A 111,839-nucleotide genomic window follows, 5' to 3' on the forward strand; every position below is an offset into this window, starting at 1 on the left:
GCGTCTCGGGGCTGTTCCTGCGTTCGGCGGTCGACCTGATCGGCGTGGTGATACTCGCCGGGCTACTGCTCGGCTATGGACTCGACCATTTGCAGGGCGCCGGCGAGATCGGCGTCCTCTATGCCTTTGTCACCTATCTTGGCCGCGTTTCGGAGCCGCTGATCGAGATCACCCAGCGTTTCAATATCTTCCAACAGGCCAGTGTGGCCGGGACACGCCTGCTGGCGCTGTTCCAACGCCCGGTGGCGGCATTCGGCACCGACCGGGCACCGATCCGTACCGCGCATTATCGTCTGGATGGACTGCGTTTTCGTCATCATGGCGCCGAGCACGACACGCTGCGCGGCCTCACCCTGGAGATCGCGCCGGGAAGCTTCATCGGCGTGGTGGGACCGAGCGGCAGCGGCAAGTCGACGCTGCTCGACCTGCTCTCGGGGCTCAAACCGGCGTCGGGGGGGACGTTACTGCTCGATGATCGCCCCCTGGCTGACATCGCACCCGAGGCGCTCAATGCCGTGGTGGCAACAGTGCCGCAGGAGCCGTTCATCCGCTCGACGACGCTGCGTGACAATCTGGTACTCGATCGCAAGATCAGCGATGCCGCGCTCCATCAGGCGCTGCAGGATGCTCAACTCAACGAGTTGATCTCTCGCCTGCCGGATGGACTCGATACCCCTCTTGGCGAGCGCGGCCTGACGTTATCCACTGGCGAGCGCCAGCTGCTGGCCCTGGCCCGCGCGCTGCTGCGTCAACCGCGTATCCTGCTGCTCGACGAGGCGACGGCCAGCGTCGATAGCGCCACCGAAGCGCGATTGCAGCGGGCGCTGGAGACACTGCGCGGGCGTGTGACGCTGATCGTCGTCGCACACCGCCTCTCGACCGTGCGCGACGCCGATCGCCTGCTGGTCATGATGGAGGGCCGTATCCGCGAAGAGGGCCGCCATGAAGCGCTGTTGGCACTGCCAAATGGCCATTACCGCAGGCTTTGGCAGCGCGAAGTCTCACACCGCTCGCCGAGCACGTCCGAGTAGCGTCACTCGCCCACCCACCACTCGCCGCGATGCGTGGCGGGCTTGCCCAATAATTCGGCCACCCGACCCAGGCTGGACGACAGCTGCACATCGAGCCCCCAGGGCGGATTGAAGACCAGCATGCCGCTGCCGTACATGCCATGGGTATGCTCGCTGCCCTGCGGATCGTGCAGGCGCAGCTCGCTGCGCCACAGCTTGCGTAAACCGCAGGCCTTGAGCTCATCGAGCAAGTGCTGGTGGCGGCCGGCCGGCAGCAGCGGGTACCAGATCATGACGATGGCATGACGCGCCTTGCTGGCCACGGCGGCCAGTGTGGCGGCCACCTCGGTATACTCCGCCTTGTTCTCGTAACTGGGATCGATGAGTACGCAAAGGCGCGGCGTCGTAACCGGTAATATCTTGAGCAAACCGGCCAGACCATCGCTGTGCAGGCGCCGGGCGTTGGCCGGCAACGCCTGCTCCTCGAGATGCCGATGTTCGCCGGGGTGCAGTTCGTAAAGTGTCAGACGGTCCTGCCGGCGTAAAGCCTGGGAAAACCACCAGGGGGAACCGGGATAGTGGCTCAACGTCTCGCCACGCTGAAGACGTGCCAGTGCGTGAGTCCAGTCACGCAACAGCTCATCCTCCGCCAGGCGCTGGCGCGCGCTCCATAACCTGGCCACGCCATCCTGATACTCCTTGAGACGTTGGGTTTCCTCGGCGACCAGCGGATACAGTCCGCGTCCGGCATGCGTATCGCAATACGTAACAGGAGAGTTTTTACGTAATAAATACTGTTGTACAGAATACAGCGTCAAATGTTTATGAACGTCGGCAAAATTGCCTGCGTGATAGGCGTGCTGGTAAGCAAGCATGACAATGGCCCGCAGAGAGAAGGAAGTGGCTACGGTCTCGCTAAGAATAGCGGCGTTTATACATCCGGTACCCGCCATCGGCGGGTGCCAGCATCGGGTCAGGGTCTCACCTGCACCGCATGCTTTTGATCATTGCCTTGCCTGGAACGGGCTCGTCGATGTTCGGATAGGCCCAAGAGAAGCCTAGCGTCTAGGCAGGAACAAACCGCCGCAGGACAGCCAGCGCCTAAGGCGCTGGCTGTCCTGTCAATGGCATTACTGGATGGGGGTCAAGGTGATTTCGACACGCCGGTTCTGCGCGCGGCCCGTTTCGCTTTCATTGCTGGCCACGGGCTGGCTCTCGCCATAGCCTACGGCGTTGATCCGCGAGCTGGCGACACCGCCTTGCGTCAGATACTGAGCGACCGTCTGAGCGCGCTGCTCGGACAGGCGCTGGTTGTAGCTGTCCGAACCGGTGCTGTCGGTATGGCCGGCCACGGTGATACGTGTATCCGGATACTCGCGAAGCACGGCATTGACGTCGTTGAGCGCCTGTCGGGCGGAGGTTTGCAGCTCGCTGGAATCGAAACCGAAGGTCACGCTGTTGGGCATGTTGAGGACGATATCGTTGCCTTCACGGGCCACGTCGATACCGGTTCCTTGCAGACCTTCGCGCAGCTTGCTTTCCTGAGCATCCATGTAAGCGCCGACGCCACCGCCAATGGCGGCCCCCGCTGCGGCACCGATCAGGGCACGGTCACGCCGGCTGGAACTGCCATCCCCGGACAGCGCCCCGGCAACCGCACCCAGCGCGGCGCCAACGCTCGCACCGGTAAGGGTCTTGCCACGTTGGCTCTGATTTTGGCTCTGCGATTGCCCTGAGTAGGGATCATTGCTGGCGCAGCCGGTCAGGCCAATGGCGGCGGACAGGGGCAGCGCTAGCCAGATCGCTTTCTTCATCGGGTATTTCTCCTTACCTAACATAAATAACAGGCGTCATCCCTGCGCATGAGATTGGTCAGCTGTCATCACGTTTAATTGTCGTCATCACATAGTGCGAGAAGCTCGTTCAAGAATAACAGACCTTGGGGGCTGGCCTGCAGACGATCTTGCACATGCTGCATTAATCCTTTTTCACGAGCACGGACCAGACGTTCTTCGAGCACATTGCGCGCCAGCCCGGTACGCGCTTCCCAATAGGCGTATGGCACGCCTTCGGTCAACCGTAAGCCATTCATCAGGAACTCGAGCGGCAGTTCCTCTGCATCGATCATCTGACGCCCGGCGATGAAGCCACGAGGATCGTTACGCCGTCGCAGGTAGGCCTCGGGCTGACGGGTTTTCCAGCGTCGCTCAATGCTCAGGCCACCATCGGCTTCGCGCCGGCTCAGCTTGCCATGCGCCCCCGCACCGATGCCCAGGTAATCCCCGAACGTCCAGTAATTGAGATTATGTCGTGAGGCTTGGCCCGGCCTGGCATAGGCCGAGATCTCGTAGCGCGCGAAACCCGCCGACTCGAGTCGAGCATGGCCGGCATCCTGGATATCCCACAAGATTTCGTCTTCCGGCAGCCGCGGTGGCCTGGAGTGAAATTCAGTGTTGGGCTCCAGCGTCAGCTGGTACCACGACAGGTGGCTCGGGCCAAGCGCCAGGGCCTGATCGATATCGGCCAGCGCCAGGGCCACGTCCTGTTCCGGCAAGCCATGCATGAGATCGAGATTGAAATTCTCGAAGCCTGCCCGGCGAGCACTCTCCACGGCCCGCACGGCTTCATCGCCACCATGGATACGGCCCAGCGCTTCAAGCTGGGCGGGCTGAAAGCTCTGCACGCCCAGCGAGAGACGGTTGATGCCCGCCTCACGATAGGCGGCAAACCGGCCCTGCTCCACGGTACCCGGATTGGCCTCCAGGGTGATTTCGATAGCGTTGGCGAACTCCAGCCGTGAACGCAGTCCACCCAGCAGGTGCCGATAGGCCTCACCCGAGAGCAGGCTGGGCGTGCCGCCACCGATGAAGATGCTCTCCAGCTCGCGCCCGGCGACCCAAGGCAGATCGGCGTCGAGATCCGCCAACAGTGCCTCGACATAAGCCGCCTCGGGTAATGTCTGGTCACGCTCCATGCCATGCGAATTGAAATCGCAATACGGACACTTGCGAACACACCAAGGGACGTGCACGTACAATGCGAGCGGGGGCAGAGTCATGAGCCGAGCTGGGCGATCAGCGCCTCGAGCGCCCGGCCCCGATGGCTCAGGCGATTCTTGTCTTCCGCCGTCAGTTCGCCGGCACTCATGCCTCGCTCCGGAACCCAGAACAGCGGATCGTAACCGAAACCGCCGTCTCCCCGCGGATGGGCGAGAATTTCACCTTCCCAGCTGGACTGCACGATCCGGGGCACCGGGTCCTCGGCATGACGCAGATACACCAGTACACACCAGTAGCGCGCCGTACGCTGTCCCTCTGGCACATCCTTCAGCGCCTCGAGCAGTTTGCGGTTGTTGGCGCCATCGTCCTTAGGCTCGCCGGCATAACGTGCCGAATAAATTCCCGGTGCGCCATTCAATGCATCGACTGCCAGGCCCGAGTCATCCGCCAATGCCGGCAAGCCACTGACCCGAGAGGCTTCGCGCGCCTTTAGCAAGGCATTTTCAACGAAGGTCAGGCCGGTCTCCTCGACATCGTCGACATCGAAATCCGCTTGCGGACGAACCGTAAAACCCAACGGGGCCAGTAGCGTTTGAAACTCTGCCAGCTTGCCGCGATTGCCGCTTGCCAAGATCAGCGTAGGTGTAGCTGTCATCCTCGTTTCTCCATAAAGCCCATGCCCTATTCTACGGATAAGCCCGGGACAAGGGAAAAGGCCCCCTCAGAGGCGGTGAAATTAAATAAAAAGTCTTATTTTTCAATAACATGAGTAAAATAATACTTTCTAAGCAAATTACATTGAGTTAAAAGGTTTTAAAGAGCTGAATTTCCTCTCTGTCATTATTTTCCAACTCATCGGATAGACTACTAACCAAATACAACCCATTGTATTTAATGGTAAAAAACTATAAATTCAAAAAAGATATACTTATATTCCATTAACTTATAAAAAAGCTGCCTTAACGCTTATTTACATAAAGGCCGATAGCGGCAACGCTAATGCGGCGATATGGATGACCCGCGACAGCAGAAAGTCGGGAAAAAACTATAACCTCATAACATCAGCATTAAGGGACAACTAAGATGAGCTTGAACAATGCAAGGGTTTTACTGATCACCGATTTCAACCCTCAGTCACAACTCTTCATCGATTACATTCGGCAACAACTGGACTGCGAAGTGATACCGCTAGGCCCCGAGGAGGAGGTCGATACCGCAGAGCCGGCCCCCATGCTGGTGCTGCTTGATGCCGATCACGTCGATGAAAACTGCATGCACTTGTGGAATACCCGGGCCAGCGAAAGCCCGGACATGATACTGGCCGCCTTCAACCTACGTGACGACGAACATGCCGCGGAACTCCTAGTGAGCCTTCATCTTCAAGGGGTCTTTTACCGTCAGGATAGCTTGTTGTTGATCTGCAAGGGCATCTCCAAATTGCTGGAAGGCGATCTATGGATGTCACGTGCACTCATGACCCGTCTCATCGATTTCTACCGCCGTCAGCAGCTCAATGCCTACCGCCCGGTTTGCGGACTGACTCATCGCGAACTCGAAATCATCGGACTGCTGGGGTCGGGCGCCTCGAATACCGAAATCGCCGATCAACTGTTCGTCAGCGAACATACGGTGAAATCTCATTTGTACAACATCTTCCGCAAGATCAAGGTGCACAATCGCATTCAAGCCATGAACTGGGCACGTCAGAATCTCGGCGCTCCGCCTGCGGCTCATTTGCGTAACGGTCGTCGTTCCAAAGCATCATGAACGGCCCGGTCACGGTCGTGCTGGCGCTGCTTCTGGTCATGGGAGGGGAGGCCTGGGGGGACGCCACGAAAGGCGTACCGCCTACCTCTCACCACGCCCCCCAGGATAACGGATCAGAAGCGGCGCTACGCCAGCACCACGAGGATAAGCTTCGCGGGATTCTGGTCGACCGAACCATCACGCTGGCGGCGAAAACGTTCTTTTCGCGCTTCGCCCAGATGCGCCTTTATGCCCCGGGGCTGTTAGATGCCAGTCTAACCATTCATGAGCGCCCTTCGGCTCGCTGGGGAAGTCTGATCTGGATCACCGAGGGCGACGACATCCTGTATCGCACGTCGCTATCGCCGCGACTTTCCACGATCGATGACGACGTCAAACAGGCCATCACTGCGGTACAGGAGCAAGTCGTGAGGAAACGTCTCATGGACGCCCTGCAACCTAATCAGGATTTGGCCGGCGATGGTCTATAGATTCTTACCAAAAGGTAGTGAATACCATGAAACTACGTTACGCCTGCCTGCTGTGCTTATGTGTTTCCGGCGGGGTCCAGGCCGGTGAGTTGGTGTATCAACCGATAAATCCCTCATTCGGTGGCGATCCTTTCAATGGCAGTTACCTGTTGGGCAAAGCCCAGGCACAGGATACTCATAAGGACCCCAGCCTGGAGGATTATACCAGCCTCACCTCCACGGAACGGTTGATCCAGAGCCTGCAGAGCCGCCTTCTCGCCGACTTGGTCAATGGCGTTGAAGACGGTCAGACGGGCAGCTTTGTCAGCGACGATTACAGCGTCATCGTTGATAACAGCGGTGGCGCTCTGTCTTTGGAAGTCACGGACCTGGTCTCGGGAGACGTCACCAGCATTCAAGTGGGAGGCTTGAACTTCAATCCATAACAAGCAGCGAGATAAAAAAAATTCCATAACTTATACGCAAGGGAAAAACATGAAATGCATCGGTGCGATATTGCTCGCAGCGGCCTTGAGCGGTTGCGCGGGTGTCGTAAGTCATTCGCAAGGCCTGGAAGGCGTACCTCCCACCCTGACGCCTCGCAGTGGAACCTACCAGGACTTGGTAGCTCTGCCTCCTCCCGCCGGCAAGATAGCGGCCGCCGTTTATGACTTTCGTGATTTGACCGGTCAGTACCGCCCGGCTCCCGCCAGTACCTTTTCCACCGCCGTCACGCAGGGGGCTTCTGCCATGCTGACCGGAGCATTGGCGGAATCAGGCTGGTTTACACCAATGGAACGAGTGGGGCTGCAGAACCTGCTCACCGAACGCAAGATCATCCGCGCCGAAGATGAACGTTACGGCAGACCCGATAATTTGCCTTCGTTGCGTGCAGCTTCGGTACTGCTGGAAGGCGGCATCATCGCCTATGAATCCAATGTGCGCACCGGTGGAGCCGGCGCCGAGTATTTCGGTATCGGCGCCTCCGGCCAATACCAGGTCGATCAGGTGACGATAAATTTGCGCGCGGTGGAAATATCCAGCGGTGAAGTACTGGCCAATGTCACGACGACGAAAACTGTCTATTCCCAGGAAGTCAGGGCGGGAGTCTATAGATTCATCGACTTCAAACGACTGCTGGAAGGTGAGATTGGCTTTACCAACAACGAGCCGGTCCAACTTGCCGTCATGTCCGCTATCGAATCCTCCGTGATTCATCTGATTGCCCAAGGCATCGAAGATAACCTCTGGAACCTCAAGGACCCTGCACAGCTGAGTAGCCCCACGCTTCAAGCCTATCTTCAAGCGCCGGTTCCCATGTTGTAATCATCTTTCCGACAGCCCTACAAGGTGCCTTTTGGCACCTTTTTTATTGCAAAAATTACTTTCGTAATACTTTTTAATTGTCATTTAAATTTTTCTTTAGCGTTTAAATATTAGAATGCATAAGGATATAAAATACACTTAAATTACTATAGATAACATTTAAATACAGACCATAATCGAGCTAACTCTAAAGAAACGGACTTGAGGTCATGAATAACTTAAATAACAGACGCTATACATTATCGACCTCATTATTAGCTTCGCTCTTAACGGCTTTCATGGCTTGCCAAAGTGTTGCCAATGACAAGGAACCGGAGATCTTGTCGAGTCTTCAAAATCGCGCGGCATCGGCAATCGCGTCAAGAAGTAGCAATACCGCTATTGTCAATCAAGATGGCACGCACAACCAGGCAAGAATTAAGCAGGCTGTCGTCGGAAGCGGATACGGTAATACCGCTTATATCAACCAATCCGGTAGCGACAACTATGCGGATATAGCCCAGAAAGGCAGCCAAAACCACGGGGAGATTACCCAGCAGGGCAATTCCCATGAGGCATCTATTTCACAGTCGGGTAACGGATTGAATGCTTCACTGCGGCAATCCGGAAGCGGCGGTAGTCAAGTCCGACTGTATCAGAACCCGGCCCATGGTGTGAGCTGGTCGAGCACTGGCAATACCACCTCGGTCGAGGTAAGAGCCGCCCAATGAACCGCATTCGGCCGGCATAACAAGCATCTATTGATAATGTGCAAAGGGAATTTATGAAAAAGGCAACGGTCTTCGCAGTATCCGCATTGGTCATGGCTCTTTCTGCTGCGGCAAGCGCTAACGGCGGCCATGGTAGCTTCTTTTCCGGTGGCGACAATGCCTCACGCATCACACAAGAGGGTGATCGTAACGACGCCACCGTCGAACAGAAAGGTCTGGGAGATAACTACTCCATTATCCAGCAGGGTGGTGATCGCAACCTGACGACCGTCACGCAGGAAGGTTTCGGCAAAAACGCTTCCGATATCATCCAGAGCGGTAACAGCAACCAAGCCACTGTCTCGCAGAAAGGCGCTGATGATTCCGATATCGATCAGCTTGGCCACCATAACCTGGCTACCGTCACCCAGGCAGAGATGGGAGGACACTACTCCGACATCTATCAGAGCGGCAACAACAACGAGTCGAACATTCTTCAGTACGGACTGAGTCAGAACAGCAAAGTCTATCAGAGCGGCGACTATAACCTGGCCGAAGTCACCCAAAATGGTGTCGGTAACGACTCTGATATTACCCAGGCCGGTGATCACAACTCTGCCGAAGTGACTCAGAGTGGCGGAAACAACTATTCCGAGATTACCCAGCCAGGCATGGGTAACACTGCACAAGTCACGCAAGCGTCCTACAATAGTGCGTCTTACATTACCCAGAGCGGTAGCTACAACACCGCAACCGTTAGTCAGTACTAATAATCGCTCACGTCACTTTTTCATCGTGTTTACCCTGGCCCCTCCTTATGGTGGGGCCTTTTTTATGGGTCAAAAATGAGCCGCAGATAGCGGCTCAGGTACGTGGATGATTTGTGGCCTGAACAGACGACGCAAAACTTATCAGTTCAATCGCATCCGCTCCTGGATCATCGCCACCAGCGTCAGGTTGGCGTTGGGAGCGGTGGTATCGAGATGCACCAATTGCGCCAGCTCATCGTCAGCGAACGGCTCGCGATTGGCCAACTGGTGCTCGAGCACCTCGAGCCCCGCCTCGGAGGGATCACCGCCACGCCGGGCACGCTTTTCGATGCGTGCTTTGAGTGTCGCCTCGTCGGCCTCGAAACTGATCGTGACGACCGGCAGACCACGCCGTTCGGCCTCGAAACGTAAACGACGGCGCTGCTCGCGTTTCAAGCAAGTGGCATCGATACATACCGGTATTCCCGACTCCAACAGGACACCGGTCAGTTCCGCAAGCCTGGCGTAGGTGCGCTGGGTTGCCTCGGGGGTGTAAATATTCTCGCCATCTGCCGCCACGTCGGTCCGCGCCTGCGGGGCGAAGCCATGCAGACGCTTGCGCTCGACGTCGGAGCGCAACCTCACCCCGCCCAGACGGCGCACCATCTCACCGGTGAAACGGCTCTTGCCACTGCCGGATACACCGACTCCGATCACCAGATACGGGAAAGTGAACTCGCTGTAGCATTCGGCGAGGCTAATGTAGCGACGATATTCGGCCAGTACCTTGGGACGGTCGGCTTCATGCAGCTCGGGCTGGTGATAGCGCAGAATCGCCACTTTGGCCCTGACCAGGGCCCGATAGATCTTGTAGTAGGAAAGCAGACGTACCAGGCCGTAATCACCGGAGAGCTCCAGATAACGATTGAGCACATGATGGGCATAGGCCCGTTCATCGCGTGCCTCGAGGTCCATCAGCAGGAAGGCCAGCTCGCAGCCGACATCGTTCCAGCGCAGCTCTTCGTTGAACTCGAGACCGTCGAAGAGTAGCGCTCGTCCCTCATGGTGCACCGCATTGCCCAGATGGATATCGCCATGCGTTTCGCGCACGAACCCCTCGCGCCAGCGATGCTCGAACTCCTTCTGCAGACGCGCGAAAGCCTCCAGAGTCCAGGTCTCCAGCGATGCCAGACGCCGCTGATCCTCGGGCGCGGATAGACGCGCTTCGATCAGCCGGAACTCCCGATCCACAACCCGGCGAACCGATTCGGGCGAGCCCAGGTCGCGGTCTCCGGCAATGCGCGGGGCCGTTTCGTGAAACGCCACCAGTTGATCGACCAGATCATCAAGCAGTTCCAGCGACAGTTCGCCGCTGGCCTGCAGTACGCTGAACAGATGGCGATTGCTGAACTGGCGCATCTTCACCGCATACTCGAAGGGCGCGCTGGCATCGTTGATCCGCGGTGACTCGGCCGAGCCGGAGATGGGCACCGCCTCGAGATACAGCGCGGGAGCCAAGCGTCGATTGAGGCGAACTTCCTGTTCGCATAACAGGCGGCGTTTCTCCAGCGTGGAAAAATCCAGAAACTTGCCGAAATCCAGCGGTTTCTTGATTTTATAGGCATATTCGCCGGTCAGCACGACCCAGGAAATATGCGTCTCGTGAACTTCGAGCGTGCCGATAGGATGATCATAACATTCCCCTTTCTGCAACGCGCGAATCAGGGCTTGGCTCACATTGCTCTCCTACGGTTGCTCAACGTGTCGTGCGGGACATTTCGGCGAAGGCATGCTCGGCGGCATCCAGCGTGGCCTGCAGATCTTCCGGCGTATGCGCGCTCGACATGAAGCCGGCCTCGTAGGCGGAGGGCGCTAGATAGACGCCATGATCCAGCATGACGCTGAAGAAACGTCTAAACGCCTCGACATCGCAGGCCGTCGCCTGGACGAAATTATCGACCCGTGTCTGGGCGGTGAAGAATACACCGAACATGCCGCCGGCACGCTGGGTGAGCATGTCCACACCGGCGGCTCTGGCGCGCGCTTCCAGCCCCTCGCAGAGCGTGTTGACCTGCTGCGCCAGAGCCTCGTGGAATCCCGGCTGGCGAAGCTTGTTCAGCAGAGTAATGCCTGCCGCCATGGCCAGCGGGTTGCCGGAAAGCGTGCCTGCCTGATAGACCGGCCCCAGCGGAGAAATCTGTGACATGACCTCACGCTTACCCCCGAATGCACCCACCGGCATGCCGCCGCCCACGATCTTGCCCAGGCAGGTCAGGTCGGGGGTAATCGAGTAGTGCGCCTGAGCGCCCCCCAGCGCCACACGAAAGCCCGTCATGACCTCATCGAAGATCAACACGCTACCGTGGGTGTCGCAAAGCTCGCGCAGGGTTTCCAAAAAGCCCGGCAGCGGCGGGATGCAGTTCATGTTGCCGGCCACGGGTTCGACGATGATACCCGCCACCTGCTCGCCGATCTCCGCGAAGCACTCACGGACGGCATCGATGTCGTTGTAGGGCAGGGTCACGGTATGTTCGGCCAGCGATGCGGGAACCCCCGGCGAACTCGGCTCGCCATGCGTCAGGGCGCCGGAACCGGCCTTGACCAGCAGGGAGTCGGAGTGACCATGATAGTTACCCTCGAACTTGACGATCTTATCGCGCCCCGTGTAGCCGCGCGCCAGGCGAATCGCCGACATGGTCGCCTCGGTGCCGGAATTGACCATACGCACCATCTCGACGGAAGGCATCATTTCACAGATCAGATCCGCCATGGTGGTCTCGATGGCCGTCGGCGTGCCGAAGGAGAGCCCGGCATCGAGACGCTCGCGGACCGCACCGAGCACGTCGGGATCGGCATGACCGGTGATCATCGGGCCCCAGGAACCCACATAATCGATGTAGCGCTTGCCCTCGACGTCGAACAGATAAGCCCCCTGCGCCCGCTCGATGAACACCGGAGCGCGCTCCAGACCCTTGAAGGCGCGTACCGGCGAATTCACACCGCCGGGAATATGGCGGCAGGCCTGTTCGTAAAGCTGTGCGGACGTCGTCATGATCTTCTCACTCGCGCATGTGGATAAGTCTATGGACAGGTCGAACAACTCGGCGCCCGCCCCTGTGGATATGTTTTTACGTCGGTCCGGCGCAGAATTCTCGCCTCAGGGTCCGTACCGCCGCCTGCGGATCGCGTTGGCCGAACACGGCATGCACCGTCGCCAACAGATCGGCGCCGGCAGCGCGGGCGCTACGCGCATTGTCGGCATCAATGCCGCCGATGGCTACCCGAGGCCGCCCAAAATGCGCCACCTGCGCCAACAGATCGAGACTCGCCGGCGGCGCCTGCGGCTTGGTGCGGGAAGCGAAGAATCGACCGAACGCCAGATAGCTGGCCCCCTCGGCCGTCGCGCGGGCCGCCAAGTCCAGTTGGGCATGACAGGTCGCGCCAATGATCGCCGTAGGCCCCAGGCGTTCGCGAGCCTGTACCAGCGAGCCGTCCTGCTGCCCCAGATGCACGCCTACGCCGTCGCCGTAATCGTTATGCAGCCGTGCGGCGAGTGCCAAGTCGTCGTTAACGATCAGCGGTACGCCGAAATCACGACACAACGCGGCAAGGGCTCGTGCCTGATGCCAACGCTTGGCGTCATCGCGGGACTTATCACGATACTGTAAAAGCGCCAGCCCGCCGCGCAGCGCCGCTTCGCAGGCGGCTAGCAGCCGCTCATCGTCAGGCAATAGCTTGGCGTCGGTGATAGCGTAGACGCCTTGTGTCCAGTCATGCATGACTTTCATTTTGATCGTTATCCAGCGAATTCCCATCCGGTGCGATTCGGCAACGCCTGTCCCCGTCCCAGCCGCAGGGCACGGTTCAGACTCTCCCAGGTGAAGCGCTGCGCCTGTTCGCAGGCATTTACCCAAGGTTCCCCCACCGCCAGACGCGCGCTCAGGGCAGCCGCCAAGGTACAGCCCGAACCGTGATAGTGCCCGGGCAGACGCGGCCAATGCCACTGGTGAGTCGCCTGCGGTGTGTACAGCGAATGCACCACATTGGCGTGATCGGCGCCGGAAGGCGGCATATCGGTTCCGGTGACCAGCAGGCCACCGCAGCCCCTCCCCAGGAGATCCGTGACACGGCCCCTGTCGTCATCGGCCATATCGGCGAGTCGCGTCAGTTCCAGGCGGTTGGGTGTCAGAATATCCACAAGCGGTAGCAGACGCTGCGTGAAGCAGGCCTGCAAAGCGCTTGTGGATAATTCTTTTCCACCACCGGCACGCAACACCGGGTCGACCACCAGCGGCAGGTCGGGGTGCGCCTGAACGATAGCGATGACGGCCTCCAGCGCTTCTACATCGGCCAGCAGACCGACCTTGATGGCCGCAATATCGATATCCGCAAACAGCGCCTCGGCGGCGGCAAGAATGCCTTGCGCCGAGCAGGGCGACACACTGATCACATCGCGGGTCGTCTGCACCGTGAGCGCGGTCGGCACCGTTACCGCCCAGCCGCCGCAGGCCCGAATGGCCTCGCTGTCGGCGATCAGGCCCGCTCCGCCGGTAGGATCATGTCCGGCCAGCACCAGCACCACCGGGGGACGGGACATGCCAGCTTCCATCAGTAGGGCTTGACCATCACCAGGATCACGATCAGCACCAGCGCCACTACCGGAGCCTCATTGAACCAGCGAAAGAAGACATGCGACTTGTGACAGGTGCCCGCCGCCAGCTTCTTCATGTAGGACAGGCAGACGTGGTGATAGCCCACCACCAGCACCACCAGCAGCAACTTGGTATGTAACCATCCGGAACTCAGAAAACCCGGTGCCATGAACAGCAGGGTGCCGCCCAGAATCAATACGGCAATCATCGAGGGCAACATGATGCCACGGTAGAGCTTACGCTCCATGGTGATGAAATAGTCGATTGCCTGGGTATCGCCCTTGTCGCGAGCCATGGCGTGGTACACGAACAGACGCGGCAGGTAGAACAATGCGGCAAACCAAGTCACCACCGTAATCAGGTGAAAGGCCTCAATCCATAGATACATGCCAGCTCCTCAGGGTTATAGCGTGTCAGGGTTATAGCGTGGCTTCGCTTGGGTCGCGGATTCATTTCCTGTAGCGATAGTAGTTCTCGATCGCTTCGCGGGTAATGATACCTGAAATCTTGCGGATCATCGGCGCCGTAGTGTGCTCGACATACAGCCCGTCCACCCCGAATTCGGTCAGTTTGTCATAGGCTTCCGACAGGGTCGCCTGCACGTGGATCGGGGCAAGATCGAGACGTTGGCCGGGAATCTCGAGCAGATCGAACTCGACTTCGTCAGCATCTTGCTCATCCAGCAGCACACGCGCCAGATCTGCCGCCTTGAGCCCCACAGTCGGCTTGTCATCGCTGGAACGGGTAATCACCAACCAGGCGGGCTTATCCTCAAGCAATGTCTGCGCCTGCTCGCGAGTGATACGCCGTGTGGTACGTGCCAGGCTGCGCTCCATTACCGCCGGTACGGCGACGCGCGACAGCGCCTGCATCAACGGCTGCTGCAGCGGATGCAGGCCCTGCTGGGTAAGATTGAGCAGAAAGAAGCCCTGGCAGTGGCACAATTGACGAGAGGTGAGCACGGCCACCACCACCGCCAGCATGCCGGGCAGGATGATGTTCGGATTGTGCGTCAATTCGAGCAGGGCCATGAGCGCGGCCAGCGGGGCCTGCAGTACGGCACCCATCATCGCCGCCATGCCCAGCATGGCATAGACATCGGGACTCGAGGCCAGTGAAGGCATCAGGGCATTGCCGGCCATGCCGCACAGCGCCCCGACCGCGCCGCCGATCACCAATACCGGACCGATGATGCTCACCGGTACGCCGCAGGCCACCGCGCCCGCAGTCAGTAATAGCTTGCCGAGGGCCACGGCGAACAGCACGTCCGTCGTCGGCATGTCGATCAGGATCGCGCTCAGGGTGTCATAACCCATGCCCTGTACCTGGGGGTACCACCAAGCCACCGCTCCGGTGGCAACGCCGATGCTGGCCAGGCGCAGCCATATCGGCCAACGTGCCAGGTGCGGCCCGGCATGGGCGAGGCGCACGAAGACACCCGCCAGCAGACCGATGATCAGCGCACTGACCACGATCCAAGGCAGATCCATCAGCGACTTCAGATGCAGGCTGGGCACCGCAAAGGCGGGCTCCGCACCATAGACCAGTTGCGACACCACTGCGCCCATGATCGAGGCCAGGATCACCGGCATGAACCCTGCGGTGGTGTACTCCATCATCACCACCTCCATCGCAAAGATGACGCCGGCCACCGGCGTGTTGAACGAAGCCGAGATTGCCGCCGCCGTACCGCAACCGACCAGGACGCGCAGGCTGTTGTGTGGCAGACGCAGGTACTGGCCAATCCCGCTCGACGCCGCTGCGCCCAGGTGCACCGCCGGGCCCTCGCGTCCGGCGGAGAGGCCACCGATCACCGACACCACCCCGACCCACCATTGGGTCAGCCAGTTGCGCAGCGGCATCTTGCCCTGATAGTAGGTCAGCCGCTCGATCACATGGCCGATACCGATCTTGCGATTCTTGAGCGGCTGGCGCCACATCCATAGCCCGATCAACGTCACCGCGCCGATCGGCAGCAGGGCGCGTACCGGCGCCGACAGCATCTCGAAAGCCTCGGGACTCGCACCGGGCATGAAGGTCCAGGCACCCAAGTTGAGCAGCAGACGGAACCCGACCATCAGGCTGCCGGTCAAAAGGCCCGACAACACCCCCAGAACGCATAACTGCGGCAGGGCATCGACACTGGCCAGTTGACGCCGAAATCGCTCCAGATTCAGCGCTGGCCGCAGTCCGCGAGGCAGGCGTAGCACATGAGTCTCCTGTCATGACCATTCACGCACGCAAAGGCATCGAGCCTATGCCTGCTCCTTATGTATCATACTCGCAGAATCTCGTCCCAGGGCGTTCGGCGATCCGTTGCCTGCGCTCTGCCCTCCGGCGAGTTGCATCTTGGGGACTGGATCGTTGGCGTCGGCGACGGCACCGACGCGTTTTTCTCGGGCAACCTACGCCCGGTTGCCCAATGTATCGCCGCAATAAAGTTGACCCTTTTGCTAGGCTTTCACGATAATGAAGGGTTGCACACCCGACCAACCTATTGGAGGTGGCCTATGAGCGGGGCTGAAAGCTTCATCCCCACGCCGATGTTCTTTACCGATGCTGCCGCGAAGCGAGTCCGCACGCTGGTCGTCGAAGAGAACAACCCGGCACTGAAATTACGTGTCTACGTCACCGGAGGCGGTTGTTCCGGCTTCCAGTACGGTTTCGATTTTGCCGAAGACGTGGCCGAGGATGACACGGTGATCGAAAACGGTGAGGTGGCCATGGTGGTGGATGCCTTGTCCTACCAGTATCTTGTCGGTTCCACCGTGGATTTTGAAGAAGGCCTCGCCGGGGCACGCTTCGTTATCAAGAATCCCAATGCGTCGTCGACATGCGGATGCGGTTCCTCCTTCATGGTCTGATCGTGGCAGTGTCTGACGTCCGTCGTCATTGCGCCATGCGTTGACTTGTCGGCCTAACGTCCGCTTGACGCTTCCCCGCGTTCTGGTCATGGTAATTAGCGGTTCCATGAACAAAACTCCAAGTGGGGAACGTTATGAAGAACAATGCACTATGCGGTGCTGTCAGGCTCTCCATTCTCGCCATGTCCCTGGGTGTCAGTGGGCTGGCCCTTGCGCAGGACACGCCTACGCTCAAGGCGGCCACCGACCCTAGCTTCGTTCCGTTCGAGATGCTCGACCAGGATACTGGTGAAATGGTCGGCTTCGACATGGATATCCTCCACGCCATCGCCGACCGCGCCGGCTTCAAGGTCGACGTCAATACCATGGATTTCAACGGCATCATTCCCGCCGTGCAGACCGGTAACGTCGATCTAGCCATCGCCGGTATCACGATTACCGACGAGCGCGAGAAGATCGTCGACTTTTCCGATCCCTACTACGATTCCGGTCTGCGTATCCTGATCGCCGCCAACAATGACGACGTCGACGAACTCGACGATCTGGAAGGCATGCGTATCGGGACCAAGATCGGCTCGACCAGTTACGATTACCTGCAGCAGGAACTCGGTGACGAGGCCGAGATCACTCCCTACCCGGGCAGCGCCGACATGTACATGGCGCTGATGGGTGGCAGTGTCGATGCGGTGTTCTACGATGCGCCCAACGTCGGCTATTTTGCCAAGACGCGCGGTCAGGGCCAGGTCAAGACCGTGGGCCCGCTCTACGAGGGACAGCAGTACGGTATCGCCTTCACCAATGGCAGCGAGTGGGTCGAAGCTGCCAATCAAGCGCTGGCGGCCATGCGCGAGGATGGCACCTACGCCGAGATCCATGAGAAGTGGTTCGGCGAGGCGCCAGATGCCCAGTAATGCCACGTAGCACTCACGCCAATTGAAGTCTCGCCGGGGCCGGGTGGCCGAAAGTCGCCCGGCCCTTTTCATTGAATTGCATGACGGGGCTTGCGCGGGTGTGATCCCGTTGCAATACGCGCCCCGCTGCCTGGAGAACCCTTGTGGACGTCACTTTCCAGTTCGACTGGCAGGCGGCCTTCGCCTCCATTCCCTACCTGCTCGAAGGTATTCCCTGGACCCTGCTGATCTCGTTCGGTGGCCTGGCCATCGGCTTCGTGATCGGTATCGTCTTCGGTCTCCTGCGCATCAGCCCGGTGCGCCTGCTGCGCTGGCCGGCGATCGCCTATATCGAAATATTCCGCGGTACGCCGGTACTCGTGCAGGTGCTGTTCATTTTCTACGGCCTGCCCCAACTGCTGGGGGGGCCGATCAACGCCCTCACCGCCGGGATTGCGGCCATCGCCCTGAATGCCGGCGCCTACATTTCGGAAATCGTTCGCGGCGGAGTGCAGTCGATCGAGAAGGGTCAGCGCGAAGCCGGTCTGTCGCTGGGGTTGTCACGCACCCAGGCGTTTCGCTACATCATCTGGCCGCAGGCGCTGCGACGCATGATCCCGGCACTCGGCAACCAGGGCATCGTCAGTATCAAGGACACCTCGCTGTTCTCGGTGATCGGGGTCGGTGAGCTGGTACGTCAGGGTCAGGTCTACATTGCCACGACCTTCACCGCGCTCGAGGTCTATTTCATGGTCGCGATGATGTATCTGGTGATCACCCTGAGCCTGTCCTTCGCCCTGCGCATGCTTGAGCGCAAGGGTCTGGTCGGCCAATAAAAGGAGTCTCCCATGAGTGAATCGCGGTCTCCCTCCGCCCAGCCGCCCATCGTCAGGCTCGATAAGGTCAACAAGCACTTCGGCAGTCTGCACGTGATGCGCGATATCGATCTCGAGGTGGCCTCCGGCGAGGTCGTCGTGGTCATCGGCGCCAGTGGCTCGGGTAAGTCGACGCTGATCCGCTGCGTCAACGGCCTGGAAGAGTTCCAGAGCGGCAGTATCGTCGTCGATGGCAAGCAGTTGCTGCCTCACGGCAAGGGCGGCAAGTCCCTACAGACCATCCGCACCGAAGTCGGCATGGTATTCCAGCAGTTCAACCTGTTTCCCCATCTCTCGGTGCGCGACAACGTCACCCTGGCGCCCATGAAAGTGCGTGGCTGGAGCCGAACCAAGGCCACCGAAACGGCCCAGCGTCTCCTCGAGCGGGTGGGCATCACCGATCAGGCCGACAAGTTTCCCGGTCAGCTATCGGGTGGTCAGCAGCAACGCGTCGCCCTGGCTCGCGCCCTGGCCATGGAACCGCGGCTGATGCTGTTCGACGAGCCCACCTCGGCGCTCGATCCGGAAATGATCGGTGAAGTGCTCGACGCCATGCGCGAGCTCGCTGCCGAGGGCATGACCATGATGATCGTGACCCATGAAATGGGCTTCGCCCGTGAAGTGGCCGATCGCGTGATCTTCGTGCATGGCGGCGAAATCGTCGAACAGGGCCCGCCGCACAGGGTATTCGACAATCCACGCCATGAGCGGACCCAAGCGTTCCTCTCCCGAGTCCTCAAACACTAGACTGGCGTCTCGTGCCACGTAGGTTGTCGTCCAATCACGCCTTGATCGGAGTCTTTGCCCTTCCGATCAAGGCGTTTTTGCTTCGGCTCCATGACCTATAGCCTTCCTTTTCGACACAAATCCTCTTGTGGATAATTTTTTATTTCCCTTCCCCTAGGATGCCGGCAATCGCCCGCCACACGGGGAGGACGGGCTCTTTGTGCTGTCTGTTAACGATCACGGTAACAAGGCCGGTATCCCACGGTGGATAAGCGGTGTTTCAATGCCCTTGTGCATAAGTGTTCATTCCATCCACAGCCTCACGTTCACCTTTCCGCAGGCTTAGGCGAATTTTTCCCGGCGATGATCAACAATTCAACCTACTGAAATAATTTGCGTTAATCGGCTTACCCACAGAAAACGTCCACACTAGTAGTTACAACCACAGCAGAACTTCTTTCTCTTCTTTTTATATAATTCTTATTGCTTGTCAGCAGTCCCTCTCTGAACAACACGCATGTGGAAAACCCCTGACGGTTACCCACAGGAGGTTTATACTGTGCGGCTTCTTTTGACCTCTGTTTCCAAACCCGCGCCGTCAGGCGTGATTCGAGGTGTAACGTGGATTATCCCAACCGCTTTGACGTCATCGTCATCGGCGGTGGCCATGCGGGAACCGAAGCCGCCTTGGCCGCTGCCCGCATGGGCTGTCAGACCCTACTGCTGACACACAACATCGAGACCCTCGGCCAGATGTCTTGCAACCCGGCCATCGGCGGGATCGGCAAGAGCCATCTGGTCAAGGAAATCGACGCGCTGGGCGGGGCCATGGCCATGGCCACCGATCTCGGCGGCATCCAGTTCCGTGTGCTCAACTCCCGCAAAGGCCCCGCGGTCCGTGCCACTCGGGCACAAGCCGATCGGGTACGCTACAAGGCGGCAATCCGCGGCCTGCTGGAAAACCAGCCCAACCTGACGCTGTTCCAGCAGGCGGTAGATGATTTGATCGTGGCCAACGACACCGTCTGCGGCGTCGTCACCCAAACCGGTATTCGCTTCCACGCCGAGACGGTGGTGCTATGCACCGGCACGTTCCTCGGCGGGGTGATTCACATCGGGCTCGATCAACATTCCGGCGGTCGTGCCGGCGATCCGCCCTCCAACGCTCTGGCTCAACGCCTGCGCGCGTTGCCGTTCCGGGTCTCGCGGCTGAAGACCGGGACGCCGCCACGTCTGGATGCCAAGAGTGTCGATTTCTCAGTGCTTGAGGAACAGCCCGGCGACACACCGGTGCCGGTCATGTCGTATCTGGGCCGCCGCGAACAGCATCCGCGCCAGGTCAGTTGCCACATTGCCCACACCAACGAACGCACCCACGAGATCATCTTCGCCAACCTCGACCGCTCGCCGATGTATTCGGGAGTCATCGAAGGCGTCGGGCCGCGCTACTGCCCGTCCATCGAGGACAAGGTGCACCGCTTCGCCGACAAGGCGAGCCATCAGGTGTTCATCGAGCCGGAGGGACTGGAAACCCACGAGCTGTATCCCAACGGCATCTCCACCTCGCTGCCGTTCGACGTGCAACTGCAAGTGGTGCGCTCGATCAAGGGGCTGGAAAACGCGCATATTACTCGGCCGGGCTATGCCATCGAATACGATTTCTTCGATCCTCGCGATCTCAAGCACTCGCTGGAAACCAAATTTATCCACAACCTGTTCTTCGCCGGTCAGATCAATGGCACCACCGGATACGAGGAAGCCGGTGCGCAGGGCCTGCTGGCCGGGCTCAATGCCGCCCGTCGGGCGATGAACCAGGACGCGTGGACGCCGCGTCGCGACGAAGCCTACCTCGGGGTGCTGGTCGACGACCTGATCACCATGGGCACCCAGGAGCCGTATCGCATGTTCACCTCGCGCGCCGAATATCGTCTGCTGCTGCGCGAGGACAACGCCGATTTGCGTCTGACCGAGAGCGGCCGTCGGTTGGGCTTGGTGGATGACACGCGCTGGGCGGCGTTTGCCACCAAGCGCGAGGCGATCGAGCGCGAGAGCGCCCGCCTCAAGGCGACCTGGGTTCAGCCCGGCTCGACGGAAGCGGCAAGGATCGAGGCCAAGACCGGCAAACCGCTGGGGCGTGAATACACCCTGCTGGATCTGCTCAAGCGTCCCGAGCTGGAGTACGCCGATCTGGGCGACTTCAAGGGCGAAGCGGTAAGCGACGAGGCAGTCGCCGAGCAGGTCCAGATCCAGGCCAAGTATCAGGGCTATATCGGTCGGCAGCAGGACGAGATCGACCGCCTGCGTCGCCATGAAGCCACGCCGCTGCCGACCGATCTCGACTACGCCAAGGTCGAGGGTCTATCGCACGAGATCCGTCAGAAGCTCGCTGCTACGCGCCCCGAGACGCTGGCGCAGGCTGGCCGTATCTCCGGCGTCACCCCGGCTGCGGTCTCGATTCTGTTGATCCACCTCAAGAAACGCCGTCTTCTCGATGACAACCGCGCGGTGAGTGCATGACGCCGGCGTGCGAACGGCTGCTCGAGGCAGGACTCGAGCACCTTGACCTGCGCGTGTCGGATAGCGCCCGCCAGCAGTTGCTGGCATTGCTGGCGCTGTTGCACAAGTGGAACCGCGCCTATAACCTCACCGCGGTACGTGCGCCGGAAGCGATGGTGACCAAGCACCTGCTTGACAGCGCCAGCGTGCTCGGCGCCGTCAGCGGGCCGCGCCTGCTGGACGTGGGTGCCGGCCCAGGATTGCCGGGGCTGGTACTGGCGATTCTCAAGCCCGAACTGCAGGTCACTTTGCTCGACAGCAACGGCAAGAAGGTGCGTTTCCAGCGTCAGGCGGTCCTTGAGTTGGGCCTCGCCAACGTCACACCGGTGCAGGCCCGGGTCGAGAGTTTCGAGGCGCCGGCGTTCGAGCAGATCGTCTCACGCGCGTTTGCCAGTCTCGGCGATTTCGTGCAACTGACCGGCCATCTGCTCGCCGATCAGGGCGAATGGCTGGCCATGAAGGGGCGCGTCGATGACGAAGAGCGCATGGCATTGCCCGACAATGTCGAGCAGGTCGAGTGTCGTACGCTGGCGGTACCCGGCGAAGCGGGACAACGTCATCTGCTGCGTCTGAAGCGCAAGCACTGAAGATTGGCGCATAAAGCGGAAGGCAAGGAGAAAGCCTGGTGGGATCATCGAAGCAAGGGAGTCGTTCGTGACCAAGATCATCGCGTTGACCAATCAGAAGGGCGGGGTCGGTAAATCGACTACCGCGGTCAACCTGTCGGCATGCCTGGCGGCGCTGGATCGGCGCGTGCTGCTGATCGATCTCGACCCCCAGGGGCATGCCACCATGGGCAGTGGGGTCGACAAGCATGCGCTTGCGGCCAGCGTGCTCGACGTGTTGCTCGGCGACAAGCCGGCCGCCGAGGTGATTCGCAACTGCCCCCGCGCCGGCTATGCCCTGTTGCCCGGGAATGGCGACCTGACAGCGGCGGAAGTCGAACTGCTCGGACGTGACGGACGCGAACGCTGCCTGCACGATGCCATCTCCAGCGTGGCGCAGGAGTATGACGTGGTCCTGATCGACTGTCCGCCGTCGCTCAACATGCTCACCGTCAACGCCCTGACCGCGGCGCATGGCGTACTGATTCCCTTGCAGTGCGAGTTCTATGCCCTCGAAGGCCTCTCGGCGCTGCTCGATACCGTCGATCAGATCCAGAGCAGCGTCAATCCCGAACTCGCTGTCTACGGCATCGTGCGCACCATGTACGATTCGCGCAATAGCTTGACCCGCGACGTCAGCAAGCAGCTTAGCGATTATTTCGGCGATACCCTGCTCAAGACCACCATTCCCCGTAACGTACGCGTGGCTGAGGCCCCCAGTCACGGCCTGCCGGTGACCAAGTACGCGCGGCTATCGCGAGGGAGTCAGGCCCACCGGGTATTGGCCAAGGAACTGATTCGACGCCTGTCGCTGTAGATGACTTCATGCTGACGCTTGGAAACGATTCGAGGGAATATCCATGACGCGTAAACGTGCGCTGGGGCGCGGCCTGGACGCCCTGATCGGAGCCGGTGCCCGCCGCCGTGAGGGGCAAGACGCCGAAATTCAGACGGCACCCGATGCAACACCTCCCGCCCAGGATCCTGGCGCGTCGGAAGCGCAAGAACGTCTGATGCGCTTGCCGCTCGGTCAGTTGAGCCGCGGCAAGTATCAGCCGCGTCGCGAGATTCAGCCCGAAACGCTGGAAGAACTGGCCGACTCGATTCGCGCCCAGGGCGTCATGCAGCCTATCGTGGTGCGCCCGGTGGGCAAGGATCGCTACGAGATCATCGCCGGCGAGCGTCGCTGGCGCGCCGCCCAGCTCGCCGAACTCGACGTGATCCCCGCCGTGGTGCGCGAAGTGACCGACGAGGTGGCCCTGGCCCTGGCCCTGATCGAGAACATCCAGCGCGAAAACCTCAACCCGGTCGAGGAAGCCTTCGCTCTCAAGCGTCTGCTCGACGAATTCGCGCTGACCCAACAACAGGTCGCGGATGCCGTCGGCAAGTCGCGGGCCCAGGTTGCCAATCTGCTGCGTCTGCTGAGCCTCGACCCTGAAGTCCAGACGCTACTCGAGCGGGGCGATCTCGACATGGGACATGCGCGTGCGCTACTGGCGCTGTCCGCGACCAAGCAGCGCAAGGCGGCACATGCCGTGATCGACCGTGACCTGACCGTTCGTCAGACCGAAGCGTTGGTCAAGCAATTGCTGGCCGGACGGCCGGCATCGCCTGAAGCAGGCCGCCCGCCCGCCGATGTGGCGCGGCTCGAGAATCAACTCGCCGAGCTGCTCGGTGCGCCGGTCAAGATCGCCCATGGACAGTCGGGGAAGGGGAGGGTGACGATACGCTACACCAGCCTCGATGAACTGGATGGCATCTTGTCGCATATTCGCTAGCGTCAAGTTAAAGGAGTGTAAAAAACGCTTAGCACGTTAATGGAAGTTGCCTGCTTTTCGCGCTTCTTGGGTTGAAATGCACTCAAGCTTCGTGCAAATTCGGTGCAAGTCCGGTTGAAGGGCGGAGGTAGCTCCCCTATAATCCGCCGAGATTTGCCTGACGGATCGCAGGCAGCTTTCACCGACAGGCGAACTCGACGCGATGCGCAAACCGGCACCGGCCACGCTGAAACGCCCACGGATTCTACCTTTGGCTCTGGCTCAGCTGGGTCTCGCCTTAAGTGTGTCTCTTGTGGCGCTGGTCACCTCGGGTGGACCAGCTGCACTGTCCGCCCTGATGGGAGGGGCGGTTGCCTGGATTCCCAATGTCTATTTCGCCTGGCGAGCGTTTCGCTACCAGGGAGCTCGCTTTACGCGCGACATCGTCAAGAGTTTCTACCGGGCCGAAGCCGGCAAGTTCGGTTTGACGGTGGCATTGTTCACGCTTGTGTTTTTGACCGTGCCCCCCTCAAACCCCGCTTTCTTCTTTGGCGCTTACGTGGTGACACAATTGGTGCATTGGCTGGGACCCTGGCTTCTGCACCGACCGTCGCACACCTGAATCGAGGCTGAGCTATGGCAGGCAACAACCCGACTCCCACGGAGTATATTCAGCATCACCTACAGAACCTGACGTACGGCTTGCATCCCGAGCATGGATGGTCTTTTGCGCATTCGCCCGAAGACGCTCAGGAAATGGGATTCTGGGCGATCCATGTCGATACCATGGGCTGGTCGATCGCGCTGGGCGTGCTGTTTCTGTTCGTGTTTCGCAAGGCGGCAAAACGCGTAACCACCGGCGTGCCTACCGGCATGCAGAACTTCGTCGAGATGATGGTCGAGTTCACCGACAAGTCGGTGAAGGAAACCTTCCACGGCAAGAGCCGACTGATCGCGCCGCTGTCGTTGACGATCTTCTGCTGGATATTTCTGATGAACCTGATGGATCTGGTGCCGGTAGACTTTCTGCCGACGCTGGCCCAGAAGATCGGCGGGATGTTCGGTGCCGATCCGCAGCACGTCTATTTCAAGGTGGTGCCGACCACCGACGTCAACGCCACGCTGGGCATGTCGCTGTCGGTGTTTGCGCTGATTCTCTTCTACGGTATTCGCAACAAGGGCGTGTCAGGATTCTTGGCCGAACTGACCCTGCATCCTTTCAACACTTCGAACAAGGCCGTTCAGGTGCTGTTGATCCCGGTCAACTTCCTGCTCGAAGCCGTAACGCTATTGGCCCGCCCCATCTCGCTGGCGCTGCGACTGTTCGGTAACCTCTACGCAGGCGAGCTGATCTTCATCCTGATCGCCATGCTGGGTCTGTGGCAGCTGCCGCTGCACTTCCCGTGGGCAGTGTTCCATATCCTGATCGTGACGCTACAAGCCTTCATCTTCATGATGCTGACCATCGTCTATCTGAGCATGGCTTCGGAAGAGCATTAACCCTTAACCCTAAACCCTTAACCGCTAACTACTACTTAAGCAAAAAACTGGAGACCACCATGGAAGCACAAGTTCTGGGTATGACCGCAATCGCCGTTTCCCTGCTGATTGGCCTGGGCGCACTGGGTACCGCTATCGGCTTCGGTATTCTCGGCGGCAAGTTCCTCGAAGGTGCCGCACGTCAACCGGAAATGATTCCGCAGCTGCAGGTAAAAATGTTCATCGTCGCCGGTCTGCTGGACGCCGTGACCATGATCGGTGTGGGTATCGCCCTGTTCTTCACCTTCGCCAACCCGTTTGTCGGTTAACGTACCGCTTCGGCCGTTCGGCCGCGGTAACCTTAACCCCAAACTTGTGACGCGAGAGGTGCTGGCGTGAATCTGAACCTAACCCTAATCGGTCAGGCCATTGCCTTCGCGGTCTTCGTCTGGTTCTGCATGCGTTACGTATGGCCCCCGGTCATGCAGGCACTGCAGGAACGCCAGAAAAAGATCGCCGATGGCCTGGACGCGGCCAGCCGCGCTTCCCGCGATCTCGAACTGGCTCAGGAGCAGGCCAACGAGACGCTGCGGGAAAGCAAGGACCAGGCTGCGCAAATCATCGAACAGGCCCATAAGCGGTCGAATCAGATGATCGAGGAGGCGCGCGACAATGCACGGACCGAAGGCGAACGCATGATCGCCAACGCCCGTGCTGAAATCGAGCAGGAGATCAACCGCGCGAAGGATGAGCTGCGTGCCCAGGTGGCGAAGCTGGCTGTCGAAGGCGCGGAACGGATCCTCGAATCCTCCATTGACGAGACCAAGCACCGCGAGCTCGTCGACAAGCTCGCGGCCGAGCTCTGAGGAGGTGATCCATGGCTGTAACGTCAACGTCGACCGTCGCCCGGCCTTACGCTAAAGCAGCGTTCGAGTTCGCGCGCGATCACAAGACGCTTGATGCCTGGTCCGCAAGCCTTGCGTTGGTGGCGACTGCCGTCACCCACGAGGAGTTGAGTCGGCGCGTCCTGCATAACCCCAAGCTGTCCAGTGGGAAAAAGACGGACGTGCTGCTCGATATCGGTGGTAACGCCCTTGACGAGTCGGTACGCAACTTCGTTGTGACCCTCGGACAGAAGGGGCGCCTGGATGCCCTTCCTGAGATTGCCGAGCAGTTCGAACTGCTGCGGGCACAGGAAGAGCGTCGGGTGGACGTGACCATCGTCTCCGCTTTCGACCTGGATACCGAGCAGCAGGATAAGCTCGCGAGCGCGCTCAAAAAGCGTCTGAACCGCGAAATCTCCATTACTACTCAAGTGGACCGTGATCTGTTGGGCGGCGTGATCCTGCGTACCGGCGATACCGTCATAGACGGTTCGGTACGTGGTCGATTGGCACGTCTGCGCGACGCACTCTCCGCTTGAGTCCGAGGGACATGGCATGCAGCAACTGAATCCTTCCGAGATCAGCGATATCATCAAGCAGCGTATCGAGAAGCTTGATATCGCATCCGAAGCCCGCAATCAGGGCACCATCGTCAGCGTTTCCGATGGCATCGTGCGGATCCACGGCGTTGCCGACGCGATGTTCGGCGAGATGATCGAATTCCCCGGCGGCATCTACGGCATGGCGCTCAACCTTGAGCGCGACAGCGTGGGCGCCGTGGTACTCGGCGACTACCAGCAGCTCGAGGAAGGCATGACCGCCCAGTGTACCGGGCGCATCCTCGAAGTGCCGGTGGGCCCCGAGCTGGTTGGCCGGGTCGTCGACGCACTGGGCACGCCCATCGACGGCAAGGGCGAAATCAACGCCAAGCTGACCGATGCGGTCGAGAAGGTCGCACCTGGCGTCATCAGCCGTCAGTCCGTCGACCAGCCGATCCAGACCGGTCTGAAATCGATCGACGCCATGGTGCCGATCGGTCGCGGTCAGCGCGAGCTGATCATCGGCGACCGTCAGATCGGTAAGTCCGCTATCGCCATCGATGCCATCATCAACCAGAAAGGCAAGGGCATCACCTGTATCTACGTGGCGATTGGGCAGAAGCAGTCGACCATTGCCGGTCTGGTGCGCAAGCTCGAGGAGCACGGCGCGATGGAGCATACCATCGTCGTCTCCGCGGGGGCTGCCGATCCGGCCGCCATGCAGTTCCTGGCACCGTATGCCGGCTGCTCCATGGGCGAGTATTTCCGTGACCGCGGCGAAGATGCGCTGATCGTCTACGACGACCTGACCAAGCAGGCCTGGGCCTATCGCCAGATTTCCCTGCTGCTGCGTCGCCCGCCGGGCCGCGAAGCCTATCCGGGGGATGTGTTCTATCTCCACTCGCGTCTGCTTGAGCGCGCCTCGCGCGTCAATGCCGATTACGTGGAGAAGTTCACCGGTGGCGAAGTCAAGGGCAAGACCGGCTCGTTGACCGCACTGCCGCTGATCGAAACCCAGGGCGGCGACGTCTCGGCATTCGTTCCCACCAACGTGATCTCGATCACCGACGGTCAGATCTTCCTCGAGACCAGCCTGTTCAACTCGGGTATCCGTCCGGCCATCAACGCCGGCCTGTCGGTATCGCGTGTCGGCGGTTCTGCTCAGACCAAGATCATCAAGAAGCTCGGCGGCGGTGTGCGTCTGGCGCTGGCTCAGTACCGCGAGTTGGCGGCATTCTCGCAGTTCGCCTCCGATCTCGACGAGGCGACCCGCAAGCAGCTCGAGCATGGCGAGCGCGTCACCGAGCTGATGAAGCAGAAGCAGTTCTCGCCGATGTCCGTGGCCGAGATGGCTCTGTCGCTGTATGCCGCTAACGAAGGCTTCCTCAATGATGTCGAAGTCAACAAGGTGCTCGACTTCGAACGCGCTCTGCGTGATTACATGAAGTCCGAGCATGGCGAGCTACTCGATAAGATCAACCAGACCGGCGACTACAGCGAAGAGATCCAGCAGGGGCTCAAGGCGGGCGTCGAGAAGTTCAAGACCACTCAGACCTGGTAAACCATGCGGCCCGGCATCTGCCGGGCCTATGATCCATCTGAGCGGTATGAATGAGGTAGATCGCGATGGCAGCTGCAAAAGAGATACGCACCCAGATCGGGAGCATCAAGAATACGCAGAAAATCACCAGCGCCATGGAAATGGTCGCTGCGTCGAAGATGCGTAAAGCACAGGATCGCATGGCGGCCAGCCAGCCTTACGCCAGGCTGATCCGCCGGGTCGTGGGCCATATCGCCAAGGCCAACCCCGAATATCGTCACGACTACATGATCGACCGTGACGTGAAGCGTGTAGGATACATTGTGGTGTCGAGCGACCGCGGCCTGGCCGGGGGGCTCAACATCAACGTGTTCAAGGCCGTGGTCAAGGACGCCAAGCAATGGCGCGATAAGGGCATCGAAGCGGATTTCGCCTCGATCGGCAAGAAAGCCGGAACCTTTTTCCGCAATCATGGCGGCAACCTGGTCGCCGCCAAGAGCGGTCTTGGCGAAGCCCCGGAAGCTCAGGATCTGGTCGGAAGCGTCAAGGTAATGCTGGATGCGTTCGATGAGGAACGCCTGGATCGGCTCTACGTGGTGTACAACGAATTCGTCAACACCATGACCCAAAAGCCGGTGGTACGCCAGTTGTTGCCTCTCGCGGCCGGTCAGGACGAAGATGAACAAGCCCGTCCCGGAAGTTGGGACTACCTGTATGAGCCGGACGCCAAGTCCCTGCTCGACCAGTTGCTGGTGCGTTACGTCGAATCGCAGGTCTACCAGGCGGTGGTCGAGAACGCGGCTTGCGAACAGGCGGCGCGCATGATCGCGATGAAGAACGCGACCGATAATGCCGGTGATCTGATCGGTGATCTGGAGAGGGTGTACAACAAGGCCCGTCAGGCCTCCATCACCCAGGAAATTTCGGAAATCGTCGGTGGCGCCGCAGCGGTGTAAGCACGGCTTGGCTAAACAGGTTTCATTTGCAGGTTAAGAGGAACCAAGATGAGCGGACGTATCGTACAAATCATCGGCGCGGTGATTGACGTAGAGTTTCCGCGGGACGAAGTGCCCAAGGTCTACGAAGCGCTGAGAGTCTCGGAAGCCGGGACAGTTTTTGAAGTCCAGCAGCAGCTGGGAGACGGCGTGGTGCGTGCCATCGCCATGGGGACCACCGAAGGTCTCAAGCGCGGCATGATTGTCGAGGAGACCGGTGCGCCGATTTCCGTACCGGTGGGTACGGCGACGCTGGGGCGCATCATGAACGTGCTCGGCGAGCCGATCGACGAAGCCGGCGAGATCGGTGAGACGGAGCGCATGCCCATCCACCGCAAGGCGCCCAGCTACGCGGAGCAGGCCGGGTCCAACGAGCTGCTCGAGACAGGTATCAAGGTCATCGACCTGGTCTGTCCGTTCGCCAAGGGCGGCAAGGTCGGGCTATTCGGCGGTGCCGGCGTGGGCAAGACCGTCAACATGATGGAGCTGATCCGCAACATCGCCACCGAGCACAGCGGTTATTCGGTGTTTGCCGGTGTCGGCGAGCGGACCCGTGAAGGTAACGACTTCTATCATGAGATGACCGAATCCAACGTTATCGACAAGGTGGCGCTGGTCTACGGGCAGATGAACGAGCCGCCGGGTAACCGTCTGCGTGTGGCGCTGACCGGCCTGACCATCGCCGAGAAGTTCCGCGACGAAGGCCGTGACGTGTTGCTGTTCGTCGACAACATCTACCGTTATACCCTGGCGGGGACCGAGGTCTCGGCGCTGCTGGGCCGCATGCCGTCCGCGGTAGGCTATCAGCCGACCCTGGCCGAGGAGATGGGCGTTCTGCAGGAGCGTATCACCTCGACCAAGACCGGCTCGATCACCTCCGTACAGGCGGTTTACGTGCCTGCGGACGACTTGACCGACCCGTCGCCGGCCACGACCTTCGCCCACCTGGATGCCACCGTGGTATTGGCGCGTTCCATCGCCGAGTTGGGGATCTACCCGGCCATCGATCCGCTGGATTCCACCTCGCGTCAGCTCGACCCGCTGGTAGTCGGCGATGAGCACTACGACACGGCGCGCCGCGTGCAGAACGTGCTGCAGCGCTACAAGGAGCTCAAGGATATCATCGCGATTCTGGGCATGGACGAGCTGTCCGACGAGGACAAGCAGGCCGTGGCTCGGGCGCGCAAGATCCAGCGCTTCCTGTCCCAGCCGTTCTTCGTCGCCGAGGTCTTCACCGGTGCTCCGGGCAAGTACGTCTCCCTTCAGGAGACTATCCGTGGCTTCCAGGGCATCCTCAACGGCGACTACGATGAGCTGCCGGAACAGGCCTTCTACATGGTTGGCACCATCGACGAAGCTGTCGAGAAAGCCAACAACATGAAGTAAGGCCGCACACCCGGAAGAGGAAATAGGTATGGCTAGCTTCCAATGTGAAATCGTCAGCGCCGAGAAGGCCATCTTTTCGGGCAGCGTCGCGCAGATTGTCGCTGCCGGCAAGATGGGCGATCTGGGTATCCTGCGTGGGCACGCCCCGCTGCTGACCGAGTTGCAGCCAGGTCCGGTGCGGGTCATCAGCGAAAGCGGCGAAGAGGAACTCTTCTACGTGACCGGAGGGTTCCTTGAGGTGCAGCCGGATATCGTCTCGCTGCTGGCGGATACGGCGGTGCGGGCTCACGATCTTGACGAGGCTTCCGCCGAGGAGTCGCGTCAGGAAGCGCTGCGCCATCTGAACGATCAGCAGTCCGATATCGATTACACGCGTGCAGCCGCGGAGCTGGCTGAGGCCGTCGCTCAGTTGCGGACCATTCAGCAGCTGCGCAATCGAGGCGGCAGAGGCTGAGCGAGTTCGTCTCGCGGTCATGACAAGGGCGGCCTTCGGGCCGCCCTTGGCGTTTCTGTCGCCCCCACCGGCGTGGCGCATTGGTGCGCTGGACAAGCGGCGCTAGAATGAGCGCACTTGCAACAGTCAGTATAAGGAGAGTACATGGGCCTGGATGTGGTAATACTGGCGGCCGGTCAGGGAAGCCGGATGCGTTCGGCCAAACCCAAGGTGCTGCATGCTCTGGCCGGCAAGCCGATGGTGAGTCACGTCATCGATACCGCCGGCACGTTGGACGCCGAGCGACTGCATGTGGTCATCGGCCATGGCGCCGATCGGGTGCGACAGGCATTGGCCGATGAGACGCTGAATTTCACGCTCCAGGCCGAGCAGCGGGGCACCGGACATGCCGTGGCCCAGGTGCTTGAGGCGTTGGGCAATGGCAAGGTATTGATCCTCTATGGCGATGTCCCGCTGATCCGCCGTGAAACGCTGGCTGCGCTGCTCGCAGAAACCGATACCGGCCACCTCGGTCTGCTCACCGTGACGTTGGATGACCCGACTGGCTATGGACGCATCGTGCGCGATGCTCAGGGCCAGGTGACGGCCATTGTCGAACACAAGGACGCCAGCGCAGCGCAGCGCGACATCCATGAATGCAATACCGGTATCCTGGCGACGACCACCGAGCAGCTCAAGCGCTGGCTGCCACGGCTGTCCGCCGACAATGCCCAGGGCGAATATTACCTGACCGACATCATCGCCATGGCGGTCGATGAGGGTGTCGCCATCGCCACGGTTCAGCCGGCCACGCCTGCCGAGGTCGAGGGCGTCAACGACCGCCTGCAGCTGGCGCGCCTCGAACGTGTCTATCAACATGACCAGGCCGAACGGTTGATGCGCGGGGGCGTGGCGCTGGCCGACCCGGCCCGGCTGGACATACGCGGCACGCTGCGCTGCGGGCAAGACGTCGAAATCGATATCGGCTGCGTGTTCGAAGGCGAAGTCGACCTCGTTGACGGCGTGCGCGTCGGCCCTTACTGCGTGATCCGCGACAGTCACCTCGGTGCCGACAGCGTGATCGAGGCGCACAGCGTCATCGACGGGGCCCGGCTGGCCGGCGGCAATCAGGTCGGGCCCTTCGCCCGGCTGCGCCCGGGAACTCGTCTGGCGCAGGGCGCCAAGGTCGGCAACTTCGTCGAGACCAAGAATGCCGAGGTCGGCGAAGGCAGCAAGATCAACCATCTAAGCTATGTGGGCGATGCCCGGCTGGGGCGTGAGGTCAACATCGGCGCGGGAACCATCACCTGCAATTACGATGGCGCCAATAAGCACCGTACCGATATCGGCGATGGGGTATTCATCGGCTCCAATTCCGCCCTGGTCGCGCCGGTGACGGTCGGCGACGGCGCTACGGTGGGAGCTGGCTCGACCATCAATCGTAACGTCGAGGCCGGCGCCCTAGCGGTGGCGCGAAGCCGCCAGATCAGCAAGGCGGATTGGCGTCGTCCGCGCAAGAAATAACCTGAGGAGAAGCGGCATGTGTGGAATCGTGGCGGCAGTGGCGGGACGTAACGTACAGAATATTCTCCTCGAGGGGCTCCGGCGGCTGGAATATCGCGGCTATGACTCGGCGGGCATGGCCGTGCTCTCCGAGGATGCGCGTCTCAATCGCCAGCGTGCGGCGGGCAAGGTCGCGGCGCTGGAGGAAAAGCTTGCCCAGACGCCGCTCAAGGGCTGTGTGGGGATTGCACATACCCGCTGGGCGACCCATGGCCGACCCAACGAACAGAATGCTCACCCGCACTACTCGGGCGAGAGCTTGGCGGTGGTGCACAACGGCATCATCGAGAACTACGAGGCCCTCAAGAGCGAGCTGGAAGCCCAGGGGTACGTGTTCACCTCCGAAACGGATACCGAGGTGGTGGCGCATCTGCTGGCCCGCGAGTTCACCCGCACCCAGGATCTGCTGGTCGCCGTACAGCATAGCGTGGCTGCGCTCGAGGGCGCCTATGCGCTGGCGGTGATGCACAAGGCCGAGCCCGCCAATGTCATCGGGGCGCGCCAGGGGAGTCCGCTAGTGGTGGGGGTGGGAATCGACGAGGCGTTTTTGGCCTCCGATGCACTGGCGTTGCTGCAGGTCACCGATCGCTTCGTCTACCTGCAGGAAGGCGACGTGGTACGTCTTTCGGCCGGCGGGCAAGTGGAGATATTCGATGCCGCGCAGCAGGCCGTCGAACGTCCCGTCAATGTCTATGAACACGGCGACGGCGCCTCGACCAAGAACGGCTATCGCCACTTCATGCTCAAGGAGATTCATGAGCAGCCGCAGATGATCGCCTCCACGCTGCAGGGGCGGATCAGTGAGCGCCATGTACTGACCCAATGTTTTGGCGCCGCCGCCGAATCGCTGTTCGCGCAGGTTCGCCAGATCCACATCGTGGCCTGCGGCACCAGCTACCATGCAGGCCTGGTGGCGCGTTACTGGCTGGAGACGCTGGCCGGCGTGCCGACTCAGGTCGAGGTGGCGTCGGAATATCGCTATCGCGACGTGGTGGTGCCCGAGGGTACGCTGTTTTTGACGCTTTCCCAGTCCGGCGAGACGGCGGATACGCTGGCGGCGCTACGCTTTGCCAAGCAGCGCGGCTACTTGGCCAGCTTGGCGATCTGCAACGTGCCGGGCAGTTCGCTGGCGCGTGAGTCCGACCTGACGCTGATGACTCAGGCGGGGCCGGAGATCGGTGTGGCCTCGACCAAGGCGTTTACCACTCAACTGGTGGCGCTGTTGTTATTCACTCTAGCGCTGGGGCGTGTGCGCGGCGCGGACACCGCTCGTGAAGCCCTCCTGGTACAGGCCCTGCGCGAACTGCCGGGAGTACTCAGCCAGGCATTGGCGCTGGATGGCGAGATCGAACAGCTCTCCACTCACTTTGCCGAGAAGCACCACGCTCTGTTCCTGGGTCGCGGCACGCAATTCCCCATTGCACTGGAGGGGGCGCTCAAGCTCAAGGAGATTTCTTACATCCACGCCGAGGCCTATCCGGCGGGAGAGCTCAAGCATGGCCCGCTGGCGCTGGTCGACAGCGAAATGCCGGTGATCGCCGTGGCGCCCAACGACGAACTGCTCGAGAAGCTCAAGTCCAACCTGCAGGAAGTGCGGGCCCGGGGCGGCGTGCTGTTCGTGTTCGCCGACGAGCAGATCGCCCTCATGCCGTCCGAGGATGTGCATACCATACGTATGCCGCACGTCGACGACATCCTGGCGCCCATCGTCTATACGGTGCCGCTGCAGTTGCTCGCCTATCATGTGGCGGTACTCAGGGGCACCGATGTCGATCAGCCGCGCAACTTGGCCAAATCGGTGACGGTAGAGTGATAGGGTGTGGGATGAAAGTAAAGCATCATTCTTAACAGTGTAATTTTATCCTCGCCCAGCCTCGGCTATGTTAGCTTCATCATCAGCCGAGGCTGGGCGTTTCGATGGCGAGTGCATTTAAGGGGCTGCCACACAAACGACTTACCCTCAAGTAAACCGCCTTAATCGAGAATAAAAAATTCACCGTCGACAGTTCCTAAGTCGCCGTTTTTACTTTTCTGACGCTACCCGTAACTGTATCGCCACTAAAAGTACATAGTACCAGACAGTTTTCTTTATTGTATGACGATACTACGAATTTCCCGGATGAATCCCAAACGGCATTCTTACCACAAGTGGTCCATCCGCCTGTGTTAGAAACATGATTCGATAGAAGGACTGGAATTTTATACTCAGACGCGATATTGGATAAAATGTGTGCATCAGTACTATAGCCTGATTCCGAAATCAACGCGCTTGCAATATATATTTCTGCCCCGCTTTTAACTGCATCCGCAGAGTGCTTAGGATTGGAAAAATCTGCACAAATAGCCAAAGCAATACTATAGCCACCAAAGGAAATAAAATAGTCTTCTACACCAGATGAGAAATAAGTATCCTCACCTTCGTGTAAATATTGCTTTAGATAAAATTCGGTTTTTCCATTTGGAAAGCAAATGACTGCGCCTATTGCTGGTTTTCTCTTTTCTACTACCAATGGGCAGCCAGCGATAATAATTATACAGTTATCAACTGAAGCTTTAGATAGTTTTTTAAAATTGTTGGGTTCTTGCTGAAATGCTAGCTTTTCAGCGAGTTCTAATTCATATCCAGTAAGAGAAAGTTCTGGAAATACTACTACGTCTGCGCCTGAATTCGACGATTCAGAGATATATGATAGATGGATTTTTAAATTTTCCTCAACAGCACCTTTTATTACTGGAGCTTGAGCCAGGCAAATTGTGATATGACGAGTATCCATTTAACCTCCATTTAATAACTCCAGCGGCATTCTGCTGAAAGTCTGTTTCTGGTCAGCTTCTGCTGTTGAACACTATCCGCTAGATACGTTCCAATAGGCAAGATGCAGCCCAGCGTCATCAGGATCGAAATTGGGCAGTGCGGAGAGCCGGACATTGCGGATAGCAGTTATGAATCCCCGGCCGGGTGCTCGAACGGAACTGTCAGTAGGATCGGTTATAGTACGGGCTTGGGTCTTATTGGCCATGTCGTATTTCGCTGAAAACACCGCACGATTTTAGCCGTGCCGGGCACGGGCGAGTACCATTAGCGGTTATCAGATATTTCCCTAAGACCGAGGGAGGTCAGTGAGAGGGCCCGGCTATCCAGATCCTGCGTAACCCGTTTCCGGGCCAATGCAATCCTCAGTAGCGTGGCGCCCAGCGCGCCTGCCAAGTGGGGTCGGCGCATGCTCCAGCCCATGCAGCAGAACGCAAGACGTCTGCATGCCAGCTCTAAGAGGCTCTATAAGATAATCAGTGGTCACTTGCCGCTAAGCGCATACCCAGCGCAACGAGAATTATCCCTAGGCTTTTCTCCATCCATAGACCGACACGCGGATGCTTTTTGAGAGCAGTGGCGAGCTTGGCACCCAGGTAGACTAACGGTGGCTCAACGAGTGCGGCAACGGCAATGATTAAACAGCCGTGTAGAAATAGCTGCGCACTGATGGGGCCGGCGTCCTCAACCGTAAACTGTGGGAGAAACGCCAGGAAGAAAATGGCGACCTTTGGATTAAGCGCTGCAACCAGAAGCCCTTGCCGGAAGGTGGCCCATAGGCCGGTTTCCCGGGAGCTTTCTCCCACAGAGAAGGTGCTTTCTTTGGTAAGCAATGCTTGAAGACCGAGCCAGATGAGATAGGCGGCCCCTAGCCACTTGACCATTGAGAAAGCCAAGGCCGAGGTCGCCAGAATGGCCGAAAGTCCAAGCGCGGCCAACAGGACATGTACGAAGGCACCGCCCCAAATGCCGAACATGGCCGCTGCGCCATTCCTTATTCCACCTCGCGCCGTCTGGCCTAGGATAAAGGCCATGTCCGGTCCGGGAGAAAGATTGAGCAGCACCGCTGCAGAGAAAAACGTGATCCAATGCGCAAGCGTGTAATCAAACATGAGGTATTCCTACTTATGACTATTACAGTCGATGAGCGCTTACTTTGGTCAATCCACAAGCAGCAGCTTTAATCCTTCATGAGAGGCTGTGAAACCTAGCGACTCATAAAAGCGGATTGCATCAGGCCGGGACTTGTCAGAGGTTAGTTGTACTATATAGCACCCACGCTCTCGGGCCCGGTCGATCGCCCACTGGAAGAACCGCCGACCGACACCGCCAGAACGGTAGTCCCGATGCACCCTGACACCCTCGATCAGAGCCCGCCAGCTCCCTTGATAGGTCAAGTAGGGAATGAAAGTGAGCTGCAATACTCCTATGACTCGATCACCATGCTCTGCAACGTACAATACATTGTTTGGGTCTGAATCAATGGCCTCAAACGCACCCAGATAGGCCTCTTTCAAAGGGCGTGACCCGTCCTCACGCGTCGCGCCTAATGGATCATCGGCAAGTAATTGCACGATGGCGTCCAGGTCCTGGCGGATGGCTTCCCTGAAGCTAATATCAATTGTCTGTTCGCTATCTCTTAGATTATCCATATTTCTTCCTCGTAACCTAGCGGGCCGAGCCGACTGGGAAGCCTTTCAACTACTTCTTTGCTTCAACTGCTTACATTAGGCTATATTCGAGTTTTCTTGTATGGATAAATTGCCGTGACCGAGACCAACCAGTTGATTCCCACGGGAATAGATGACAGCACAAGGTTCCAATGGGCCAAAGCTCAGTAACCGATCGAGAGAGAAAGCCAAGCCGAGCTTGTCTTCGGGAGCTGTCCATGCACATTCGCAACGCAGTCATGTCTGATGCCCGGGGGATTGCCGAGGTACATGTTCGCTCGTGGCGATATGCTTATCGGGGCCTGCTTGGCGATGACTTCCTGGACGGATTGTCAATAGAGAAGCGCCAGACGATGTGGATACGCTCCTTGGCCCACCAGACTCCCTTTTTGCTCGTAGCGGAGGAGCGTGGCCGGGTGGTGGGGTTCTCAGCTTTCGGGCCATGCCGGGATGAAACGGCTGATGCGAATATCCATGAACTATGGGCGCTGTATGTGCTGCCAGACCACTTATCGCAAGGCTTCGGTAAGCAGCTCTGGCTAGTCTCGTGCGCTGAAATGACTGCTCGAGGTGCCACCGAGATTCAGCTTTGGGTTTTGGAGGGCAACTGTAGAGCCATAAATTTCTATACGAAAGCGGGCTTTAAACCGGAGACGGACTCTTCAAGGCCACTGGACTTGCCAGGGCACCATGTGAATAAGATTTGCTTTACCCTACGAATACCCGGGGCATCCTGCTAGGGTCGTGCCATGTTGCTGAAAGACATTCCGGGCCTTGGGGGCTACGTTTAGCACGCCTAGTCCCAGGAACTGGTGAAAGGCGACGTGTTGTGGCTTTGAATGTGGTAGCGCCTGAAAATAATGGGTATGCGGATTTAATGGTTGAGGCTGCCCTGCAGCCCCACCAACTTGAAACGATCACTAGATGGTTGATAGATCGACACCGTAGTTCTTCTCGACCTCGAATCCGCCGACGCCTAAATAGCTCATTATGGAGCGACTTCGGTGACTGATTATCTCATACGAGATGATGCAGATGCTCGCTGGAATAGTGAGCACCAATCAGGCTGCGCTGTAATGCCAAGCCCTAAACTAAGGTCCGTTAGCCTCTGTCCGGCTATATCAAGCTTCAGAAAATGTCCTCAGTGCTTTCCCTTCCATGCGGTAACGCACCCATTCAGTCTGAGGTTGCGCCCCAATTGACTGATAGAAATCAATTGCGGGCTTGTTCCAATCAAGCACACTCCACTCCAGACGTCCGCAGCCTCTGACATATGCTTCATGGGCAAGGTGCTTGAGCAACAGCTTGCCCGCTCCGATGCCACGATGTTCAGTGCTGATATAGAGGTCCTCCAGATAAAGGCCGTTGCGTCCTTGCCAAGTAGAATAGCTGAAGAAGTACACCGCGTAACCGATAGGTTGACCTTCACACAGGCAGATCAGCGCATAGGCCATTGCCTGCTCGCCGAAGAGGCTGTGCTCGATATCCTCAAGGCTAGCTGTCACTTTATGCCGAGCCTGCTCGTAATCGGCCAATTCCTGAATGAAAGCCAGTATCTGTTCCGCATCGTCGATGGTGGCTGGGCGAATTTGCAGGTTCACGATAGATTTCTCCCTTTGAAACATGATGACTCATCATGAATGCAAGAGCATACTGAATGTAGTGCATTTCTATCATCCTTAAGTGAATATCATGCACCCTTCTTTGCGTCGTCTCGACCTGAACCTCCTGCTAACATTTGACGCCCTGCATCGTCATCGTACAGTGGCCAACGCCGCTAGCGAACTTGCCATCAGCTCGTCTGCCTTTAGCCATGCTCTTGGACGGCTGCGCTTAGCGCTCAATGATGAGCTATTCATACGCCAGGGCAACCGTATGCATCCGACCCAGCGAGCCGACCTGTTGGCACCTGCGGTAGCGGAAAGCTTAAAGATATTGTCTGACCAGTTGGGGCAATGGGAGCCCTTTGATCCAGCTACCAGCCAGCGAACTTTTGTTTTCGCGGCCACCGATTACACGGCCTTCGAGTTGCTACCAAGACTCATCGGCCAGCTACAGAGCGTTGCCCCTTACCTGCGTCTAAGGCTGATGCCCTCTGATCGTAAAGTATCCATCCAGGATCTCGCTTCAGGACGCATCGACTTTGCCCTGGGTTACAGTGAGGATCGAGATACGCTCCCTGCAGGTGTCGACAGTGAAGACTGGCTGACGGATGATTACATCGTCATCGCCAGCAAGAACCACCCAAGGATAAAAGAATCTCTGGATCTTTCCCGCTACCTAGCTGAACGACATGCAGTCATCACTCCCTGGGGGGAATCCCACGGTGTCGTGGATTTGGTACTACGTGGCATGGGCTTGCAGCGAGATGTTGCCCTACAACTTCCCGCAGTGATGGTTGCCCCCTTCATCATCGCTGAGAGCGAGTTGCTGATGACGATTCCGCGGCGTGCCGCAGAGACACTACGCGCAGCAACCCCAATTGCCCTATATCCAGCACCGTTCACGATTCCGCCCTACACTCTCAAGCTCTATAGCCATAGCAAGTATGCCCGCAGCGACGCGCACGTCTGGATGTCTCAATTGTTGAAAAAGCTCTTCGGAGACCAGGGGCAGGCCCCACTTGAGATTCCATAAATTCAAGAGACACATTGTTGAGCATGAGTGGCCCATCAACCAGACAATCCAGAGAGGTCATAGGCTAGTTCCAACCGCTGGCAGGATGATATCAACCAGATATTCTGGATACCCAGAATAACTTGCTCCATCATCAAGTGAGTTAGAGATGGTTACTCCATTTGGTCTTGATTCATTGTTCAATCTGACCGTGACAATAAATCCCAAGAGGAAGAAGCCGAAAGCATTCGCTGATCAGATTCAATAAAAAGATGGAAAAATAAATGGCCCGGTCTTGTCATCGAAAATGTGCCAAAGGATGAGGCTCACTGACGGCCAGCATAGGGTAGTTTTCTATAGTTGGTTTGATTATCCCGAACCCCACAGTTAGCGTTTCGCTGCTCATGGCGCCGTTCGGGGTGACCTGCGTATTGCTCTTCGCCACACCCTTGGCGCAGCCACGCAACGTGGTCGGTGGCCATCTGGTCTCGGCATTGGCGGGCTTGCTGGCCCTGCACTGGCTGGGAACGGGACCGCTCGCCATGGGGGGAGGTGTCGGCGTGGCTATCGCATTGATGCAGTTCTTGCGTGTGGTCCATCCACCCGCCGGCGCGAATCCCTTGGTTATCATCATGACGGGCATCGCTGACGTCCATTTTTTGCTTACGCCGGTGCTGAGCGGTTCCCTGATTCTTGTACTGATTGCACTGCTCATAAACAACCTGGGCAAGGCCAGGCAGTAGCCGGTGTATTGGCTGTAGCCTGGCTTCACGGCAAGGCTGACTGACGTCAGCCTTGTATTTGGTGTAAGTATGCCTCCTTGGACCAACGTACTTTCTTGAGTGAGGCCATGCGGTCATTCTCGGTATCCCGATATCCTAGGACCATGACAACGGCGCTGCGCAGGTTACGTTGCTCGAGGCCAAGCACTTCATCCAGTGCTTGTGGATCGAACCCTTCCATCGGCGTCGCGTCGACTCGTTCAGTCGCTGCCGCGACCAACGCCGTGCCGAGGGCAATGTATGCCTGCTTGGCCGCCCATTGCAGGCGAGCCTCTTGAGTCGGGTGCTTGTTGATGGCGGCCTTGATCGCGTCTCGATACCCCTCGAGGGAGTCCAAGGGCAATCCGCGCTCGTCAGCCACATGAGCGATGAAGTCATCGACTTGCCCATCATGGATCGAGGCCCAAGTGCCAAAGACCAACAGATGGGAGCCTTCGGTCACCTGGGGCTGGGGCACGGCCACTTCCCGGATTTTCTCGCGCAAAGCCGGGTCCGCGACGACCATGATCGAGTAGGGTTGCAGGCCGAACGAGGAGGGCGCCAGGCGGGCCGCTTCCAGAATCACCTCGAGTTTCTCCTGCGGGACAAGTTGTCCGTTCATCCGTTTTGTGGCGTATCGCCAGTGCAGTGCATCAATAATCGACATGCAGTAAACCTCCGCGGGTGGAGTCGTAGTGCTATGCTCTGTCTGAAAAATGCCTGCGCTCGCCCATACAGCGTTAAAATTGGCTCAAAATACTCATTTACACCAGTAAACTCCGTCTTTTCGCCAATTTTTGCCTTGTCTGGCCATCGCTCGTCGGTTTTCAGACAAAGCTTAGGGAATTCAGTTAGCCGTGCCGCGCGGCGCCGCCTTGCTCTGAGCCTCGCGATGAAAGAGGAAAGAGCCGAGCACGATCAGTGCCGCGGCCGAGCCAATGTGATTCGGCAAGCCTTCATCCAGAACCAGAATAGCGATGAATGTCCCGATCAACGCAGCGACGGTCCCGATCTGGCTGAAATAAACAGGTCCGGCCAGCTTCTGGAGCAGGAAATAAAAGAGATACAGCACCGTAAAAACGCCAATCTCCAGACCGAGCAGTCGGATTACCGATAGCGAGGCAAGCAATCCGGCGGCTTGTCCCGACTCAAAGAAAAGCGCGAACGGCAGCAGTGATACGGCGCCGCCGAACATCATCAAGGCGGCGAGGAAAACCGGGGCAGCGTCAGTGGGCCAGCGCAGGGTCCGATAAATATTGCCTGTCGCTATGATTACTGGCATCGCCAGCACGATAGCTGCCCACCCCCAATCGCCGGCTGTCCCAGTGGCCTTGCCCATCGCAAGTAGCCCTCCGCCGGCTAGGCCCAGCAGGACCCCCAGCAAGCGGGCCAGACGTAATGGTTCCAGCTTGAGCATGACGGCCAGGAACCAAGTTACCAGGATCGGAAAGGCAAAGCTCAGCGAGACGAATCCGGCCCCCACATGCCGGACTGCCAGGAATCCCATCGCGTTGGGCAAGGCAAAGAGCAGGCCCGAGACGGCCGCATACTCAAGCGTGCGCCGGGTCAGCGGCGTGGGCTGTCGTTGCCACCAGGCGGCTCCCAGCAATAGGCTGCCGGCTCCCAACATGGACACGACCAGGAAGGTGAGGCGTGGCGCCCCGGCCGTATCCGCCAGCTTCGCCACTACGAAGGACAGCGCTAGCAACGTGCCGACGAGCAGCAGACAGCCTAGGGCTCGCCACTTGCCTCGATGGGTCGCCTTGCGTCGTAACACGATACTCGCCATGATCGATCCCTTGTATAGTTATGTGGCATGAATCTTTCTATAAAGTATCTTAACGCGAAGCTATTTGGAGAAGCAATGGATACCGTCGAGAGGGCCATTGAGCAGTGGGAGCGGGAAGTGCCCGAACTGAACCTGCTGGCGATGGCTGTGGTAGGCCGCCTCAAGGTGGCAACCCGCTTGGTTCAGCGGGACTTCCTGGAGCCCTTCTTCAAGGAACATGGGCTGCAGGCCGGAGAATTCGATGTACTCGCCACCCTGCGTCGTGCGGGGGCGCCTTATGCCTTGGGGCCAACACAGCTGTATGAAGCGCTGATGATTACCTCCGGAGGGATGACCAATCGTCTCGACCGGCTCGAGAAGGCCGGATTGATTGCACGAACGCCCAACCCCGAAGACCGGCGTGGTACTCTCGTTTCGCTTACTGAGGAAGGGCTCGAGATCATCGGCCGGATCGTCTTCTTGCATGTAGAGAATGAAACACAGGCACTTGCGGGGCTTTCCCGGGAGGAACAAAAAGCCCTGAACGGCTTGCTGGGTAAGCTAATCGTTGGGCTTGAAGCGCCCTAGTCGCATCGTGTCGCTTAATGACCCGTGCGACATGACACCGACACCCGCAGGCTGCCTACTCACCGAGAGGAAGAACAATAAACCATGACTGTCTTGTTTCCTCTGCTGTATATGCTGGGCGGAGTGATAGCGGTACTGGTCGGATTGAGCTTACATGGCTTGCCACTCGATCTAGCGAACGCTGCAATCTTAGAGGTGGCCTATGAATTGGCCAAGCACCTCATGGCCATTGCCAGTGGCACCCTGGTATCCCTCGTGCTGCTAGCGTTATTTGCTGCCGTCATGTTGCCACGGGGATAAGGAAGTTCTTGCCGTGGTGCTTCGCGTCGGGCCCGAATGAAGACGCTTGCGGAACGAACATGGCCCAGCGCAACGCGCCTCTAAAAAAGGATACGCACGGCAATGACATTAGAGAAAACGTTAATCGCTTGGCTAGAAGCTGATACAGAAAGGAGAGAGGCGCTAAGGGTGGCCAGCCAACTTCAGCTCAACGATTGGTGCTTGGCGGCGGGTTTTGTGCGCAATCTCGTGTGGGATAAGCTTCATGGTTATTCTGAGCCAACGCCCTTGGACGACATCGATCTGATCTACTTCGACCCGACAGAGACTAATGAGAGCAGAGACAGGTCTCTTGAGTCACAACTTTATGAAATGCTAGCACGACCTTGGTCGGTTAAAAATCAAGCCAAGATGCATACACGCAATGGTGATGATCCTTATCACTCTACGGCTGACGCAATGACTTACTGGGTTGAAATGGAAACCGCAACAGGAGTCCGTTTAAAAGGTAAGCGCAATAGCGAATTGGAGATAGTTGCTCCATTTGGGCTTTATTCATTATTCAATATGACCGTGACAATGAACCCCAAGAGAAAGAAGCCAAAGGTCTTCGCTGCTCGTGTCCAAGGCAAGGAATGGTTAAAAAAATGGCCCGGTCTTGTCATCGAGAATGTGTCGTAAAAACCAAGTTAAGCTCCTGTTGCAGCACAAGTTGGCAATGACCCATGTGACCCTGTTCTTGTCAGCGCTTTACTGGGTCCCGTAGCATAAAATAGTGAACTTCATTTCCTGCAACCACGTGAAAACCATGCCTCCTGTACAGTGATCCAACCGGATTCCACTTAAGCTACTCTAGCCGAGTTCGCTGGTTCAACTCATCGCAGCGCTCAAGCACCTGACAGAGCAACAGCGTTCCGATCCCCTGGCCTCTGTAGCCTTCCCCTATGTAGAATTCTCCGAAGCGCAGCGTGTCGTGCTCACTGCATTCCGGTGCTGGCGGGCCGGTAACCTGTATTGCTGGCCTGGCATCACGTTTCCGATGCCTGGGTACGGCTATGGAAATGTACATTGCTTATTGAAGATAAGGAGAAGGGGGCCTACTTTTCTTGTAGCTGTCTGGCAATAACTTTCGCCCGGAGAATCCAGTGGATCCAGTCCGATTAAGGTACGAAGTAACGCGCGAGCTTTATCAATCTCAGCGAGATCGTCGAGAACAGATCCGCAGTAGCGTAGCGACACCGGTATCAGCGCTGGCCTTTACAGTTTTTAACTTATCGACCCTCGCGACGCATTTCAATGTGGAAAATTGGAATTATCCCATCAACTTGGCAATAGGTGTGTTGTTCTTTGCTAGCGTAGTGCTCCTGCTGACAGGGGCTGCCTTTATTATTAGCCTCGAAAAAGGGTTTATTTACGTAGATCCCCCCGATCTAAGAGAGCTTATCGACGCAGAGACTCGCCTGAAAAATACGAACGGTGAGCAGAAGGAGCTCATAGCCGAACAGATGCAGGAAATGATGTCGGGCAGCTACGACATCGTCTATCGATGGTATTTTGCTGCGAATGAGCAGGCTGCAAGAGACCGTACCAGGGGGTTACATTTAATTTTATTTTCCCTTGCGCTTATCGTGGTGGCGTTTGCCCTCTTACCTTTCCAGATGTGAGGTCTCCTATGAAATTGTTCAGAGGATTATTTCGTCATGTACGCTTACACCATAAGCCGCAGGATATGCCCCCGTGGGTAAGAAAACGCCTGTATGACAGCCTTCTGAGGCTGATGGAAGAGGAGAATGAAGCACAAAAGTTGTTAAGTATTCCCATAAAACCGCGTCTTTGTGTCGTTGATGAAGAGCGTGTCGCAATGCTCCGCCCTTCCGACCGAAAGCTGCTAAACCTGGATGATCAAATGCAGCGAGCCCGCGAAGATAAGCAAAACGAGGATAAAAAGGACGATACAGGATAAGCCGCAGCAGGAGCGTACGCCGATCCGGCTCATTCCACACGTCCACGTCATCGAAACGCGTCACGGTGAAAGTCGGCCAGATTAGCGACCTCGCTTACGCCAGGCTCTTCAATCTCGGGGGGATCGCCACCCGCCAGGACTTCCAGTACGGTCCGGACCCCGCGCGCCAGGGACTCGAGATGGTAGCCGCCCTCAAGCACCATGACCAAACGCCCATCGCAGTGCTTGTCGGCCAGCCCCTGCACGATTCCGGTCAGCGCACCAAAGCCGCTGTAACTCAAGTTCATGCATAGATCCAGGCGATGCATGTCGAAGCCCGCCGAAACCAAGATCAGATCCGGCTTGAACCACTCCACCGCCGGGGTCAGTATTTCGCGGTAGACTTTGACCAGTGCAGGATCGCCGCAACCGGCCGGTAGCGGTACATTGACGGTCAGCCCCTCGCCCAGCCCTACTCCGGTCTCCTCCTTGTTGCCGGTACCGGGATAAAAGGGCGCCGCACGATGGGTGTCGAAGAACATCACGTCCGGCGAGGCCCAGAAGATATCCTGGGTCCCGTTGCCGTGGTGCACATCCCAATCGATGATCAACACCCGCTCGCAGCCCAGCTCGGCTTGGGCATGGGCCGCTGCCACCGCGACATTATTGAACAGACAGAATCCGCGTGCGCGCACCGAATCGGCATGATGGCCGGGGGGCCGGCAAAGGGCGAAAGCGCTGCCGGCGCGTCCACTGACAACCGCCTCGACTGCGGCAATGGCCGAGCCCGCAGCCACTTCGGCCGCCTCGACACTGCCGGGAGAAACCGCGGTGGTATCGACGTCCAGCCACGCCTGCTTGCCGCGCATCGCATAGATGGTCTCGATATAGGAGGTGGTGTGCACCCTGCCCAGTTGCTCTTCCGTGGCGGGCTGGGCGGTCTCGTAGCGCACGCCGGAGATGGGCTCGCGAGTCAATAAATCGGTGATGGCTATCAACCGCCCCGGGTGTTCCGGATAGCTCCACTTGATCACGGCGCCATCGAAAAGTCCGCCGAGAATCGCCTGTACGCGGCTATCCAGTTTCCCGGGCTGGAAAGGCTCCTCGGCGTTCGGTCGGTGAGCCAGCATGCGGTCATCATGAATCACGAGTACATCGCGTTCACCCATCAAGAGCAATCCCTCTTTGTCGCGGCTGGAACGGTAAGTTCCATTCTTTTCAGGGTAGTCGACGCGGACCCGAAGCAAATAGAATCGCTAACGCGATTTGGGCATCACCACCCACATCTGGCCCTGCTGCTTCATGCGTCCGGCGATCTCGCCCGCCGAGTCGCCATGCCCCCAGTAGAAATCGGCGCGTACCGCGCCCTTGATGGCGCTGCCGGTGTCCTGAGCCACCATCAGGCGTTGCAGTGGCTCGTTGGAGAGCGGCCGGGTGGTGGCCAGAAACACCGGCGCGCCGAGGGGAATGCGCGCAGGGTCCACTGCGATGCTGCGCTCCGAGGTCAACGGCACGCCGAGTGCGCCGATCGGCCCTTGATGTGGGTCGCTTTCGCCAGCCTCGAGTTCGCGGAAGAAGACCATGCGGGGGTTGACGTTAAGCAGTTCTTCTACGCGTGCGGGATTGAGCTTCGCCCAGCGGCGAATGCCGGGCAGGGTCGCCTGTGCCGGGGTGATGTCGCCGCGCTCGATCAGCCAGCGGCTGAACGAGCGAAACGGTTGTTGGTTGGTGCCGGCGAAACCCACGCGCATGACATCGCCCTCGGCAAGCTCGATGCGCCCCGAGCCCTGAATCTGCAGAAAGGCGGCCTCGATCGGATCGTCGACCCAGACCAGCTCCTGATCGCGCAGGGCGCCGATACGCAACAGTTCGGCGCGCGAGGCCCTGACCCGGTTGGGATGTGCCTGCCAGGCCGCGGGAAAACGGTAGAGCGGCACTTGATAAGCGCCGTGGCGTTCCCGGGAGCCACGCAGGATGGGTTCGTAATAGCCGGTGATGAGACCGGTGACGCTGCCATCCTCATTGGTCACTAGATAAGGGGCGCAGCGATTCTCGAAAAACTGCCGAATGGCCCGATTGTCGAGCGGATCGACGCGGCGGGCATCGGCACATACCTCGGCCCATTGCGTCTTGCGCTCGAGTCGCGTGCAACTGGCGAGGAAGGCGCTCCAGGCGGGAATGACATTATCCTGGGACCAGCCGGGCAGATCCTGCCAGGTCATGCGTTGCATCTGTTGGGATACGCCCTGTTCGACCGGCGAGGCGGGCGTCAACGGTCTGCTGCTGCAAGCGCTGATCAGACAGGCCAGGCCGAGTAAGACCAGCGTACGCCAGTGATCGTTGAGCAGCCGTTGCGTGCCGCCGATACTGCGCCTGGTAAAGGAAAAAATCACGCAAAACACCTCGAGGTTCGTGTCGCTGAAATCGACGATAGCGGAATACTCGGAAGTCCTTCCGAGACGCCTTGGCGTCGGCTTCGCCGATTATAGGCGAAGCATGTCGGTCTGACTGCCCGGAGATGTCCGTCGAGCGGGGTGATTCTTCGGATTTTTTATGGCGGATGCGCGTGCTGAAGCACGATACGCTGACAGTGGGCTTTTTTGGCTCATCATTCATGGTAGGGGAGAGCGCATGCTGCAAGATACGATGCAGCCCCGGCTCCATCTAGGGCTGCCCATGTGGGCCAATCCCGACTGGCGCGGCAGTCTGTACCCGCCGCATGCCGCAAGCGAGGACGCCCTGGCGGAATACGCTGCGATATTCAGTGCGGTAGAGGGCAATACCACTTTCTACAGCGGTGCGCCGCGCCGCGAAGTCGTCGAGGCCTGGGCCCGGCAGGCGCCCGCGGGTTTTCGCTTCTGTTTCAAGCTACCGGCCCGGCTGACCCATGAGCAGCGTCTGCAGGGCATCGATGAGGAACTCGACGCTTTCCTGGCGCGTCTTGAGCCGCTGCATGATCGACTCGGGCCGGTGATGATCCAACTGCCCCGCAATTTCGGCTACTCCGAGCTGCCGCGACTGGCAGAACTGCTGGAGCGTTGGCCGCGTCAGCTGCCCTGTGCCGTGGAGGTGCGAGACAGTGAATTTTTCCACAAGGGGGAGGCAGAACAGCAACTCAACCGCCTGTTGATAACTTCAGGTGTGGACCGCGTTATGCTGGATGTCAGGCCTCTTTTCTCCACACTGGGCGACGCCGATCCGCGGCTGGCCAAGGCCCAGGCAGAAAAGCCGAAACGCCCATTGCACGTGATTTCCACGGCAGAAAATCCTGTCGTACGGTTTATCGGTCACTTCGATAATGAGATTAACGAGGCACGCTTCACGCCGTGGGTGGAACGGCTGAAGCTGTGGATAAAACAGGGGAAAACCCCTTTCTTGTTTGTGCATACTCCCGATAATCGCGCGGCGCCGCTGCTCGCCCGGCGGCTCTACAATCGCGTCGCTAACGTGTGCGAAGACCTGCCGGCGGTAGGCGAATTTGTGGGTGAGCGGCAGAGCTCTTTATTCTGAGGACAGTGCAAAGCCTACGCCAACTTACTTCTCCAAGGGGAATATGCGGCAACTGACTTCCGGCTGGCCTTGGGAAGCGGATTCAGATAGTTTTGGTGGCTTTCTGCCGCCTCTCGCAGCAGATAATGCGGAAAGCTAAATGCTTTCGCTTCGTGGTGTTTACCGGCACCCGTCTCCTGTCATTGTCGTTACTGCTATCGTAACTGCACGGGTGGCAATGACGACACGCGCCCTGGCGGAGATCCTGCCTGGCTTAGGGATCCTGTCATGTCCGTCTCGAGCTGTGCGATCCATGGCTTTGGGGACTTGGCAACAACAAGGACAACGCCATCATCGCGTCCGACCGATCGATGATGTTCCGAAACTCATGGTGATCCGATGTCTTACAAGTCTCATTCGCATGCCCAATGGTCGTCGCGTCTAGCGTTCGTGCTTGCCGCAGTCGGCTCCTCCGTAGGGCTGGGCAATATCTGGAAATTCCCCTACATGACCGGCGAGAGCGGGGGCGGAGCCTTCGTACTCATCTATCTGATCTGCATCTTCCTGGTAGGATTGCCGATTCTGATGTCCGAATGGCTGCTCGGCCGGCTGGGGCAGAAAAACCCCATTTCGACGATGGGCGACATTACCCGCAAGCTCAAGCGTAGCCAGGCCTGGGTGCTGATCGGTGTGCTCGGGATTCTCGGCGCCTACCTGATCCTGTCGTTCTACAGTGTGATCGGCGGTTGGGCGCTGTCCTATACCTGGATGGCGGCTGCCGACACCTTTTCCGGGCTCGATGGCGATGCCATCGGCGGCCTGTTTAGCGGGCTGTTGGCGAGTCCCGGCGAGCTGCTGGTGGGCCATAGCCTGTTCATGATCATGACCATCGGTGTCGTCGTGGGCGGCGTGGCCGGTGGCCTGGAGCGGGCCGCCAAGGTGTTGATGCCGGCACTGGCGGCGATTCTCTTGGTGCTGGTCGGTTATGCCGCGACGACCGAGGGATTCGCTCAGGGCGTCGCCTATCTCTTTACGCCCGACTTCTCCAAGCTCTCCAGCGATGGAGTGCTGGCTGCGCTGGGCCATGCCTTTTTTACGCTGAGTCTGGGGATGGGCATCATGATGGCCTATGGTTCCTACCTCTCCGAAGACGTGAATATCGGACGCACGGCGCTGATCGTGGTGATCATGGATACGGTCATCGCTCTGCTTGCCGGTCTGGCGATCTTCCCGGTGGTCTTTTCCAATGGCCTCAATCCGGGAGGCGGGCCAGGGCTGATCTTCACCACCTTGCCGTTGGCCTTCGGTCAGATGGCCGGTGGCTGGCTATTCGGATTGCTGTTCTTCCTGCTGTTGGTCTTCGCGGCTTGGACGTCGGCTATCTCGTTGCTCGAGCCGGTGGTGGAGTGGCTTGAGGAGCGCTCGCCGCTGTCCCGCGTCGGCGCCACGCTGGTCGCCGGGGCCGCGACCTGGCTGATGGGCATCGCCACGGTACTGTCGTTCAACCTGTGGGGCGATGTCGCGCCGCTGGGAATGTTCGACAAGTTCGCCGGGATGACGGTGTTCGACCTGCTGGATTACGTGACCAGCAAGCTGATGCTGCCGCTGACCGGCCTGGCCACGGTGATCTTCGTCGGGTGGGTGCTGGGTCGCGACGAGGTGCGCTCACAGCTCAACATGAGCGACGCCGCCTTCAAGCTTTGGCGCTTCGCGGCGCGCTTCGTGGCACCACTGGGCGTCATCGTGGTGTTTGTCAGCAGCCTGTAGAGAAAAGACTGGTGCGATAACCCATCGGCCCCCGGCATGCGTCGGGGGCCGTGTTGTTATGCGCAAGCGCTCGCCGAAGGCTAGGGAATATCGTCGTCAAGGGCGGCGATGTTGCGTTCCAGATGCTTGAATTCTCGGTGCAACTCGATGCCTCGACGGGCACGGAGATAACGTTGAGCGGCGGTTTTCTTGCGCCGCTCGTGCGCATCCACTTCGATGCTCATGAAGATATCGAGAATCTGGTTTTTCAGAGTGCTGACTTGTTCGACGTTTCGCATGATTGCAATCCCGGAAGATTCTTTTCTGCGAGCCGTACCATGCTCGGCTGGTCTCTTTTTACTCTATCCAGTTGACAGAATCATGACCGCATGACCATACCTGCTGCAAAGGGATGTTTTCCTCTGCCGAGGGAAGTGGGGCATACTGATTTCATGTTTCGCCTCGTTTAAGTTAGCAAGTTCGATGCCAGTTATTCAACAAATGCCAACAAGGCAGTTGCCAGAGAGGAGTGCGTTGTGAGTCGTGCCCTGTTCGACGAACTGAGACGCCGCATGGAGCATCTGCGTCGCTCTGAACAAAAGGTGGCGCGTTTCGTATTGCGCCATCCCGAAGAAGTTATCCACATGCGGATCGTCGATCTGGCCACCGAAGCCAACGTCAGCGAACCCACCGTGGTGCGCTTCTGTCGTGCGCTGGGCTGCAACGGCTTTCAGGATTTCAAGCTCAAGCTGGCGCAGATGCTGGCCACCGGCAGTCAGTTCGCGCAGTTCTCGATGAACGACAGTGACAGCGTCGCTGAATTTTCCCACAGCATTTTCGATTCCACGGTAGGGACCCTGCTGTCGGTGCGCGACCGGCTCGATAACGATGCCTTGGGCAAGGCGGTCAATGCCTTGACCCTGGCCAATCGTGTCGAGTTTTACGGCTTCGGTGCCTCCGGTGCCGTGGCATTCGACGCTCAGCACAAATTTTTCCGCCTGCAAATCTCTACGTCGGCCTATGCGGATCCGCATATGCAGAACATGTCGGCCGCGACGCTCAAGGAGGGCGATGTGGTGGTGGCGATTTCGCAGACCGGGCGCACCCGGGCGCTAGTGGACAGCGTGCGCCTGGCGCGCGACGCCGGTGCCACGGTTATCGGGTTGTGTCCCAGCAACTCGCCGCTGGCCGCCGAGGTGACCTTGCCGCTGTATATCGACGTGCACGAGGATACCGAGATCTACACCCCGATGAGCTCGCGTATCGCCCATCTGGTGATCATCGACGTACTGGCGGTGGGTGTGGCCAAGACGCGCGGGCCGCGCCTCGCCGAGCAGTTGAAGGCGGTCAAGAAGAGTCTCAACCCGTTGCGCTTTCCTGAGTCGCAGTGACACCGGCCACATTCGATTCTTGTGTGGTGCGGAGCTGGCTTGTCACCAACGTCTCCGGTAGTGAATATGCTAAGCTGGACGTCCACTTCGCAACGTCCGTTACCGTTTCCCATGGATGACGTCTCGCCGATTCTCGAACATCTCAATCCGGCCCAGCGCGAGGCGGTCAGCTCGCCTCACGGCAACATGCTGGTGCTGGCCGGCGCCGGTTCCGGCAAGACCCGGGTGCTGGTGCATCGTATCGCCTGGCTGCTGCAGGTCGAGCAGCTTTCTCCTTATGCGATTCTGGCCGTGACCTTTACCAACAAGGCGGCACGCGAGATGCGTACTCGCCTCGAGGCGTTGCAGGGTTTTTCGCTGCGCTCGATGTGGGTGGGTACTTTCCACTCCATCGCCCACCGGCTGCTGCGCACCCACTGGCAGGACGCCCGGTTGCCGCAACACTTCCAGATCATCGACAGCGATGACCAGTTGCGCCTGATCAAGCGGCTGATCAAGGATCACAACGTCGATGACGAGCGCTTTCCACCGCGTCAGGTGCAGTATTTCATCGGCGGTTGCAAGGAGGAGGGCCTGCGTCCGCAGCAGGTGCAGACACATGGCGACGCCTACATGGGCAAGATGGTGGAGCTCTACGAGCTCTATCAGTTGACCTGCGACCGGGGCGGGCTGGTCGACTTCGGCGAGCTGCTGCTGCGCAGCCTGGAGCTGCTGCGCGACAATCCGCGGCTGCTCGCGCATTACCGCGAACGCTTCACACATCTTCTGGTCGACGAGTTTCAGGATACCAATACCCTGCAGTACGCCTGGCTGAAACTGCTGGCGGGGGAACGCGCCTGCATGACCGTGGTGGGCGACGATGATCAGTCCATCTATGGCTGGCGCGGCGCGCGAGTCGAGAACATTCGCCGCTTCGAGCAGGAGTTTGCCGGCACCCACACGGTGCGCCTGGAGCAGAACTACCGTTCCACCAGTGCGATTCTCGAGGCCGCCAATGCGTTGATCAGTCACAACACCGGACGCATGGGCAAGGAGTTGTGGACCGAGGGCGAGCGTGGCGACAAGATCTCCGTTTATGCTGGCTTCAACGATCTCGACGAGGCGCGCTTCATCGTCGATAGCGTGGAGGAGCAGGCGCGCGCCGGGCATGCCCGACGCGATATCGCCATCCTCTACCGCTCCAACGCCCAGTCGCGGGTTCTCGAGGAAACACTGATCCGCTCGGGCGTGCCCTACCGCATCTATGGCGGGCAGCGTTTCTATGAACGCCTGGAAATCAAGAACGCCCTGGCCTATCTGCGCCTGCTGCTCAACCGCGAAGACGACGCCTCACTGGAGCGGGTGATCAACGTGCCGGCCCGGGGAATCGGCACGCGCACCGTGGAGATCCTGCGCGACCGCGCGCGCCATCACAACGTCTCGCTGTGGCAGGCGCTACACGACAGCGTCAGCGATGGCACCTGCAAGGGCCGCGCCGGCAGTGCGGTGACTGCCTTCGCCGATCTCATCGAGCGTCTCGACAACGACACGGCGGGAATGGCGCTGCACGAGATCGTCATGCATGTACTGGAGGTCTCGGGTTTACTCGAGCATCACCGCAACGAGAAGGGTGAAAAGGGCCAGGCGCGGGTCGAGAACCTTGAGGAACTGGTCAATGCTGCGCGAGCCTTCACCCAGCATGAGCCGTTCGCCATGCAGGAAGTCGGTGAGGGCGCCGCGGCCCTGGAACCGTTCCTGTCGGAGGCGGCGCTCAACGCCGGCGACCATGAGGCCGCCGAATTCGAGGACAGTGTTCAACTGATGACGCTGCACTCCGCCAAGGGGCTGGAGTTTCCGGTGGTGTTCATCGCCGGCGTCGAGGAGGGGCTGTTTCCGCACAAGATGTCGATGGAGGAGCCCGGCCGCCTCGAGGAGGAGCGTCGGCTGTGTTATGTCGGCGTGACCCGGGCGATGCAAAAGCTCTATCTCACCTATGCTGAGCTGCGTCGTCTGCATGGCAAGGAGACGTTGCAGCGGCCTTCGCGCTTTTTACGCGAGTTACCCGAGGAACTCCTCGAGGAAGTGCGCCTGCGCGGGCAGATATCGCGTCCGGTGACTTCGCGGCCGAGCACCGGCCTGTCGCGCCAGAGCCACGTCGAGGGCGGCGAGGATCTTCCCAGCCTGTCATTGGGCCAGCGGGTTAGCCATCCGGTCTTCGGCGAGGGGGTGATTCTCAATGCTGAGGGCCAAGGCGCCCGTGCCCGCGTGCATATCAGTTTCGAAGGGCAGGGCGACAAGTGGCTGGTGCTGGGATTCGCCAAGCTGACCCCGCTGTAACGCAGCGACCATGCGCCCGGCCGGGGCGGCTGGGCCCGGTCATGACGGCAACGGGCCCTATCAGACAGCGATCTCACGGAGAGAGTGGCGATGAAGAAGCATATTTCACGGATATTTCCTGAACTCACCAATCAATGGGCAAGCCTGTCCGGCTATCAGCGTTTCGAGCGTCTGGTTTCGCTAACCCTGACGATTGCCATCGGAGTGGTGGTGATCGTGGCGCTGTACTATTTGGTGATGCATGTCATCGAGCTACTGTTCGTGCAGACCCGCGACCCCTTCGATTATCGGGTCTTCCAGGCGGTGTTCGACATGATCCTGACGGTGCTGATCGCCATGGAGTTCAACAACTCCATCGTGCGCACCATGTTCGAGCGGGGCGGTTTCATCCAGGTCGAGATCGTGGTGCTGATCGCCATCATGGCGCTGGTACGCAAGTTCATGGTGATGGATCTGGACAGTATCGATGCCTGGAAGATCATGGCACTGGCCGCGGCGGTCATGGCGCTGGGGATCAGCTACTGGCTGGTGCGTCACGGGCGTGACGGCTGAGTCGAAGGTCGACTCGTATCGCATGGTCTGTCTGGGCATACTGAACGTTTGAGTGATGTCAGACCAGAACCAGGAGCCAGCTTCAATGCAACGTCGTCAATTCCTTACCACGCTGGGCGCCGGCGCGGCAGGGGCCGTTTGTGCGCCTTTCGTGTCCACGGCCCGGGCCCAGGAAACCGTTACCTGGAAAATGGTGACCTCCTGGCCGCAGAACTTTCCGGCGCTGGGCACCGGGGCCAACGATTTCGCCAAGCGCATCGAGGCGCTCTCCGGCGGGCGCATGCGCGTGCATGTCTATGGCGCCGGCGAGATGGTGCCGGCACTCGAAGTGTTCGACGCCGTGGCCAGCGGTACGGCGCAGATGGGGCATTCCGCCTCCTATTACTGGCGCGGCAAGGCGCCTGCGGCACAATACTTCACTGCCGTGCCCTTCGGCATGAACACCACCGAGACCAATGCCTGGCTTTATCAAGGCGGCGGTATGGCGCTGTGGGATGAGTTGTATGCCAAGCATAATCTCAAGCCCTTCGCGGTAGGCAATACCGGCACCCAGATGGCGGGCTGGTTCAAGAAAGAGATCCATTCGCTGGATGACATGCAGGGACTCAAGATCCGCCTGCCGGGGCTGGCCGGTGAAGTCATGAACCGTATCGGCGCGACCGCCGTGAACATGCCGGGCTCGGAGATATTCACCTCGATGCAGACCGGCGTCATCGACGCGGCCGACTGGGTCGGTCCCTACAACGATCTGGCCTTCGGCCTGCATCAGGTCGCCGAGTATTACTACACCTCGGCGTGGAACGAACCCAGCGCGATCCTCGAGGGTACCGTCAATCTGGAGGCTTGGCAGGCGCTGCCTGACGATCTCAAAGTGGTGGTTACCGAGGCTGCACGCTCCGCCAACCTGGCGATGATCGACGAATTCACCTATCGCAATGCCGAGGCGCTGAAAACCTTGGTCGAGGAGCACGGCGTCGAGCTACGCGCGCTGCCCGATGATGTGCTCCAGGCACTCAGCGAGGCGTCGCAAGCGGTGTTGCAGGAACAGGCCGACAGGGATCCCACCTCGGCGAAGATCTATGACTCCTACCGTCGGTTCCAGCAGCAGGTGCGCAGCTATACGGATATCGGCGAGTTCGCCTACCTGAAGAACCGCCAGTTGGTGTCTCAGGCTCAGGACTCGGCGGGAACCTGACGGATTCGGCCGTTGTCGTCCAGCGCCACCATCACGAAGCGGGCCTCGGTGACCTTGTAGAGTTCGTCGGGGTCGCGCTCGTGGGGCGGACGAATCCACACCTGAACATCGATCTTGATCGAACTGCGACCGATTTCGCGTACCGCCGTAAAGATGTTGACTACCGAGCCGATTCGCACCGGACATAGAAAATCCATGCCTTCGATGGCTACCGTAGCGGTACGTCCGTTGGCCTGACGGCCCGCTTCCAGCTCCGCCGCCTGGTCCATGCGGTCGACCAGCCAACCGCCAGAAATATCGCCGTAGAAATTAGTGTCTTGACGCGAGGCGATAAGCTTCAGGGTCAGTTGGCCTTGCGGGGCAGGAATATCGTCGAGATCAGTCATTGTCGTTCCACTCAGGATCGTGCACGACACGCGCTTCGCGCGCGGCATTGCGTACACGTTCAAGCCTTGTTGTTATGGCGTTGCGCTTGCAGCGTCTCATGCGTGGGCCCGGTGCGACGATCGCCCGGGCCCGCCTGTCGGCCATGGTAAACGGCGATGGCCACCCCGGCCAGCCGAGAGCGTTGTTTTGCGATAATTTTCCTCTGGGTAATAATCTGTCAACCAATGGGGCGGAATCGGAATGAGAGCATGAGGATAACCGTATTGCATCGTTGCCCATGTCGCCTGCTGCGCCTTGTTGCCACGGTGCTGGCATGTGTGGCAATGGCGACAGCTCCGGTATGGGCCGCGTCCGAGCCTACCAGGGTGTCGGGCACCCTGTCATCGTTGGGGTCGGATACCTTGGCGGGAATGATGATGCACTGGGGCGAACGGTTTACCGAGCGTTATCCTGGCGTGCGTCTGCAACTGCAGGCTTCCGGGTCGGCCACGGCGCCGCCTGCGCTAGCCGAGGGCACCACCCGCCTGGGCGCCATGTCGCGACGCATGACTTTGCAGGAACAAGCCGACTTCGTGGCCCAGCAGGGCTATGCGCCGACCGCGGTCCCGGTGGCGCTGGATGCCCTGGCTGTGTTCGTGCACCGCGACAATCCCCTTGTCACATTGAGTTTCGCCCAACTCGACGCGCTGTTTTCGGCCACCCGACGCTGTGGTGCGCCGTCGGCGATTTCTCACTGGGGAGAGCTGGGCCTGAAGCGGCCCTGGACGCTGCGCTCCGTGGATCGCTATGGCCGTAACGCAGCTTCCGGTACCTATGGCGTGTTTCAACGCCAAGCGCTGTGCGGCGGCGACTTTCGCAACGACGTCAATGCGCTGCCGGGATCGGCCGCTGTCGTCGCCGCCGTCGGCACCGCTCGGGGAGGCATCGGTTATGCCGGCCTCGGCTATGTGACGCCCATGGTGCATGTCGTGGCCCTGGAAGATGCTATGGGGCAGGCGTGGTTGCCCAGCGCCATCAACGTGGCGAATGGAGATTATCCGCTGTCGCGCACGCTCTATCTTTATGTCAACGTGGCTCCAAACAAGGCTTTGCCGGCGCTGGAGCGTGCCTTCCTCGATCTGGTGTTGTCCCCGGTGGGCCAGGCCGCAGTCGAACAGGAAGGCTTCATCGCCCTGCCGGAGGAGACGCTACGCGAGGCGCGGCGTAAGCTGGGGCTGCCTGTCACCGCATCGTCATGAAAATGACTTAATGTGCTGATCCATCACCGATTAAAAAACTTCGAGCCATGCATTCAGTCAATCTCCGCCGTTCCTGTCGATGATCGATCTCTCCTCGCCCAGAACGCGCTTGCGGCGGCGCCTGCGTCATTCGCGTGACCGTATGGCGACCTTGGCCATCAGCGCCGGGGGTATTGGCGTTATCGCCGCGGTGCTGGCGATCGGCGTGTACCTGGCCATTGAGGTGCTGCCATTGTTCGCACGGGCCGAAGTATCATCCACTACGGTGCGGATCGATGCCACCCGTTCCGACGATAGCCAGCAGGGGGGAGCTCCATCAACCGTGTGGCTCGAAGCCACACCGCATGACACGCTACTGCTACTGTCGCGTGATGGAACGCTACGCACCCTGTCGGCGGAGGGGCGGATAACCGCGGGGCAAAAGATATTGCCCCGCGGTACGAGCATCAATGCCGTGGCCGACGCGGGCGCGAAGGGCCCACTAGCGCTGGGCCTGGAGGATGGCCGGGTCGTGTTGATACCCCGCGATGCGCACGCACGGCCAGACTGGACGCAGGCCCATAGCTGGACGTTGTTCGATCGGCACGAGGTGAACCAGCTGGCCCTGCACATCGAGGAGACACGCTGGGGGCTGGCGGGACTCGACGAAACGGGGCAAACCGCTTGGCTCGAGGGCCGCTGGCCACTGACACCCCATGCACCGGTGCGCCGGCAGACGCTGCCGGACACTGGGACTCATCTGGCGCTGGGCCAAGGATTCCATCTGGCCATCGCCGAGGGGCGTCAGCTGACCCTGTGGTCGCTGGCATCGTCCGCACCGCAGCGGTTAGATAATCTCAGCGTGCTGGCCGAGACGCAGCATGTCACCGCACTGGCCTATCTGACCGGGGGCGAGACGCTGATCGTCGGCGACAGCGCCGGTGGGGTCCGGCGTTGGTTGCACGCTAACCGGACCTTGCTGCCGACTTCGCCTTATGCGCGACAGGGCGAAACCGCGATAACCGCGCTGCTGCCTTTCCCGGCGAGCCAGCGGTTTATGGCACTGGATGCCGCAGGAGGACTGGGGCTTTATCAGGCCACCGCCGGGCAACGCTGGCGAGGACAGGCGCCCGCGCCGACCCTGGCAGCCGCAGCGTATGGCGACACCGGCCATAGCCTGTACTGGTTGAGCGAGCAGGGAGCGTTGCAGCGCCTTATTCTCGATGCCGAACACGTCGGAGTCAGCTGGCGCACGTTATGGACACCGGTGCACTACGCAGGGTTCGCACAGCCCGAATATCGCTGGCAGGCCAGCACCACACAAGCGTCGGATGAGCTTAAGCCCAGCCTGGTGCCGCTGGCCTGGGGAACGCTCAAGGCAGCATTCTGGGCGTTGATTTTTGCCATTCCGCTGGCGCTGGGCGCGGCAATTCATACCGCCTGTTTCATGACGCCGCGCTGGCGACGGCGTATCAAACCGACGCTCGAACTCATGGAAGCGTTGCCTGGCGTGGTGATCGGCTTCGTCGCCGGGCTGGTGCTGGCACCTTTCGTCGAGCGCCACTTGGCGGGCGTGCTGAGTCTAGTGCTGGTCATCCCGGCGGGGCTCTGGCTGGTGAGCCGGCTATGGCCGCGTTTGCCGCCAGGCGTCCAGGCCCGGCTGCCTGAAGGCGCGGCTGGCGTATGGCTGATCCCATGGCTGGCGCTACTGATCTGGGGGGCACTTGAACTTTCGCCGTTGCTGGAAGCGGCATTCTTCGCCGGCGACCTGCAACACTGGCTGGAACGCGTGGCCGGGCTGGAATATGCCAGCCGCAACGCCATGATCGTCGGATTGGCGATGGGGTTCGCGGTGATTCCCACCATCTATTCGTTGGCCGAGGATGCCCTCTCAGGAGTGCCTGGAAGCCTGGCCGAGGGCTCCCAGGCGCTCGGCGCGACCCGCTGGCAGACGCTGCGCCGCGTACAACTGCCCGCCGCCAGTGCGGGAATCTTTTCCGCCGTCATGATCGGGGCCGGGCGTGCCGTGGGCGAGACGATGATCGTGCTGATGGCGACCGGCAATACTCCACTGATGTCCGCCAGCCTGTTCGAAGGCCTGCGCTCCTTGGCGGCGACCATCGCCATCGAGCTTCCCGAGGCGGCGGTGGGTGGCACGCATTATCGGCTGCTGTTCCTATGCGCGCTGGTACTGTTCCTGTTCACCTTCTTGGTCAATACCCTGGCGGAAGTGGTGCGCCTGCGCCTGGGACGCCGTTATCAGCTCTACGGCGGGGGCCGCTAGTGCGCCCCGGTCACGCCTGGCGTCGCCGTCCGGCCCGCCGTCGGGGCGAAGGTCTCTGGCCTTGGCTGAGCGCCGCCGGCGTGGCGCTATCGCTGCTGATGGTGCTCGTCCTGCTGGGGTTGCTGGCCGGTCGCGGATTGGCGCATTTCTGGCCCTCCCCGGTCACGCAGGTGACGCTGCAAGACGGCAGCCGTCTGGCCGGGGTCGCCGTACGCGAAACCCCGGCCGACGCTCCCGAGATTGCCGCGCAAACGCTTTATCGCACCGGTAATCGCGATCTGGACGGTCAGGTGTGGCGCTGGATCAGCCATGATCGAGTGGCGTTGCGACAGAGGCCGTCGGAGCTGGCAGTCGTCGAGCGTACGCGCTGGAGCGAGTTTATCGGGCGCGTCGTGGGCGTGCTTGAAAATGGTGAGCCCGTCGCAGACAGTGGCCCGACATCGGAGACATGGGCCACACTGCAAACCCGCTTGGCCCGGGTCGCGACGTTACGCGACGAACGTGACGCACTGCGTGAGACACTCGTCATGCCCCTGGTCCGCGAGCTGGAACATCGGGATAAGACGCATCCTCGCAATGGCGGTGACGACGATCCGCGGGGGCAGACGCTGCGGACGGAGCTGGACGCGGCCAGTGAACGGATCATGGCGCTGCAGGCTGCCATGGCCCGGGACGCGGTGGTGCTGGAGAGTGTCGAGGGCCGCCGGATCGAGCAACCCTTGAGCGAAGTGCTGGCGGCGTATCGCCCCAACGCCATGAGCATGCCCGATAAGGTAATCCACTGGGCACGGAAGGTATGGGCCTTTCTGTCGCAGGGCCCGCGAGACGGCAATACGGCAGGCGGGGTGTGGCCGGCAATCTTCGGCACCGTGTTGATGGTGATATTAATGTCGCTGCTGGTGACGCCGTTCGGCGTGCTGGCTGCAATCTATTTAAATGAGGTGGCGCGCCAGGGTCTGCTGACCCGGCTGGTACGCATTGCGGTGCGCAATCTCGCCGGGGTGCCCTCCATCGTGTATGGCGTGTTCGGGTTGGGGGTGTTCGTCTATGGCATCGGCGGTCAGTTGGATAGTTGGTTCTTTGCGGATCGCCTGCCATCCCCGACGTTCGGTACCGGCGGCCTGCTGTGGGCCTCGCTGACGTTGGCGCTGCTGACGCTGCCGGTGGTCATCGTCGCCACCGAGGAGGGGCTGGCACGCATTCCCGTACAGCTGCGCGAGGGCTCGCTGGCATTGGGAGCGACGCGTGCCGAAACGCTGCGGCGGGTGGTATTGCCCATGGCGCTGCCATCGATGCTGACCGGGGTGATCCTGGCCGTGGCGCGTGCCGCGGGCGAAGTGGCACCACTGATGCTGGTGGGGGTGGCCAAGCTGGCGCCCGAGGTGCCCCTGGATGACGAATTTCCCTTCCTGCACCTGGAAAGGAAGTTCATGCATCTGGGCTATCATCTGTTCGATCTGAGTTTTGCGAGTCGCGACGTCGAAGCCGCGCTGCCGTTGGTCTATGCCACGGCGCTATTGCTGGTAGGGGTGATTGCGGTGCTTAACCTGACTGCAATATTCCTACGTCATCATCTACGCATGCGTCATCGCGCGCTCGAACATTAGGAGAATCATCGCCGTTGTCCGTTACGTCGTCGTTATCCGCTCCGGGGCGTCAGGCCTCGCCGGTAATCGCTGAGTTCGCTCCCGAGTCGAGCTGCCTCGAGGTCGAGGGGCTGAGTTTGGCCTATGCCGGCAAGCCGGCGCTGCATGAGCTGAGCCTGCGCATTCCGCGACATCGCGTTACCGCCTTCATCGGACCTTCCGGATGCGGAAAATCCACGTTGTTGCGAGTGTTCAATCGTCTGCACGATCTCAACGATCAGGTCAGCCTGCAGGGGCATGTGACACTCGAGGGCGAGGACATCCATGCGCGTGGCGTGGACGTGGCGGAGCTGCGCCGGCGGGTGGGCATGGTATTCCAGTCGCCCAATCCGTTTCCCATGTCGATCTACGAAAACGTTGCCTACGGCCTGCGCCTGCAGGGGGTAAAGCGCAAGCGCGATCTGGAGGAAGTCATCGAATGGGCCCTGGTCTCGGCGGCGTTATGGGAGGAGGTCAAGGATCGTCTGCATGCCTCGGCATGGACACTCTCCGGTGGACAGCAACAGCGCCTGACCATCGCCCGAACCTTGGCGGTGCAGCCTGAAGTGCTGCTGCTCGATGAGCCGGCCTCGGCGCTGGACCCGATCTCGACCTTCAAGATCGAGGAATTGATTCGCAGCCTGAAGTCCCGGCTGACGCTGATTCTGGTAACTCACAACATGCAGCAGGCGGCGCGAGTGTCGGATGTCACCGCCTTCCTGCAGGCGGGAGAGCTGGTGGAGTACGCCGCGACCGACGCACTGTTCACCAATCCGCGCCTCAAGCGCACCGAAGACTATATTACCGGCCGCCTCGGCTGAGCCGAGCGACACGACCCCAGTGGAGGTTGTTCATGGACATCACCAGCGATACTCATAGCCAGCATATTTCCAAGCAGTTCAACCAGGAACTCGACGAGCTCAAGACCCACCTGCTGGCCATGGGTGGGTTGGTCGAACGTCAGGTGCAGGATGCCGTTCAGGCGCTGCTGGATGCCGACAGCGGCTTGGCTGAGCGCGTGCGCGACAACGACAAGGCCGTCAACGACATGCAGCTCAAGATCGACGAGGAGTGCACCCGTATTCTGGCCCGGCGTCAGCCGGCGGCCTCCGATCTGAGGCTGGTATTGGCGGTGATCCGCGCGACCTCGGACCTTGAGCGCATCGGTGACGAGGCCAACAAGATCGCCCGCAACGCGATCTCGCTGATCGGCTCGGAGCGCAACCCGCGCGGTCTGGTCGAGGTGCGCCACATCAGCGAGCTGGTGCGCACTATGGTCCGTGACGCGCTGACCGCATTTGCGCGTTTCGATACCCAACTGGCGCTCAAGGTGGTCCACGACGATAACCAGGTGGACAGTGAATACACTACCGCGATGCGCTCGCTGGTGACCTTCATGATGGAGGATCCGCGCTCGATCACGGGGGTGCTCAGCGTAATGTGGATCCTGCGCGCGCTGGAACGCGTCGGCGACCATGCGGATAACCTGGCGGAACATGTAGTGTATCTGGTCAAGGGACTCGATATCCGACATACCGACATCAGCGATCTCGACGACGACTCGATCATGCCTTGAGGGTGTGTGCCGCGTACTGCATCGCCAGGAATGACCGTTCGGGCGGTCGGCTGGGCGCTGCGTGCGGCACGCGACGATGACTCATGATAGCCTCTCACGCTCACGAGACGAGTCAGAGGGTGTCTGCATGAACAATGCGCTGAGCGCCATCGTCAGCGGTACGCGATTGGTGCTGTCTCCCGGCCTGCGCCGCTTCGTCATTGCGCCGGTTCTGGTCAACTTGTTGCTGTATACCGGTACCATTGTCTATTTGCTGCGTAATTTCGCGGGCTGGGTCGATTACTGGATGCTCAAGGTGCCGGGCTGGCTGGCCTGGCTGGAGTGGTTGATCTGGCCGCTGCTGGTGCTGAGCCTGATGCTGATCGTGTTCTTCACCTTCACCCTGGTGTCGAATCTGATCGCAGCTCCGTTCTATGGCTTTCTGGCCGAAAAGGTCGAGCTGCGCCTCACCGGCAAGCCTCCGCTGGACGATCGCGGCCTGACCCGAACCGCCATCGATGCCGTGGGGCGCGAACTGGTCAAGCTGGGCTACATCCTGCCGCGCATGGCCCTGCTGTTCCTGCTCGGCTTCGTGCCGGGCGTCAACATGCTCATGCCCTTCGCCTGGGCGGCGTTTTCCGCGTGGATGCTGGCCATTCAGTATCTCGATTATCCAATGGACAACAATCAGGTCAGCTTTCGTGACATGCGCCAGCGGCTGCGCGTACGCTGGTGGCCGACGCTGACCTTTGGCGCCTGCATGTCGGTGGCCACCTGGGTGCCGCTGGCCAATCTTGTGCTACTGCCGGGGGGCGTGGCCGGGGCAGTAATGTTGTGGGATCGTCACTATCGACAGTTGCCCGCGCGGCGTTAGAGATCGCGTGGTGAGAGCGGCAACGCTCGACTTGCCAAATACAGCATGAGCACTATTTTTAACAAGGGTCTTGATTTATCTCTTTCCGTGCATATATCAACATATAGAACATGATGACCGGGCCGTCTTCGTGGGCCTCGGTGAGGTAGGGGTTTCCTGCACTTCCGACGAGGCATTTCGAAGCGGGACCGGTTGCGGTGCCAAGCCGTTGTCGACAGCACGGACGAACGTCGGCGTTGTCGACTGCCCATGGCGGCATTCGCCGGAATTCGCGGAGGAGGTCAGGCCTTCTTCGCTGGTAGCGAGGCCGACTCGGGTCTCGTGCGTCATTCACCGATTTGACGTTTCATCTGAAGGGAGTCTTTGACTATGGCCCATACTCTACCGACGCTTCCGTATGCCTACGATGCGCTGGAACCGCACATCGATGCCAGAACGATGGAAATCCACTACACCAAGCACCATCAGACTTACGTGGATAAGCTCAACGCGGCGCTGGAAGGTACCTCGCTGGGTGACATGCCGGTCGAGGCCATCGTGGCGGATCTCAACCAGGTGCCGGAGGAGAGCCGGACTGCCGTACGCAACAATGGCGGCGGTCATGCCAACCACTCGCTGTTCTGGACTATCATGTCCCCGGATGGCGGCGGCAAGCCGACCGGCAAGCTGGCCGAGGCCATCGACAGCGAGCTGGGCGGTTTCGATGCCTTCAAGGAGTCGTTCACTCAAGCGGCCGTGGCCCGCTTCGGCAGCGGCTGGGCTTGGCTCAGCGTGACGCCGGAGAAGAAATTGGTGGTGGAGAACACGCTCAACCAAGACAGCCCGCTGATGCACGGCAACACGCCGGTGTTGGGGCTCGACGTTTGGGAGCATGCCTACTACCTGAAGTATCAGAACCGCCGTCCCGAGTACATCGGTGCCTTCTTCAACGTCATCGACTGGGAAGAAGTCCTGCGTCGCTATGAAGACGCTACGGCGTAACACCACGCGATGCCGCCCCTGAGCGAGGGGCGGCATTGAATCGGAGTGGTTTGCTTCACGCTTGATCGAGCCGGCATTTTGCCGGCTTCGTTGTTTTTCCTCACCGGTCGTGGCCACCGTGAGCATGATGGGGTTGCCTCGGGTTCCGGCAATGGCATTCTGACGCGGCGCAGGAGCCTTGGACGTGATCTCCTCTCTTTCCCCTCTGTTTATCGGCCCGCTAGCGGCCTTCAAGCGCAAGGTGGTACTGCCCTGCGAGGCATTGCAGCCGGTATTGCCCGCGCGTGAACTCTTCACTCCTTCGGGTCTGTCTGAGGTGCTGGTTCGCTATGGTCGCGAGTATCCCCAAGGGGATTGCCGGGCCGTCATGTCGCAGTGGTCGAAGTTTTTCTTTGTCGCCACGGTCTATGTCCCGGTGGCCGCCAATCTGCTCCTGAATCGCCAACTGCCGTTATCGCTCGATCGCCTGGGTCTGGTGCTGGGGATGGATGGGCTGGTCGAGGCGCTGGTGATCCCCCACGAGGGGGAACCGGTGGCGGATGCCAGGGCCGAGTCGCGCTTGCTGCCGCTGATCAACGATACGCTGGCGCCGGCCATCATGGCGATGGCGCACCATACCGGTATCGCGCCACGTGCCTTGTGGAGCAACGTTGGCCACTACTACGAATATCTGATGACCCAACTCAAGGCGCGGCCCGATCCACCGGCGGCGGTCGTCGAGGGCGAGCGGTTGATGGCGCTACGCCAGCTGGCGGATGGCTCACGCAACCCGCTGTATCAGCCTATTCGCTACGTGCAGCAGGAAAACGGCGAGATCGGACGGGTGCGGCGGGTATGCTGTATCCGTTACCTGTTGCCCGGCGTGGGCTACTGCGGTAATTGCCCACTGGACAAGGCGCGCGGTGATTGAACGGCTGCTTCGCCCAGATGATCGGCGGGAAAGATACAGCGAAACAGTGCGCCTTCGCCGGGGTGGCTGACGATTTCCAGATGGGCACCATGGCGCAGCAATACATGCTTGACGATGGCCAGCCCCAGCCCGGTGCCGCCGGTCGCTGTGCTGCGTCCTTTGTCGACGCGGTAGAAACGCTCGGTCAGACGCGCGAGGTGCTGCGTCTCGATGCCCTCACCGTCATCTTCCACCTCTAGGGCGGCGCCTTGTTCCCACGGCACCCAACGCATGATGATGGTGCTGTCCTGCGGGGTGTAGCGCACCGCGTTGAAGACCAGATTGGACAACGCGCTGCGGATCTCCTGGGCATTGCCGATCAGCGCGCGGGGTTCACGGATTTCCGTACGCAGCGTATGTCGGTCCCCGGACAACGCCTGTGCATCGTGGCGCACTTCTTCGAGCAGCGTGTCGATGGACAGGGGAGCGGCATCCGGCGGGATATTATCGTTCTCCAGGCGTGACAGCAGCAGCAGATCATTGACCAGGCTCTGCATGCGGGCGGTCTGCTCCTGCATCTGGGACAGACCGCGCTGCCAGCGGGCGGGCAACTGGTCGGCATACTCGGTATAGGTTTCCAGATAGCCGGCAAGCACGGTCAGCGGCGTACGCAGTTCGTGGGAGACGTTGGCGACGAAATCGCGACGCATCTGCTCCAGGCGGTGCAGTCGCGAGATGTCGCGGGCCATCACCAGGCGCTCGTTGTCGCCGAACCGGGTGATCTGGTACTGCAGGATCAGGTCGTCTTGAATCGGCGAGGAGAGCGTCAACGGCTCGCGGTAGTCGCCGTGATTGAAGTAGGCGATGAAGCGTGGATCACGCAGGTAATTGGTGATGTGCTGGCCGCGGTCGTGGGCGGCTTGCAGCCCCAGCATCCGTTCGGCGGCGCTGTTCCACCACTCCATGTCGCCGTGGCTGTCAAGCATGACCACGCTGTCGCGCATTGCCTCGGAGGACTCCTGGCCGCGACGGATGATGTCACGCAGACGATCCTGACTCTGGCGCTGATCCTTCTGGTATTTGTAGAGACGGTCGAAGAGATCGCCCCACACGCCGCTACCGGGCGGAGGCTCCTGCTGGGGATGGTAGAGCAGCCAGACATATAACGCGCGCAGGTGGCGCAGGTGCAGGAACACGTAGAGCCCGAGTCCGGCCGCCACGCCCCAGCCGGGGTAACCAAGTAACAGACCCAGCCCACCCAGCCCGAGAGTCAGATAGGCCAGACGCCACAGCTCGTTAGTCCAGTAATGCACATCTACACCTTGGCGGAGAAGCGGTAGCCGGTGCCCCGAACGGTCTGGATCAGATGTTGATGTCCGTCTCCCAACGCCTTGCGCAGGCGTCGAATATGCACGTCGACGGTGCGCTCCTCGACATAGACATTGCCGCCCCACACCTGGTCGAGCAGTTGTCCGCGGGTGTAGGCGCGCTCGGGATGGGTCATGAAGAACTGCAACAGGCGATATTCGGTGGGGCCGATCTCCACGGCGCTGCCATGCGCGGAGACCCGGTGGCTGGCGGGATCGAGGCACAGCCCCTCGATCTCGACGGGGTCCTCGACACCCTGGGGTGTGGTCCGCCGCAGCACCGCCTTGAGCCGGGCCACCAGCTCGCGCGGGGAGAACGGCTTGGTGATGTAATCGTCGGCCCCGGCTTCCAGCCCCTGAATCTTGTTATCCTCCTCGCCCCTGGCGGTGAGCATGATGATCGGCAACTCGCGGGTCGCGTCTTCGCGCTTCAAGCGCCGGGCCAGTTCGATCCCGCTGGTGCCGGGCATCATCCAGTCGAGCAGCACCAGATCGGGCTGATGGTCGACCACCGCGGCGTGGGCGCTCTGGGCATTGTCGGCTTCCAGCACTCGATAATCGGCCATTTCCAGGGCCACGGCGATCATCTCGCGGATCGCGGCTTCGTCATCGACGATAAGAACGGTCTTGGCGGTCATGCCCTTGCCTCATGCAAATGGCCGGGAAGTGCGCGAAGCACCCGGCAATGACAGGATAATGACAATTACACCGCGCTTATGTGACATTGCCATGACAACGCTCCGTCTGTGCCTGCTACGCGAGTTTAGATCGCCTGGGGCCAGAGTGTCAGGGCGATGCCTGCAAACACCACCAGTCCCGCCCAGAAATTATTGAGAAATGCCTGGAAGCAGGGCATGCGCTCACGTTTGCGAATCAGGGCGTGCTGATAAACGAAGATGGCGGCCATCGCCGCCAGCCCCAGCCAGAAGAATCCGCCCAGCGCCATGCGCATGCCGACCCAGGCCAGCAGCACCAGAGTCAGGGCTTGCAGCAGGCCGATCGCCAGGCGATCGGCACGGCCCAGCAGCACCGCGGTGGACTTGATGCCGATCTTCAGATCATCGTCGCGATCGACCATGGCATACTCGGTGTCGTAGGCCACCGTCCAGGCCACATTGGCCGCCAGCAGTAGCCAGGCTTCCAGCGGCACGCTCTCACGCACGGCGCCGAATGCCATGGGAATGCCCCACGAGAAAGCCGCGCCCAGCACCACCTGGGGCAAGTGCGTGTAGCGCTTCATGAACGGATAGATAAACGCCAGTATCACGCCGCCCAGCGACAGCATCACCGTAAACAGGTTGGTAAAGCACACCAGTACGAAGGCGATGGCCACCAACGCCACGAAGAGTCCCTTGGCTTCGGCTTCGGTGATACGCCCCGTGGCCAGAGGACGGTCCCGGGTGCGCTTGACGTGGCCATCGAAGTGGCGGTCGGCATAGTCGTTGATCACGCAGCCGGCGGCACGCATGAGGTAGACCCCGGCAACGAAGATCAACAACGTGGTGCGCTCGGGCAGACCTTCCGCGGCTAGCCACAGCGCCCATAGGGTGGGCCACATCAGCAGCCAGGTTCCGATCGGCCGATCAAGGCGGGTCAGATGCAGAAAATCGGTCAGGCGGGCGAGGCCGCGAGGACGATGGGCGTGTTCCATGGGGAGCTCCGGAAACGGGTCGCGAAACAGTCTAGCGTCTGGGCAGGCTCAGTTCATCCGCCATGCGTGCGAGAAAGAATTCCTGTACCAGGACCGAGAAGCGGCCATGGCGGAACATGGAGCGCCGACCCCATGGGCCGTACTCGGCATAAAACGGCGCCGACGCTTGTGTCACTTCGATCGGTCCACGTTCAAGATCAGGCTGGCGAAACAGCCAGCTGCCCAGCGAGCGCTCACCAAGCTGGCCGAGCCGCTGGCCTTGCAGTGAGGCGAGTGTCGCCACCGAACGTGCCGCCACCCAGGGGTGACCGCCGCCACATAAGGCGACCTCGCGACACCAGACGCGCTGCGCAAACGGAATCTTCAGGGCCATGGCCTCGTCCGGGCGTGGCCGGACGAAACGCTGCGCTATCAGGCGGACCTCGAAGTCGCCCTCGGCCGCGTCGATCAAGCGTGACGTCAACGAGTCGGTAGAGGCTATCCACTGCCACCAGCGGGGACTCATCTCGGGTCGCCAGGCGGCAGCGGGCCGCCAGCGCACGCTCGAAGGCAGGCAAGCGGATCGATCTTTGGGCACCGGGATCTCCGAGTCAAAACGCGGGGGGTAGTGTAACATGCAGCTTCCGTGACGCTATCCGGCAGGAGCCCCATGAGTGCGCCGTTGATCATACTCGGCACTGGCATGGCCGGCCTGGGCCTGGCCCGCCAGATCCGTGCCCGCGATCCGCAGCGGGCCATTACCCTGATAACCGCCGACAGCGGCGATGAGTATTCCAAGCCGCTGTTATCGACGGGTTTCGTCAAGGGGTTGGCGCCGCAGCGTCTCGTGCAGCGCTCGGCCCTCGAGGTGGCCGATGCGCTCGACGCGGGGGTCCGCACCCATACTTGGGTGGATGCCATCGATGTGGCGGCCCGCGAACTGGTGCTGGGTGCAGAGCGCTTGCCCTACGGCGATCTGGTGTTGGCCACTGGCGCTGCACCACGTGTCCCCTTCGCCATTCCCGCCGAGCTTGACCGGCGGGTTTTCACCGTCAACGATCTCGACGACTATCGGGACTTTCATCGTGCGCTCGCCGTTCACCGCCCAGCGGCGCGTGTCGCCATTCTCGGGGCCGGCCTGGTCGGCTGCGAGTTTGCCAACGATCTGGTCAGTTCCGGGCATGCCGTCACGCTGATCGCTCCCGAGACTACCCCGCTGGCGCGGTTGTTGCCTCCGCCGTTGGGACGCGCCCTAGGCGAGGCTCTGCAGGCGTGTGGCGTCGTCATGCAACTGCCACGTTCGCTCGCCGCTATCGCTTCCGCAGGGGAGGATATCCAGCTCACTCTCGATGATGGCCAAACGCTGCTGGCCGATGTGGTGCTAATGGCCACGGGGCTGGCGCCGCGTACGGCGTTGGCGCAAGCCGCCGGGCTCGAGGTGAGCGTGGCGGGTATCCATACCGACCGCACCCTGGCAACGTCGAAGGCGCATGTCTATGCGTTGGGCGATGCAGCCTGCGTGGCGGGTATCAACGCCATGTACGTTCAACCTCTGCAGGCTAGCGCCAAGGCCCTGGCCGCGACGCTGACCGGGACGCCGAGCGAGGTGCGCTACGGCCCTTGGCCGGTACTGGTCAAGACACCGGCCTGTCCGGTCGTGGCGCTGCCGCCACGCGAGGGGCCGGCGCGCTGGCGTGTCGAGGGCGATGGCGCCGATCTGACGGCGTTGGCCGAGGACGATCAGGGGCGTCTGATGGGCTTTGCCCTGACCGGTGCCTGCGTGCGGCGCAAAGTTGAACTGGCGCGGATGGCCCCGGCATTGCTAGGCTAGCCATGTTGCAGGTCGCCAGCCGGGGGGGGGCGACGTGATTTTTTAGCAAACGCGTGCTTTTTTTAGCATCCGCTGGACAAACCCGGCTGATCACGGCATATCATTATATCCGCGGTCTTGTAACGGCATGTATCGCTAACGTTCGAAAACAACAACCGGTATCCGCTGCTGCGATGCCAATGTTTTATTCCATCAGGAGGGCTTTATGCGCAAGCCAGAACTCGCTGCGGCGATCGCCGAGCGTGCTGATCTTTCCAAGGACAAGGCCAGTCAGGTCTTGAATGTGATTCTCGACGAGATCACCGGAACGGTTGCCAAGGGCGACGATGTCTCGCTCATCGGCTTCGGTTCCTTCGTGGTGCGCGAGCGTGCCGAGCGGACGGGCAAGAACCCGCAGACCGGCCAGCCGCTGACCATTCCGGCGAGCAAGACCGTCGCCTTCAAGCCCGGCAAGGCACTCAAGGACGCCGTGTCCAAGTAACGCCTGCAGAGTTCGTACTCGCGCCGGAGCCTGCTTGCCGGCGCGGATACGCGCAACCTGCTGCCACTTCGGCTTGCCATGCATCAGTTGCACACGTTCGTTAAACGCCTTAGACCTGCCCGTAACGTCCGGCTTGCTCGCCCAGCCAGCGTCGGATCAACGGCTCGCTGGCGTCTGGCGCCTCGGTGAGCAGAGCCTTGGCCAGGGCACTGACGACCTCGAGCAGATTGCGGTCGCGTTCAAGATCGGCAATCTTCAACTGCGCCAGGCCTGTCTGGCGAGTACCGAGAACCTCCCCGGGGCCACGCAGCTCCAGATCCTTTTCCGCGATACGGAAGCCGTCGCTGGTTTCACGCATCACCCCCAGACGCTCCCGCGAGTGCGCCGACAATGGCGGATGATAAAGCAGTACACAGAAGCTCTCGGTGCTGCCGCGGCCCACACGTCCGCGCAGCTGATGCAACTGGGACAGTCCCAGGCGTTCGGGATTTTCGATGATCATCAGGCTGGCGTTGGGTACGTCCACACCGACCTCGATCACCGTGGTGGCGACCAACAGGTCCAGCTCACCGGCCTTGAACGCCTCCATTATCTCGGCCTTTTCGGCCGGCTTCATGCGGCCGTGTATCAGGCCGATCGCCAGTTCCGGTAGTGCTTCGCCCAGGGTTTCACGGGTCACTTCGGCGGCCTGGCAGGTCAGCGCCTCGGATTCCTCGATCAGGGTGCATACCCAGTAGGCTTGGCGCCCTTCGGCGCAGGCGCGGCGAATGCGTGCCACCACTTCGGGGCGACGCTCGTCGGGAACGGCCACCGTCTGCACCGGGGTGCGTCCAGGAGGGAGTTCGTCGATCACCGACAGATCGAGGTCGGCATAGGCGCTCATCGCCAGGGTGCGCGGTATCGGCGTGGCGGTCATGATCAGCTGATGGGGCGTCAGCCCGCCTGCCTCGCCCTTCTCGCGCAGCGCCAGGCGCTGGTGAACGCCGAAACGATGCTGTTCATCGACGATGGCCAGGCCCAGGCGATGAAAATGCACGTCGCTCTGGAACAGGGCGTGCGTGCCAACGATGACCTGGGCGCGGCCATCGTCGATCGCAGCCTTGGTATCCAGGCGCAGCTTGCCCTTGAGCTTGCCGGCCAGCCAGGCGACATCGATGCCCAAGGGCACGAACCAGTCGCGGAAATTACGGTAATGCTGTTCGGCGAGAATCTCGGTGGGCGCCATGATCGCCGCTTGGCAGCCGCCGGCGATCGCCTGCAGCGCGGCCATGGCGGCGACGACGGTCTTGCCCGAGCCCACGTCGCCCTGCACCAGACGCAGCATGGGAATGGGCATCTCGAGATCGCGGGCGATCTCGTCGAGCACGCGGCGTTGGGCTCCCGTCAATGCGAAAGGCAACTGGGTCAGAAAACGCGCCTGCAGGCTGCGCCCGGAGGGCAGTGCCGGCGCTCCATCCGCCTGAATGCGCAAACGTACCTGGCGCAGGCTCAACTGATGGGCGAGCAGCTCTTCCAGCGCCAGACGCCGCTGGGCGGGATGCTGGCCGGTGGCGAGATGCTCCACCGGCGCCTGCGGAGGCGGTTCGTGCAGATAGCGCAATGAACCCTGCAGATCGGGCAACTGAAAACGTTCGCGCAGGGGCACGGGAATCCAGTCCGGCAATGCCTCGGGAGACTCCTGCAGCGCCTTGAGCGCCTGGCCGATCAATCCGCGCAGGCGCGGCTGGGTGAGCCCTTCGGTGGTGGGGTAGATCGGTGTCAGGTGCTCGTCGACCGGCGCGTCGCCTTGGGTCAACAGGCGATATTCGGGGTGGTAGATTTCGAGCCCGGTGCTCCCGGCGCGGGCCTCGCCGAAACAGCGTACCCGCACGCCGCGCGCGAACTGCTGCTGCTGAGCCGGGGAGAAATGAAAAAAGCGCAGGCTGAGGATGCCCGAGTCGTCCTTGAGCCGCACCAACAGACTGCGTCGGCGGCCCTTGATGACATCCGCAGCCGAGATTTCGCCTTCGATCACTGCCTCGTGGCCGGCACGCAGCGTGCCGATGGGGGTGATACGGGTGCGATCCTGATAGCGCAGCGGCAAGTGGAACAGCAGGTCGGCGATGCTCGCGATATGCAACCGGGCCAGCTTGGCCGTCAGGGCCTCGCCGACACCGGTGAGCGCCGATACCGGGGCATCGAGCGCGCTCATGCCGCCTCGAAGTCGCGCTGCTGGCAGAAGTCGATGGCCTGGGTCAGGGCATCGATGGCCTTGGGGCGCGGAAAGCTGGCCCGCCAGGCGACAGCGACGGTGCGGTTGGGAGCGTCGCTCGAGAAGGGGCGGCTCTCGAGCATGCCGGATTCGTAGTGGCCGGTGCCGATGGCGGAGTGCGGCAGGATGGTGACACCGAGTCCCGAGGCGACCATGTGGCGAATGGTTTCCAGCGAACCGCCTTCGGCAATCAGCGTATTGCCGGGGCTGTTGAGCTGGGTGCTGATCGCCGGACAGGCTTCGAGGATCTGTTCGCGAAAGCAGTGACCCTCGCCGAGTAACAGCAGTTTTTCCTGCAATAGATCTTCCTTGTCGATGGAAGCCTTGCGGGTCCAGGCATGGCCGGCGGGCATCAGCACTTCGAAAGGCTCGGTGTAGAGCGGCTTGGTAAGCACGTCCGGTTCGGTGAACGGCAGCGCAACGATGATCGCGTCGAGCTCGCCATTGCGCAGCTTGCGGCGCAGCGCGGCGGTGAAGTTCTCTTCGATGTACAGCGGCATCTGCGCGGCACTGCGCGAAAGTTCGGGAATCAGGTGCGGAAACAGATAGGGGCCGATGGTATAGATGGCGCCGATGCGCAGCGGGCTGGCCAGCTGATCCTTGCCTTCACTGGCCATTTCCTTGATCACGCTGGCCTGCTCGAGGACACGATGGGCCTGCTCGATGATCTTCTCGCCGAGCGGGGTGACCTGAACCGTGGACTTGGAACGTTCGAACAGGGCAATGCCCAGTTCTTCCTCGAGTTTCTTGACGGCCACCGAAAGTGTCGGCTGCGATACGAAGCAGCGCTCGGCGGCGCGTCCGAAATGACGTTCCTGTGCCAAGGTTACGATATAGCGGAGTTCTGTTAGAGTCATGGTTCGGCCCGCAAGGGCTTCCTATCAGCACGATGAGTTCGATTTTGTATCAAGGATGTATCACCCAGGGGCTTTTTATCAAAGGGACTTTTTACCAAGAGGCTAGGGAAAGGTGAAGAAAACGTGTCTGATTCTCGGCTGTGGCGACATCGGTGTCGTTCTCGGCAAACAACTCAAGGCCGCTGGACACCGTGTCGTCGGTGTGCGGCGTAACGCTACCCTCCTGGAGGGTACCGGAATCGAGCCTCTGGCGCTGGACATTAATGCCGAAGGCGCGCTTGCGCAGCTCCCCGACGCGGATATCGTCGTGTATGTGCTGACCGCCGACCGCTTCGAGGAGAGCGCCTATGAAGCGGCCTATCCGCAGGGCATGAAGGCGGTACTTGCGGAGCTGAAGACCCGCAAGAAGCGTCCCGAGCGGGTGTTCTTCGTCTCCTCGACCAGTGTCTACGCTCAGCAGGAAGGGCAAGTGGTCGATGAAAGCGCCGAGACGGTTCCCCATGGTTTCTCCGGTCAGCTGATGCATGACGCCGAACAGGCGCTGCTGGCCGATGAACTGCCCGGGACAGTGGTCCGTTTCTCGGGCATCTACGGCCCCGGCCGGGACGGCCTCATTCGCCAGGTCCGCGAAGGCCGTATCGCCGCGGCCAACCCGCCGATGTACTCCAACCGGATTCACCGCGACGATTGTGCCGGCGTCCTGGCGCATCTCATTCAGCGTAGCCTGGACGGTCAGACGGTCGACGACCTCTATCTGGCCAGCGATTGCGAATCCGCGCCGCTGCATGAAGTCATGGCCTGGTTGGCCAAACAGCTCAAGGTGGAACTCACCGAGACCATCCAATCGCCACTACGCCGACGCGCCAGCAAGCGTTGCGATAATACCCGTCTCTGCGAGACGGGCTACCGCTTCCGCTATCCCACCTATCGCGAAGGCTATGCCCAGGTGTTGAAGGAAAACGGTTCCCGGCAGCCCGAAAGCGTGTAAACCCTCCTTTACGGTTGCCCCGGTTACAGGGGCAACCGGTAATTGACTGCATATATCTCGAAGCCGTCATTGGGCGACTTGATGTCGGCGTTCGAGTAGTGGGTGGCACTTGCCCCCAACTCGCCCGGCCCTAACCGCATGCCTACAGCCAAGCGATCCTCGAACTGAAACGCTGATCCCAACTTGCGGTCCTCGAAGCGCGTGTCGAGAAACACGGCAGCGCCTACGCCGGCCTCGATAAAGGGACGGTAGGCGGTGCCCAGAAAGGTATAGCGAAACGCCGGTGTCAGCAGCAGGGCGGCATTGTCATCGCCATCGTCGCCGGGGAGCCACATGGCGCCTCCCGCTAGGCGCAGGCTCAGCGCCGGATGCCACTGGCGCAGCGGGAACTGCCTATCAATCTCCAGTTTGTAGGCCGGAGTGGTTTCGCTGGTCGAGCCCAGGGCAATGGATGTATCGGCGTGTGCCGTATTGAAAAGCGCTCCGGCGAGCACCACCAGGCCACCTACCCGCGCGAGACGCACACGCGGGGCGTAGAGAGTGCGAAATCCCATCATCCTTCCTTTGATTTAGGTTTCGGTAATGATTTAAGCAGAGCCAATAGGATAGGGCAATGCGTTGGCCGCTGTGCTCTAGCGTTCACGCCGAGCGTGCCAACGTACGGTAGCGATGCTGCGGCCCCTCGGGAATGGAATGGATCAGCTCGAGACGGGTATATTCCCACGCCATATGCGGGGCGCCAAGGCACTCGAGATGCGAGATTCGGGCATGGCGCAACAGGGTGACGTGTGGAAGAAAAGCGCGTTCGCGAATGGCCCACCCGTGTTCCGCCAGTGCCTGCTGGAGTTGGCCGTGCAGGGTGGCGAGCGCAGGCGACGGCTCGCGGCTGCCCGCCCACAGCACACCGCCCCGGGCAAAGCCGCCGAAGCGATCCAGTATCCAACGTCCCGGCGCGATCTGCAGCGACTGGGTTAGTGCCACGAGCGACTCGGCCTCGCTATCCGCCACCTCGCCGAGAAACGCCAGGGTCAGATGCAGCGCCTGCGGGCGCGTGGCGCGACCGCCGCAGGTACGTTGCGCCGTCTGCGCCAGGGCGTGCAGCCGCTCGCGCAGGGCGTCGTCGGGCCATAGCGCGAAGAATAGGCGCATGTTCTACTCTACGATGTGGAAAGGGTCTACGCTGGGCTAGGCGGGTTACGCCGCCTCACCGAGGCAACAGACCTAGTCGCCGATGACCATTACCGCTTCGGCCTCGACCTGGCTGCCCTTGGGCAGCGCCTTGACGCCCACGGCGGCGCGGGCCGGGAATGGTGCGCTGAAGAACTCCTCCATGACCCGGTTGACGATGGCGAAGTTGTCGAGATCCACCAGGTAGAGATTGAGCTTGACGATATCCTTGAGCGAGCCGGCGGCCTCTTCGCAGACGGCGGAGAGGTTGGTGAACACTTGGCGAGCCTGGGCTTCGAAATCCTCGGAGACGATTTCCATGCTCTTGGGGTCCAGAGGAATCTGTCCGGACATATAGATGGTGTTGCCCGCCTTGATGGCCTGGGAGTAAGGGCCGATAGCGGCCGGGGCGCGCTCGGTATTGATGACGGCGATATTGCTCATGATGCCTCTCCTTATCGTTATGTAATCGTATGCCAGCGTTATGGCTCGCCGGTTCAGGCGGGCCGGAAATAAAAAACGACCGCCCCGCCACGTATCACGCGGCAGAGCGGTCGCAGGGAGTTCAGTTTCGGACGCGGGTGATACGGCCGACGTGGTGCAGGTTGCGTATGCGCTTGATGATCCGCGCCAAATGGACGCGATCGCGCACCGCCAGTGTCAGATTGACGATCGACAGGCGCACATCGCGCTCCTCGATGCCGATGCGCTCGATATTGGCGTCGGCATCGGTGACCAGGCTCGCCAGCTCGGCTACCAGACCGCGTCGGGTTTCGACTTCGATACGCAGGGCCACCAAGAAGTCCTGCTCGATCTGTTTTGACCATTCCAGAGCGAACAGCTTGTCCGGATCGTCGCGTAGCTCGTCAAGATTATTGCAGTCGTGACGATGTACGACGATACCCTTGCCCACCGAGAGATGCCCGACCACCGGATCGCCGGGCAGCGGGTGGCAACACCGGGCGAAACTTAGCACCATGCCCTCGGCCCCGTTGATCTGGATGGGACCGTCGTGGTGGGGAAGCTTCGCCTCGGGCGCAGTTGCCGGCGGAAGACTGTCGCCTTCGGCCAGACGACGGGCGACCACATAGGCCATGCGGGTTCCCAGCCCGATGGATTCCAGCAGATCGTCTTCATGGTCGATCTGCATATCCTCGAGAAGCGCAGGCATGCGCACATCGGGGATCTCCTCGAGACTGGTATCGAAGGCTGCCAGTGCCTTGTTGAGCAACCGCCGACCCAGATGCACGGCTTCGGTATGCTGCTGATTCTTCAGCGCATGGCGAATCGCCGAACGGGCCTTGGCGGTGACCACGAAGTTGAGCCAGGCCAGATTGGGACGCGCCCCCGGGGCGGTGATGATCTCCAGCGTCTGACCGCTCTCCAGCTCGGTGGACAGCGGCGCGAGGTGGCGATCGATGCGGCAGGCGATGCAACTATTGCCGATGTCGGTGTGCACGCTGTAGGCGAAGTCCACGGCGGTGGCACCTCGCGGCAGCTCCATGATGTCGCCCTTGGGGGTGAACACGTAGGTGTCGTCGGGGAACAGGTCATTCTTGACGTGTTCGATGAACTCCAACGGATTGCCGGCGTGGCGCTGCATCTCGAGCAACCCGCGCACCCACTCGCGGGCACGGGCGTGACTGCCCACGGCGATCGGCCGTTCGGTTTGGCCGGCTTTGTACAACCAGTGCGCGGCGATGCCATTGTTGGCCATCGCCTCCATCTCGCGGGTGCGGATCTGCACCTCGATGGGAATGCCGTTGGTACCGAACAGCGTGGTGTGCAGGCTCTGGTAGCCGTTGGCCTTGGGGATGGCGATGTAATCCTTGAAGCGCCCCGGCACCGGCTTGTAGAGGTTGTGTACCGCACCGAGAATCCGATAACAGCTGTCGACGTTATCGGTGATGATGCGAAAGCCGAACACGTCCATGATTTCGCTGAAGGGTTTGCGCTGATCGCGCATCTTGCGATAGATCGACAGCAGATGCTTCTGACGTCCCACCACCGTGCCCGACAGTGCGTCGTCGTCGAGGCTCTTCTGCAGGCTGTCCTGGACCTGGCGCATCATGGTGCGGCGGTTACCGCGCGCCTTGGTCACCGCGCGCTTGATACGCTCGGCGCGCATCGGATAGATGGCCTGGAAAGACAGGTCCTCGAGTTCGATGCGGATGGTGTTGATGCCCAGGCGTCCGGCGATACGGGCGTAGATCTCCAGCGTCTCGCGGGCGATACGCCGCTTCTTGTCCGGGCGCAGTGCGCCGAGAGTGCGCATGTTATGCAGCCGGTCGGCCAGCTTGACGATGATCACGCGGATGTCGTTGGACATCGCCATCACCATCTTCTGGAAATTCTCGGCCTGGGCGACGGCCTTGTCCTCGAAGGTGATCTGGGTCAGCTTCGAGACGCCATCGACCAGTTCCGCCACTGGCTCGCCGAACTGGGCGGCCAAGGCATCCTTGGACACACCGGTATCCTCGATGACGTCATGCAGCATGGCCGCCATCAGGCTCTGATGATCCATGTGCATGTTGGCGAGGATATTGGCGACGGCGAGGGGATGCGTGACGTAGGGCTCGCCGGAACGCCGACGCTGGCCATCGTGAGCCTGCTCGGCGTAATAGAAGGCGCGCTTTACCTGCTGGATCTCTTCGCCAGGCAGGTAGCCGCCCAGCCGGTCGGCCAGGTCATCGATGGTAAACATGAGACGCGCCTGGCGTAGGGCGGAAGGTGCCGGATCAGCTATCAATCTCGGGCTCGCGGCGCACACGGACCGGGGCTGCCTCCATTGGCTCGTCGAGTACGCTTGAATCGACACGTCCCGCAGCGATCTCGCGCAACGCCATCACGGTCGGCTTGTCGTTTTCCCAGGGCAGCAGGGCGTCGCGCGAACCGCGCGCCAGCTGGCGCGCACGCTGAGTGGAAATCATGACCAGCTTGAAACGGTTCTCAACGTGTTCCAGACAATCTTCAACAGTAACGCGTGCCATGAAAGTATCCTGAGGGTAGTAGGAAGCAAGTACGGGAAAATACGGTAGGACCTCTGAGTCTACTCGACGTCTTCCTCACGTGACAAGAGCGCTTCGAGCAGCGCGGGATGGCGGGCTCTGACCCGTGCCAGACGGGTGCGTTCGGCATGCACCAGACACTCGAGTTCGGCCACGGCGTGGACGAAGGTGTCGTTAATGATCACGTGGTCGTATTCATCGAAATGCGACATCTCGCTGACCGCGTCGCGCATGCGCCGATGAATGGTCGTGTCGTCGTCGGTGCCGCGCCCGGACAGGCGCTCACGCAGCGCCTCGCGTGACGGTGGCAGGATGAATACCGAGACGGCATCTGGCATCTGGCGGCGGACCTGACGCGCGCCCTGCCAGTCGATCTCGAGGATCACATCGGTGCCGGCGTCGAGCAGCGCCTGTACCGCCGAGCGCGAGGTGCCGTAGTAGTTGTCAAAGACGCGGGCGTGCTCGAAGAAGTCGCCGTGGGCGATCATGCCCTCGAAGGTGGTCACGTCCACGAAATGGTAATTGGTGCCGTCGGCCTCTCCCGGGCGCATTGCGCGGGTGGTATGGGAAACCGAGACCTGGATGTTCTCGACACGCTCGAGAAGTGCACGCACCAAGCTGGTCTTGCCGGCCCCGGAGGGCGCGGAGACGATATACAGAGTGCCGGAATAGGAGTATCCGGTGGAGGAGCTGTCGGCAGATTGAGTACCGTGGGACATGGTCGGTGGCCGGTTGAGTCGCTGCGAAGTAAGCCGTCATTATCGCACATTGCCCGGCGGCCTCTACACTGACGCAACCGGATGATTGCACACAAGGACGTTCGATATGCCCGATTCCGCTGTCAGCGGTGCGCCGATGTCGCGCCTGGCCTTTCTCGGTGTCGCCTTTGCCTTTCTGGTGACCATGCTCGGCACCACCCTGCCGACGCCGCTGTATCCGCTCTACCGGCAGCAGTTCGGCTTCTCCGAGTTGATGATCACGGTGATCTTCGCCGCCTATGCCGTGGGCGTGATCGCCGCGCTGATCATCACCGGTCGCTGGTCGGATCAGCTCGGCCGGCGTCCGCTGCTGTTCACAGGCTTGCTCGCCGCCGCGGTCAGCGACGTGATCTTCTTGCAGAGCGACGGCCTGGTGGCGCTGCTGGCCGGGCGCGTGATGTCGGGTGTCTCCGCCGGGATCTTCACCGGCACCGCCACCGTGGCGGTGATCGAACTGGCACCCGAGGACAACAAGCCGCTTGCCACCCTGGCGGCCACTGCCGCCAATATGGGCGGGTTGGGAATGGGCCCGGTGATGGCCGGCGGGCTAGGCGAATATGCTCCCTGGCCGCTGCATCTGGCCTATGCCGTGCATCTGGCGCTGCTCGTCGTTGCCGCCGTCGCGGTGTGGCGGGTTCGCGAAACGGTGAAGCGGCCCGCCCATCCACGCCTCGGCCTGCAGCGCTTGAGCGTGCCGGCCGAGGTGCGCGCGGTGTTCCTGCCTGCCGCCATCGCCGGTTTCGCCGGTTTCGCGGTGTTCGGTTTCTTCACCGCCACGGCGCCGGCCTTCATGGGACAGGTGCTGGGTTACGACAACCTCTTTTTGATCGGTGTGGTGGTAGGGGTGGTGTTCTTCGCCTCCATCCTGGGCCAGAGCGTGCAGGATCGCCTCGCCAAGGCCTGGCGGCTGCCGTTGGGCTGCGCGGTGGTGATCCTCGGCGTGGGTCTGGTCGGTGCCGGCATCGGGGTTCACTCTCTGGCGCCGTTTCTGGCCGGCGCGGTAATCGTCGGGCTGGGGCAGGGTATCGCCTTTCGCGCCGGGTTGGGTCTGGTCACCGCGGCCAGCCCCGCCGACCAGCGCGGCACGGTCACCTCGACCTTCTTCTTTGTCGCCTACGTGGCGATCTCGATTCCGGTGGTGGGAATCGGGCTGACGGCGCGCTTTCTCGGGCTGGCGACCACGGGGATGAGCTTCGCCGCCCTGGTGGCCCTGCTGGCGGCGGTGGCGCTGGGGCTGTTGATACGCCGGCGCCAGGCTGTGGCAGCCTCCTCATGAGGCGATTCGAATGAGCGATACCGGCAACGGGCGGCGCCATGCCGATGATATAATTTGTCGCAAACGATGCGCCGATTTCCGGGACTCGCGGTAAAATCGCGTCACACCGATTCTTGCCTTATCCAGGCTGCGCGACGTTAGCTGTAGCCCGAGCCTTGTATAAATGGAGCCTGACATGACCGCACCCGCCGCCTCCCTACGCATCCGCCGGCCCGACGACTGGCACCTGCACCTGCGTGACGGCGAACTGATGGCGACGGTGCTGCCCCATACCAGCGGCCTCTATGCCCGGGCCATCGTCATGCCCAATCTGGTGCCGCCGGTGACCACGGTCGAAGCCGCCCAGGCCTACCGCGAGCGGATCCTGTCCGCGCTGCCGGCCGGGCACGACTTCACGCCGCTGATGACCTGCTATCTCAACGAGAGCGTCGATGCCGCGGAACTCGAGCGTGGCTATAGCGCGGGCGTGTTCACCGCCGCCAAGCTCTATCCGGCCAACGCCACCACCAACTCCGCGCATGGCGTACGCGACGTCAAGGCGATCTACCCGCTGTTCGAGGTCATGCAGCGCCTGGGGATGCCGCTTCTGATCCACGGCGAGGTGACCCATGCCGAGGTGGACATCTTCGACCGCGAGAAGGCTTTCATCGACGAGGTGATGGAACCCATCCGTCACCGGTTCCCCGAGCTCAAGATCGTCTTCGAGCACATCACGACTGCCGAGGCCGCCACCTACGTGTGCGAGGGCAACGAGTTCCTGGCGGCAACCATCACACCGCAGCACTTGGCGCATAACCGCAACGACATGCTGGTCGGCGGCATTCGCCCGCACCTCTACTGCCTGCCGATACTCAAGCGCGGCACCCATCAGCAGGCGTTGCGCCGGGCTATCGCCAGCGGCCATCCGCGCTTGTTCCTGGGCACCGACTCCGCACCGCACGTGACCCCCGCCAAGGAGACGAGCTGCGGCTGCGCCGGGGTGTTCAACGCTCCTTCGGCGCTCGAGGTGTACGCCACGGTCTTCGAGGAGGAGGGGGCTCTCGAGCACTTCGAGGCGTTCTGCTCGTTGAATGGGCCGCATTTCTACGGCTTGGCGCCCAATGCGGATTTCATCGAACTCACTCGCACGCCACGTCAGGTACCCGAGACTATCGGTGAGGGCGAGTATCGCCTGGTGCCGTTTCGCGCCGGCGAGACGCTGGCCTGGTCGGTCAGGCGCAGCGGCTAGTCCCGCCACCTAACCGCCATGACCGTCGAGGTATGGCGGTTTTTTGTTAAACTTATTGATAGCTAGCTACCTACTTAAGTCCATGCTAACAATGGACGCCGGAACGAGGATCACGAGATGCAAGACAGCGACCCGCGGGAAATCTTCGGCCAGATGCTGGGCCAGGTCGCCCGCTTGTGGCGCGCGGAAATCGACCAGCGCCTGGCGCCGTACGGCCTGACCGAGTCGCGCTGGCGGATTCTGTTGCAGCTCTCCCGGGCGCAGGAGGCGGTCACGCAAACCACCCTGGCCCGGGCCATCAACGTTCAGGGGCCGACGCTGGTGCGCTCGCTGGACTGGCTAGCGTCGCAGGGGTTGATCGAGCGCCGGGCCACCAGCGGCGATCGGCGAGTCAAGACGGTGCATCTGACACCCAAGGCCACGCCCGTGCTCGAACGCATCCAGAGCGTGGCCAGCAAGGTGCGTGGCGAGATCCTGGCGGATATTGCCGCAGACGATCTGCAGACCTGCCTGGACGTCTTCGAGCGGATCGTCGGCAGGCTCGGGACCACGGTTGTCGACGATGGCCGGGGGCTTACCTTCAGCAAGGACACGTGACATGGCGGAATCTCAGCATGAGGCGGCGGCGCAGCCCGCCTCATCCAGCGCTTCACCGGCCGACAGGCCACGTCGGGGCTGGTGGCAACGGCGGCGGATGCTGGCGGGTATCGTCATCGGCCTGGCGATCCTCGCCGGGGGCGGTGCCTGGCTCTATGGGCAGCTCACCCATGTCAACGTCACCGATGCGCGGGTCGCCGCGGACATGGTGGTACTGAGCAGCCGGGTACCCGGCTGGGTGACCGACGTGGAGGTCATCGAGGGTGACACCGCCGTGAGCGGCCAGACCCTCGTTACCATCGATGCCCGCGAGAGTCGCCTGAAGATACAGGAACTCGACGCCCAACTCGCCGCCATTACCGCCAGCCATGATGAGACCCAGGCCCGCTGGCAGATGGTCGATCACCAGACCCAGAGCGCCATCGAGGTCGCCAAGGCCGCGGTGGCCTCGGCCGAGGCCAAGCGGAAACTGGCGCAAATCGACAATCAGCGGGTGGCGAAGCTGGTCAAGCAGGGTGCGGTCAACCAGGCGCGGCTGGACCAGACCCAGACTGCTCTCGAGACGGCGCGTCAGGATCTCGGCGGCGCGCGTGCCCGGTTGCAGAATGCCCAGGCGGACCGCGAGGAGCTGGCGGTGCTCAAGCGCCAGCTCGCCGGGCTCGAAGCCCAGGCGCAGCAATTGCGGGCCCAGCGCCAGCAGGCTCAGCTCGACCTCGAGGATCGCGCCCTCGCGATGCCCTTCGATGGCGTGGTGGACCGGGTATTCGTCGACGACGGCGAGTACGTGACGCCGGGCCAGCGGCTGCTAATGGTTCACGATCCCCAGGCGGTGCGGGTCGAGGCCAATATCAAGGAGACCGATATCCGTCACTTCCGGCCCGGCAAGAATGTCGATATTCGGGTGGACGCCTTGCCGGACCAGGTCTTCGACGGCGCCGTCGAACGCGTCGGCCAGTCCGCCACCAGCGAATTCGCTCTACTGCCCAGCCCCAATCCCAGCGGTAACTTCACCAAGATCACTCAGCGCCTGCCGGTGCGTATCGCGGTGTCCCAGCGTGATGGCCTGCTCAAACCCGGCATGATGGTGGAACTCGAGGCTGCCACCGGTGAATGACGCGCCGCGGCCGGACAGTCTCGAGGCGTTGTTTGCGCGCTATGGCCCGACCTATCGTTATCTGGTCACCGCGACGGTAATGATGGGCACTATCGCCACCGTACTCACGGCGACCATCATCAACGTTGCCCTGCCCGATATCATGGGCGCCTTCGGCATGGGCCAGGACAAGGCGCAGCTGCTCTCCACCGGCTTTCTGGCGGCGATGACCGGCACCATGCTGCTCAACGCCTGGCTGGTGGAGACCATCGGTCAACGCATGACGTTCATACTCGCCATGGGCGTGTTCACCCTGGCCTCGATCATGGGCGGTCTGTCGGTCAACGAGGGCGAGCTGATCCTGGCGCGTATCCTGCAGGGCTGCGCCGCGGGCATCCTGCAGCCATTGGCGATGCAGGTGATCTTCCAGGTCTATCCGCCCGAGCGGCGAGGCTCGGCGATGGGCATCTACGGCATCGGTGTGGTGCTGGCGCCGGCGCTGGGGCCGACCCTGGGCGGGATCATGGTCGACAGTTTCAGCTGGCGCTACGTGTTCTTCATCGCATTGCCGTTCAGCGTGGCGGGGCCCTTCCTGGCGCTGCTGTTCATGCCGGGGCGGCCGCACTCGGGGCCGGCCAAACGCTTCGACTGGCTGGGGTTCGGGCTGCTGACGCTGTTTCTGGTCACTTTGCTCAACGGCCTGTCCAACGGCCAGCGCGACGGTTGGCTGTCGGATAGCATCCTGACGAACTTCGCTTTTGCCCTGCTCGCCTTCGTCGGGTTCGTGGCCTGGGAGTTCAAGACCGCCACGCCGCTGCTCAACCTGGGACTGTTCTCGCGCCGGATATTTTCCGGGGCCGCGGTGGTGGCGTTCATCTTCGGCGCCGGCATCTACGGCTCCACCTATCTGATCCCGCTGTTCGTACAGACCGTTCAGGGCTACACCCCGACCCGCTCGGGGCTGCTGCTGATGCCGGCCGGCTTCATCCTGGCGTTGGTGTTCCCCATCGCCGGGCGTGCCACCGATAGAACGCCGCCGCCGCTTACCATCATGTTCGGCCTGGTGCTGTTCGCCCTGTCCTGCTTCCTGATGGGGGACGCCGACACCAATACGCCGTTCTGGACCTTCGCCGGCTGGATCATGCTCGGTCGCGTCGGCTTGGGTTTCATTCTGCCCAGCCTCAATGCCGGTGCCCTCAAGGCATTGCCCGCCGTGCTGCTCGGCCAGGGCAGCGGGGCGATCAACTTCGTGCGCCAGCTCGGCGGCGCATTCGGGGTCAATCTGCTATCGATCCTGCTCGAGCACCGCACCCAACTGTATGCGCAAACCTTCACCGCCACTCAGGACGCCGCCAACAGCGCTTCCCGCGCTCTTCTCGAGAGTACCGCCGGGTTGATGGCCCAGGCCGGGCTTCCGGAGTCGCTGCAGACGGCCGCGGCCAGTCACTATCTCGGTCAGGTGGTGTACGCTCAGAGTTACATGATGGGCTTTCGCGAAAGCTTTCTTGCCGTGGCGCTGCTCTTCCTTGTGGCGCTGGTGCCTACGGCGTTGATGCATCAACGCCGCTAGTCCTCGTTCGGTCCGAATGTCTGCCTCACGCATGCGGCGTTAAGGCCAGCCAAGGGGGCGCCGAGCCAGTTTTGCTTGCCGGCTGCGTGCCGGAACACGTCGTTTGCGCCTATCCTTTTTAGACTTAGGTCGTATACTGGTGGGCTTGATCCGTCGCCGGCTCCCTGTCTGGCGATCAGACACGCTATCCATGGACACGGAGACCTGCATGAGTATTGCCAATCCGCCGCCACCCTTGGTCGCCCATCCGCGCTTGGCCGTGCTGGCCCTGGCGCTGGGCGGTTTTGCCATCGGCACCGGGGAATTCGTCATCATGGGGCTGATGAACCGCGTCGCCCATGATCTACAGGTAGCGGTGCCCGACGTGGGCTATGCCATCAGTAGCTATGCCCTGGGGGTGGTCGTGGGGGCGCCGGTCATTTCCATGCTGGCGGCGCGCCTGCCCAGACGGGCGCTCTTGATCGGCCTGATGCTGATCTTTGCCGTCGGCAACCTGGCCAGTGCCTTGGCCACCCAATTCTGGCCTTTCGTAGGCTTGCGTTTCCTGGCTGGCCTGCCCCATGGCGCCTACCTCGGCGTGGCGGCTTTAGTCGCGGCGGCGTCGGTGCCGATAGAAGAGCGCGGCCGCGCCGTGGGCCGAGTGATTCTAGGGCTTACCGTAGCGATTCTGCTCGGGGCGCCGCTGGCCACTTGGGCCGGCAATCTGTTCGGCTGGGAGACGGCCTTTGCCGGGGTGGGCGGCATTGCCCTGCTCACCGCGCTGCTGGTATGGCTATGGGTGCCGGTACAGAAGGCCGACCCGCATGCCAGCCCGGCCCGCGAGCTTTCCGCGCTGGTCAAGCAGCGTGTGTTGTTCACCCTGGGCGTGGCCTGTGTGGGGTTCGGCGGCATGTTCGCGGTGTTCAGCTACGTGATTCCCACCCTCACCGAGCAGGCCGGCATGAGCGAAACGCTGGGCCCGTTGGTGCTGGCGATCTTCGGCATCGGCACCATCATCGGCAATCTGGCCGGCGCGCGGGCCGCGGACAAGAACCTGATGCGCGCGATTCCCGCCATCCTGATCTGGTGCGTGGCCATGCAGGGGCTGTTTTACGTGGCGGCCAACTCGGTGTGGTTGGGCATGCTCTTCGTCGGGCTGGTGGGCACCGGCATGGCGCTGGGGCCGGCCCTGCAGACCCGGCTGATGGACGTGGCGGAAGACGCCCAGACCATGGCCGCCTCGCTCAATCACGCTGCTTTCAATGTTGCCAACGCGCTCGGCGCCTGGCTGGCCGGCGTTACCGTAAAGCTCGGCTTTGCCTGGTCCACCACCGGGCTGGTGGGCGCGGTGCTGGCCATCGGGGGGTTGTTGATTTTCTTGGCGGGGGTGAGGGCAGAGAGGCGCAGTGCCCGGCTCGCAATGCGCTAACGCTCAGCGTCGCCACAAAGATCATCCTCGCCCACCGGCACTGCGAATTGGCTCGGAAGAGGGCGATTCACGCCGGTTGATGCTCACGCCAGCGGTCCCAGTGCGGCGTGGGTCCGACCGCCTCGAACAGGTAGTCCAGGAAGGCATGCACCTTACGCGTATGCAGGCGTCGCTGCGCATACAACACGTGGATGTCTCGCCTGCCTGGCACCACCTCGCAACGCCACCCCGTGAGTATGGGCAGGAGAGTGCCCGAGGCCAACTCGTCGGCGATCAGCCAGGTCGGGAACATGACCAGCCCTTGGCCCATCAGCGCTGCGCGTACCAGGCTCTCGGCATCGTTGCTGTAGAGGCTGCCGTCGACTTCGAAAGCGAAGGCTTGTGGCTGCGTGGGTTGGTGAAAATACCAGCGTTGACGTCCCATTTCCCCCTGATAGAGCAGGCAGTCGTGCCGGCTCAGATCATTTGGCGTGTCAGGTGTACCGCTGCGTTGCAGATAGGCTGGCGCTGCGGCCACGACGTAGTTCATCGGGGCCAGGCGGCGCGACACCAGTGTGGAATCGGTCAGTGTGCCGACGCGAAAGGTGATGTCGATGCCCTCCCGCACAGGGTCGGTGACTTGGTCGGTGAGCATCAATTCGGCCTTGATGGCCGGGTAGCGGCGTTGGAAGTGATGCAGAATCGGCACGATCTGACGCTGGCCGAAGGCCACCGGGGCGTTGAGGCGTAGCACCCCGGCAGGTTCGGCATTGGGCGCGGTCAGCGCTTCGGTCGCCAGATCGAGCCGCTCGAGAATCTCGCGAACTTCCTGATAATAGCGCCCACCCGCCTCGGTCAGCGTGACGGCACGGGTATGCCGGTAGATCAGCTGTTGGCCCAACGCCTCTTCCAGGGCTGCGATCTGGCGTGAGATGGACGATACCGCACGATGAAAGTGGTGTGCGGTGGCGGTAAAACTGCCGGTCGCGGCGACGCGCTCGAATGTGCGTAGCGCATTGAGATCCATCGAGTTGCTCCTGACGCAATAAAGATTTGCGATTTTTCTCATTGTAGCAACGTTAGCCGCCGATCCAGACTGCGTTTCACCGGGGGCGGCGAGCACACCGTTCGTCGTCCGTTCCGAATATCTTGCCCGGATAAGGAGGTAACGATGCGCAAAGGCACGGCACTGGTGGTTGGCGCCACTGGCATCACCGGCAGCAATCTCGCCAGCTATCTCAGCGCTAGCGGATGGACCGTCTATGGATTATCTCGGCGGCTACGGAGCAGGCGGGAATCATTCCCGTATGCGTCGATCTGCTGGATCGCGAGGCCACCGTCGAGGCGCTGGTGGGGCTACCCATTACGCATGTCTTCTACTGTACCTGGGTTCGGCGCGACAACGAGAAGGCCAACGTCGAGGCCAACGGCACGATGATGAACAACCTGTTTGACGCTTTGCAGGAGGCAAGCCTGGCGCATGTCTCACTGGTCACCGGCACCAAGCAGTATCTCGGCGCCTTCGAGAACTACGGCAGTGGCAAGACCGAGACGCCGTTTCGTGAATCGGCGCCACGGGTACCCGGCGAGAATTTCTATTACACCTTGGAAGACATCCTGTTCGCGGCTGCCGAACGCCACGGCTTTAGCTGGAACGTGCACCGTCCGCACACCGTGATTGGCCATGCTCGCGGCAACGCCATGAACATGGGGGTAACGTTGGCGGTATATGCCTCGATCTGCAAGGCGACCGGGCGAGCGTTCGTGTTCCCCGGCTCGCAGGTGCAGTGGAACGCGCTCACCGATCTGACCGATGCGCTAGTACTGGCACGTCAGATGGAGTGGGCGGCGATGACTCCCGGTGCACACAACGAAGCGTTCAACACGGTCAACGGCGATGTCTTCCGCTGGCGCCGGATGTGGCACGAGATCGGCGAGTTCTTCGGACTCGACGTGCCGGAATGCCCCGAGACGCCGCAGCCGCTGGAGACGCAGATGGCTGGCATCGAGTCGACTTGGGCCGGGATCGCCGAGCAGCACGGTCTGGCCGAACCTGACGTCGCCAAGCTGGTCTCCTGGTGGCACACCGATGCCGATCTCGGGCGCGAGCTCGAATGCGTCAACGATGTCACCAAATCTCGCGATTTTGGTTTCGATCACTTTCGCGAGACGCGGGCGGTATTTTTCGACCTGTTCACCCGCCTGCGTGCGGAGCGCATCATTCCTTGAGTGCCTCTCAGGGCAATTCTGTCAGGGCACTCGAGGGTGCGCTGAGTTGCGGCAGGCCTTGAGGAGGTTTAAGCCGTTATCTGGCGAGGTTACGGCCTCGCCAGCTACGCACCGGACACTACGCTTTGTCTGAAAAATGGCTGCGCTCACTCATGCAGCGTTAAAAATCAGCTCGGGCGCGAGTCCGATCAAAATACTCATTTACACCACGTAAACTCCGCTTTATCGCTGATTTTTGTCTTGCCTGCGCATCGCTCGCCGATTTTTCAGACAGAACTTAGGGCCTGCTGACACTGCCCGCTAGACTTTGTTCTTGGCGTTATAAATATCCCTATCGAGCTCGCCTTCACTCTGTCCCACCAGGGTCGTCACCATCAGATCGCCTGCCACGTTGACGCTGGTGCGCGCCATATCCAGGATGCGATCGACTCCCGCCACCACGGCGATCGCCTCCAGCGGCAGGCCCACCTGCGCCAGGACGATGGAGAGCATGATCAAGCCGGCCCCAGGCACGCCGGCGGTTCCGATCGAGGCCAGGGTGCCGGTCACCACGATCATGGCGTAATCCATCAGTGTCAGGTCGGCCCCTACCAGCTGAGCGATGAACAGCGCGACGACCCCCTGATAAATGGCCGTGCCATCCATGTTGATGGTGGCCCCCACGGGCAACACGAAGCCGGAGACGCCCTCCGAGACACCGAGATTCTTCTGTGCGCAGCGCAGTGACACCGGCAGCGTGCCGGATGAGGAGGCTGAAGAGTAGGCCACCACCAGCGCGTCGATAATGCCTCGCAGGTAAGGCAATGGATTCAAGCGCCCCAACAGCGCCAGCAGTCCGCTGTAGACCACCAGGACATGCACGACGCTGGCCAGATAGGCGACGCCTATCACCTTGGCCAAGGGAAGCAGCACTTCCAGGCCGTAGCTCCCCGAGACATGTGCGATCAGGCCGAAAACGCCAAAAGGCGCGAATGCCATGACAATTTCGGTGAGCTTGTACATTGCCTCCGCGAAGCTCTCGAACACGCGCACCACCGGTTCGCCCTTCTCGCCGATCAACATCAGCGAGATGCCCAGGCCGATGGCGAACACGATGATCTGCATGATGTTGCCGTTGGCTAAGGCATCGACGGGGTTCTGCGGGACCAGCCCGACCAGGATGTCCACCAGAGTCGGCGCATCGCTAGCCTCGACCGGCTCTTCGAAACTCATCTCCAGGCCCGCGCCCGGCTGGAAGAGGGTGGACGCCAACAGGCCAATCGTAATGGCGAAGGCGGTGGTGAGAAGATAGAGCACGATGGTTCGCACCCCGATGCGCCCCATCTTTTGCGGGTCCCGCATCGAGGTAATGCCGACGACGAGCGTGGTGAATACCAGCGGCACGATCAGCATCTTGATCGCGCTGATGAAAATATCGCCAATGGGTTTGAAGAGGCTGGCGTCTTCGCCGAGAAGAGCGCCTGCGAGTATCCCCAGGCCGAGACCCGCCAGGATCTTTTGCCAAAGCGGGATGCGCCGCCATAGCGAGGGGGCAGAGGACGGTTGCTGTTTTACCATGTTGGGCTCCGAGACAATGAGAATAAAGCTCCGTATCGGTGGCCATGATAACGTGGTGTCTGCTGGAAAATTTACAGTTATTTAGGCGTTTTTATGGTTAATTCCCGCATTTATAGTGGATCAATTAAACATTGGTAGCAGCGGGTGTCGATTCGCTCCTTCACTGGGCCAGCGACGACTTCACCAACCTCAATCGGTCAGGAAGGCAAACTTCTTGCGCAACTGCTCCCAGTTCTCTCGCGAGCTGGCGGCGAGCAGCAAACCTTCGTGAATGGTGGGATTGTAGGTGCGGCCATCGAACAGGGCGGCATAGCCGCCGGCTTCCCGGTGGATCAACAGGCCGGCGGCGTGATCCCACGGCATCAGCTTGGCGGCCAGCATGAAGTCCACAAAGCCGAATGCCATGGTGCGGTATTCATGACAGGCGCAGCCGAACGACATCATGCGGGCGAAATCGGGAAAGGTCCCGGCGAGTTGGTACTGCTGCGGCGAAGGATAAAGGCGGGTTGAGGTCGAGCCGACCATTTCAGTCATCGAAGTGGTATCGGAAACGTGCAGCCGGCGCGCGGTGCCATCCGGCCGGCCGAAGAATGCACCTTCGCCTCGATGAGCGCTGATCCAGTCGTCCGCCATGGGGTCGTAGAGCACACCGAACACGGTTTCGCCATGGCTGACCACGGCGATGATCACACCGAACTGGTTGATGCTGCGGGCGAAGTTCCAGGTGCCGTCCACCGGATCGATGATCACCGCCAGTTCGGCATCGGCAATCGATTCCAGCAAGGCGACATTGTCGGCGACGGCTTCCTCGCCGACAATGGTGGCGTTGGGCAACAGCTTGGCCACTTCACGACTGATGATTCGTTCCGCGCCTTGATCGGCATCGGTGACCAGGTCGTCCGGGGCGCTCTTGGTACGAATCGCCTCTGGGTCGAGATTGCGAAAGCGCGGCAGGATTTCCGCCTTGGCGGCGCGGCGTACGATGTCGATGATTGCCTGCGCGTCGGCGTGATCGAGGCTCATGATGGCGTCTCCCTGACAGTGAATATTCCTGGGTTTACTACGATACGAGGCTTTCCCTCTACGCTAAGCACATGTGTTGTGAAGCGTAATGCTTTACCCGCGTAGGCAAGAGAGCATGTCTCTACAGGGTAGTATCTCCCTCCGGCAAAAAACGCGCTCGGCTGATCTGCCCAGAACCGGCGCCTGGAGGCTCAGGTTTGCGCCACCGATGCCGATAAACGAACACAAGCCTATCCGGTGACCCTATCTGCAATTCATCAAGGCCAAGCCTGGCGATATCTTCGGAGGAAGAAGAACGGCCGTGAAGACATTACTCATCCTGTTTGTCTGGGCGCACCTTGGCTTTGTCATCACGCTGGGCATCCACTCGAAATGCCGGATTGAGGCTCATTGGCGGGAGGAACGCTATCGGCTCGGTGTCCTGGCGGCAGGGCCTATCGTCTGGTTGCTGGCGCTCGGCAGTGTCCGGCGTGCCAAGCCGCGGCTTTCGAATAAAGGCATGCGCTCACTGTAGTGTGCCGTGGATGAGGAATAGGCCGCCCAGTGCGTCAAGTTGACGCCTCTCTTTTGGCATACGGGCTCGCCCGCATGCGTTAGCATGAGGCAATCACCGTACTGGTAATTGTTCTTCCTATCATGTTGCATCATCGCCCCGTTCGGCCTTGTCGTCATCCTGCTTACCTGGCACTGCTCGCCATGCTGTTGCTGGTGGCAGGGCCGGCTATCGGCCAGTTCAGCGCTTTCGACAGGGCGGGACATGAGCACCATGCAGGACAGGTGTCTTCTGCCCAGTCATCCGCCGAATCCTCGTTTTCGAAGGCGGTGAGTTGGCACGAGCAGTGCGGCTACTGCTCGTTGTTTTATCATTGTCCCGTTCTTGACGTCGCCTTGCCTCAAGTGGCGCGTGACCCGCTGCTCGCCATGCTTGCCCCGAGCGCCGCAACACGCTCGGCGCAGGGCAATCTCACCGTCTTCCCCCATGCCCTGACCCGAGCGCCGCCCCTCGCGCGATCCTGAATCATCCCGTAAATCGCCATTCTGCCGGTTCGCACCGCCGATGGCGCGCAACGCCGTCTATCTCAAGCCTGTGCATGACTGCGATACCGCTACGTCAGGGTGCCCCGTTATCCCTTGGCGTGTTGATGCGTGAGCATGCCGGCATCGGCGGCCCCAGGATTTATCGAGGAAGACACGACATGTCTCGTACAAGATCAGCAGTCAATGATATTTACCGCGCCGTCTGGCGCTGGCATTTCTATGCGGGACTCATTGCGATTCCCTTCCTGATTTCGCTGGCGATCACCGGTGGGCTTTATCTTTTCAAGGATGAGATCGATCAGTGGCTCAATGCGGACATCGTTCGCGTCGAGGCACAGCCATCTCCTAGCGTATTGCCGCAGCAACAGCTCGATGCCGCGCTGGCGGCGCACCCGGGCGACGCGTTTCGCTATGTATCGTCAGCGGCGCCGAATCTCGCCGCGGAGGTCGATATCACCACTGCCGACGGCAAACAGGCGGTCTACGTCGATCCCTATACCGGCGAAGTCACCGGCACCATCCCTTACCGCGGCAGTGTGATGTGGATCGTGCGGACTATCCACAGCCTCAACTACTTCGGCGAGACAGCGAGCCTGATCATCGAGATCGTCGCGGGCTGGTCGATTCTGCTGGTGTTGACCGGGCTCTATCTTTGGTGGCCGCGCGGGCAGCGGGGTGGAGTGGTGACAGTGCGCTCGTCGCCATCGAAGCGGATATTCTGGCGGGATCTTCACGCCGTTACCGGGCTCTTCGTCGCTGGCTTCATTCTGTTTCTCGCCATCACGGGTATGCCGTGGTCGACCGTGTGGGGCAGCAAGGTCAACGAGCTCGCCAATGGGCATAATTTCGGCTATCCGGATGGCGTGCGCGTCAATGTCCCGGTTTCCGAAGAGCGTCTCGCCGAGCGCGAAACCACGACTTGGTCGCTGGAGCAGGCGCGGTTGCCGGAATCGTCACCGGGCAGTGCACCGAGCATCGGCCTGAATCAGGCAGTGAAAGCGTTCGACGATCTCGGGCTCGCCTCGGGGTATGCCGTCAACCTGCCGAGTAGCCCGACCGGCGTCTATACCGGCTCGATCTATCCCGATGACCTGAGCCAACAGCGCGTCGTGCATCTGGATCAATACACGGGCAAGCCCCTGCTCGACATGAGCTATGCCGATTATGGACCCTTGGGAAGGACTCTCGAGTGGGGCATCAACATCCATCTGGGGCAGCAGTACGGTATCGCCAACCAGCTCATTCTGGCCGTAGCCTGTGCCGGAATCGTGCTGCTGTGCGTCTCGTCGGGCATCATGTGGTGGAAGCGGCGCCCCGCGGGACGACTCGGTATACCGCCGGCACCGAATGATGTGCGCAAGCTGCGTGGCGTGCTGGCGCTGCTCGCCATTGGCGGAGTGATCTTTCCGGTGATGGGCGCCTCGATGGTCGTAATGGCGTTGATCGATGCCGGAGTGCGCCGCTGGAAGGTAAGACCCACGGCCCGTGCCGTCGGTTGAATACCCGGCAGGAGTCCGTTCGTTTACGTGAATGCCACACCTGGCCTGCCTGGGCCATTTGCAAGCGGCTCAGGTACGTTCAGTTGCCGGTATAGAATGCACTTTCAATGTTGATTCACGTCTCGATGACGTTTTGGGGGAAGCTCAACCATGCTGACTCGCCTACCCAGACATTGCTGCGCCTATGGCGGGCTTGTTCTTTCACTGTTGGCGCTTCTGGCACCCTCCCTGGCGTGGGCTCATCCCCATGGCTGGGTAGACTATCGGGTCACGCTGCACTTCGACGATGAGGCGCGCGTCGTCGCCCTGGAGCAGGCGTGGAAGATGGACCCCTTCTATAGCCTGACCCTGACCGAGGAACTGGCCCGCGCCGAGGGCGAAGAAAGCATGGACGAACGCCTGGACATGCTCGGTCAGGAGATTGCACAGAACCTGAGCCGCGAAAACTACCTGACCCATGTATCGCACGCTGGCGAAAGCGTCGCCTTGGGCGAGATAAGCGACTACACCATACGGCAGGATGAACAGCGCCTGGAGTTCACCTTCGTGGTGCCGCTCGCCAAGCCACTGGCGCTTGGGGAGTCCCCGATCGTCTGGAAAATTTACGACGACACTTATTATGTCGAATTTCTGTATGACGATGATATCGATGAGCCGATTGTCCTGAGAAATGCTCCCGAAGGCTGTACGAGCCGTGTCATCGCGGCCGATCCCGATCCGCAGAAAGTGGCCGAAGCGGCGGCGTTGGATACCAATGCCGACGCCCCGGGCGGGCTGGGGAGGTTCTTCGCTGAAGCCGGGGAGGCGACATGTCCCGCACGCTAGGTCTATTGATTGCCCTGCTGCCATTGCTGGGTCTTGCCGTGCTTGCCATGACCGACTGGGGCCAGGCCCTGGCGCAGATCGTCATGGCCCAGGCGCACGACTGGCAGCGCTCGCTGCAGCGCGGCCTGACCCTGTCGACGATGGCCCTGTCGCGGCATCCATCGCTCGATGCCAGCCTGAGCCTGATGGCGTTGAGCCTGGGCTATGGCATCTTTCATGCCGTAGGCCCGGGGCATGGCAAGGCCGTGATCACCGCCTATCTGCTGTCGCATCCTACCGCCTTGCGGCGTGGGCTTTCACTGACCGTGGCGGCGGCGCTGCTCCAGGGCCTGGTAGCGATTGCCCTGGTAGGCGTGCTCGTGTGGGGCATGGGCCTGCTGACACGCGATGCCATGGCGCAGACCGGCCACCTCGAGCGACTCAGCTTTCTCGTCCTGATCGGGCTCGGCGTTTGGCTGACCCTGCGTGCCCTGGTCCGGCTCAGGCAGGGACTGGACCAGTTGTCGCGAGATCCCTTGGGCGCTGAGGCCAGTGGCGCTCCCGTATCGTTCAAGGGCCTGGCCTTCGAGGCCGTGCCGAGCCATTCGCAGCGGTCTGACGGGATACAGCGCGACGCAGTATGCGATCACTGCGGCGGCCAACACCATATCGACCCCAACACCACGCGCACCACCCAGGAGAGTCTGGGCGCCTTGTTGGCGATTGGCCTGCGTCCCTGCAGTGGGGCCGTCATGGTGCTGGGCGTCGCCAGTCTGCTGGGTCACTGGTGGGCCGGTGTGATGGCGGTGCTGGCCATGTCGGTCGGCACGGCGGTGACCACTTCCTGTCTGGCCCTTTTCGCCGTCTTTGCCCGGCAACGCGCGTCGCGTCTGTTGGCACGCACCACGCCCCACTGGCAGCGCCTGGCCGGACACGGTATTGCCCTGTGCGGCGGCGTACTGATCCTGGCGTTGGGCATCGGATTGCTGATCAGTGTTCCCGACACCTCGGGCGTATCCTTGCCGGGTATTCGCTAAGTATTCAATGCTCTGGATCTTCTCTTCGGTAACGCAGCGTCATGGCCACGATAGTGGCCGCCAGCATCTCCGTCAGGGCGATGCTGGTGAGGAACCTGCACGAGGACCTCCAGCCGCGGCCGAGTCGAAAGAGCCCTTGCTGCATGATGAGCTTTGTCGGGAACTACATGCAGGAAGATTGCGCAGAGCAGGCCTGCTTGTTCATGTCGCCACGAAGATCAGCGAGTGGATAATCTTGCTTGATACTTTTACTGTTTCCCGCCCAGTCACTCGGTGGTTGGGCACCACTCACCACGGCTCGTAGCGGCTAACCTCCAGCCCCGAGCCCACCGGCAGCAGCACGCTGGTCATCCCCCGGGTGGTGCGAACGGCGGCGGCGTATTCCGCCTGGCCGCCACTGCCCCCGCCGCGAATCATGTTGTCGGCCACCAGGATGGCGCCCGGCGCGAGCTTGTCGCGGAAGGCCTCGAAGCTCGGCAGGTAGAGGTCCTTCCAGTGGTCGACAAGCACGAAGTCGAACGGGCCGTCGAGGGAGTCGAGCAATTCCAGGGCATCGCCGACCCGGTAGTCGACCCACTGGGCCAGTCCCGCCTGCTCGGCCATCTCCCGCGCAAGCGCCGATTTCTCGGCCTCCAGCTCCAGTGTGGTCACCCGGCCGCCCGCGGTGCGGGCGGCATCGGCGAGCCAGATCGTCGAGTAACCCAGAGAGGTGCCCAGCTCAAGGATGTGTGGCGCGTCGAGGCTGCTGGCCAATAGGTTGATGAGGCGTCCAGTTGCCGGTCCCACCGCCATGTGCCGGTGCGGGCCGCCCTGGCCTTGGCGTTCGGCCTCGATACGCTGGTGATACAGCGCGAGGGTCTGCCGCATGGCATCGTCCATATCGAGCCGGGGGTCGAAGGTAGCCATGGATACTCCTTAAGCAAGCTGTCCGCCCAAGAGGGGCGGGTAGTGCAGATTAGGTAAGTAAGTGAACAACGGACCATGTTAATACAGGCTGGCTTGGTCTCACTGTGCATGCACGAATTTTCTCAGGTTACGCGCCTCGCGCACCGGTGTAGGAAATGGTGGATAGCCGTGGGGCTTCGTCACTTTAGAACAAGGATTTTTCTGGAGCCTTTTCTAGGCCAGTTGTCGCATGCCATGTCTGTTTCACCTTGGTTGGTAAAGCCGAGTAGGATATCGACGCTGGTTCTCTTGCCTCTACAGGGCGGCCCAAAGTGCTGCAGTTATTCTATAGACCCAGGCTTTAAAAGCCGGCTAACGGATCATCGCCTTCGTCCGTCTCAAGTTATCGTGCAGATCGGGGCGTACGCCAGTACTTAAAGTATTAGCTGCCATGATATTTTTGGTGGTGCAGATGGGTTGGATGAATGGCTGAGCCAGCATTAGGACAGTACATACGTTCAGGGAAGGAAAAGACAACGTCATTCCTGTACTCGGGCTATCGGCTGATGCTCTAGGCGCCACCGAATGGGCCTCGAGCAAATCCAATCTGCTAAATGTGGCACTGACTCGTGCAAAGAAACGCGTCTATGTCGTGGTAGCATTGATATGGGCGAGCAAAAGTCTTTCTCTGAAGCCAGCGATCAGTTGAACTCATCCCTTCATCCCACCGATGCTTGATTGCAGGGGCTCTTATCGCTTCGGAAGGAATAAAAACGAGAGCATGTGATGAAGCGAATCCATGGAACTATAATTGACACATTACACTGATTCTGCTCCCACATCTGCTCGTTCAATATTCCAGTGCTGCAGGTAGTCTCCGTCAACCCCAACTCACCCAAACGCCTCCTCCAACGCCAGATACGCTCCACTTTTCTCTTGGATTTCCTGACCCAGCATCTCGACCTCCTTCGACACGTCCTGAAAATGCGCCCGCTCGGCCATGCCTGCCAGCCACGCGTTCACCTGTGGGTAGCGATCGAACCGATAGCCCGCCGCCTTGATCTGATAGAGCTCGCAGCTCATGGCGAGATCGGCAAGCGTGGGATGTTCTTCGCCCAGAAGGGTGGGCGGGTGTGCGTCGTGTTGCTGGCGCTCGAAATGTGCCTCAAGGATGACAAGCCCTTGGTTCAGCCCCGCCTGCAAAGGCATGATCAAGGTGCTCTGAATCTCGCGCTTGAGCATCGGCAGGGTCAGGTGCAGATTCATGATGTGATGAAACATGTCGAAGCGGCGCAGGTTGTCGTGGTGCCAGGCCAGCCACTGGTCGATCTGTGCCGCGCGCGTCGCGTCCTGATCGCCGGGATACCACCGCTGCGCGGTCTCCCGATCAGCGGCGGTGCGGCAGAGATACATCATGATCGCCTGACTCTCTCCAAGCGCTAGCGGCCTTCCCTTGTCGTCGGTGCCCTTGTCATCTTCGACCACCAGCGCCGGCACGGTCTGAAACGCATTGACCTGTGCATACCAGGACGTGCGGGTCTCACCACCGGCGAAATCGACTTCTTGAAAGTCGTAATCGATGTCCAGCTCGCGCAGGGTGATTTCGACCGCGCGGGAGGGCTGCGAGAGTCGATGGGCATAAAGCGTGACGAGCATGGGCACTTCCTCGACTGGCATCTAAAGCTGTTAGCGTCAGCGTAGCGCAGGGAGTGACAATAGCGGGATGCTCTACGGCATCCCAAGGTGAGTATTCACGCGATATTTTGGATCTTAAAATAGACTGTGCAAAAAATTGTAAAAAATCAATCACTTAAAGGTTTGTGATTTTTATTTTGAATTTTAATACCCAGTTCACTACCCGTTTGGAAGCGGCCTGCATCAGTCGTTGACGATCTTAAGGATTATGAGTTGAAGAATTTTTTAGTCCAGAGACGATCGTGATATCTACAACAGCAGCATTCCGGCGAGCCTCTCTCGCTTCTTGATAGGCGGCTGAGTGATAGCACTTAAGCGCGATCTCCAGGGAGGGGAATTCGAGAATGACGCAGCGCTCGGCGTTCTCATCGTCGCGGCTCTCCATCACATGGATGTCGTCGCTTCGTGCGATCGGTTTGGCGCCATATTGTGTCAAGGCGTCGCGGGCTAAAGCCTGGTAGCGCTGGTACTGCTCCGCGTCGGTCACCGCCACGGTGGCGATCCAATAGCCTTTAGTCATAGATAAGCCTCTCTCATGTCGTTTTGTATTATGGTATGCCATAGCCATTGGCCATGAGCAAGACGACTTTTTACGAGTGGAGTTCAGAGTTATGTCCGATCCCAATCCGAAGCTGCAAGCTGACGCCGAAACTGGCACGGAATTCGACAGCATCGACAATATCGTCGCCGACCTGGCGGAAGGACGCATGGTGTTGATGGTGGATGACGAGGATCGCGAGAACGAAGGCGATCTGATCATGGCGGCAGAACGCGTCACGCCGGAAGCCATCAATTTCATGGCGACTCACGCACGGGGGCTAATCTGTCTGACCCTGACCGAGGAGCGCTGCGATCAGCTCGATCTGCCGATGATGGTTAAGGACAATGGTGCGAGTTTTTCTACGGCATTCACTATTTCCATCGAGGCAAGAGAAGGCGTAACGACGGGTATCTCTGCGGCGGATCGAGCCGCGACGGTGCTGGCGGCAGTCGCTCCCCGAGCCCACCCGCGAGATATCGTCAGCCCGGGGCACATATTTCCGCTGCGTGCTCAGCCCGGCGGCGTGCTGCAGCGCGCCGGGCACACGGAGGCCGGGTGCGATCTCGCTCGGCTCGCGGGCTGTGAGCCGGCGGCGGTCATCGTCGAGGTCATGGATGATGATGGCACCATGGCCCGAGGCGAGGCGCTGCGGCAGTTCGCGAAACGTCACGATATCCGCATCGGCACTATTGCCGACCTGATCCAGCATCGGTTATCGACCGAAGAGACAGTCGTCGAAGTGGGCCACGAAGCCCTCGACACCGTACATGGCCGCTTCGAACTTCACAGCTTCGAGGATACCGTCGATGGGGACGTCCATCTGGCGTTGATGATGGGGGCACCGGAGCCAGCGCGAGCCTTCCCGGTCTATGTCCACGTGACCGATCCCTTGCAGGATTTGGTGGGTGCTCGTCTATCTGGCGTGCCGAAAAGCAGCTGGACGCTATGGTCGGCGCTCGAAGCCGTATCGCAATCGGGGGAGGGAGTGGTGGTCATTCTGGCGCATCAGGACTCCTCTTCCGCGCTGCTCTCTCGGGCCGTGCATATTCAGGAGGGTAACTGGCGGCGCCTGCGGCGTGATCCGGCCAGAACCGGAGCCGGCTCCCAGATTCTGCACTCGCTCGGCGTCAGGCAGATCCGACTGATGGGCTCGGCGATCCCTTATCGCGGTCTCGCGGGATTTGGTCTGAAGGTCGTCGATACCTGGGAGGCAGAAGCCGCTAACACCTCCGGCGCCGATCACGATACGAAGTGAATGAGGCCGGTCTCCATGCTGCCGCTATAGACGCCATGGCGGCCGGTTCGTCCCTCATTAAAATAACGCTGAAGGATCTGTGTGATGGCGGGGTAGAAGATTTCTTCCCACGGAATTTCCTCGATACAGAACCACGCTACGCGCAAGCTCTCCGGGCCGGGCGGGTTGTCCCAGGCGATCGGCGCCGCGCAATAGATGAGATAGATCTCGTTGGTCGGTGGCACGCTGAAGATCGAGTAGGGGGATCGAATTTCCACTTGCATGCCTGTCTCTTCCATCACTTCTCGGGCCGCGGCTTCCTCGACGCTCTCGCCGCGCTCCATGAACCCGGCAGGAAGTGTCCAGCGGCCGACGCCGGGTGGAATACCGCGCTGGCAGAGAAGAATTTGTCCCTCACGCTCGATGATCGCACCGGCAATCACGCGAGGGTTGTCGTAGGCGACATAGTGACACTGGCGGCAGTACTGACGAGCGTGGGTGTCGCCGACGGGGATGCCGTCGGTCAGTGGATGGTGGCCACATTGAGGACAGTAGATATAGTGGTTGCGCAAGATTGCACTCCCTGGCGCTAAGCGGTGTTGACCACAGGAAGCGGCGGGGTGATCGGATCGATGGATACACCTTCCCGATCGGCCAGCATTTCCAGTGCGATCCGGCTCGCAGCCTGAATATGAGCGACGCAGGCCTCGTGGGCCGCAACCGCGTCCCGACTCCTGATCGCTTCGACGATTCGTGACATTTCGCGAAAACTCTCCCGGTAGCGACCTTCCCGGGAAACGGTGGTTGCACGTAGGTAGCTCACGCGTGCCTGCAACTGACTGAGTACTTGCCCGGCAACCCGGTTGCCTGCACCCTCATAAAGCACACTGTAAAAGTCGCTGACCGCCTTGACGACGCCGTCCGCCTCGCCGTCGCGAAGCTGATTCTTGAGGTTCTCCCAGGCGACATCGAGCTGTGCCATGTGAAGTGCGCTCGCTTTCTGAGTGAACAGTTGAACAACGACACTTTCCAAGCTGCAACGCAATTCGTAGATATCGCGAGCGTCCTCCATGGTGATGACTGCCACCCGAGGCCCCCGAGTCGAGGTCTGCTCGACCAGCCCTTCGGCCTGAAGATGACGCAGCGCTTCGCGGACTGACGTGCGGCTGACGCCGAGACGCTCACAGAGATCGCGTTCCACTAGACGGTCGCCAGGCAGAAACTGGAAGTTCATGATGGCTTCGCGCAATTTGTCGAGAACGATTTCTCGCAGCGTCGTCTGTGGTCGAGTGACCTTGAGGCTATCCATTGTCGACGTTCTTCTCATGAGGGCCCTTGACTCCTGATTGAATGAACCTCCGGCGTAAACAAGCGGGACGTGCCCCGCGCCTGTTCAGCCGGAGTGGTGTATTCCGGCATTCCGCGAGTCTAGCATGGCGCTGTAGAAGGGCCGCTGCAGTGCTGCGTGGTTCAGCTCACGCGGCTCAGTGTCAGTGCTTCCGGAAGTTGCCCCATCATTCCTCGGCAATAGAGCAGTGGGTCGGGGCTTTCGTCGGTGATATGCAGATGTTCGACCTCACCGACGATGATCGCGTGGTCACCCCCGGGGTAGTTCTCCCATAGCCGACACTCCATGTACGCCGCGGCGCCATTGATCAGCGCATTACCACGTTCGGAGAGTGTCCACTCGATACCTTTCGTCTTGTCCGCTCCCTTGGATGCGAACTGGTAGGCAATTGCCTGCTGCTCGTGACTGAGAATGTGTATGGCGAAACGACCACTGCAGCAGATCACTGGATAGGAGTCTGATGCCAGGCTCGGACACACCAATACCAGCGGCGGATCCATCGAAACCGCGGAGAAGGCGCTGGCAGTAAACCCCACCATGCGTTCGGACTCGTCGAGAGCGGTGACGACAGTGACCCCGCTGGGAAAGGCGCCGAGGACACGTTTGTAGTTTTCAGCGATATTCATGACTCACTCCTGTACTAACGCATGATGAAAGGATCCGGCATCGGATCGCTCGATAAATTGATCCACAGCGTCTTGAGCTCGGTGTAATCTTTGACACTGTCGGGACCGCACTCGCGGCCGTAACCGCTGGCGCCGAATCCGCCGATGGGGGCCAATGCCGAAACTGCGCGATACGTGTTAACCCAGATGATGCCTGCGCGGATGCCACGAGCGAGTCGGTGGGCGCGGCCCACGTCACGGGTCCAGATGCCGGCAGCCAGGCCGTGCTCGGTGTCGTTGGCCAGTGTCAATGCCTGGGCTTCGTCGTCGAAAGGCATGATCACCATGACCGGCCCGAAGACTTCCTCGCGCACGATCGTTGGCGAAGTCGACTCGCTGTAGAAGATGGTGGGCTGGAAATACCAGCCATCGCCGATCTCGGCACGCCTGCCTCCATAGATGCACTCGACACCCTCTTCCTTGGCCTGCGACACCAGTCGTTCGACCAGCTCAAGCTGGGCCTGGGTCGCCATCGGCCCCATTTCGGTGTTCGGGTCGTTGGGCTTGCCGATCACGATGCGGGCAGCGCGCTCCTTGAGTTTGTCGAGCACGTGAGGCAGTACGCTGCGCTCGACCAGTACGCGGGAGCCAGCGACACAGCTCTGACCGGAGGCGGCGAAGACACCGGCGACGATGCCGTTGACGGCGCTGTCGATATCCGCATCGGCGAAGATGATATTGGGAGATTTTCCCCCTAGCTCTAGCGAGAGCTTGGCGAAATTCTCCGCGCTATTACGAATGACGTGACGCGCGCTGGCGCTGCCCCCGGTGAACGCGATTTTCCTGACCAACGGATGAGCGGTCAGCGCCGCACCGGTGCTGGGACCGTAGCCGGTCACGAGGTTAACTACACCGGCAGGAAAACCCGTCTCTTCGATCAGTGCTATCAGGCGCGCCAGGCTGGCCGAGGCGTGCTCTGAAGGCTTGATGACCACCGTATTGCCTGCGGCCAGGGCCGGTGCGAGTTTGATCGCGGTCAAATAGAGCGGGCTGTTCCAGGGGATAATGGCGGCGACCACGCCAATGGGCACGCGGACAGTGGCGCCGAACATATCCGGCTTGTCCAGCGGCAGTGTGTCACCGGTGACCTTGTCGGCCATGCCCGCGCTGTAGCGGAAGAACTCCGGCAGATAGCCCACCTGGCCGCGGGTTTCGCGGATCAGCTTGCCGTTGTCACGGCTCTCCAGCTGTGCCAGATCTTCAGCGTTCGCCTCGATGAGGTCGGCCAGGCGATGAAGAAGACGAGCACGCTTGGTGGCGGTCAGCGCCGACCACTCGACGCCATGAAAGGCGCGGTGAGCGCTTTGTACGGCGTCGTCGACGTCCTCGGGGCCGGCATCGGGAAACTGGCACCAGGGTTGTGCTGTGACCGGGTCGTAGCTTGCGAACGTGGCTCCGTCACGCGCATCGCACCAGCGTCCATCGATGTACATCTGCATAGGGGTCGGCGTCATGACAGCCTCTCCAGATCGGGGGAGTGATGATGCTCGGCGAGAAACGCCAGCAGCATCGCATTAACGGTGTCGGGGTGCTCCATGATCAGCATGTGCCGCATGCCGGGTAGTACGCGCCAACTGGCATTGGGCAATTGTTGCGCCAGTGCGCGGGTCATTTCCGGCGTCGAGCCGGGATCTTCCTCACCGGTAGCAACGAGCACCGGCATCTGCAGTTGATCCAGCTGCGAGCGACCGATATTGTCTTCGCGGCCGAACAGGGCATAGCTGGTGTAGTAGCTCTGCGGATCATTACCGAGCACCAAGCGGCGAATGCGCTCGATCTTTTCGGGGTTCTTCCGGAGCCATGATTCGGTGAACCAGCGTTGAATGGCCTGTTCGACGCTCGCCTGCGGGCCATCGCGGCGTACCTCTTCCAATCGCTGGGAGAGGCGCTTGCTCTGTTCGTCATTGCGTCCGAAGACGCCTGCCAATATCACAAGACAGCGGACGCGGTCAGGGGTCCGGATAGCCATCAAGCGGGCGACCAGACCACCCATCGAAAAGCCGACGATGGCAATGCTTTCAAGCGCCAGCCGTTCGATCAGTTCCTCCAACTGGTTGGCGTAGTCGTCGAGCGTGGCGCTCGGATTCGGCGCGGGGCTCCCGCCATGACCCAGCATGTCGTAGGCGATGACATCGTAGTCATGTGCCAGCGCCGCGAACTGGGATTGCCAGATAGTCGCATCGAGCCCGACACCATGAATCAGAATGACGCTTTCACCGCGTCCGGCCCGCCAGTAGCGTGTACCGTTCGGTGTCTGGCGGGACTCGGAAGCGTTCAGGGACTCGACGGACATACTCATTTTCCGGCTTCTGACTCGGCGGCTATATCCTTGAGATCCTGGTAGCGGTTGCCGATGCGCGGATGCAGACGACCTCCGTCGGCAGCACCCAGCGCCACTACGATCTCATCGGCCCGTGGTGCATCCTCGATGCGCATTTCGAGCGTGATGTAGTGCGAGCGGAAGCCCTCGTCGTCCTTATGCATCATCGGAATCTGGATAGAGGTCCCGGGCGCGCCCCGCTTGTTGGTGAAGCTCAGGTAGCTCTTGGCGCCTACCGCCTCGCGGAAATGATTGCCAAAACGCAGGGTATGAATGATCGCAGAAGCGTGTTCGATTTCGCCTTCGGCACCCACCACTGCGGCCTTGCCATAGGCTTCCACCGTCTCGCCATCCATCTCCGCCAGGATCAGCTCGACCAGCTGTTGACCCAGCTCGGAACAGTTGGCCTTGATTTCCGGTGAGAGGTCTTCGACGAAGCCACGGCCATGCCATGGATTCGTGACGACAGCGGCGACTCCCAACATGGTGACGGGCTTGTCACCGCGTTTGCCGCCTTCGATGTAAGTCGTCTCCCGGTAGGTCGTGATCTTTCGAATTTCAAAACTCATAGCCGTCGTTCCTATTGAGAAAATCAGGTTCTTATTTTTGGCATACCATAATACGAATTTAAAGTTAGACTTTAGGATACCCTCGCCCCTCGAATTTAGCGCTATAAACTTTTGTTCAATATGAATCTTTTTATTTTTATCTAGCATCGTGTCGAGCTAACGGTTCGGTATTACGGTATGCCAAAAATATTTCGTGTGCTGACCCTAGCTCAAGTCTCTGTCTCGTGGCAGTTCTAAGCGCCCGTGAGACGAGATCCATGAGATGCCAAACCCGGCAATCATCAAGGAGATACGGTTATGCATGATTCACGGGCAGATATCCCTGATAGGGGCTGGCTAGCGGGCGTCGACGTCGTCACGACACTGGCAGCCACGGTCATGGTGTTGGCTTTCATCCTTTTCACGGTGTCGATGCCGGATGCCGCTAGCCACGCTTACACCGCGATCAAGGAGTTCATCACGGCAAAGCTTGGCTGGTACTACATTACGGTCGTCAATGTGGTGTTGTTGATGGCCTTCGTACTCGTCATCTCGCCCTGGGGGAAGTTGCGTTTGGGCCGGGACGATGAACACCCCGAATTCAACTGGTTCAGCTGGTTCGCGATGCTGTTCAGCGCTGCAGTCGGTACTGGGCTGATGTTCTGGAGCGTCGCGGAGCCGCTGACGCATATGCAGGGCAATCCTTTCATGCGCATGGCGGGGCTGGCGCCCAATACGCTTGCCAGCGGCGAGCAAGCCCTGCGTATCACGCTCTTTCACTGGGGTCTGCACGGCTGGGCCATCTATATCCTGATCGGCACCATGCTGGGCTACTTCTCCTATCGCCGCGGACTGCCGCTCACCATCCGCTCGGCCTTCTATCCGCTGTTGGGCAAACGCATCTACGGTCCGCTGGGACATGGCATCGACTTACTGGCGATCTTCGCCACGCTATTCGGCACGGCGACCACGTTGGGGCTAGGCGTCGCGCAGATGAACGCGGGGCTCAATCAACTCTTCGGGCTTCCCATCAGCACAACCAGCCAAGTGATTCTGGTCATCATCGTCAGCGTGCTGGCAACGCTGTCAGTGGTTTCAGGCCTGAAGAAGGGTATTCGTTTGCTCAGCGAGTGGAACATTCATCTGAGCATGGTGCTGTTCGCCTTTTTCGTTATCGCCGGCCCCACGCTTTTTCTACTGACCTCCTTCGGTGAGACCGTTACCAGCTATCTGGCGCATATGGTGCCCATGGGGCTGTGGATCAATCATGACCCGGGCGACCAGTGGCAGAGCTGGTGGACGCTGTTCTATTGGGGGTGGTGGCTCTCCTGGGGACCTTTTGTCGGCATGTTCATCGCTCACATTTCCCGGGGTCGCACGATTCGGCAGGTGCTACTGGGCGGCATGCTCGCCTCCCTGCTTTCCGCCGGCGCTTGGATCGTCATCTTCGGCGGTACGGCGATTCATCTGCAGTTCTTCGATGGCGTCGACCTCGCATCCATTGCGTCGAGCGACGTTACGACGGTGCTCTTCCGCACTATCGATTCGCTGGCGACCGGGTGGCTAGCCACCTTCATGATCGGCATGGCGACGCTGATGATTATTACCTGGTTCGTGACGTCTGCCGATTCCGGCACTCTGGTCATCTGCACCATTCTATCGCGCGGCAATCCGCATCCTCCCACGCTGCAGCGGGTCTTCTGGGGGCTCTTTTTAGGGGCGACCTCCGCCGTGCTGCTTCTGGCAGGCGGGCTGGAAGCGCTGCAGACCGCGGCTATCGCCTCGGCACTGCCGTTCTCTCTGGTCCTGCTGCTGATGTGCTTCTGCATGCTCAAGGCGCTTGTCGAGGAACACCGAACACCGATCGCGGGCCACGAGTCTCCGGTCTCCGAGCGCTGATCTCTAACCAAAAGCGGAGTGAATCATGAAATTTTCCCTGTTCATCCACATGGAACGCTACGCCGACAAGAGCTACCAGACCCTGTTCCAGGAACTGTGCGAGCTGGTGCAAATAGCGGAAGCGGGTGGTTTCGACAAGGTCTGGATCGGCGAACACCACGGTATGCAGTACACCGCGTCACCCAGCCCGCTACAGCAGCTTGCTTATCTGGCTGCAAAAACTGAGCGGATCAGGCTGGGGGCCGGCACCTTCGTTGCGCCATTCTGGAATCCGCTGCGTCTGGCGGGCGAGGCCGCTCAGTTGGATGTGATCAGCAACGGACGTCTGGAATTTGGCATCGCCCGTGGCGCCTATCAGTACGAGTTCGACCGCTTGACACCGGGACTGAAGTCCTCAGAGGGCGGTAAGGCGCTGCGAGAGATGGTTCCAGCCATTCGTGCCCTTTGGCAGGGCGATTATGCTCACGACGGTGAGGTCTACCAGTTCCCGACATCGACCAGTGTGCCGCGTCCGGTGCAGCCGATGCCGCCGATGTGGATTGCCGCTCGCGACCCTAACTCGCACGACTTCGCTGTAGCCAATGGCTGCAACGTGATGGTGACGGCCCTGATGAAGGGCGATGAGGAAGTAGCAGACCTGGCAAGCAAGTTCGACACCGCTTGCGCCAACCATCCAGAAATGTCGCGTCCGGAGCTGATGCTGCTGCGTCACACCTATCTTCATGAGGGCAGTGACCCCGAAGGCTGGCGGGTGGGCGCAGAAGGATTGCAGCTTTTCTATCGGCATTTCATGGGCTGGTCCAAGAACGAGGAGCCGGTGGTCGACGGTTATATGCCGCCCGCTTCGAAAGAGTCGGTCGCCGACAATCCCGAATTCAGCCTGGAGAGTCTGCGTCGCAACATGATGGTGGGCACGCCGGAAGAGGTGGTGAGCCGGCTGAAGGGCTACGAGGAATTGGGCATTACGGAGTACAGCTTCTGGAGTGACAACACGCTCTCCTTCGAAGAGAAAAAGCGTTCTCTCGAGCTGTTTATTCGCGAGGTCGTGCCTCATTTCAGTTGATTGATAGTTGAGCTCACATCGCCCAGATGCAGCCTGCTTTAGGGATAGAACATGGTATTGAAACTGAAAGATCCGGATCTACTGAAGACCCAAGCCTATATCGATGGCCAGTGGGTAGACGTCGCCGACGGGACCCGCTTTTCGGTCGCCGATCCTGCTACTGGAGAGGTTATCGCCCATGTGGCGAATGCGGGCGCGTACGACACTCGGCTCGCCATTGCAGCCGCCGAGCGCGCGTTGCCAGCTTGGCGATCGAAGACCGCCAAGGAGCGTAGTATGATCCTGCGTCGATGGCATGATCTGATGCTGGAGCATCAGGAGGATCTGGCAATGATCATCACAAGGGAACAGGGCAAACCCCTTGCTGAAGCCAAGGGCGAAGTGGCCTACGGGGCGTCCTACATCGAATGGTTCGCTGAAGAGGCCAAGCGTGTCTATGGTGATGTCATTCCAACCGTTGCCAACGACCGTCGCATGATCACCATCAAGCAGCCGGTGGGGGTGGTGGCGGCCATTACTCCCTGGAACTTCCCTAATGCCATGTTGACGCGCAAGGTGGCACCCGCGCTGGCGGTAGGCTGCACCTTCGCCATGAAGCCGGCTAAAGAAACACCGCTATCTGCTCTTGCGATGGTGGAACTTGCCGAGCGGGCAGGCGTACCAGCTGGCGTATTGAATCTGGTCGTGGGCGGCGACTCCAGCGCGATCGGTAACGAGCTGACCGGCGACCCCATCGTACGCAAAGTGACCTTCACTGGCTCGACCCCGGTAGGAAAACTGCTTCTCAAGCAATGCGCCGAGACTGTAAAAAAAGTATCGATGGAGCTAGGTGGCAATGCTCCGATTATCATCTTCGATGATGCTGATTTAGATCAGGCCGTTGCCGGAGCACTGGCCACGAAGTATCGCAATGCTGGCCAGACCTGCATCTGTGCCAATCGGATCCTGGTACACGAGAACATTACGATGCCTTCATCGAGAAGTTCACCGCGGCTGTGAATATGCTCAAGGTGGGTAACGGGCGCGATGAGGGAGTTACTGTGGGCCCGCTGATTCATGAACGAGCAGTGCAAGATGTACATGCCATGGTAGAAGAATCCTTGACCAAAGGAGCCAAAGTGTTAACCGGCGGTTCACCTGGCAGCCAGGGTGCTTGCTTCTACCAGCCGACCGTCCTGACTAACGTTAGCAGCGATATGCGGGTCTTCCGCGAGGAAATTTTCGGCCCGGTGGCCCCCGTCTTCCGTTTCAAGGATGAGGCCGAAGCGATCGCAATGGCCAATGATACCGAGGTAGGGCTGGCTTCCTATCTTTATACGCGTGATATCGGCCGTGTATGGCGAGTTTCTGAAGGCCTTGAATACGGTATGGTTGGTGTCAACGAAGTCGGAATATCAAGCGAGGTGATTCCTTTCGGTGGTATCAAAGAGTCTGGGCTTGGTCGCGAGGGTTCCAAATATGGTTTAGAAGATTATTTGGAAATTAAGTATATCTGCATGGGGGGATCGAGGTCGATGCATAAAGTGTCAACTCCAGCTTGACTGCTCTCGTGCTTGACCTGCCACGGGCTTTACACGCGGTGGAAAGACGTCCTAACGCTGAGGTTACGGCTACCCAAGAAAATCGCCTGCAGTTTTAGCGACTGCCGACAGATGCCAAGCAAGTTGTCTTGCTGCGCTCACGCTCTCTCTGACGGAAGCGTTTCACATAGTCAGCGGTCGCCAGCTCATCGGCCTCCAGATCCAGTGCACAGTTTGTTAATGAGGCCATGGTGCTATCCGTTACTCTTAAGCTACTAGGCAGCCGTCCAAATGAGTGAGCGCTGCTTTCCTCGATGGAAGCGATGAAGGCTCTGAGGAAGTCTCCTTTTGATGATCTTGAGCTTGCCGTGGCCGCTCGAGTTATCGGGTCAGTGGCTTCGAGCTTGAATTCTTCGGTGTATCGTTGACGGCTCATGGAACCTCCTGATGCCTTCAGTATAAGGCCTGGAGGTGTCTACGAAACTAGGGGCGATTCACACCGAACACGCCGGCTACGAGCTAGAGACGGCAGGCGTGTTGAAGGGCGGGCGAAAGTTTTGGGCGTTGGCGCGCAGTGGGCTGACGACCTCGCTCAAAGGCGTGGACGCGATCGGCGATTACCTACTGCTGGCCACCTCCTGCGACGGGTCGCTGGCCACCGTGGCCACGCCCACCACTGTCCGCGTGGTCTGCAACAACACTCTGAGTATCGCGGTGGATGGCGCCAGCCAAAGCGTGAAGGTGCCGCACAGCACTCGCTTTGATGCCCGCCAGGTAAAACGGCAGCTGGGGATTTCAGTCTCCCGGTGGGATGACTTTATGGTGCGGCTCAAGACACTGGCCGAGCGACGAGTCACTCATCGCGAAGCGGAAGGCTGGTTCCAATCGGTGTTGTGTGACATCTCGACGCCGATCAGTGATACAGCAACGCTCTCCAATCGGCGGGCTCTGGAGCGTGTGACAGCGCTCTACCACGGCAAGGGGCGAGGTTCCGAGTTGTGCACGGCTCGTGACACCGCCTGGGGGCTGGTCAACGCCGTTACTGAGTACGTGGATCACGAGAAGCGAGCGCGGAGCAACGACTATCGCATGGACTCGGCGTGGTTTGGCCAGGGTGCGCAGTTGAAGCAGAAAGCGTTGAATGCAGCGCTCGAGCTAGTGACATGAGTTTTCGTCAACGCGAAGTTCATGGCATCACAAAGCGAGAGCGATGGCGTATTCGCACTGAAGGGCGTCGCCGATGCCAGCTCTTACCTTGAGGGCAACCACCATTCTTGGAGACCCGCTCATGACGACAGTGGCAAGGCACTGCTTGATTCGTGGTTCACGGGTATTGATATCGAGGGAGGAGGCAGGTGGCGTGGTGGTGGTGCTCGGCATCGTCGCCGGTCTGGCTCGAGGCATTCGGCAGGCGGTCAGAACCCAATCCAGGGAAACATCCTCGGCTGAGAGTGAAGTCGGGGTTCTCCTCCTTTCGATACACACGTTTCGGGATGTGGGGATGCTTGAGACATTTCTCCAAATCGGGATACCAGTCAGCGAACAGGTCGTTCACGGTTCTGATTGAAACCTGTTGCTCCTGCTTACGCGACTCGGTGGGGTCGACACCGGCCTGAAGGGACCGCTGGTGCTCCAGCGTTTTTGCCCGAGCCTCCGCCAAGGAGAGACGCGCATGCTTGCCCAGTGACATTTCGCGGCGCTTACCGAGCAGCGAATAGCGCAGCATCCAGTACGCGGATCCCTTCTTGGGAATCATCAGCTACAAACCGCCGCCG

General features: G+C 60.5%; 114 protein-coding genes and 3 pseudogenes (1 of these 117 running past the window's edge). 70 read left to right on the forward strand and 47 right to left on the reverse strand.

Features of this window, described 5'->3' with window-relative positions:
- A protein-coding gene (locus ACW4DH_RS05150) for an ABC transporter ATP-binding protein (protein ID WP_459635289.1) crosses the window boundary here: on the forward strand, positions 1–1,031 show its 3' portion. It extends 763 nt beyond the left edge of the window; the window shows 1,031 of its 1,794 coding nt (coding positions 764–1,794); its start codon lies beyond the left edge, outside the window; the stop codon is at positions 1,029–1,031.
- 2 nt (positions 1,032–1,033) lie between these two features.
- Here ACW4DH_RS05150 and ACW4DH_RS05155 read toward each other — a convergent pair whose 3' ends face one another.
- From ACW4DH_RS05155 to rdgB, 4 genes are all read right to left on the reverse strand, one after another.
- A complete protein-coding gene (locus ACW4DH_RS05155; RefSeq protein WP_459635290.1) occupies positions 1,034–1,885 on the reverse strand; it encodes a 23S rRNA (adenine(2030)-N(6))-methyltransferase RlmJ in 852 nt (283 codons plus the stop codon).
- A gap of 255 nt (positions 1,886–2,140) precedes the next feature.
- On the reverse strand, positions 2,141–2,824 hold the full coding sequence (locus ACW4DH_RS05160) for an OmpA family protein (protein ID WP_459635291.1): 684 nt from the start codon (positions 2,822–2,824) through the stop codon (positions 2,141–2,143).
- Positions 2,825–2,898: 74 nt separating this feature from the next.
- Positions 2,899–4,068: a radical SAM family heme chaperone HemW gene (hemW, locus tag ACW4DH_RS05165; RefSeq protein WP_459635292.1), complete on the reverse strand. Its 1,170-nt coding sequence runs from the start codon at positions 4,066–4,068 to the stop codon at positions 2,899–2,901.
- The gene (rdgB, locus tag ACW4DH_RS05170; RefSeq protein WP_459635293.1) at positions 4,065–4,664 is read right to left on the reverse strand and encodes an RdgB/HAM1 family non-canonical purine NTP pyrophosphatase; all 600 of its coding nucleotides are present in this window, start codon (positions 4,662–4,664) and stop codon (positions 4,065–4,067) included. Before rdgB ends, hemW begins: the two co-directional genes overlap by 4 nt.
- A gap of 428 nt (positions 4,665–5,092) precedes the next feature.
- Here rdgB and ACW4DH_RS05175 point away from each other — a divergent pair, with 428 nt between their 5' ends.
- From ACW4DH_RS05175 to ACW4DH_RS05200, 6 genes are all read left to right on the forward strand, one after another.
- Positions 5,093–5,776 carry a LuxR C-terminal-related transcriptional regulator gene (locus ACW4DH_RS05175; protein WP_459635294.1) on the forward strand — a complete coding sequence of 228 codons (684 nt, stop codon included), beginning with the start codon at positions 5,093–5,095 and terminating at the stop codon, positions 5,774–5,776.
- The gene (locus ACW4DH_RS05180; protein ID WP_459635295.1) at positions 5,773–6,246 is read left to right on the forward strand and encodes a CsgE family curli-type amyloid fiber assembly protein; all 474 of its coding nucleotides are present in this window, start codon (positions 5,773–5,775) and stop codon (positions 6,244–6,246) included. The genes ACW4DH_RS05175 and ACW4DH_RS05180 overlap by 4 nt, the downstream gene beginning before the upstream one ends.
- A gap of 26 nt (positions 6,247–6,272) precedes the next feature.
- The gene (locus ACW4DH_RS05185; RefSeq protein WP_459635296.1) at positions 6,273–6,671 is read left to right on the forward strand and encodes a curli assembly protein CsgF; all 399 of its coding nucleotides are present in this window, start codon (positions 6,273–6,275) and stop codon (positions 6,669–6,671) included.
- Between the two features lie 49 nt (positions 6,672–6,720).
- Positions 6,721–7,551 (forward strand): CsgG/HfaB family protein, encoded by an 831-nt coding sequence (locus tag ACW4DH_RS05190; RefSeq protein ID WP_459635297.1) that lies wholly within the window; start codon positions 6,721–6,723, stop codon positions 7,549–7,551.
- A gap of 209 nt (positions 7,552–7,760) precedes the next feature.
- Positions 7,761–8,261 (forward strand): hypothetical protein, encoded by a 501-nt coding sequence (locus ACW4DH_RS05195; protein ID WP_459635298.1) that lies wholly within the window; start codon positions 7,761–7,763, stop codon positions 8,259–8,261.
- Between the two features lie 53 nt (positions 8,262–8,314).
- Positions 8,315–9,010: a hypothetical protein gene (locus ACW4DH_RS05200; RefSeq protein ID WP_459635299.1), complete on the forward strand. Its 696-nt coding sequence runs from the start codon at positions 8,315–8,317 to the stop codon at positions 9,008–9,010.
- Between the two features lie 141 nt (positions 9,011–9,151).
- On the opposite strand, the gene ACW4DH_RS05205 is transcribed toward ACW4DH_RS05200, so the two are convergent.
- From ACW4DH_RS05205 to ACW4DH_RS05230, 6 genes are all read right to left on the reverse strand, one after another.
- Positions 9,152–10,726, reverse strand: coding sequence for a bifunctional aminoglycoside phosphotransferase/ATP-binding protein (locus tag ACW4DH_RS05205; protein WP_459635300.1), 1,575 nt, complete (start codon positions 10,724–10,726; stop codon positions 9,152–9,154).
- A gap of 19 nt (positions 10,727–10,745) precedes the next feature.
- The gene (gene hemL, locus ACW4DH_RS05210) at positions 10,746–12,041 is read right to left on the reverse strand and encodes a glutamate-1-semialdehyde 2,1-aminomutase (RefSeq protein ID WP_459635301.1); all 1,296 of its coding nucleotides are present in this window, start codon (positions 12,039–12,041) and stop codon (positions 10,746–10,748) included.
- 76 nt (positions 12,042–12,117) lie between these two features.
- Positions 12,118–12,777 (reverse strand): thiamine phosphate synthase, encoded by a 660-nt coding sequence (gene thiE / locus ACW4DH_RS05215; protein WP_459635302.1) that lies wholly within the window; start codon positions 12,775–12,777, stop codon positions 12,118–12,120.
- 8 nt (positions 12,778–12,785) lie between these two features.
- A complete protein-coding gene (thiD, locus tag ACW4DH_RS05220) occupies positions 12,786–13,586 on the reverse strand; it encodes a bifunctional hydroxymethylpyrimidine kinase/phosphomethylpyrimidine kinase (RefSeq protein ID WP_459635303.1) in 801 nt (266 codons plus the stop codon).
- A gap of 11 nt (positions 13,587–13,597) precedes the next feature.
- The gene (hemJ, locus tag ACW4DH_RS05225; RefSeq protein ID WP_459635304.1) at positions 13,598–14,029 is read right to left on the reverse strand and encodes a protoporphyrinogen oxidase HemJ; all 432 of its coding nucleotides are present in this window, start codon (positions 14,027–14,029) and stop codon (positions 13,598–13,600) included.
- Positions 14,030–14,090: 61 nt separating this feature from the next.
- A complete protein-coding gene (locus ACW4DH_RS05230) occupies positions 14,091–15,842 on the reverse strand; it encodes a chloride channel protein (protein ID WP_459635529.1) in 1,752 nt (583 codons plus the stop codon).
- Between the two features lie 309 nt (positions 15,843–16,151).
- Between ACW4DH_RS05230 and erpA the strand changes: the two genes are divergently transcribed.
- The 19 genes from erpA to glmS all read left to right on the forward strand — a co-directional run bounded on the left by erpA (position 16,152) and on the right by glmS (position 34,546).
- Entirely contained in the window at positions 16,152–16,505 is a 354-nt protein-coding gene (gene erpA / locus ACW4DH_RS05235) for an iron-sulfur cluster insertion protein ErpA (protein ID WP_459635305.1), read from the forward strand.
- A 134-nt stretch (positions 16,506–16,639) separates the two neighbouring features.
- Positions 16,640–17,416 carry a transporter substrate-binding domain-containing protein gene (locus ACW4DH_RS05240; protein WP_459635306.1) on the forward strand — a complete coding sequence of 259 codons (777 nt, stop codon included), beginning with the start codon at positions 16,640–16,642 and terminating at the stop codon, positions 17,414–17,416.
- Positions 17,417–17,559: 143 nt separating this feature from the next.
- Entirely contained in the window at positions 17,560–18,231 is a 672-nt protein-coding gene (locus ACW4DH_RS05245) for an amino acid ABC transporter permease (protein WP_459635307.1), read from the forward strand.
- Between the two features lie 12 nt (positions 18,232–18,243).
- A complete protein-coding gene (locus ACW4DH_RS05250) occupies positions 18,244–19,017 on the forward strand; it encodes an amino acid ABC transporter ATP-binding protein (RefSeq protein WP_459635308.1) in 774 nt (257 codons plus the stop codon).
- A gap of 600 nt (positions 19,018–19,617) precedes the next feature.
- Complete coding sequence (mnmG, locus tag ACW4DH_RS05255; protein ID WP_459635309.1) at positions 19,618–21,513, forward strand: tRNA uridine-5-carboxymethylaminomethyl(34) synthesis enzyme MnmG; 1,896 nt, start codon at positions 19,618–19,620, stop codon at positions 21,511–21,513.
- The gene (rsmG, locus tag ACW4DH_RS05260; RefSeq protein ID WP_459635310.1) at positions 21,510–22,139 is read left to right on the forward strand and encodes a 16S rRNA (guanine(527)-N(7))-methyltransferase RsmG; all 630 of its coding nucleotides are present in this window, start codon (positions 21,510–21,512) and stop codon (positions 22,137–22,139) included. Before mnmG ends, rsmG begins: the two co-directional genes overlap by 4 nt.
- Before the next feature lie 67 nt (positions 22,140–22,206).
- Positions 22,207–22,974 (forward strand): ParA family protein, encoded by a 768-nt coding sequence (locus ACW4DH_RS05265; protein WP_459635311.1) that lies wholly within the window; start codon positions 22,207–22,209, stop codon positions 22,972–22,974.
- Positions 22,975–23,017: 43 nt separating this feature from the next.
- On the forward strand, positions 23,018–23,935 hold the full coding sequence (locus ACW4DH_RS05270; RefSeq protein WP_459635312.1) for a ParB/RepB/Spo0J family partition protein: 918 nt from the start codon (positions 23,018–23,020) through the stop codon (positions 23,933–23,935).
- Positions 23,936–24,137: 202 nt separating this feature from the next.
- On the forward strand, positions 24,138–24,536 hold the full coding sequence (locus ACW4DH_RS05275) for an ATP synthase subunit I (protein WP_459635313.1): 399 nt from the start codon (positions 24,138–24,140) through the stop codon (positions 24,534–24,536).
- 14 nt (positions 24,537–24,550) lie between these two features.
- Positions 24,551–25,414, forward strand: coding sequence for a F0F1 ATP synthase subunit A (gene atpB / locus ACW4DH_RS05280; RefSeq protein WP_459635314.1), 864 nt, complete (start codon positions 24,551–24,553; stop codon positions 25,412–25,414).
- A 59-nt stretch (positions 25,415–25,473) separates the two neighbouring features.
- Positions 25,474–25,722, forward strand: coding sequence for a F0F1 ATP synthase subunit C (gene atpE / locus ACW4DH_RS05285; RefSeq protein WP_011508579.1), 249 nt, complete (start codon positions 25,474–25,476; stop codon positions 25,720–25,722).
- Positions 25,723–25,788: 66 nt separating this feature from the next.
- The gene (locus ACW4DH_RS05290; protein WP_459635315.1) at positions 25,789–26,259 is read left to right on the forward strand and encodes a F0F1 ATP synthase subunit B; all 471 of its coding nucleotides are present in this window, start codon (positions 25,789–25,791) and stop codon (positions 26,257–26,259) included.
- An 11-nt stretch (positions 26,260–26,270) separates the two neighbouring features.
- A complete protein-coding gene (locus ACW4DH_RS05295) occupies positions 26,271–26,816 on the forward strand; it encodes a F0F1 ATP synthase subunit delta (RefSeq protein ID WP_459635316.1) in 546 nt (181 codons plus the stop codon).
- A 16-nt stretch (positions 26,817–26,832) separates the two neighbouring features.
- On the forward strand, positions 26,833–28,377 hold the full coding sequence (gene atpA, locus ACW4DH_RS05300; protein ID WP_459635317.1) for a F0F1 ATP synthase subunit alpha: 1,545 nt from the start codon (positions 26,833–26,835) through the stop codon (positions 28,375–28,377).
- 65 nt (positions 28,378–28,442) lie between these two features.
- A complete protein-coding gene (atpG, locus tag ACW4DH_RS05305; protein ID WP_459635318.1) occupies positions 28,443–29,312 on the forward strand; it encodes a F0F1 ATP synthase subunit gamma in 870 nt (289 codons plus the stop codon).
- A 48-nt stretch (positions 29,313–29,360) separates the two neighbouring features.
- Entirely contained in the window at positions 29,361–30,737 is a 1,377-nt protein-coding gene (atpD, locus tag ACW4DH_RS05310) for a F0F1 ATP synthase subunit beta (protein ID WP_459635319.1), read from the forward strand.
- A 28-nt stretch (positions 30,738–30,765) separates the two neighbouring features.
- Positions 30,766–31,191, forward strand: coding sequence for a F0F1 ATP synthase subunit epsilon (locus ACW4DH_RS05315; RefSeq protein ID WP_459635320.1), 426 nt, complete (start codon positions 30,766–30,768; stop codon positions 31,189–31,191).
- A 144-nt stretch (positions 31,192–31,335) separates the two neighbouring features.
- A complete protein-coding gene (glmU, locus tag ACW4DH_RS05320) occupies positions 31,336–32,694 on the forward strand; it encodes a bifunctional UDP-N-acetylglucosamine diphosphorylase/glucosamine-1-phosphate N-acetyltransferase GlmU (RefSeq protein WP_459635321.1) in 1,359 nt (452 codons plus the stop codon).
- A 16-nt stretch (positions 32,695–32,710) separates the two neighbouring features.
- Positions 32,711–34,546, forward strand: coding sequence for a glutamine--fructose-6-phosphate transaminase (isomerizing) (gene glmS / locus ACW4DH_RS05325; protein ID WP_459635322.1), 1,836 nt, complete (start codon positions 32,711–32,713; stop codon positions 34,544–34,546).
- Positions 34,547–34,742: 196 nt separating this feature from the next.
- Here glmS and ACW4DH_RS05330 read toward each other — a convergent pair whose 3' ends face one another.
- The 3 genes from ACW4DH_RS05330 to ACW4DH_RS05340 form a co-directional block, all read right to left on the reverse strand.
- A complete protein-coding gene (locus ACW4DH_RS05330) occupies positions 34,743–35,507 on the reverse strand; it encodes a carbon-nitrogen hydrolase family protein (RefSeq protein WP_459635323.1) in 765 nt (254 codons plus the stop codon).
- Between the two features lie 514 nt (positions 35,508–36,021).
- Complete coding sequence (locus ACW4DH_RS05335; protein ID WP_459635324.1) at positions 36,022–36,657, reverse strand: LysE family translocator; 636 nt, start codon at positions 36,655–36,657, stop codon at positions 36,022–36,024.
- Positions 36,658–36,705: 48 nt separating this feature from the next.
- On the reverse strand, positions 36,706–37,197 hold the full coding sequence (locus tag ACW4DH_RS05340; RefSeq protein ID WP_459635325.1) for an N-acetyltransferase family protein: 492 nt from the start codon (positions 37,195–37,197) through the stop codon (positions 36,706–36,708).
- Positions 37,198–37,568: 371 nt separating this feature from the next.
- Between ACW4DH_RS05340 and ACW4DH_RS05345 the strand changes: the two genes are divergently transcribed.
- Complete coding sequence (locus tag ACW4DH_RS05345; RefSeq protein ID WP_459635530.1) at positions 37,569–37,955, forward strand: N-acetyltransferase family protein; 387 nt, start codon at positions 37,569–37,571, stop codon at positions 37,953–37,955.
- Between the two features lie 381 nt (positions 37,956–38,336).
- On the opposite strand, the gene ACW4DH_RS05350 is transcribed toward ACW4DH_RS05345, so the two are convergent.
- Positions 38,337–38,816: an N-acetyltransferase family protein gene (locus ACW4DH_RS05350; protein WP_459635326.1), complete on the reverse strand. Its 480-nt coding sequence runs from the start codon at positions 38,814–38,816 to the stop codon at positions 38,337–38,339.
- Between the two features lie 91 nt (positions 38,817–38,907).
- Between ACW4DH_RS05350 and ACW4DH_RS05355 the strand changes: the two genes are divergently transcribed.
- The 3 genes and pseudogenes from ACW4DH_RS05355 (at position 38,908) to ACW4DH_RS05365 (ending at position 40,574) form a co-directional block, all read left to right on the forward strand.
- Positions 38,908–39,852, forward strand: coding sequence for a LysR family transcriptional regulator (locus ACW4DH_RS05355; RefSeq protein WP_459635327.1), 945 nt, complete (start codon positions 38,908–38,910; stop codon positions 39,850–39,852).
- Positions 39,853–39,997: 145 nt separating this feature from the next.
- A pseudogene (locus ACW4DH_RS05360) lies at positions 39,998–40,099 on the forward strand (nucleotidyltransferase family protein); the annotation flags it as partial.
- Between the two features lie 97 nt (positions 40,100–40,196).
- Entirely contained in the window at positions 40,197–40,574 is a 378-nt protein-coding gene (locus ACW4DH_RS05365; protein WP_459635328.1) for an HPP family protein, read from the forward strand.
- Positions 40,575–40,620: 46 nt separating this feature from the next.
- Here the strand turns inward: ACW4DH_RS05365 and ACW4DH_RS05370 are convergent, their stop codons facing one another.
- Complete coding sequence (locus tag ACW4DH_RS05370; RefSeq protein ID WP_459635329.1) at positions 40,621–41,259, reverse strand: NAD(P)H-dependent oxidoreductase; 639 nt, start codon at positions 41,257–41,259, stop codon at positions 40,621–40,623.
- Between the two features lie 180 nt (positions 41,260–41,439).
- Entirely contained in the window at positions 41,440–42,381 is a 942-nt protein-coding gene (locus ACW4DH_RS05375) for an EamA family transporter (protein ID WP_459635330.1), read from the reverse strand.
- Between the two features lie 75 nt (positions 42,382–42,456).
- Between ACW4DH_RS05375 and ACW4DH_RS05380 the strand changes: the two genes are divergently transcribed.
- From ACW4DH_RS05380 to ACW4DH_RS05390, 3 genes are all read left to right on the forward strand, one after another.
- Positions 42,457–42,948 carry a MarR family winged helix-turn-helix transcriptional regulator gene (locus ACW4DH_RS05380; protein WP_459635331.1) on the forward strand — a complete coding sequence of 164 codons (492 nt, stop codon included), beginning with the start codon at positions 42,457–42,459 and terminating at the stop codon, positions 42,946–42,948.
- Between the two features lie 84 nt (positions 42,949–43,032).
- Positions 43,033–43,248: a hypothetical protein gene (locus tag ACW4DH_RS05385; RefSeq protein WP_459635332.1), complete on the forward strand. Its 216-nt coding sequence runs from the start codon at positions 43,033–43,035 to the stop codon at positions 43,246–43,248.
- A gap of 102 nt (positions 43,249–43,350) precedes the next feature.
- Positions 43,351–43,908 carry a nucleotidyltransferase family protein gene (locus tag ACW4DH_RS05390; RefSeq protein WP_459635333.1) on the forward strand — a complete coding sequence of 186 codons (558 nt, stop codon included), beginning with the start codon at positions 43,351–43,353 and terminating at the stop codon, positions 43,906–43,908.
- Between the two features lie 166 nt (positions 43,909–44,074).
- Here the strand turns inward: ACW4DH_RS05390 and ACW4DH_RS05395 are convergent, their stop codons facing one another.
- Complete coding sequence (locus tag ACW4DH_RS05395) at positions 44,075–44,296, reverse strand: GNAT family N-acetyltransferase (RefSeq protein WP_459635334.1); 222 nt, start codon at positions 44,294–44,296, stop codon at positions 44,075–44,077.
- A gap of 76 nt (positions 44,297–44,372) precedes the next feature.
- Between ACW4DH_RS05395 and ACW4DH_RS05400 the strand changes: the two genes are divergently transcribed.
- Both ACW4DH_RS05400 and ACW4DH_RS05405 read left to right on the forward strand, forming a co-directional pair.
- Complete coding sequence (locus ACW4DH_RS05400) at positions 44,373–44,891, forward strand: hypothetical protein (RefSeq protein ID WP_459635335.1); 519 nt, start codon at positions 44,373–44,375, stop codon at positions 44,889–44,891.
- An 8-nt stretch (positions 44,892–44,899) separates the two neighbouring features.
- Positions 44,900–45,190, forward strand: a complete 291-nt coding sequence (locus tag ACW4DH_RS05405) for a hypothetical protein (protein ID WP_459635336.1) — start codon at positions 44,900–44,902, stop codon at positions 45,188–45,190.
- Between the two features lie 47 nt (positions 45,191–45,237).
- On the opposite strand, the gene ACW4DH_RS05410 is transcribed toward ACW4DH_RS05405, so the two are convergent.
- The gene (locus ACW4DH_RS05410) at positions 45,238–46,338 is read right to left on the reverse strand and encodes a histone deacetylase family protein (RefSeq protein WP_459635337.1); all 1,101 of its coding nucleotides are present in this window, start codon (positions 46,336–46,338) and stop codon (positions 45,238–45,240) included.
- Between the two features lie 87 nt (positions 46,339–46,425).
- The gene (gene mltA, locus ACW4DH_RS05415) at positions 46,426–47,562 is read right to left on the reverse strand and encodes a murein transglycosylase A (protein WP_459635338.1); all 1,137 of its coding nucleotides are present in this window, start codon (positions 47,560–47,562) and stop codon (positions 46,426–46,428) included.
- 238 nt (positions 47,563–47,800) lie between these two features.
- On the opposite strand from mltA, the gene ACW4DH_RS05420 reads away from it, so the two are divergent.
- Positions 47,801–48,679, forward strand: a complete 879-nt coding sequence (locus ACW4DH_RS05420; protein ID WP_459635339.1) for a DUF72 domain-containing protein — start codon at positions 47,801–47,803, stop codon at positions 48,677–48,679.
- 378 nt (positions 48,680–49,057) lie between these two features.
- Complete coding sequence (locus tag ACW4DH_RS05425) at positions 49,058–50,425, forward strand: sodium-dependent transporter (RefSeq protein ID WP_459635340.1); 1,368 nt, start codon at positions 49,058–49,060, stop codon at positions 50,423–50,425.
- An 80-nt stretch (positions 50,426–50,505) separates the two neighbouring features.
- Here the strand turns inward: ACW4DH_RS05425 and ACW4DH_RS05430 are convergent, their stop codons facing one another.
- Positions 50,506–50,703 carry a PA3496 family putative envelope integrity protein gene (locus tag ACW4DH_RS05430; RefSeq protein WP_459635341.1) on the reverse strand — a complete coding sequence of 66 codons (198 nt, stop codon included), beginning with the start codon at positions 50,701–50,703 and terminating at the stop codon, positions 50,506–50,508.
- Between the two features lie 237 nt (positions 50,704–50,940).
- Here ACW4DH_RS05430 and hexR point away from each other — a divergent pair, with 237 nt between their 5' ends.
- The 4 genes from hexR to ACW4DH_RS05450 all read left to right on the forward strand — a co-directional run bounded on the left by hexR (position 50,941) and on the right by ACW4DH_RS05450 (position 55,858).
- Positions 50,941–51,795, forward strand: a complete 855-nt coding sequence (hexR, locus tag ACW4DH_RS05435; protein ID WP_459635342.1) for a transcriptional regulator HexR — start codon at positions 50,941–50,943, stop codon at positions 51,793–51,795.
- A 111-nt stretch (positions 51,796–51,906) separates the two neighbouring features.
- Positions 51,907–54,111: a DNA helicase II gene (gene uvrD, locus ACW4DH_RS05440; RefSeq protein WP_459635531.1), complete on the forward strand. Its 2,205-nt coding sequence runs from the start codon at positions 51,907–51,909 to the stop codon at positions 54,109–54,111.
- Positions 54,112–54,201: 90 nt separating this feature from the next.
- Positions 54,202–54,663 (forward strand): phosphate-starvation-inducible PsiE family protein, encoded by a 462-nt coding sequence (locus ACW4DH_RS05445; protein ID WP_459635343.1) that lies wholly within the window; start codon positions 54,202–54,204, stop codon positions 54,661–54,663.
- Between the two features lie 85 nt (positions 54,664–54,748).
- Positions 54,749–55,858: a TRAP transporter substrate-binding protein gene (locus ACW4DH_RS05450; RefSeq protein ID WP_459635344.1), complete on the forward strand. Its 1,110-nt coding sequence runs from the start codon at positions 54,749–54,751 to the stop codon at positions 55,856–55,858.
- Here ACW4DH_RS05450 and ACW4DH_RS05455 read toward each other — a convergent pair.
- Entirely contained in the window at positions 55,837–56,244 is a 408-nt protein-coding gene (locus ACW4DH_RS05455; protein WP_459635345.1) for an acyl-CoA thioesterase, read from the reverse strand. The two genes, ACW4DH_RS05450 and ACW4DH_RS05455, sit on opposite strands and share 22 nt — an antisense overlap.
- A 249-nt stretch (positions 56,245–56,493) precedes the next feature.
- Here ACW4DH_RS05455 and ACW4DH_RS05460 point away from each other — a divergent pair, with 249 nt between their 5' ends.
- The 8 genes from ACW4DH_RS05460 to fhuF all read left to right on the forward strand — a co-directional run bounded on the left by ACW4DH_RS05460 (position 56,494) and on the right by fhuF (position 65,691).
- The gene (locus ACW4DH_RS05460; RefSeq protein WP_459635346.1) at positions 56,494–57,483 is read left to right on the forward strand and encodes a PstS family phosphate ABC transporter substrate-binding protein; all 990 of its coding nucleotides are present in this window, start codon (positions 56,494–56,496) and stop codon (positions 57,481–57,483) included.
- 79 nt (positions 57,484–57,562) lie between these two features.
- Positions 57,563–59,746, forward strand: coding sequence for an ABC transporter permease subunit (locus tag ACW4DH_RS05465; RefSeq protein ID WP_459635347.1), 2,184 nt, complete (start codon positions 57,563–57,565; stop codon positions 59,744–59,746).
- Between the two features lie 98 nt (positions 59,747–59,844).
- Positions 59,845–61,353: a phosphate ABC transporter permease PstA gene (pstA, locus tag ACW4DH_RS05470; protein WP_459635532.1), complete on the forward strand. Its 1,509-nt coding sequence runs from the start codon at positions 59,845–59,847 to the stop codon at positions 61,351–61,353.
- A gap of 65 nt (positions 61,354–61,418) precedes the next feature.
- Positions 61,419–62,192 carry a phosphate ABC transporter ATP-binding protein PstB gene (gene pstB, locus ACW4DH_RS05475; RefSeq protein ID WP_459635533.1) on the forward strand — a complete coding sequence of 258 codons (774 nt, stop codon included), beginning with the start codon at positions 61,419–61,421 and terminating at the stop codon, positions 62,190–62,192.
- A gap of 32 nt (positions 62,193–62,224) precedes the next feature.
- Positions 62,225–62,947: a phosphate signaling complex protein PhoU gene (gene phoU, locus ACW4DH_RS05480; RefSeq protein ID WP_459635348.1), complete on the forward strand. Its 723-nt coding sequence runs from the start codon at positions 62,225–62,227 to the stop codon at positions 62,945–62,947.
- A 127-nt stretch (positions 62,948–63,074) separates the two neighbouring features.
- A complete protein-coding gene (gene cysZ / locus ACW4DH_RS05485) occupies positions 63,075–63,800 on the forward strand; it encodes a sulfate transporter CysZ (protein WP_459635349.1) in 726 nt (241 codons plus the stop codon).
- Between the two features lie 369 nt (positions 63,801–64,169).
- Entirely contained in the window at positions 64,170–64,781 is a 612-nt protein-coding gene (locus tag ACW4DH_RS05490; protein ID WP_459635350.1) for a superoxide dismutase, read from the forward strand.
- 184 nt (positions 64,782–64,965) lie between these two features.
- Positions 64,966–65,691 (forward strand): siderophore-iron reductase FhuF, encoded by a 726-nt coding sequence (fhuF, locus tag ACW4DH_RS05495; protein WP_459635351.1) that lies wholly within the window; start codon positions 64,966–64,968, stop codon positions 65,689–65,691.
- On the opposite strand, the gene phoR is transcribed toward fhuF, so the two are convergent.
- The 4 genes from phoR to ACW4DH_RS05515 form a co-directional block, all read right to left on the reverse strand.
- A complete protein-coding gene (gene phoR / locus ACW4DH_RS05500) occupies positions 65,649–66,983 on the reverse strand; it encodes a phosphate regulon sensor histidine kinase PhoR (RefSeq protein WP_459635352.1) in 1,335 nt (444 codons plus the stop codon). The genes fhuF and phoR overlap by 43 nt on opposite strands.
- Positions 66,984–66,985: 2 nt before the next feature.
- Positions 66,986–67,675, reverse strand: coding sequence for a phosphate regulon transcriptional regulator PhoB (gene phoB, locus ACW4DH_RS05505; protein WP_459635353.1), 690 nt, complete (start codon positions 67,673–67,675; stop codon positions 66,986–66,988).
- 125 nt (positions 67,676–67,800) lie between these two features.
- Complete coding sequence (ubiA, locus tag ACW4DH_RS05510; RefSeq protein WP_459635354.1) at positions 67,801–68,688, reverse strand: 4-hydroxybenzoate octaprenyltransferase; 888 nt, start codon at positions 68,686–68,688, stop codon at positions 67,801–67,803.
- A gap of 31 nt (positions 68,689–68,719) precedes the next feature.
- On the reverse strand, positions 68,720–69,265 hold the full coding sequence (locus ACW4DH_RS05515) for a chorismate--pyruvate lyase family protein (RefSeq protein ID WP_459635355.1): 546 nt from the start codon (positions 69,263–69,265) through the stop codon (positions 68,720–68,722).
- 72 nt (positions 69,266–69,337) lie between these two features.
- Here ACW4DH_RS05515 and ACW4DH_RS05520 point away from each other — a divergent pair, with 72 nt between their 5' ends.
- Both ACW4DH_RS05520 and ACW4DH_RS05525 read left to right on the forward strand, forming a co-directional pair.
- Positions 69,338–70,498: an FAD-dependent oxidoreductase gene (locus ACW4DH_RS05520; protein ID WP_459635356.1), complete on the forward strand. Its 1,161-nt coding sequence runs from the start codon at positions 69,338–69,340 to the stop codon at positions 70,496–70,498.
- A 205-nt stretch (positions 70,499–70,703) separates the two neighbouring features.
- Positions 70,704–70,979 (forward strand): HU family DNA-binding protein, encoded by a 276-nt coding sequence (locus ACW4DH_RS05525; protein WP_459635357.1) that lies wholly within the window; start codon positions 70,704–70,706, stop codon positions 70,977–70,979.
- Positions 70,980–71,088: 109 nt separating this feature from the next.
- Here the strand turns inward: ACW4DH_RS05525 and recG are convergent, their stop codons facing one another.
- Both recG and ACW4DH_RS05535 read right to left on the reverse strand, forming a co-directional pair.
- Positions 71,089–73,170: an ATP-dependent DNA helicase RecG gene (gene recG, locus ACW4DH_RS05530; RefSeq protein WP_459635358.1), complete on the reverse strand. Its 2,082-nt coding sequence runs from the start codon at positions 73,168–73,170 to the stop codon at positions 71,089–71,091.
- Positions 73,167–74,087 (reverse strand): LysR substrate-binding domain-containing protein, encoded by a 921-nt coding sequence (locus tag ACW4DH_RS05535; protein ID WP_459635359.1) that lies wholly within the window; start codon positions 74,085–74,087, stop codon positions 73,167–73,169. The genes recG and ACW4DH_RS05535 overlap by 4 nt, the downstream gene beginning before the upstream one ends.
- Positions 74,088–74,199: 112 nt before the next feature.
- Here ACW4DH_RS05535 and ACW4DH_RS05540 point away from each other — a divergent pair, with 112 nt between their 5' ends.
- Positions 74,200–75,075, forward strand: a complete 876-nt coding sequence (locus tag ACW4DH_RS05540; protein ID WP_459635360.1) for an SDR family oxidoreductase — start codon at positions 74,200–74,202, stop codon at positions 75,073–75,075.
- 23 nt (positions 75,076–75,098) lie between these two features.
- Here the strand turns inward: ACW4DH_RS05540 and ACW4DH_RS05545 are convergent, their stop codons facing one another.
- The 6 genes from ACW4DH_RS05545 to gmk form a co-directional block, all read right to left on the reverse strand.
- Positions 75,099–75,629, reverse strand: a complete 531-nt coding sequence (locus tag ACW4DH_RS05545; protein WP_459635361.1) for an acyloxyacyl hydrolase — start codon at positions 75,627–75,629, stop codon at positions 75,099–75,101.
- An 85-nt stretch (positions 75,630–75,714) separates the two neighbouring features.
- Positions 75,715–76,224 carry an RNA 2',3'-cyclic phosphodiesterase gene (thpR, locus tag ACW4DH_RS05550; protein ID WP_459635362.1) on the reverse strand — a complete coding sequence of 170 codons (510 nt, stop codon included), beginning with the start codon at positions 76,222–76,224 and terminating at the stop codon, positions 75,715–75,717.
- 72 nt (positions 76,225–76,296) lie between these two features.
- Positions 76,297–76,686 (reverse strand): RidA family protein, encoded by a 390-nt coding sequence (locus ACW4DH_RS05555; RefSeq protein ID WP_459635363.1) that lies wholly within the window; start codon positions 76,684–76,686, stop codon positions 76,297–76,299.
- 121 nt (positions 76,687–76,807) lie between these two features.
- A complete protein-coding gene (gene spoT, locus ACW4DH_RS05560; protein WP_459635364.1) occupies positions 76,808–78,946 on the reverse strand; it encodes a bifunctional GTP diphosphokinase/guanosine-3',5'-bis pyrophosphate 3'-pyrophosphohydrolase in 2,139 nt (712 codons plus the stop codon).
- Between the two features lie 34 nt (positions 78,947–78,980).
- Complete coding sequence (rpoZ, locus tag ACW4DH_RS05565; RefSeq protein WP_459635365.1) at positions 78,981–79,232, reverse strand: DNA-directed RNA polymerase subunit omega; 252 nt, start codon at positions 79,230–79,232, stop codon at positions 78,981–78,983.
- Positions 79,233–79,291: 59 nt separating this feature from the next.
- Positions 79,292–79,969 (reverse strand): guanylate kinase, encoded by a 678-nt coding sequence (gene gmk, locus ACW4DH_RS05570; protein WP_459635366.1) that lies wholly within the window; start codon positions 79,967–79,969, stop codon positions 79,292–79,294.
- A gap of 106 nt (positions 79,970–80,075) precedes the next feature.
- On the opposite strand from gmk, the gene ACW4DH_RS05575 reads away from it, so the two are divergent.
- The 6 genes from ACW4DH_RS05575 (at position 80,076) to ACW4DH_RS05600 (ending at position 87,180) form a co-directional block, all read left to right on the forward strand.
- Entirely contained in the window at positions 80,076–81,284 is a 1,209-nt protein-coding gene (locus tag ACW4DH_RS05575) for an MFS transporter (RefSeq protein ID WP_459635367.1), read from the forward strand.
- Between the two features lie 175 nt (positions 81,285–81,459).
- Positions 81,460–82,512, forward strand: coding sequence for a dihydroorotase (pyrC, locus tag ACW4DH_RS05580; RefSeq protein ID WP_459635368.1), 1,053 nt, complete (start codon positions 81,460–81,462; stop codon positions 82,510–82,512).
- Positions 82,513–82,629: 117 nt separating this feature from the next.
- Complete coding sequence (locus tag ACW4DH_RS05585; protein ID WP_459635369.1) at positions 82,630–83,109, forward strand: MarR family transcriptional regulator; 480 nt, start codon at positions 82,630–82,632, stop codon at positions 83,107–83,109.
- Between the two features lies 1 nt (position 83,110).
- Positions 83,111–84,223, forward strand: a complete 1,113-nt coding sequence (locus ACW4DH_RS05590; RefSeq protein ID WP_459635370.1) for an HlyD family secretion protein — start codon at positions 83,111–83,113, stop codon at positions 84,221–84,223.
- On the forward strand, positions 84,216–85,772 hold the full coding sequence (locus tag ACW4DH_RS05595; protein ID WP_459635371.1) for a DHA2 family efflux MFS transporter permease subunit: 1,557 nt from the start codon (positions 84,216–84,218) through the stop codon (positions 85,770–85,772). Before ACW4DH_RS05590 ends, ACW4DH_RS05595 begins: the two co-directional genes overlap by 8 nt.
- A gap of 208 nt (positions 85,773–85,980) precedes the next feature.
- Positions 85,981–87,180 (forward strand): MFS transporter, encoded by a 1,200-nt coding sequence (locus ACW4DH_RS05600; protein ID WP_459635372.1) that lies wholly within the window; start codon positions 85,981–85,983, stop codon positions 87,178–87,180.
- A gap of 67 nt (positions 87,181–87,247) precedes the next feature.
- Here ACW4DH_RS05600 and ACW4DH_RS05605 read toward each other — a convergent pair whose 3' ends face one another.
- The gene (locus ACW4DH_RS05605; protein ID WP_459635373.1) at positions 87,248–88,186 is read right to left on the reverse strand and encodes a LysR family transcriptional regulator; all 939 of its coding nucleotides are present in this window, start codon (positions 88,184–88,186) and stop codon (positions 87,248–87,250) included.
- Between the two features lie 144 nt (positions 88,187–88,330).
- Here ACW4DH_RS05605 and ACW4DH_RS05610 point away from each other — a divergent pair.
- A pseudogene (locus ACW4DH_RS05610) lies at positions 88,331–88,402 on the forward strand (hypothetical protein); the annotation flags it as partial.
- A gap of 8 nt (positions 88,403–88,410) precedes the next feature.
- Positions 88,411–89,388, forward strand: coding sequence for an SDR family oxidoreductase (locus ACW4DH_RS05615; RefSeq protein ID WP_459635374.1), 978 nt, complete (start codon positions 88,411–88,413; stop codon positions 89,386–89,388).
- A gap of 300 nt (positions 89,389–89,688) precedes the next feature.
- Here the strand turns inward: ACW4DH_RS05615 and ACW4DH_RS05620 are convergent, their stop codons facing one another.
- Both ACW4DH_RS05620 and ACW4DH_RS05625 read right to left on the reverse strand, forming a co-directional pair.
- Positions 89,689–90,945, reverse strand: a complete 1,257-nt coding sequence (locus tag ACW4DH_RS05620) for a dicarboxylate/amino acid:cation symporter (RefSeq protein ID WP_459635375.1) — start codon at positions 90,943–90,945, stop codon at positions 89,689–89,691.
- A 189-nt stretch (positions 90,946–91,134) separates the two neighbouring features.
- Positions 91,135–91,968: an inositol monophosphatase family protein gene (locus ACW4DH_RS05625; protein ID WP_459635376.1), complete on the reverse strand. Its 834-nt coding sequence runs from the start codon at positions 91,966–91,968 to the stop codon at positions 91,135–91,137.
- 301 nt (positions 91,969–92,269) lie between these two features.
- Here ACW4DH_RS05625 and ACW4DH_RS05630 point away from each other — a divergent pair, with 301 nt between their 5' ends.
- The 5 genes from ACW4DH_RS05630 to ACW4DH_RS05650 all read left to right on the forward strand — a co-directional run bounded on the left by ACW4DH_RS05630 (position 92,270) and on the right by ACW4DH_RS05650 (position 96,346).
- Positions 92,270–92,482 carry a hypothetical protein gene (locus ACW4DH_RS05630; protein ID WP_459635377.1) on the forward strand — a complete coding sequence of 71 codons (213 nt, stop codon included), beginning with the start codon at positions 92,270–92,272 and terminating at the stop codon, positions 92,480–92,482.
- Between the two features lie 122 nt (positions 92,483–92,604).
- Entirely contained in the window at positions 92,605–92,985 is a 381-nt protein-coding gene (locus tag ACW4DH_RS05635; protein WP_459635378.1) for a DUF2946 family protein, read from the forward strand.
- 179 nt (positions 92,986–93,164) lie between these two features.
- Positions 93,165–94,505, forward strand: a complete 1,341-nt coding sequence (locus ACW4DH_RS05640) for a PepSY-associated TM helix domain-containing protein (protein WP_459635379.1) — start codon at positions 93,165–93,167, stop codon at positions 94,503–94,505.
- Positions 94,506–94,655: 150 nt separating this feature from the next.
- Positions 94,656–95,330 carry a DUF1007 family protein gene (locus ACW4DH_RS05645; protein WP_459635380.1) on the forward strand — a complete coding sequence of 225 codons (675 nt, stop codon included), beginning with the start codon at positions 94,656–94,658 and terminating at the stop codon, positions 95,328–95,330.
- Entirely contained in the window at positions 95,315–96,346 is a 1,032-nt protein-coding gene (locus ACW4DH_RS05650) for a nickel/cobalt transporter (RefSeq protein ID WP_459635381.1), read from the forward strand. The genes ACW4DH_RS05645 and ACW4DH_RS05650 overlap by 16 nt, the downstream gene beginning before the upstream one ends.
- Positions 96,347–96,634: 288 nt before the next feature.
- On the opposite strand, the gene ACW4DH_RS05655 is transcribed toward ACW4DH_RS05650, so the two are convergent.
- The 3 genes from ACW4DH_RS05655 to ACW4DH_RS05665 form a co-directional block, all read right to left on the reverse strand.
- The gene (locus tag ACW4DH_RS05655; protein WP_459635382.1) at positions 96,635–97,252 is read right to left on the reverse strand and encodes an O-methyltransferase; all 618 of its coding nucleotides are present in this window, start codon (positions 97,250–97,252) and stop codon (positions 96,635–96,637) included.
- A gap of 870 nt (positions 97,253–98,122) precedes the next feature.
- Entirely contained in the window at positions 98,123–98,887 is a 765-nt protein-coding gene (locus ACW4DH_RS05660) for a glutathione S-transferase family protein (protein ID WP_459635383.1), read from the reverse strand.
- Positions 98,888–99,125: 238 nt separating this feature from the next.
- Positions 99,126–99,446 carry a DUF1330 domain-containing protein gene (locus ACW4DH_RS05665; protein WP_459635384.1) on the reverse strand — a complete coding sequence of 107 codons (321 nt, stop codon included), beginning with the start codon at positions 99,444–99,446 and terminating at the stop codon, positions 99,126–99,128.
- Positions 99,447–99,537: 91 nt separating this feature from the next.
- Here ACW4DH_RS05665 and ribB point away from each other — a divergent pair, with 91 nt between their 5' ends.
- Entirely contained in the window at positions 99,538–100,722 is a 1,185-nt protein-coding gene (gene ribB, locus ACW4DH_RS05670) for a 3,4-dihydroxy-2-butanone-4-phosphate synthase (protein WP_459635385.1), read from the forward strand.
- On the opposite strand, the gene ACW4DH_RS05675 is transcribed toward ribB, so the two are convergent.
- The 6 genes from ACW4DH_RS05675 to ACW4DH_RS05700 all read right to left on the reverse strand — a co-directional run bounded on the left by ACW4DH_RS05675 (position 100,707) and on the right by ACW4DH_RS05700 (position 105,603).
- Positions 100,707–101,273 carry an NUDIX domain-containing protein gene (locus ACW4DH_RS05675; protein ID WP_459635386.1) on the reverse strand — a complete coding sequence of 189 codons (567 nt, stop codon included), beginning with the start codon at positions 101,271–101,273 and terminating at the stop codon, positions 100,707–100,709. The genes ribB and ACW4DH_RS05675 overlap by 16 nt on opposite strands.
- A gap of 17 nt (positions 101,274–101,290) precedes the next feature.
- A complete protein-coding gene (locus tag ACW4DH_RS05680) occupies positions 101,291–102,028 on the reverse strand; it encodes a GntR family transcriptional regulator (RefSeq protein ID WP_459635387.1) in 738 nt (245 codons plus the stop codon).
- A gap of 143 nt (positions 102,029–102,171) precedes the next feature.
- Entirely contained in the window at positions 102,172–102,675 is a 504-nt protein-coding gene (locus tag ACW4DH_RS05685; RefSeq protein WP_459635388.1) for a flavin reductase family protein, read from the reverse strand.
- A 14-nt stretch (positions 102,676–102,689) separates the two neighbouring features.
- Positions 102,690–104,168, reverse strand: a complete 1,479-nt coding sequence (locus tag ACW4DH_RS05690) for an aldehyde dehydrogenase (RefSeq protein ID WP_459635389.1) — start codon at positions 104,166–104,168, stop codon at positions 102,690–102,692.
- Entirely contained in the window at positions 104,165–105,007 is an 843-nt protein-coding gene (locus tag ACW4DH_RS05695; protein WP_459635390.1) for an alpha/beta fold hydrolase, read from the reverse strand. The genes ACW4DH_RS05690 and ACW4DH_RS05695 overlap by 4 nt, the downstream gene beginning before the upstream one ends.
- A 2-nt stretch (positions 105,008–105,009) precedes the next feature.
- Positions 105,010–105,603: an amino acid synthesis family protein gene (locus ACW4DH_RS05700; RefSeq protein ID WP_459635391.1), complete on the reverse strand. Its 594-nt coding sequence runs from the start codon at positions 105,601–105,603 to the stop codon at positions 105,010–105,012.
- Between the two features lie 297 nt (positions 105,604–105,900).
- Here ACW4DH_RS05700 and ACW4DH_RS05705 point away from each other — a divergent pair, with 297 nt between their 5' ends.
- The 3 genes and pseudogenes from ACW4DH_RS05705 (at position 105,901) to ACW4DH_RS05715 (ending at position 110,085) form a co-directional block, all read left to right on the forward strand.
- Positions 105,901–107,481: a BCCT family transporter gene (locus tag ACW4DH_RS05705; protein ID WP_459635392.1), complete on the forward strand. Its 1,581-nt coding sequence runs from the start codon at positions 105,901–105,903 to the stop codon at positions 107,479–107,481.
- A gap of 25 nt (positions 107,482–107,506) precedes the next feature.
- The gene (locus ACW4DH_RS05710) at positions 107,507–108,544 is read left to right on the forward strand and encodes an LLM class flavin-dependent oxidoreductase (protein ID WP_459635393.1); all 1,038 of its coding nucleotides are present in this window, start codon (positions 107,507–107,509) and stop codon (positions 108,542–108,544) included.
- 51 nt (positions 108,545–108,595) lie between these two features.
- A pseudogene (locus ACW4DH_RS05715) lies at positions 108,596–110,085 on the forward strand (NAD-dependent succinate-semialdehyde dehydrogenase).
- A 94-nt stretch (positions 110,086–110,179) separates the two neighbouring features.
- On the opposite strand, the gene ACW4DH_RS05720 reads toward ACW4DH_RS05715, so the two are convergent.
- The gene (locus ACW4DH_RS05720; protein WP_459635394.1) at positions 110,180–110,500 is read right to left on the reverse strand and encodes a hypothetical protein; all 321 of its coding nucleotides are present in this window, start codon (positions 110,498–110,500) and stop codon (positions 110,180–110,182) included.
- A 35-nt stretch (positions 110,501–110,535) separates the two neighbouring features.
- On the opposite strand from ACW4DH_RS05720, the gene ACW4DH_RS05725 reads away from it, so the two are divergent.
- The gene (locus ACW4DH_RS05725) at positions 110,536–111,231 is read left to right on the forward strand and encodes a DUF932 domain-containing protein (RefSeq protein ID WP_459635395.1); all 696 of its coding nucleotides are present in this window, start codon (positions 110,536–110,538) and stop codon (positions 111,229–111,231) included.
- A gap of 157 nt (positions 111,232–111,388) precedes the next feature.
- Here ACW4DH_RS05725 and ACW4DH_RS05730 read toward each other — a convergent pair whose 3' ends face one another.
- Positions 111,389–111,820, reverse strand: coding sequence for an Arm DNA-binding domain-containing protein (locus ACW4DH_RS05730; RefSeq protein WP_459635396.1), 432 nt, complete (start codon positions 111,818–111,820; stop codon positions 111,389–111,391).
- Between the last annotated feature and the right edge of the window lie 19 nt (positions 111,821–111,839).

The sequence above is a fragment of the Halomonas sp. WWR20 genome (genome assembly GCF_054602495.1).

What these genes read in the sequence shown, in the direction of transcription:
- ACW4DH_RS05155 (WP_459635290.1), bottom strand. Translation starts at nt 1,885, where the DNA reads ATGCTTGCTTACCAGCACGCCTATCACGCAGGCAATTTTGCCGACGTT.
- ACW4DH_RS05160 (WP_459635291.1), bottom strand. Translation starts at nt 2,824, where the DNA reads ATGAAGAAAGCGATCTGGCTAGCGCTGCCCCTGTCCGCCGCCATTGGC.
- hemW (WP_459635292.1), bottom strand. Translation starts at nt 4,068, where the DNA reads ATGACTCTGCCCCCGCTCGCATTGTACGTGCACGTCCCTTGGTGTGTT.
- rdgB (WP_459635293.1), bottom strand. Translation starts at nt 4,664, where the DNA reads ATGACAGCTACACCTACGCTGATCTTGGCAAGCGGCAATCGCGGCAAG.
- ACW4DH_RS05175 (WP_459635294.1), top strand. Translation starts at nt 5,093, where the DNA reads ATGAGCTTGAACAATGCAAGGGTTTTACTGATCACCGATTTCAACCCT.
- ACW4DH_RS05180 (WP_459635295.1), top strand. Translation starts at nt 5,773, where the DNA reads ATGAACGGCCCGGTCACGGTCGTGCTGGCGCTGCTTCTGGTCATGGGA.
- ACW4DH_RS05185 (WP_459635296.1), top strand. Translation starts at nt 6,273, where the DNA reads ATGAAACTACGTTACGCCTGCCTGCTGTGCTTATGTGTTTCCGGCGGG.
- ACW4DH_RS05190 (WP_459635297.1), top strand. Translation starts at nt 6,721, where the DNA reads ATGAAATGCATCGGTGCGATATTGCTCGCAGCGGCCTTGAGCGGTTGC.
- ACW4DH_RS05195 (WP_459635298.1), top strand. Translation starts at nt 7,761, where the DNA reads ATGAATAACTTAAATAACAGACGCTATACATTATCGACCTCATTATTA.
- ACW4DH_RS05200 (WP_459635299.1), top strand. Translation starts at nt 8,315, where the DNA reads ATGAAAAAGGCAACGGTCTTCGCAGTATCCGCATTGGTCATGGCTCTT.
- hemL (WP_459635301.1), bottom strand. Translation starts at nt 12,041, where the DNA reads ATGACGACGTCCGCACAGCTTTACGAACAGGCCTGCCGCCATATTCCC.
- thiE (WP_459635302.1), bottom strand. Translation starts at nt 12,777, where the DNA reads ATGAAAGTCATGCATGACTGGACACAAGGCGTCTACGCTATCACCGAC.
- thiD (WP_459635303.1), bottom strand. Translation starts at nt 13,586, where the DNA reads ATGTCCCGTCCCCCGGTGGTGCTGGTGCTGGCCGGACATGATCCTACC.
- hemJ (WP_459635304.1), bottom strand. Translation starts at nt 14,029, where the DNA reads ATGTATCTATGGATTGAGGCCTTTCACCTGATTACGGTGGTGACTTGG.
- erpA (WP_459635305.1), top strand. Translation starts at nt 16,152, where the DNA reads ATGAGCGGGGCTGAAAGCTTCATCCCCACGCCGATGTTCTTTACCGAT.
- ACW4DH_RS05240 (WP_459635306.1), top strand. Translation starts at nt 16,640, where the DNA reads ATGAAGAACAATGCACTATGCGGTGCTGTCAGGCTCTCCATTCTCGCC.
- ACW4DH_RS05250 (WP_459635308.1), top strand. Translation starts at nt 18,244, where the DNA reads ATGAGTGAATCGCGGTCTCCCTCCGCCCAGCCGCCCATCGTCAGGCTC.
- rsmG (WP_459635310.1), top strand. Translation starts at nt 21,510, where the DNA reads ATGACGCCGGCGTGCGAACGGCTGCTCGAGGCAGGACTCGAGCACCTT.
- ACW4DH_RS05270 (WP_459635312.1), top strand. Translation starts at nt 23,018, where the DNA reads ATGACGCGTAAACGTGCGCTGGGGCGCGGCCTGGACGCCCTGATCGGA.
- ACW4DH_RS05275 (WP_459635313.1), top strand. Translation starts at nt 24,138, where the DNA reads ATGCGCAAACCGGCACCGGCCACGCTGAAACGCCCACGGATTCTACCT.
- atpB (WP_459635314.1), top strand. Translation starts at nt 24,551, where the DNA reads ATGGCAGGCAACAACCCGACTCCCACGGAGTATATTCAGCATCACCTA.
- atpE (WP_011508579.1), top strand. Translation starts at nt 25,474, where the DNA reads ATGGAAGCACAAGTTCTGGGTATGACCGCAATCGCCGTTTCCCTGCTG.
- ACW4DH_RS05295 (WP_459635316.1), top strand. Translation starts at nt 26,271, where the DNA reads ATGGCTGTAACGTCAACGTCGACCGTCGCCCGGCCTTACGCTAAAGCA.
- atpA (WP_459635317.1), top strand. Translation starts at nt 26,833, where the DNA reads ATGCAGCAACTGAATCCTTCCGAGATCAGCGATATCATCAAGCAGCGT.
- atpG (WP_459635318.1), top strand. Translation starts at nt 28,443, where the DNA reads ATGGCAGCTGCAAAAGAGATACGCACCCAGATCGGGAGCATCAAGAAT.
- atpD (WP_459635319.1), top strand. Translation starts at nt 29,361, where the DNA reads ATGAGCGGACGTATCGTACAAATCATCGGCGCGGTGATTGACGTAGAG.
- ACW4DH_RS05315 (WP_459635320.1), top strand. Translation starts at nt 30,766, where the DNA reads ATGGCTAGCTTCCAATGTGAAATCGTCAGCGCCGAGAAGGCCATCTTT.
- glmU (WP_459635321.1), top strand. Translation starts at nt 31,336, where the DNA reads ATGGGCCTGGATGTGGTAATACTGGCGGCCGGTCAGGGAAGCCGGATG.
- glmS (WP_459635322.1), top strand. Translation starts at nt 32,711, where the DNA reads ATGTGTGGAATCGTGGCGGCAGTGGCGGGACGTAACGTACAGAATATT.
- ACW4DH_RS05330 (WP_459635323.1), bottom strand. Translation starts at nt 35,507, where the DNA reads ATGGATACTCGTCATATCACAATTTGCCTGGCTCAAGCTCCAGTAATA.
- ACW4DH_RS05335 (WP_459635324.1), bottom strand. Translation starts at nt 36,657, where the DNA reads ATGTTTGATTACACGCTTGCGCATTGGATCACGTTTTTCTCTGCAGCG.
- ACW4DH_RS05340 (WP_459635325.1), bottom strand. Translation starts at nt 37,197, where the DNA reads ATGGATAATCTAAGAGATAGCGAACAGACAATTGATATTAGCTTCAGG.
- ACW4DH_RS05345 (WP_459635530.1), top strand. Translation starts at nt 37,569, where the DNA reads ATGTGGATACGCTCCTTGGCCCACCAGACTCCCTTTTTGCTCGTAGCG.
- ACW4DH_RS05355 (WP_459635327.1), top strand. Translation starts at nt 38,908, where the DNA reads ATGCACCCTTCTTTGCGTCGTCTCGACCTGAACCTCCTGCTAACATTT.
- ACW4DH_RS05370 (WP_459635329.1), bottom strand. Translation starts at nt 41,259, where the DNA reads ATGTCGATTATTGATGCACTGCACTGGCGATACGCCACAAAACGGATG.
- ACW4DH_RS05375 (WP_459635330.1), bottom strand. Translation starts at nt 42,381, where the DNA reads ATGGCGAGTATCGTGTTACGACGCAAGGCGACCCATCGAGGCAAGTGG.
- ACW4DH_RS05380 (WP_459635331.1), top strand. Translation starts at nt 42,457, where the DNA reads ATGGATACCGTCGAGAGGGCCATTGAGCAGTGGGAGCGGGAAGTGCCC.
- ACW4DH_RS05385 (WP_459635332.1), top strand. Translation starts at nt 43,033, where the DNA reads ATGACTGTCTTGTTTCCTCTGCTGTATATGCTGGGCGGAGTGATAGCG.
- ACW4DH_RS05390 (WP_459635333.1), top strand. Translation starts at nt 43,351, where the DNA reads ATGACATTAGAGAAAACGTTAATCGCTTGGCTAGAAGCTGATACAGAA.
- ACW4DH_RS05395 (WP_459635334.1), bottom strand. Translation starts at nt 44,296, where the DNA reads ATGTACATTTCCATAGCCGTACCCAGGCATCGGAAACGTGATGCCAGG.
- ACW4DH_RS05405 (WP_459635336.1), top strand. Translation starts at nt 44,900, where the DNA reads ATGAAATTGTTCAGAGGATTATTTCGTCATGTACGCTTACACCATAAG.
- ACW4DH_RS05410 (WP_459635337.1), bottom strand. Translation starts at nt 46,338, where the DNA reads ATGGGTGAACGCGATGTACTCGTGATTCATGATGACCGCATGCTGGCT.
- ACW4DH_RS05420 (WP_459635339.1), top strand. Translation starts at nt 47,801, where the DNA reads ATGCTGCAAGATACGATGCAGCCCCGGCTCCATCTAGGGCTGCCCATG.
- ACW4DH_RS05425 (WP_459635340.1), top strand. Translation starts at nt 49,058, where the DNA reads ATGTCTTACAAGTCTCATTCGCATGCCCAATGGTCGTCGCGTCTAGCG.
- ACW4DH_RS05430 (WP_459635341.1), bottom strand. Translation starts at nt 50,703, where the DNA reads ATGCGAAACGTCGAACAAGTCAGCACTCTGAAAAACCAGATTCTCGAT.
- uvrD (WP_459635531.1), top strand. Translation starts at nt 51,907, where the DNA reads ATGGATGACGTCTCGCCGATTCTCGAACATCTCAATCCGGCCCAGCGC.
- ACW4DH_RS05445 (WP_459635343.1), top strand. Translation starts at nt 54,202, where the DNA reads ATGAAGAAGCATATTTCACGGATATTTCCTGAACTCACCAATCAATGG.
- ACW4DH_RS05450 (WP_459635344.1), top strand. Translation starts at nt 54,749, where the DNA reads ATGCAACGTCGTCAATTCCTTACCACGCTGGGCGCCGGCGCGGCAGGG.
- ACW4DH_RS05455 (WP_459635345.1), bottom strand. Translation starts at nt 56,244, where the DNA reads ATGACTGATCTCGACGATATTCCTGCCCCGCAAGGCCAACTGACCCTG.
- ACW4DH_RS05460 (WP_459635346.1), top strand. Translation starts at nt 56,494, where the DNA reads ATGAGGATAACCGTATTGCATCGTTGCCCATGTCGCCTGCTGCGCCTT.
- ACW4DH_RS05465 (WP_459635347.1), top strand. Translation starts at nt 57,563, where the DNA reads ATGATCGATCTCTCCTCGCCCAGAACGCGCTTGCGGCGGCGCCTGCGT.
- pstA (WP_459635532.1), top strand. Translation starts at nt 59,845, where the DNA reads ATGGTGCTCGTCCTGCTGGGGTTGCTGGCCGGTCGCGGATTGGCGCAT.
- phoU (WP_459635348.1), top strand. Translation starts at nt 62,225, where the DNA reads ATGGACATCACCAGCGATACTCATAGCCAGCATATTTCCAAGCAGTTC.
- cysZ (WP_459635349.1), top strand. Translation starts at nt 63,075, where the DNA reads ATGAACAATGCGCTGAGCGCCATCGTCAGCGGTACGCGATTGGTGCTG.
- ACW4DH_RS05490 (WP_459635350.1), top strand. Translation starts at nt 64,170, where the DNA reads ATGGCCCATACTCTACCGACGCTTCCGTATGCCTACGATGCGCTGGAA.
- phoB (WP_459635353.1), bottom strand. Translation starts at nt 67,675, where the DNA reads ATGACCGCCAAGACCGTTCTTATCGTCGATGACGAAGCCGCGATCCGC.
- ubiA (WP_459635354.1), bottom strand. Translation starts at nt 68,688, where the DNA reads ATGGAACACGCCCATCGTCCTCGCGGCCTCGCCCGCCTGACCGATTTT.
- ACW4DH_RS05520 (WP_459635356.1), top strand. Translation starts at nt 69,338, where the DNA reads ATGAGTGCGCCGTTGATCATACTCGGCACTGGCATGGCCGGCCTGGGC.
- ACW4DH_RS05525 (WP_459635357.1), top strand. Translation starts at nt 70,704, where the DNA reads ATGCGCAAGCCAGAACTCGCTGCGGCGATCGCCGAGCGTGCTGATCTT.
- recG (WP_459635358.1), bottom strand. Translation starts at nt 73,170, where the DNA reads ATGAGCGCGCTCGATGCCCCGGTATCGGCGCTCACCGGTGTCGGCGAG.
- ACW4DH_RS05535 (WP_459635359.1), bottom strand. Translation starts at nt 74,087, where the DNA reads ATGACTCTAACAGAACTCCGCTATATCGTAACCTTGGCACAGGAACGT.
- ACW4DH_RS05545 (WP_459635361.1), bottom strand. Translation starts at nt 75,629, where the DNA reads ATGGGATTTCGCACTCTCTACGCCCCGCGTGTGCGTCTCGCGCGGGTA.
- thpR (WP_459635362.1), bottom strand. Translation starts at nt 76,224, where the DNA reads ATGCGCCTATTCTTCGCGCTATGGCCCGACGACGCCCTGCGCGAGCGG.
- ACW4DH_RS05555 (WP_459635363.1), bottom strand. Translation starts at nt 76,686, where the DNA reads ATGAGCAATATCGCCGTCATCAATACCGAGCGCGCCCCGGCCGCTATC.
- spoT (WP_459635364.1), bottom strand. Translation starts at nt 78,946, where the DNA reads ATGTTTACCATCGATGACCTGGCCGACCGGCTGGGCGGCTACCTGCCT.
- rpoZ (WP_459635365.1), bottom strand. Translation starts at nt 79,232, where the DNA reads ATGGCACGCGTTACTGTTGAAGATTGTCTGGAACACGTTGAGAACCGT.
- gmk (WP_459635366.1), bottom strand. Translation starts at nt 79,969, where the DNA reads ATGTCCCACGGTACTCAATCTGCCGACAGCTCCTCCACCGGATACTCC.
- ACW4DH_RS05575 (WP_459635367.1), top strand. Translation starts at nt 80,076, where the DNA reads ATGCCCGATTCCGCTGTCAGCGGTGCGCCGATGTCGCGCCTGGCCTTT.
- pyrC (WP_459635368.1), top strand. Translation starts at nt 81,460, where the DNA reads ATGACCGCACCCGCCGCCTCCCTACGCATCCGCCGGCCCGACGACTGG.
- ACW4DH_RS05585 (WP_459635369.1), top strand. Translation starts at nt 82,630, where the DNA reads ATGCAAGACAGCGACCCGCGGGAAATCTTCGGCCAGATGCTGGGCCAG.
- ACW4DH_RS05590 (WP_459635370.1), top strand. Translation starts at nt 83,111, where the DNA reads ATGGCGGAATCTCAGCATGAGGCGGCGGCGCAGCCCGCCTCATCCAGC.
- ACW4DH_RS05600 (WP_459635372.1), top strand. Translation starts at nt 85,981, where the DNA reads ATGAGTATTGCCAATCCGCCGCCACCCTTGGTCGCCCATCCGCGCTTG.
- ACW4DH_RS05605 (WP_459635373.1), bottom strand. Translation starts at nt 88,186, where the DNA reads ATGGATCTCAATGCGCTACGCACATTCGAGCGCGTCGCCGCGACCGGC.
- ACW4DH_RS05615 (WP_459635374.1), top strand. Translation starts at nt 88,411, where the DNA reads ATGGACCGTCTATGGATTATCTCGGCGGCTACGGAGCAGGCGGGAATC.
- ACW4DH_RS05620 (WP_459635375.1), bottom strand. Translation starts at nt 90,945, where the DNA reads ATGGTAAAACAGCAACCGTCCTCTGCCCCCTCGCTATGGCGGCGCATC.
- ACW4DH_RS05625 (WP_459635376.1), bottom strand. Translation starts at nt 91,968, where the DNA reads ATGAGCCTCGATCACGCCGACGCGCAGGCAATCATCGACATCGTACGC.
- ACW4DH_RS05635 (WP_459635378.1), top strand. Translation starts at nt 92,605, where the DNA reads ATGTTGCATCATCGCCCCGTTCGGCCTTGTCGTCATCCTGCTTACCTG.
- ACW4DH_RS05640 (WP_459635379.1), top strand. Translation starts at nt 93,165, where the DNA reads ATGTCTCGTACAAGATCAGCAGTCAATGATATTTACCGCGCCGTCTGG.
- ACW4DH_RS05645 (WP_459635380.1), top strand. Translation starts at nt 94,656, where the DNA reads ATGCTGACTCGCCTACCCAGACATTGCTGCGCCTATGGCGGGCTTGTT.
- ACW4DH_RS05650 (WP_459635381.1), top strand. Translation starts at nt 95,315, where the DNA reads ATGTCCCGCACGCTAGGTCTATTGATTGCCCTGCTGCCATTGCTGGGT.
- ACW4DH_RS05655 (WP_459635382.1), bottom strand. Translation starts at nt 97,252, where the DNA reads ATGGCTACCTTCGACCCCCGGCTCGATATGGACGATGCCATGCGGCAG.
- ACW4DH_RS05660 (WP_459635383.1), bottom strand. Translation starts at nt 98,887, where the DNA reads ATGCTCGTCACGCTTTATGCCCATCGACTCTCGCAGCCCTCCCGCGCG.
- ACW4DH_RS05665 (WP_459635384.1), bottom strand. Translation starts at nt 99,446, where the DNA reads ATGACTAAAGGCTATTGGATCGCCACCGTGGCGGTGACCGACGCGGAG.
- ribB (WP_459635385.1), top strand. Translation starts at nt 99,538, where the DNA reads ATGTCCGATCCCAATCCGAAGCTGCAAGCTGACGCCGAAACTGGCACG.
- ACW4DH_RS05680 (WP_459635387.1), bottom strand. Translation starts at nt 102,028, where the DNA reads ATGAGAAGAACGTCGACAATGGATAGCCTCAAGGTCACTCGACCACAG.
- ACW4DH_RS05685 (WP_459635388.1), bottom strand. Translation starts at nt 102,675, where the DNA reads ATGAATATCGCTGAAAACTACAAACGTGTCCTCGGCGCCTTTCCCAGC.
- ACW4DH_RS05690 (WP_459635389.1), bottom strand. Translation starts at nt 104,168, where the DNA reads ATGACGCCGACCCCTATGCAGATGTACATCGATGGACGCTGGTGCGAT.
- ACW4DH_RS05695 (WP_459635390.1), bottom strand. Translation starts at nt 105,007, where the DNA reads ATGTCCGTCGAGTCCCTGAACGCTTCCGAGTCCCGCCAGACACCGAAC.
- ACW4DH_RS05700 (WP_459635391.1), bottom strand. Translation starts at nt 105,603, where the DNA reads ATGAGTTTTGAAATTCGAAAGATCACGACCTACCGGGAGACGACTTAC.
- ACW4DH_RS05705 (WP_459635392.1), top strand. Translation starts at nt 105,901, where the DNA reads ATGCATGATTCACGGGCAGATATCCCTGATAGGGGCTGGCTAGCGGGC.
- ACW4DH_RS05710 (WP_459635393.1), top strand. Translation starts at nt 107,507, where the DNA reads ATGAAATTTTCCCTGTTCATCCACATGGAACGCTACGCCGACAAGAGC.
- ACW4DH_RS05720 (WP_459635394.1), bottom strand. Translation starts at nt 110,500, where the DNA reads ATGAGCCGTCAACGATACACCGAAGAATTCAAGCTCGAAGCCACTGAC.
- ACW4DH_RS05730 (WP_459635396.1), bottom strand. Translation starts at nt 111,820, where the DNA reads ATGATTCCCAAGAAGGGATCCGCGTACTGGATGCTGCGCTATTCGCTG.